This is a genomic window from Haloarcula sp. K1 (genome assembly GCF_001647155.1).
In the GTDB taxonomy this organism is placed as follows: Archaea; Halobacteriota; Halobacteria; order Halobacteriales; family Haloarculaceae; genus Haloarcula; species Haloarcula hispanica.
Genome location: NZ_LRHL01000042.1, coordinates 110,920 through 207,769, shown reverse-complemented (window position 1 = coordinate 207,769; position 96,850 = coordinate 110,920). Strand labels below are relative to the sequence as shown.

Genomic DNA, 96,850 nt, shown 5'->3' with positions numbered 1-96,850 from the left:
TTCCCTTCCGCGTGGACGCGGTGGTTGCGCTCGTCTTTGTCCAGGTCGACATCTTGCATACAATCGCGGCCGGTGATGCCGCCAGTCCAGACCAAAACGTCGTAGTCCAGTTCGTCTTCGTCGCCGATGTACACCGTCTCCTCGTCGACCTCGCCGATGAACTCGCCGCACTTGATGTTCACGTCGGCGGCTTCCAGGCGCTTGCGCAGGGCACCCTGAAGCTCGGGGTCGCTGTTTGGCAGGACTTGGTCGAGCCCTTCGACGAGGTGGATGTCGATGGGCGCGTTGTGNNGCGTCACGAGCGGCCTGCTGGATGTTGTCGTGGATGTCGAGCGCATCGTCGAGGCTCTTGAGCGTCAGCGCGTGCTCTTCGAGGCCCTCGATGCCGAAGAAGGCCGTCTGGGAGCCCAGCCCAACGAGCAAGTAGTCGTACTCGACGGTGTCGGAGTCGGCGAGGGCCACTTCTTGGGCGTCGGTGTCGATGCCGACGACCTCGTCCTGAATAAATGACGTCGACGGCTGCTTGATTTCGTGGACAGGGATGGCGATGTTCTCCTGCACGCTCGGGTCCCGGATGCAGCGGTGGGACTCGTGCAAGACCAGGTGGTAATCCGTCTCNNCACCAGCGTACCCCGCACCGAGTACGACCACGTTCTCTGTCATACCGGAGACTCCGCAACCGACTGATACAAACCCTTTGAAATCCCTTTCAGCGGGGGCATGATTTTCCAGCGAGACTCGTGGCAAGTACGGTATGTCGCGGCCCCGGTGACCGCAGGAAAACAATTCAAAAGACCAGTGACACGTACTAGTGTTCCGGCTCGCCCGCCGGTGCCCGCATATCGTCGATAGCGAGGATGAGTTTGTTGTTGGTGTCGTCTTTCCCTTCGAGGGTCCCGATAATCTGAAGCTTCGACAGCGGTGTCGGTCCGACCGTCACCGAGTCGCCCTCGTGGAATTCGGACATCGTACCCTGAAGCTGAATCTCCGCGCGGCACTCCTCGGGGTGGTGGACGCTAGTCAGGTCGATTTCCTCGACGTTCGAGTGTTCGACGAGCTCGCCGTTGTGGCGTAGCGGGACCTCCGCGGCCTGGTCCATGTCCTGGATCTGGAGCGCGTCGTAGGCGTTGGCGGTGGGCTTGTACCCTCCCTTGGGGCCGGGGACGCCCTCGACCAACTGCAGGGCTTTGAGACTCTGCATCTGGTTGCGAATCGTGCCCGGGTTCCGGTCGACTTTCTCGGCGATGTCTTCACCTTTGACAGCGCTTTCACTTTCCCGATAGAGATTTACCAGTTCCTGCAGAATGTTCTTTTGACTGGGTGTCAGTTCGATAGATGACATAATCTGTTGTTCGGTACAGCCGTCCTTAAATGCGACGGTAAACCGTCTGGAACCGTCCCAGAATCGCGGAAAACGTTAGTACTTTATTCCAGCGCTGACCTGACACAGATATGGAAAGTCAGCGTGTTCTGGTGACCGGCGGTGGCGGGTTCATCGGGGCAAACCTCGCGAACAAACTGGCCGAAAACAACGATGTCGTCGCCCTGGACGACGGCTACCTCGGCACGCCGGAGAACGTATCAGAAGACGTAGAGTACGTCGAGCAGAGCGTGCTTGCGGACGACCTGCCGACTGACGTGGACGTCGTATTCCATCTCGCGGCGCTCTCCTCCTACGCGATGCACGAGGACAATCCGACCCACGGCGCTCGCGTGAACGTCGAGGGGTTCGTCAACACAGTCGAGCAGGCCCGGGACGACGGCTGTGATACCATCGTCTACGCCTCGACGTCCTCCATCTACGGCAGCCGGACCGAACCCTCGCCGGAGGACATGGACGTGACGGTCAACACCGGCTACGAGGCCTCGAAGATGGCCCGGGAGACGTACGCGGAGTACTTCCAGAACCACTACGACCTCACGCTGGCCGGGATGCGCTTCTTCTCGGTGTATCAGGGCTACGGCGGCGCGGAGGAACACAAGGGCGAGTACGCGAACGTCATCGCACAGTTCGCCGACGACCTGGCCGGCGGCGACGCACCGAAGCTGTACGGCGACGGCGAGCAGACCCGCGATTTCACCCACGTCGACGACATCGTCCGCGGGCTCGTCCTGGCCGCCGAACACGAACTGAACGGCGTGTACAACCTCGGGACCGGCGAGGCCTACGACTTCAACACCGTCGTCGAGATGCTGAACGACGAACTCGGAACGGATATCGAGCCGGAGTACGTCGAGAACCCGATTCCCGAGGACGTCTACGTCCACGACACCTGCGCTGACTTCTCGCGGATGCACGACGCGACAGGCTGGGAACCGGAGATCAGTTTCGAGGAGGGCATCGAACTGGTCTGTGCGCCCTACACGTAAGTTATCGGAGAACAGGCAAACACTGATATTTAGTCCTGGCCCGTCGAAGCACGAGTATGGACACACAGGTTCGCGTCCTCGGCGTTCCGATGGACCTCGGCGCCGACCGGCGCGGCGTCGACATGGGGCCGTCAGCGATACGGTACGGCGGCCTCGCCGACCAGTTGGCGAGTGCCGGTATCGACTGTATCGACGGCGGTGACATCGCTGTGCCGCGACCGGAGGAATCCGACCCGGACGCGGGCGGTCTCCCATCCGGTCGTGCCAAGTTCTTCAGAGAGACGAAAGAAGTGTGCGAAGACGTGGCAACGGCCGTCGACGCCACGCTCATGGACGGCCAGTTCCCGCTCGTGCTGGGCGGCGACCACTCTATCGGTATCGGGACCATTGCCGGCGCGGCCCGTAATAATGAGGACCTTGGTGTCATCTGGTTTGACGCACATGGCGATTTCAACACGCCGGAGACCACGCCAAGCGGGAACATCCACGGGATGTCGCTGGCGGCTGTCCTCGGCGACGGGGCGTTTGCCGACCACGACTGGGCCCACACCCCTGCGGTGCGCGAGGAGAATGTTGTTCTCGTCGGCTTACGGGATGTCGATGACGGAGAGCGCCGCCGTTTGTACGAGAGTGACGTGACCGCGTTCACGATGTCGGATATCGACACCCGCGGCGCACCGGAGGTCGTCGCGGAGGCACTAGAAATCGCGACTGACGGGACGGACGGGATACACGTCTCGCTCGACCTCGACTGGCTCGACCCGACAGAAGCTCCCGGCGTCGGCACGCCGGTTCGCGGCGGTGTCTCCTACCGTGAGGCCCACATCGCGATGGAGTACGTCGCCGAGTACCACGACCAACTGCGCTCGATGGAAATGGTCGAGGTGAACCCGATTCTCGACGAACACAACCGCACCGCCGAACTGGGCTGTGAACTCGTCGCTAGCGCCTTCGGCAAGCGCGTGCTGTAGCTATCCGAACCCCTCGTACTGCATTTCGGACTCGGGAATCCCGACGCTTCGCGCGGCCCGGACCAGCGTCGACACCATCGCACTGATACCGCACGCGTACAGTTCGACGTTCGACGGATCGATGCGGGCGTCGACGCCGGACTGGGGGCGCTGCTCCCGAACGGCGTCGAACCGCGCCGGCAGGTCCGCACCCTCCAGCGCGTCGTTTGCGACGTAGTTGACGAACACCGACTGGACGTAGTCGGTCGCGCCGTCCCAGTCGGTCAGCAGCGGTTCGCGCGTAAGCGTCGGAACGAAATGGAAGTGGTCGTACTCGGCGTCGAGTCGCCGAAAGTGTTCACGGTGGGGCAGGTCGTCCTCCCAGCCACAGCCCAGAAACAGCCAGATGTCGCGGGGCTCGCCGTCGACCACGTCCCGCCCCTGCTCGAACGTGTAGTCGATCATGCTCTTGAACGGCGCGACGCCGGTCCCGGTGGCCAGAAAGACCATATCCCGGCTCGATGGCGGGTCCAGTACCATGTCGCCGTTCGGCCCGCGAACGACGACATCCTCGCCGACGTCGACGTGTTCGAACAGCCCACTGGTCAGTTTCCCGCCGGGGACCAGTCGGATGCAGAACTCCAGTTCGTCCTCGCTGGGCGAGTTCGCAAGCGAGTACGCCCGCGGCGTGCCGTGAAGCCTGAGCGTCACGTACTGGCCGGGCGCGAAATCGAGGTCCACGTCGGGTTTAACACGCAGTCGCAGCAGGGAGGGGTAGGGGCGGTCAAAGCGCTCGGCAAGCGTCTCGATTCGCGCGAGCCGCCGTTTCGACGCCCCGGCATCGCGCAAACGGTCGAACAACGCCGACCACCGGATTGTCGAGCCGTTTCGGGCGGCCGCCAACCACGACCGGTCTCCAACAGGTGCGATTTGCTCCCGGACCGCGGACAACACCTCGTTGTTGCGGTTACGGTCCATCGGTTCGACGAGCGTCACCTGCGCGTCCTCGGTGACCAGCGGCAACTGCGCCGCCCGGTCGTGCTGTGAGAGATGCCGCGGCAAGTCCATAAACGGGGTACGACACCGACACGGGTATGTCTGGCCCACCACCTTTTTCATCGTCGCCGTTCCTCGCTCGCTTTGCTCGCTGCGGGGACGGCTCTCTGCTCACGGGCGCGAAGCGCCCGTTCGCATGGTCAGCGGGACCTTCGGTCCCGCTCGACTCGAAAAACGTGGGCGAAAAAGGCGCGAATCGCTTCGCGATTCGCGTGAAACTCGGCGCAAGCGCCGAGTATGCTACTATTGGCTTGACGCCGCGCCGTCCGTCTCTTCGCCGCTTTCCGCCGGCACGACCGTCACACTTGCCACACGGTCGTCGTCTTCGAGACCCATAATCGTCACGCCCTTTGTGTTCCGGCCGACCTGTGATACGTCGCCGGCGCGGATACGCATAATCTGGCCCTGTTCGGACATGATGACGAGGTGGTCCTCGTCGGTGACCGCCTTGGCGGTGGACACCCGGCCGTTGCGGTCGTCGGTTTTGATGTCGATAAGGCCCTTGCCGTAGCGGGACTGCGTGCGATACTCGTCGAGTTTGGTGCGCTTGCCGAAGCCGTGTTCCGTGACAGTCAACAGCGAGCGGCGGTCGTCGCCGTCGGTGGCGACCATGGCCGCGACTTTGTCGTCACCCTGCAGTTTGATGCCGTTGACGCCGCGTGCGGACCGACCCATCTCGCTGACTTCGCTCTCGCTGAAGCGGATGGTCATCCCCGCCTCCGTGGCGATGACGAGGTCGCCGGTGCCGTCGGTGACGTCCACGTCGATGAGTTCGTCGCCGTCTTCGAGCTTGGCGGCGATGATTCCGGTCGAAAGGATGTTCTCGAACTCCGAACAGCAGGTCCGCTTGACGTAGCCGTTCCGGGTCACCATCGTGATGCACTCGTCGTCGCCGAACTCGTCCGTCGAGACGACAGCGGTCAGTTCCTCGCCGTCGTCTAAGTCGATGAGGTTGATAGCGGACTTGCCCCGAGCGGTGCGGGACATCTCCGGGATCTCGTAGGTCTTGAGCCGGTAGACCTGCCCCTGGTTGGTGAAACAGAGCAGGTAGTCGTGGCTGTTGGCCCGGAACACCTTCGAGACGCGGTCGTTCTCCTTGGGGTCGGCCCCGATGATCCCCTTGCCGCCGCGGTTCTGGGGATCGAAGTTCTCGACCGGCATCCGCTTGATGTAGTCGTCCTCGGTGATGACGACGACGCAGTCTTCCTCGGGGATGAGGTCCTCGTGGGTGACCTGGCCCTCGTCCTCGATGATGCTCGTCCGGCGGTCGTCGCCGTACTCGTCTTTGACTTCCTGCAGTTCGTCTGCGATGACGCTGTCGAGCTTCTCGCGGCTGTTGAGGACGGATTCGAGGTAGTCGATAGTGTTCTGTACGTCCTCGTACTCCTCCTCGATTTCCGTCGCTTCCATCGAGGTGAGCGAGCCGAGTTGCATCCGCACGATGTGAGCGGCCTGTTCCTCGGAGAACTCGAAGGACTCCTGCAAACCGGCTCGGGCGGCGTCGCGGTCCTCGCTGTTTTGGATGAGTTCGACCACGTCCTCGACGTTTTCCAGCGCTTTTAGCCGGCCTTCGAGGATGTGTGCGCGGTCCTCGGCTTCGGCGAGGTCGTACTCGGAGCGCCGGCGGACGACCTCGCGGCGGTGGTCGATGTAGTGCTGCAGGGTCTCTTTCAGCGAGAGGACTTTCGGTTGGCCGTCGACCAGCGCGAGGTTGATGACGCCGAAGGTGGATTCGAGATGGTGGTCGAGCAGGCGGTTCTCGACCACGTCGATGTTCGCCCCGCGCTTGAGTTCGACGACGATGCGGACGCCGTTGCGGTCGGACTCGTCACGGAGGTCGGCGATGCCCTCGATTTTCCCCTCGTTCACGTCGTCGGCGATGCGCTCGACGACGCGGGCCTTGTTCTCCTGGTAGGGGAGTTCGCTGATGACGATGCGACCCTCCTCGGGGTCGACCTCATACTCGGCGCGAACCCGCAAGCGGCCGCGGCCGGTCGCGTACGCCGAGTAGATGGCGTCGCGGCCGACGATGTTGCCGCCGGTCGGGAAGTCCGGCCCCTTGATGTGCTCCATCAGGTCCTCGACCGTGCAGTCGGGGTTTTCCAGCAGTTGGACCGTCGCGTCGACCAGTTCGCCGAGGTTGTGCGGCGGGATGTTTGTCGACATCCCGACGGCAATCCCCGAGGACCCGTTCAACAGGAGGTTCGGGACTTTCGACGGCAGCACGTCGGGTTCCTGCAGGCGGTCGTCGTAGTTACTGGAGAAATCGACGGTGTCCTTCTCGATATCTTCGAGCAGTTCCTCGGCGATGGGGTCCATCCGGGCCTCCGTGTACCGCATGGCGGCCGCGGGGTCGCCGTCCATCGAGCCGAAGTTCCCCTGGCCGTCTATCAGCGGATACCGCATGGAGAAGTCCTGTGCCATCCGGACGAGCGTGTCGTAAATGGCTGAGCCGCCGTGCGGGTGGTAGTCACCCATCGTGTCGCCGACAATTGAGGAGGACTTCCGGTGGGCGGTGTTTGAGGAGACACCCATCTCGTGCATCGCGTAGAGGATGCGCCGATGGACGGGTTTGAGACCGTCTCGAACGTCCGGGAGCGCCCGACCCGCGATAACCGACATCGCGTAGTCGATGTAGGACTGCTCCATCTCGTCCTCGATGCGGACGTGCTTGATCTGCTCTGCCGGGGCGTTCGCGTCGTCAGCGTCGGAGCTCATATGTCGACCCACTCCGCTTCAGGCGAGTTCTCCTTGATGAATTCCTTGCGCGGTTCGACGGCGTCGCCCATCAGAATGTTGAACATCTTGTCGGCGGCCGCGGCGTCCTCGATAGTTATCTGTTTGAGAATCCGGTTGTCGGGGTTCATCGTCGTCTCCCAGAGCTGTTCGGGGTTCATCTCACCGAGTCCCTTGAACCGCTGGACGTGGGTGGGGTTGCCGTCACACTTCTCTTCGATTATCTTGTCGCGTTCTGCATCCGTCATTGCATCGTACGTGTTTCCGCGGTAGCGAATGCGGTACAGCGGCGGCTGGGAGGCGTAGACGTAGCCGGCTTCCAGCAGCGGCTTCATGTGCCGGTAGAACAGCGTCAACAGGAGCGTCCGGATGTGTGCCCCGTCGACGTCCGCGTCCGTCATCAGAATGATCTTCTCGTAACGCAGGTCGTCGATGTCGAACTCGTCGCCGATACCGGTCCCCAGCGCGGTGATGAGGTTCCGTATCTCGTTGTTCTCAAGAATCCGGTCTAGCCGGTGTTTCTCGACGTTCAGAATCTTCCCCTTGATCGGGAGGATGGCCTGGAAATCCGGGTTGCGGCCCTGTTTGGCGCTGCCACCCGCGGAGTCACCCTCGGCGATGAACAGTTCGGCTTCCTCGGGGTCCCGCGTCTGGCAGTCGGCCAGCTTTCCGGGCAGTGCGGTCGAGTCGAGCGCAGACTTCCGGCGGGTGAGTTCCTCGGCCTTCTGTGCGGCCTTCCGTGCCTTCGCGGCCTCGACGGCCTTGCCGACGATGGCTTCGGCCGTGTCGGGATTTTCCTCGAAGAAGGTCGCAAGTCCGTCGTGCATCGCCGATTCGACGATGCCGCGGACCTCGCTGTTGCCGAGTTTCGTCTTGGTCTGCCCTTCAAACTGTGGGTCAGGATGCTTGACAGAAATAACAGCCGTCAGCCCTTCACGGATGTCGTCGCCTTTGAGTGTATCGTCCAGATCTTTCAGCAGATTATTGTCGGTCGCGTAGTCGTTGACCACCCGTGTCAGCGATGTTTTGAATCCTGTGAGGTGTGTCCCGCCTTCACGCGTATTGATATTGTTGGCGAAGGCGTGAATCGAACCCTGCAGGTCGTCGGTCCCCTGCATGGCGATTTCGACCTGGACCGGCCCTTCCGCGATCTCCTCTTCGTCCTCGAAGTAAATGATATTTCGGTGGAGCGGGTCCTTTGTCTCGTTCAGATACTCGACGAACTCGCGGATACCGCCGTCGTAGGCGAACGTCTCCGTGTCACCGTCGCGTTCATCGTGGATAGAGATGGCGACGCCGGAGTTGAGGAAAGCGAGTTCCCGCAGTCGGGACGAAAGCGTCGAGAACTTGAACTCGCCGGTCTCGAAGATTTCGTCGTCGGGCCAGAACCGGACCGTCGTGCCCGTCTCCTCGTCGGGTTCGAGGTCGCGGACCTTCTTGAGGTCGTACTCCGGTTTACCGTGGTCGAAACGCTGCTTCCAGAGCGCGCCGTCGCGCCTGACTTCGACTTCGAGCCACTTGGAGAGGGCGTTGACCACGCTCACCCCGACCCCGTGGAGGCCACCGGAGACCTGGTAGGACTTGTTGTCGAATTTTCCACCAGCGTGGAGAATCGTCATTACCACCTCGACGGCCGGACGGCCGTGTTCTTCGTGGGTATCGACGGGGATTCCCCGCCCGTCGTCGCTGACAGAGACGGAGCCGTCGTCGTGAATCGTTACGTCGATGTTGTCGCAGTAGCCGGCGAGCGCCTCGTCGATCGCGTTGTCGACCACCTCGTAGACGAGATGATGGAGGCCACGAGCGTCCGTCGACCCGATATACATCGCGGGTCGCTTCTGGACGGCTTCCAGCCCTTCGAGGGTCTGGATCGACTTTGCGCCGTACTCATCAGACTCTCCTGACATAGGAACTTACCAGTTCTAATAGAGGGGCACGTATAAAGCTCCCGCACGCGCGCGGGGCCGCGGTTTCGGGGACAGCGTTCACTTTCACTCCGGTGGCGATTACCTTTTAACCCCGACGCGGGTACGTACCGCACGACAATGACCTCGTATCAGTCGCGACTCGGCGAGGGCGAGGGGATCGCCGAGGAGTTGGCCGAATCCCAGCGGGCCATCTCCATCGCCGAGTTCTTCGAGAAGAACAAGCATATGCTGGGCTTCGACTCGGAGGCCCGGGCGCTCGTCACGGCTGTCAAGGAAGCCGTCGACAACGCGCTCGACGCCTGCGAGGAGGCCGGTATCCTCCCCGATATCTACGTCGAGATTCAGGAGGCCGGGGATTACTACCGGCTGGTCGTCGAGGACAACGGGCCCGGTATCACGAAAGAGCAGGCCCCGAAAATCTTCGGAAAGCTCCTCTATGGCTCCCGCTTTCACGCCAGAGAGCAGAACCGCGGCCAGCAGGGGATCGGAATCTCTGCGGCGGTCCTCTACTCGCAACTGACCTCCGGCAAGCCCGCGAAGATAACCTCCCGGCCGAAGGGCCAGGACGAGGCACAGTACTTCGAACTCATCGTCGACACGGACACCAACGAACCTGAGATCAGCGTCGACGAGACGACGACGTGGGAGCGCCCTCACGGGACCCGGATCGAACTGGAGATGGAGGCCAACATGCGCGCCCGCTCGACGCTGCGGGACTACATCCAGGACACCGCCGTCGTCAACCCTCACGCCCGCATCGAGTTCGACGAACCGGGGCTGGACGAGTCCCTGAAGTTCGAGCGCGCGGAAGGTGCGGACCTTCCCGACGAGACCGAAGAAATCCGCCCGCACCCCCACGGCGTCGAACTCGGGACCCTGCTGAAGATGCTCGAAGCCACCGACTCCTACTCCGTCTCGGGGTTCATGCAGGAGGAGTTCACCCGCGTGGGCGGGAAGACCGCCGACAGCGTCATCGCGAACTTCAACGACCGCCACTACGGCCGCGGCATGGCCTGGCAGCCGCCGAAAGTCGGCGAGGACGCGGACATCGAGGCCGCTGTCGAGGACGCCGTGGCGAACAAAGGCGCTGAAACCACGGCGACCTTCGCCGCCGCCGTTTCCGAGGCGATTCACGACCGCGCCCGGGTCGCGTACCACGAGGTCGAAGCCATCGTCGATTCGGCGGCCGAAGACGCCGAGGCCGACGGCGACACCACGTTCGGCGCGACAGTTCGAGAAAACGCCGTCGAGGCCGCTTGGGATGCCGTCAGTGATACCCTGTCGAGCGACCTCTACACCCTCATTGACGACGTAACGACGAAACGCAAAGACGACGCGGTAATCGAGGGGCTGGCGAGCCGGTTGGCCGACAAGTTCGCCGACGAGGGCCGCCACCGACTGACCCGCGACGAACTCCGGGAGTACGTCGACCGCGCGGCCGACATGACCGAGGAGCAGGACGACGCCACCTTCGGCGAGACGGCCCGCGAGAACGTGCTGGAGGTACTCTGGACCGCGGCCGTGAACATCCCGGAGGACCCGCCGAAGGTAGACGACATCGCCGCCGACCGCGATACGGCGAGTCAGTTGCTGTCGGCGATGCGCGAGACGGACATCATCGCGCCGCCGACGGACTGTCTCTCCCCCATCAGCGCGGAACTCGTCGAGGAAGGACTCCGGAAAGAGTTCGACGCGGACTTCTACGCCGCATCGACGCGGGACGCGTCGGTCCACGGCGGCGACCCGTTCATCGTCGAGGCCGGCATCGCCTACGGCGGTGAACTGGAAGCCGAAGGGACCGTCGACGTGATGCGATTCGCCAACCGCGTGCCGCTGGTGTACCAGCGCGGGGCCTGTGCGACCACAGATGTCGTGAAATCCATCCGGTGGCGCAACTACAACCTCGACCAGCCCGGCGGCTCGGGCATCCCGAAGGGACCGGCAGTCATCATGGTCCACGTCGCCTCGACGAACGTCCCCTTCACCAGCGAATCGAAGGACGCCATCGCCAACGTCCCCGAGATGGAAGACGAGATCGAACTCGCCATCCGGGAGGCCGCCCGCGAACTCAAAAGTTACCTGAACAAGCGCCGCTCGATGCAACAGCGCCGCGAGAAGCAGGACAAACTCGCGACCATCCTGCCTGAGATGGCCGAGAAGCTCACCGAGGTCACCGACAACGACGAGCTTCACATCGACGACTCGCTGGCCCGCATCATGAATAACGTCCTCGTCGAGCGCGAGGTCGAGGACGACACGGTCCGGGTCCGAATCGAGAACAACGACGACACGAACGCGGACGTGGAACTGACCGACATCGTCACCGCCGAACCGCAGGAAACCAACGGCGCGAACGTCGTCGAGATGGACGGCGAGTGGTTCGTCAAGTGGTCCCCGACCGTCGGGGCCGGCGAGACCGCCGTCCTCGAATACAGCGTGACCGGCGAGGCCGAGTTCACCGTCTCGGTCGACGGCATCGAAGAGGAGAAACTCACGGTGAACGCCTGATATGAGCACCGACTCAGACACCACACCCGACACCGAGGAAGCGCGCGAGCAACTCATCGACCTCGCGGCGGACTTCTACGACCAGTTCGCCGACGGCGAGGTGCCGACGATGACCATCCCGACCCGGACCAAGTCGAACATCGTCTTCGACGAGGACGAGCAGGTCTGGGTGTACGGCGACCGGAACTCCACGCGGTCGGCCAAGACGATATCCGGGGCCGAAAAGATCCTGAAGGCCGTCTACACCATCGACTTCCTCTCCCAGCAACTGGAGGAGGACCGCTCCTCGACCCTGCGTGAACTGTACTACCTCTCGGAGTCCTGGGACCTCGACGAGGCCCAGTTCAACACGCAGGACGAGTCGAACAACCTCATCGAGGACCTCGAAATCGTCTCCGACGTTAAACGCGAGGACTTCCACATGCGCCCGGAGGAGTCCGGCGCGAAGGTGATGGGGCCGCTACTCCTCCGCGAGCAGACCAACCGCGGGGACCGCGAAATCCACTGCCAGGACGACGTGGGGCAGGGCGGGTACCAGATCCCGAACAACCCCGACACCATCGAGTTCCTCGACAACGACGCGAAGTTCGTCCTCTGCGTGGAGACCGGCGGCATGCGCGACCGACTCGTCGAGAACGGCTTCGACGACGAGTACGACGCGCTGGTCGTCCACCTCGGCGGCCAGCCCGCGCGGGCCACCCGGCGGCTCATCAAGCGCCTCCACGACGAACTCGACCTCCCGGTCACGGTATTCACTGACGGTGACCCGTGGTCGTACCGCATCTTCGGGTCGGTCTCCTACGGCTCCATCAAGAGTGCGCACCTCTCGGAGTACCTGGCGACCCCCGAGGCCCAGTTCATCGGCATCCGCCCGGAGGACATCGTCGAGTACGAACTGCCGACGGACCCGCTGTCGGACTCCGACGTCAACGCCCTGGAGAGTGAACTTGAGGACCCGCGTTTCCAGACTGACTTCTGGGAGGAACAGATAGAACTCCAGCTCGACATCAACAAGAAGGCCGAACAGCAGGCGCTCGCTTCTCGGGGGCTTGACTTCGTGACTGAGACGTACCTGCCCGAGCGGCTGGACGAGATGGGGCTGCTTTAGACGGCATCAGCGGGGCGTTTTCTCGGCTATTCCAGCGCGTACACGGTATCGGCAGCGGCGACATAGGCCCCATTTTCGTCGACGGACAGATCGGTCAGATTGCTCCCGACATCGAACGCCCACCGTTTCGTTCCGGCCGTCGTATCGACCGCGAACTTGAATCGATTCCGCGGGTCGCCGTCCGTCCACGAGTCCACGTACAGGGTGTCGGAAACGACCGCTGCCGGCACCACCCCTTCAACGTCTACGTCGGGCTCCCACGTCCATCTCTGTTCGCCGTTGCTACCGTCGTAGCCACGTATCTTGTCACCACCTGCATAGAGGACGCCGTTCTGAACCGGGGCTTGTTGGACGTAGCCGGACTGCTCCGCTTGCCACTGTTGCTCGCCACTCGCGGGGTCGAGCGCAGCGACGTGTGTGCCACCGATATAGAGCGTTCCGTCGTGAAGTGTCGTCGATGCGACGGACCCCTCGTCGTGTCTCCAGACGGTCTCACCGGTGTCGGCAGCGACGCCGATTAGCGTGCCGCGGGTCTCGTCCACGTCGGCGGCATAACAGAGCGTGTCGTCGGTGGCGACCATCGTCCGAGAGTAGTAGTCGGCAACGTCAGTAGCCCACCGTTTCTCACCGGTCTCAGCGTCGTACGCGTAGAACCGGCCGTACGACGCCACGTATATCGCCCCGTTGCGCACCGCTCCCTCGTACTGGTCCCCGATTTCCCCGGACCATTGCACCGACCCGTCGGCAACAGCGAGCGCGTAGAGCGTCCGTCCCTGCTTCGACGGGGCATCGGTGTTGGTCCCGACGTACACCATCTCCTCGGTCGCGCCGAGCAACTCCAGCCACCACTCCCCGGGCGAGAACGTCCACTGCTTTGCACCGCTTTCGGCGTCGAGTGCCACGACGATGTGGTCCTCGTACAGCCCCTCTTTCCCGCTTACGACGAATACGGTGTTCCCGACGCGTCTCGGCTGCGCGCGGATGGGGTCGCTCGCATCGTACATCCACTGTTGGCTCCCGTCAGCAGTTGCGAGTGATTTGACCGTTCCCGACTCAGTCCCGACGGACAGACCGTTTCCCGTACTAATTGGCGGGGCAGTGATCGGTGAACCGAGTGATTGCTGCCAGGCGACGAACGGTTCCGTTTCCCCGCTCCGCTTGTGGGCGGCCGTCCCAGCCCCTGATTCCGGTGTCGTCTCAGTTCCAATCGGTGAAGTCTCTATGTACCCGTTCGAACCGAGACAGCCACCGGACGCCAGTCCGAGGGTCGCCACACAGCCACGAAGGTATCGCCGACGGGAGGAGGGCATTGGGATTTCATCTCCTGTCACTCGGTAAATGTTTTCTGTCGAGTGGAAAACGGGAACAGTCGTGGTGAGGCCGGTGCGCAATTAGTGTACTACCCGGAACGACTGACCGGCAAAACGAATCCGCGTTTGCTCGGTCGAGAATCCATCAGTCGCGATCGACTGACCGGTCTTGTGGCGGTAGTTTCAGCGGAGAGCGGACATGTCGCCGGAACCAGTTCCGTATGTTCGCACCGACCGGGGTGAACACCAGCGTCGCGGCGAGACAGATAGACACGAGTTGGACAGCAATCGTAACCCACGGTGTAAAGGTCGGAACGAAGACCGTAACGACCCCGACAGCCAAGACCAGATAGATACTCAGTTCCGCGACAAAATAGCCGAAACTGGCCCTGAGTGAGGGCTGAAAGCCGGCGGTCCAGAACGACACGACGACTATCGTTCCGAACAGCAGGCCGACCCCCATCGTCGACAGGGGCAGTTCGGCCTGAATCGCAGCGGCCACCGCGGTACCGAGGGACCACAGCGATGGCCCGACAAGGAGCCAGACGAGCAGTAGGTGACCGAACGAGGGCGTTCGTTCGGCTGGGGAACGTGTTTCCCCTGTTCGGTCACTGGCGCGTTCCATGTCGGTGGTGTTCTGCTGAATCCTTCAATATTGTTTTGACTGACAGATAGACCGTCTGCTGTCTCGGGTCGCCGAAGACGGGTTCGCCAGTCAGTTCTCGTCCAGCACGACCGGAACGCCGCGTTTTGCGACATCCTCGGCGAACGCACCGGAGTCGGCTTCCAGCGAGGTGAACGTGTTGTAGTGCATCGGGAGCACGAGGTCGGGGTCCATCGCTTCAGCGAGGTCGGCGGCCTCGTGGCGGTTCATGGTGTAGTTCTTGGCGATCGAGGGGACGAACAGCGACACGTCGAGTTCGGCGTGGCCGTCCAGCACGTCGGTGTCGCCGGGCCAGAACACGCGGGTGTCGTCCAGTGCAACGAGGAAGCCACAGCCGATACCTTTCGGGTGAATCGGGCTGCCGTCGTCCTTCAGGTTCCGGCCGTCCTCGTGGTTGTACGCCGGCATCGTCCAGATCGGGACGTCGTCGACCAGCACGTCGGCCTCCATCGACACTTTGCGGACCTCGTAGTCGAGGTCGGCGAGGCGGTCGAGGTCGCGGTCGGTCGCGTGGACGTTGATACCTTCGAACGCGACGACGGTGGCGTCCTCGCTTGCGACGCGGCGGATGCCGTCGGGGTCGTAGTGGTGGATGTGGGTCACACAGACGATGTCGCCGTCTTTCGGGGCGTAGTCCCGCGTCGGCGGATGGCCGATACCGGGCGTATCTGGCTCCCACTCGCCGGTGAGCACGCCGTAGCGGCCGGGGTCAAAGTAGACGACTGTGTCATCGCCTTCCAGTCGGAGCGTCGCGTAGCCGAGCCACTCCGCGGTGATGCCGTCGTGTCTGACTGTCATGTACGGTCGTTCTCGGAGACGCCCATTACGCGTGTCGGTCCGCCTCGAATTACACCGGCGGCGTTACTGTGACGCCGCCAGCCGCTCAACGCGCTCCAGCGAGTCAGCGCCGGCGGGCGTCTTGTCCTCGCGGACCGAGAGGAACCGGGGGAACCGAAGCGCGTAGCCCGAGGCGTAGGACTGTGAGGCCTGGATCTCCTCGTAGCCGACCTCGAAGACGATAGCTGGGTCGAGCGCCACGTCGCGGCCGTCCTCTCGCCGGATGTGCGGTTCGAAGCGCTCCGTCAGGTCGTCCAGTTCCTCGTCGGTAATGCCCGTCGCGACGTTGCCGACGGTAGCGTAGCCGTCGTCGGTTCGGACAGAAAGCTCGAACGAGCCAAGGACGTTCGCCCGGCGGCCCTCGCCCCACTCCGCGCCGGTGACAACACAATCCAGCGTCTCCACGTCGGGCTTGCGCTTGCGCCAGTGCTTGCCCCGCTTTCCGGGCGAATACGCCGCTGTCGGGTCTTTCAGCATGATTCCCTCCTGTCCGGCGGCGAGGGCTTCTGCCTCCAGGTCCGCGATCTCGTCGGGGTCGTCGGACAGCCACATCTGTGAGACGACATCTCTCCCGGCAGGCAAGAGCGATTCCAGGCGGTCGTGGCGCGTCTCCAGCGGGGCATCGAGCAGGTCCTCGCCGTCCGCGTGCAGGCAGTCGAACGCGTGCAGGCGGACGGCCACGTCCTCGCGGGCCGCGGCCACGTCGTGCTTCCGGCGGAAGCGCCGCAGCACCTCCTGGAACGGGAGCGGGTCGCCGTCCGCGTCGACCGCGACCACCTCGCCGTCGAGGATCGCCGGCGTGTCCAGCGTCGATTCGACAGTGTCGACGACTTCCGGAAGCGGGTCCGTGACTTCCTCCATGTTCCGGGAGAACAGCCGGGCGTCCTCGCCGTCGAAGTGGATCTGTACGCGAGCACCGTCGTACTTCCACTCGACCGCGGCGCGGTCCCAGTCGTCCAGTGCGCCGGCGACTGTGCCCGCCTGCGCCAGCATCGCCTGCACGGGCCGACCGATTTCGAGCGTGATGGTCGCCAGTCCGGACTCGCCCTCGTCGCGGGCCACTTCGGCGACCATGCCGTAGTCGTTCGACACCTGCACGGCCCGTTCGACGGCCGCGACCGGCACGTCGAAGGCCGCCGCGACGGCGTCCCGGACCGTCCCCTCGCCGACGCCGATGCGCATCTCCGAGAGGACGAGCCGTGCGAGGTAGCTGGCTTCGGTCGACGAACACCGCGAGAACAGGCCAAAGAGGATGTCAACCTTCGTCCCCTGGCTCCCGCTGCCGTCGACGGCGGCCAGGTCCCGGAGGCTCTCGTCGAGTTCTGTGACGGTCAGTGCGTCGCTCCCGCTCTCGCCTGCTCCGAATGCGGCGAGTCCCTGCTGGCCGCCGAGGTCATAGCTGGCCGCAACAGCCCCTATTTCGCCCATGTCAGCGAGGCGCTGCTCTACGTCGTCAGCGCCGACGTTCTGGCCGGCCGCCCGGGCAATCGCCTCGTAGCAGAGCCGCGGGCCGATGTCGAGCGTGCGGGACTCGTAGGCCGGAAACACCCGGCCCTGGACGAAGCGGGCGAGCGTCGGGAGGTCCGGCCCCGCGTCAGAGAACAGGTCGGTCACCGCCTCGGTTATCGCGGTATCGGCACTCTCGGCTTCGATTGCTTCGGCCCGGTCGGCGAAGGCGGCGAACTCCATCAGCGCCTCCTACCCGATTGGGCACCGTAAATCCAGCGTCACTCGACCGTGTGTTCGACGGTGACGTTCTCGCCGGCCGTCGACGACGCATATGGCCGGTCCGTGGCCCCTGAACTGTCGCCGAAGGGGTAGTCGAATTGCTGGTTCCCGTTGGTATCCTGATGGGCGACGAGCACGAGCGACTGGCCGGTCGACGGCGGTCTGTCGAGGGTGATCTGCACGTCACTGTGGCTTCCGGCAGGGAGGTACTCGGAGGTCCCGAGCACTCTGCCGTCCTCCTCGAACTGGCGGACGACGATGAATCCACCCTCCGACAGCGACGCCGATTCGACCGTTATCTGGTCGCCGGAAACGGCGGGGCTGGTGACCGTCATCGAGGCGACGGGCGAGGACAGCAGGATGAACGCGACGTACGCGACACCCAGCAGAATTGCGGCGTGTTTCGCGCCGTCCTTGAGCGTGCCCTCGCCGAGTTGGCCGCCGATGAAGCCGGTGAGGACGGCCTGAATCAGCGCGGTGTGGAAGAACACGAGCGTGTACGCGGCCTTGTCGACGCGGCCGAAGCGGGCGAACTGGTCGACGTTGACACCCAGTCGGTTCGACTCCCCGGCCGGCGTCGGCACGCTGGACGGCAAGCTCGGGACGAGCACCTCCTGCACGGCGACGATGATGACCAGAAACACCAGGAAGGCGACGTAGATGACGACGAGGTAGGTGAGCATCTGCTGGCGTCGCCGCCGTTTCAGTCGGAGGTCCGCCCGTGACTGGGTGGCCGCGATGCGGAACACCGGGCCGAGCTGGCCCGAGGCGTGCATCGCGTGGGTCAACAGCGTCACGATCCGCGTGACGGCCGTGGTCTGGACCCGGCGGCCGAACCGGACGAGCGCGTCGTCGACGTTCGCGCCCATCCTGATGTCGGCCCAGATGCGGTGCATCTCCTGGGTGAGCACGCCGATGTCACTGCCGCGGACCCGGCGGAGACTCTCCACGACGGTCATCCCGGCCTCGTTCAGGCTCGCCAGCCGTTCGAGCAGGTCCGGCGTCGCGTCCTCGATTCGGGATAGCCGCTGCGTGTAGATGAACCGCACCAGCGCGAACGGCCCCAGAATCAGCAGGACTGACTGGATGACGAGGTCGTCGAGGAGACGGATGTTGACCGTCGATGCCTGGAACGCAGGTGGGGCACGGACGAGCAACAGCACTACCGCGACGGGCACGGTGAGATAGAGGACGTACACCGGGTTCCAGACCAGCGACTGAATCGGGGAGCTGAGCAGTTCCCGAAGCGATTTCACGCGGTCGTGGAACCTGAGCCGGTCCCAGTTCGCCTCGTCGGCCGGGACGACGCCGCCATCAGGCAGGCCGAGAGGGCCAGACCCCAGACTGGGTTTCCCCAGCGTCGCCGTTTCGTACCGGTCCAGAATATCCGTCGTCCCGCCGTTCCCGATACCAAGCGACTGGAGCTTGCTATCGAGATATACCATGAACCCGACGTTAGCCAGCGGGATGACGAGATATGCCATCATCTGTAACAGCCAGAGCGTGTCCGTCGTCGTCAGGCCGAACACGAGGAGAATCGTCATCAAGAAGAGCACGGCGGCGACGAACACGGTGACGTACGCCTCGGCGACCGTGGCCAGCCGTTCCAGCAGGTCCTCCTGACGCTCGGCGGCTTCCTCCTGATGGCGCTCGTACTGCTCGCGGAGGAACGGGGCCAGCGACTGGCCGCTCTGGAGGACGCTGGAGAGGTTCTCAATAAACGTCTTGAATTGTTCGCTGGGGGTCCGCCGGGAGACGTGTTCGAGCGCCGTAATCATGTCCCGGCCGAACAGGTCCATCTCCCTGACGGCGACGCCGACTTCCTTCGCCGTATCGCCGTAGATCTCCTGATTGCGGGCCAGCACACGCATCACGTCCGGGAAGGACATCCCACCGCGGGACAGCGCGTACATGAAGGCGATGGTGCGGGCCATCCCCTCGTCGATGTTCCGGCTCCGCACGTCCGCCTGATTCTTGAGCCGCTCCCAGCGGTAGAGGTACGTGAGTCCGGCCGTCGCCGCGCCCGAGAGCACGCCGCCGCCGATGAGGATGTAGAGAGTCCCTGTCGGCGTCAGCACGAGTTCGAACGTTCGCAGGCCGAAGGCGTTCACCATCGTCGAGGGGAGCCCCTGTGCAAGGTTCACTAGCGCCGGTAGCACAAGCAGAAAGCCGCCGATGGCGTACGCGCCGGTGATAGCGCCGGCGACAGCCCCCACACAGGCGTACACCAGCGTTCTGGCGGCGTACCCGCGATAGGTCTCGTCGATGTAGGCGGCTTCGAGCTGTCGTTCGCGTTTGGGCGATTCGCCCACGTACCGGCCGAAGAGCCGTCGGGACAGCCGCGTGACGTTGCGGTCGAAGCGCTCGTTGACGGTGCTGTAGCCGATAAGCCCGAGAATCCCGACGACGACGGCGAGCGGAGCCAGACCGAGCGGGTTCAGCGCCATGTCAGGCTATCGCATCGTCGATGTTCGCCATGACCTGTTCCTTGTCCGCGTAGTACTTGTTGACCATCGCCGTGAACTTCCGGTAGTCGGTGATGCCCTCGGACTGGAGGTAACGGAGGAACCGCTGTCGGTTACGGAGTTCGGTCAGCAGTTCTGACTGACTCCAGCCGCGCTCCTCGCGGATTTCGTCCAGTAGCTCGCTGTTGTTCTCGGAGAAACGGTCCTCGGTGGCCCGCCAGTTGTATGTCGTCGAGTAGTCCAGTTCGCCGGTTCGCTGGTCGATGCCCTCGATTTCGGCGAGCGTTTTGGCACGGCGGACGCGCTCGTCACCCGAGCGGGCCAGCACCTGCACACAGAGGATATCGAGGCTCTGAACCATCGGCCGCGGGACGTTGATTGGCTCGTTCTCCAGCCGGTTAATGACGGTCTGGACCGAGTCCGCGTGCATCGTCGAGAACGTCGTGTGCCCAGTGTTCATCGCCTGGAACAGCGTGATAGCTTCCTCACCACGAACCTCGCCGACGATGATGTACTCGGGGCGGTGCCGGAGCGCGGACCGCAGCAGGTCGTACATCGTGATGTCCGAATCGTCCAGTCGCTCGCGGGTGACTGAGGAGAGCCAGTTGTCGTGATACAGGGATAGCTCGCGGGTGTCCTCAATTGAGAGCACCTTCGACCGGGGCGGGAGGAACATCGCCAGCGCGTTCATCGACGTGGTCTTGCCGGCCGCCGTTCCGCCGGCGAAGATGAGCGACTTGTTGGACTCGATGGCCAGCCAGAGGTACGCGAGCATCTCGACGGAGAACGTGCCATAGTCCAGCAGTTCAATCGGCGTGAACGGTTCGTCGGCGTATTTCCGGATGGTGAATGCCGAACCGCGGGGAGTCACCTCCTCGCCGAGCGCCAGTTCGATACGGGAGCCGTCCGGGAGCGTCGTCGAGACGACGGGGTCAGAGACGGAGACGTGCCGACCGGAGCGCTGGGCCAGCTGGATGACGAAGTCGTTCAGTTCGTCGGCGTCGTAGGTGATGTTCGTCTCGATGTCCGTGTAGCCGTCGTGGTAGACGAAGATGGGGAGGTTCGCCCCGTCACAGGAGATGTCCTCGATGTCCGGGTCGTGCATCAGGGGGTCGATGTGGCCGTAGCCCTGGAAGGAGCGATGTAGGTAATAAAACAGGCGGTAGAACGTCTCGGGTTCGATGACGACGCCGTACTCCTCAAGCCTGGCTTCGAGTTCTTCGGCGAGGACGCGCTCCGGGTCGGTGTCGACGTCGTCGCGGTAGATGAGCGGGATGCGGATGTCCTCGAACAGACGGTCGAGCAGTTCTCGCTCGATGTCGGTCAGCGACGGCTCGACGACCTGATACAGGTGCTCGTCGCGGTCCGGGTCGTGGTTGATAGAGGCGAAGGCGAAGGGGGCGTTCAGCCAGTAGCGTTCGACCTCGTTGTAGCCGTCCAGGCCGTCGAACTCGACCAGCGCCCCGTGGCGGCTGGGGTCGTAGTTCGCCGTCGGAACCGCCGACCCGCTCAACACCGTTGCAGTCCGCGAGAGCCACGACTGGATGTGGCCGAGCGGGTCCGAAACGAAGTCACCGGGTTCGGGGGTTTCTGGGTTCGACATCGATGGTTCAGTTGGGAGCCCACGGTGCTCCGCGGAATATACCTCTGCTATCGTATCCACCTACTTAAATTCGCTCGCCAAATTATCAGGAGTATAATCGCCAGCGGTCGAACGAACGAGACGGCACTGCCCGTCAGGCTCGGTCGACGGTCAACAGGAGATAGGCGAACACGAGCGCGACGAGCGCGCCGATGGGAACGGTGACGCCGGGAAACGACGTGATGAACAGCCCGCTGGCCGCGAGCGTGAGGACGCCGACGAGTCCAAGCAAGCCGCCAAACAGCCGGACAGGGTCGATGGGGAAGCTTGCTTCGACGCGGTCCTCGGCGGCGTAATAATAGAGGCTGAGTCCGAGCGGGAGCAGGAACACGGCCAGGGCCGCGAACCCGAGGGTCCCGGCGAGCGCAAGCGGGTCCGACTCCTGAAACGCGGCGACCTGCCAGGCCCAGAGAAACGGCCGCTCTCCGGGGAGCGTCGCACCGAAGATGAACTGGAACCGAAAGGGGAGAAACCGGAGCCCGATGACAGTAACCCCATCAATCTCGAACAGCGACACCGACCACGGGGCCAACCCCACAAGCCACGTCGCAAGCACCGCAAACTCGCCGGCGTACTCTGATTTCACCCATGCCATACTACTGTCAGAGGGTGGGCCGGTCCGGTAAAAGCTACCGATACCGTCAGTCGGTGCGCCGTTACGTTCATTTGGCCGGGCCACGTACCGGTAAACACCGGAATGAGGCGTGATTACTTCACCGTCGACATCCAGGCTTCGGCCACCGACAACGACGACCCGACGATCGCGATTGTATACGATGGGCCGACAGGAGAGCTTCGCGAGCGCCTCACCAAAGTAGACGGTGGCACACTCGATGGCGAGGACATTGACGTGACCTTCCGCCGCCAGCCTGAAAGCGACGGTGTGCTTTCGCTAACGAACCGACTCACCGGTGAGTACGTCTTCGAGGCGACAGCACCGACAGCGGATGTCGACGCGCTCGTCTCCACAGCGGACGCCCAAGAAGACCCACAGTTTAGGGTCCGTCTCACCGACGGCGAGGGCGAGTCACGGGCCTACGAGTTGCGGACGCTGCTCGTCTACGACCACGACGGGAGCCTCCTGCGCGGACAGAGCCTCATCCCCGGCGGCGTCGAGCTGTAGCCCGCTACAGCCGCTCGACAATCGCCGGGAGCACCTGCGTGACATCCGCACGGAGCACGTGCGCCGCAGCCGCGTCACGCGGCGTCTTATCGTAATTTATCACGACCAGTGTACTCCCCGCCTCAGCCGCTATCTTCGGCAGGAGCGACGCCGGCTGGACCGACAGCGATGACCCAGCCGCCAGAAACACGTCACTGTCCCGTGCGAGACGCTGGGCCTCGTTCATCGCCACGTCAGGCATCGGTTCGCCGAACAGCACCACGTCGGGCCGGTAGACACCACCGCAGTCACATCGCGGGGGCAAGTCGCCGTCCTCGTCGGCCGCCTCGAACACCGGTTCGGCGTCCCGCCGGTGGCCACAGTCGTCACAGACCACGCGCCGATGGGTGCCGTGGAGTTCGACGACCCGGTCCGTCCCGGCGGCGTCGTGCAGCCCGTCGACGTTCTGTGTGAGCACGGCGTCGAGGTGGCCGTCCGCTTCAAGCGCCGCCAGCGCCTCGTGGGCGGCGTTGGGCTCGGGGTCTATGTCGCCGTAGATGGCCTCCCGCAGCGAGAGTCGGTCCGCCCAGAAGCCCGCTGGGTCGGCGTCGAGCCGACGGCGGTGGAAGTCCGCCGGGTCGTGGCGCTCCCAGATACCGTCGTCGCCGCGAAAGGAGGGGATGCCCGATGCGGTCGAGACGCCTGCGCCGGTGAGCGCGACAGCAGTTTCGGCGGTGCGAAGCGCCTCGGCCACAGCATCCAGCGTCTCGTCGTCGACGTCGTCGGTCCCGTGCCTGTCGTCGGCCATACGCTCGCTTCGCAGTGTGGCGCTGTGGGTCTATCGGATTGGATTCGATGTTGGGACGGCCGGAACGCTCCTTGGCATCCCGAGTCGCTTCAGAACCAGCCGTATCGCGCTACAGCGCGCTCCCGAACCACTATCCTCACCCACAGTAAACTGGGACGGATTCCGCGTGGTCGCCGGAAGAGAAACGGACGGATTTAAATCGCCACCGCTCGGCTTTCTGCATGACATGCGCTTGCACGAATACCAGGCGAAGCAAGTCTTCGCTGACGCGGGCATCCCGACGCCCGCCTCGCAGCTGGCCGAGACAGTGGACGAGGCCGTCGACGCGGCCGAGGAAATCGGATATCCGGTCGCCATCAAAGCACAGGTACACGTCGGCGGCCGCGGCAAGGCCGGCGGCATCAAGCTCGTCGAGTCCAAGGAGGAGGCTCGCGAAGCTGCCGAGGACATCATCGGGATGGACCTCAAGGGCTACCACGTCTCGAAGGTGCTCGTCGAGGAGGCCGTCGACTTCGTCAACGAACTGTACGTCGGCGTGACGATGGACCGTGGCGAGGGTCGCCCCGTCGCCATGGTCTCGACGAAGGGCGGCGTCAACATCGAGGAGGTCGCCGAGGAGGACCCTGACGCCATCGCTCGTGAACACATCGACCCGGCCTTCGGAATGCACCCGTTCCAGGCCCGGAAGGTCGTCTACGAGGCCGGCGTCGACCGCGAGGTCGCAAACGACGTTGCGAGCGTCCTCACGACGCTGTACCAGCTCTGGGACGACCGTGACGGCGCTGACACGGAAATCAACCCGCTGATGATTACCGGCGACGACGAGGTTATCGCGGCCGACGCCGTCATGAACATCGACGGTGACGCCCTGTTCCGCCAGCCCGAGATCGCGGAGATGGGCGAGGAAGCGGCGGAGGGCGACGAACTCGAACAGAAGGCCGACGAGTACGGCTTCGATTACGTCCGACTCGACGGCAACGTCGGCATCATCGGTAACGGTGCGGGCCTCGTGATGACGACGCTGGACCTCGTCGATTACTACGGCGGCGAACCGGCCAACTTCCTCGACGTGGGCGGTGGCGCGAAGGCCGACCGCATCGCGAACGCCCTCGACATGGTGTTCTCCGACGACAACGTCGACTCGGTCGTGTTCAACATCTTTGGGGGCATCACCCGCGGCGACGAGGTCGCCAACGGTATCAATCAGGCCCTGGAGCAGTTCGACGAGATTCCGAAGCCGGTCACCGTCCGACTCGCAGGGACCAACGCCGAAGAGGGAATGGAGATTCTGAACGAAGACCTCGTCACGGTCGAACATACGCTGGAGGACGCCGTCCAGCGTGCAGTCGAGTACGCGAAGGAGGTGGAAGCATGAGTGTGCTAGTCGACGAAGACACGCGCGTCGTTGTACAGGGAATCACCGGCGGTGAAGGGAAGTTCCACACCGAACAGATGCTGGAGTACGGCACCAACGTGGTCGCCGGGGCCGTCCCCGGCCGCGGCGGGCAGGAGGTCGCCGGCGTGCCGGTCTACGACACGGTCCAGCAGGCCGCCCGCGAGGAGGACGCCAACGCCGCCGTCGTGTTCGTGCCCCCGGCCTTCGCCGGCGACGCCTGTTTCGAGGCCATGGACGCCCGGGGCATCGACCTCGTCGTCGCCATCACCGAGGGCATCCCGACCCAGGACATGGCGCGGGTCTACCGCAAACTGCAGGAGACCGACACGCATCTCGTCGGTCCGAACTGCCCCGGCGTCATCACGCCCGGCGTCGCCAAGCTCGGCATCCTCCCGGGGAACATCTTCTCAGAGGGGAACGTCGGTCTCGTCTCCCGCTCGGGGACGCTGACCTACCAGGTCGTCGACAACCTCACCAACCGCGGCATCGGCCAGTCGACGGCCATCGGTATCGGCGGCGACCCCATTATCGGGACGGACTTCATCGGCGCGCTCGAACAGTTCGAGGCCGACCCCGACACCCACGCCGTCGTGATGTGCGGCGAAATCGGCGGTGAAGACGAGGAGGAGGCCGCGCGCTTCATTGGCGAGCACATGGACACGCCGGTCGCCGGCTTCATCGCCGGTCGGACCGCACCGCCCGGAAAGCGCATGGGCCACGCCGGCGCTATCGTCTCCGGCTCCGGTACCGGGACCGCGCAGTCGAAGATTACCGCGCTTGAGGACAACGGCGTCCCTGTCGGTGACACACCAGAGGAAGTCGCCGACCACGTCGAAGACCTGCTGTAGGGCACCGTCGGTTTCTTGTCGTCCGTTTTCGTAGTGTCAGGTGATGACGCCTGCTCGTGGGACCGTCTATCTCGTGGTCGGTACCGAAGCGACAGACCTAGCTGCGGCACTCTCCGAAGCACTGACGACGGACGAGACAACCGCCGAGGCAGTCCCAGACACGAGCACCGTACAGGACCGGCTGAACGACGGGGACGTCAGGGGTGTCGTCGTCAGTGACGACGGCGACCACGACGGGATAGCGGTGTTCGAGGAACTGCGAGCGGCCGGGGCCGAGATTCCGATTGTGCTCGTCGCGACCGACCCCGAACCTGACCGGGTCACCGAGGCGCTCCGGGCCGGCGTCACCGATTACGTGACCGCGGAGACGCCGGCATCCCTGTTGGCCGCGAAACTCGAAGCGTACGCGACCCGGTGGCCGACCGACTGGCGGGTCGGTGCCGTACAGTGGGAGGACATATCGAGCGGCGTCTCTCACGACGCGAAGAACCCGCTGAACGTCGTTATGGGCCGATTAGAGCTACTCGACATCGGTGAGCCCCACGAAGACGCATTGAATCGGTCCGTTCGCCGAGTCGAGACGCTGCTCACCGATCTCTCGCGCATCGGGAGCACCGCGTGTCCCGTCTCGGAAACGGACTCGCTCTCGCTTTCTGACGTAGCCACTGAGGTCTGGGCCGCAGAGAGCTACGAAAATGCGACGCTGGAAGTGGTGACTGACACGTCTGTCGACGCCGAAAACGACCGACTGCAGTTGCTCCTCCGCGAACTGTTCGACAACGCGGTCACACACAGCGAGGGACCCGTAACCGTCACCATCGGTGCAACCGAGTCCGGGTTCTACGTGGCCGACGACGGCCCGGGGATTCCCGAAGCGGACCGCGACGAAGTGTTCGACCAGGGCTTCGGGACGACGCGGGAGGGGGAGGGATACGGACTGTTCCTCGTCGAAACTGCGGCGCGTGCCCACGGCTGGACAGTATCGGTCGGGAGCAGCGAATCCGGCGGCACGCGGATCGACGTGACGACAGCCTAGCGGTTATCTCACCCACAATCGCTGTCGGTATCTGGAAGACGGCGGCTGGGCTGGTCCCGAACTGGCTGTGGCCGAGATGTGTCGATAGCTATTCGGCCCTGTCGACCATTACTGTCCAAGATGTGAGATGTATGTGGTGCCGAAAACCGACGGACGGCGGCCGACCTGAACCTTCCGTCAACGGAAAGAAGCGGCCGTGAACGTTCCGGTATCGCTATAAGGGATGAATCTGTAGTTTCGAATATGCCTCATATTTGTCGGAACTGCAAGCGGACCTTCGGCACAGAACTCGAACTCGAACTCCACCGCGACACATGTTCGGACGGGCAGCTCTACTGCGACGAATGTGGCGACCGGTTTACCGAGCGAGCGGCGACGGAAGACGGCTGGCACTATCGATGTCCGAATGACGACTGTGACGGCACCGGGATCGACGACGACATCCACAAAGTATCGGACGCACGCGTAACCAAACAGTAGCTGGCAGGAAAACAGGCCGAGCCGACAGTAACACCGACGATAATGCTGGGAAATACGCCGCACACCTGTTCCGTTGGCCAGCAGATGTAAATGCACGTCTAACAAATCGATGCGGAAGTGACAGACCCAGATCGCCGCTCAGATCGCCTGCCAGCCCTTATTCAGGGAGTCGGGTGGCTGCTCCTCCTCGGAGGCGTCGCTAACTATTTTTATTTCTCTGATTCCGGCCTATCAGCGCTTGTTACTGCTGATTTCGTGGTCAGTATGCTGGCAATCGTTCCGTTTGCAGCGGCGATCATCGTCGGCGGGTTCTGGCTCAGCAACTCGGAGATCGAGCCGGACCACTACCGGCGTATCGGGGTCTGGTTCGCTGGGGGGCTGGTTTCTTTTCTGCTGTTGAATGTGGCGATGATTCTAACCTGGCCGACGGGGTCGCTAAGTGAAGACATCGGCTGGGCGCTGTTTGCGGCTATCGTCGGCGGCTTCGGTGGCCTCATGATGGGAATCTTCGAAGCGCGCGCGATATCCCGAGCCGTCGAGGCCGAGCGACAGCGACTCCGCCGGGAGGCCATCGAGCAGCGCAACGAACGCCTCGACGAGTTCGCGGCCGTCGTGGCACACGACCTCCGGAACCCGCTCAACGTCGCGTCCGGTCAGTTGGAACTCGAACGAATGGACCGGGACTCGGAACATCTGGAAACGGCTGCGAGAGCGATGGACCGAATGGAAACGCTCATCGACCGGACGCTGACGCTGGCTCGAAGCGGGCACGTCATCAGCGAGACGGAGGCCGTTGATCTCGCAGAACTGGTCGATAGCTGCTGGGAGGCCGTGCCGACGGCGGATGCGACGCTCGAAAACGAAGTGACAGCCGTCATCGACGCCGACCCGGATCGACTCCGTCACCTGTTCGAGAACCTGTTTCGGAACAGTGTGGAGCATGGCTCCACAGGCAGTCGAACGGGGCCCGACGACAGTGTTGGGCATGGGTCCACGGGCAGGCAGTCACCGTCAGAGGACGCCCTCGAACGTGGCAGTGCTAACCTGACGATTCGTGTCGGCGAGATGTCTGAAGGGTTTTACGTCGCCGATGACGGCTCCGGAATTCCGTCTGAAAAGCGTGATGCGGTGCTCGACGACGGCTACACCACCACGGACGGCGAAGGCGGGCTGGGGCTGGCAATCGTCCAGCGCATCGTCGAAGCCCACGGCTGGGACATCGACGTGACCGAAAGCGACGGGGGCGGGACACGCTTCGAGATTACGGACATCACGAGAACGGATAGCTCCGAGAAAGACACCTACACGCGCTCGAAGACGCCGATACAGCCCTGACGGGTCGACGCGGTCGCTGCCTACGCCTCGCGTCGTCGTGCGATAGCAGCGACGTGCTGGCACGCTCGGGCACACACCGGAGCGTAGCCGGTCGCCAGCGGCGGGATCTCGAACCCAACGACGGAGCCGGAAGCCCGTTCCTCGGCGAAGTGACCTGTTGCGGGGAGCCGAGCGACGTTCCACGTCCAGCGATACGGCGCACACGCCGTCACTTCAAACGGGAGCCACACCACGCCAGCAGCGCGAACGCGGCCGGCCGTCCCGTCATCGATATATCGGGTGTCTGTTTCGACGGTTGTGACCGACGGCCCCCAGTCGGACCAGCAGTCGGTGTCGGTCAGGACATCCCACACGGTGTCGACCGACGTATCGACGTCGTGCCGGACGATCAGCCGTCGCCCGTCCGGTGTTTTCTCGATCGAAACACTGCTCGTGCCGAGTTCGAGTGCCATTATCAGAAGCAATAGGCCGGAGCCAAGGTATAGGTTAGTTCACCCACAATCAATCGCCAGATGATTGACGCCCGGGATATTCGGAAGGAGTACGGCGGTTTCGTCGCTGTACAGGGCAGTTCGTTTTCGGTCGACCGCGGCGAGGTGTTCGGTATCATCGGGCCGAACGGGGCCGGCAAGACGACGACGCTGAAGATGCTGGCGGGTCTATTAGAGCCGACAAGCGGCTCCGCCGAGATAGCTGGGCTCGACACCGAGACCGCGGAGATGCGCCAGCAACTGGGCTTTCTGCCCGAAGAATCGCCGCTGTACGAGGAGATGACGCCGATCTCCTATCTGAAATTCTTCGCCGACCTCTACGACGTGGACCCGGACGTGGCCGAGGAGCGGATGCACGACACGCTGGACGAACTCGAACTCGAACACCGCGACCGGAAGCTCGGCGATATGTCCAAGGGGATGAAACGGAAAGTCGCCATCGCCCGCTCGCTCATCAACGACCCCGACGTGCTCATCTACGACGAGCCGGCGTCGGGACTGGACCCGCTGACGACGAACTACGTCATCGAGTTCACGGAGCAGTTGGCGAAGGAAGGCAAGACCATCGTTTTCTCTGCACACAACCTCTTTCACGTCGAATCTATCTGCGACCGGGTCGTCATCATGAACGAGGGCGAAATCGTCGCCCGCGGCGACCTCGAACAGCTTCAGGCCGAGTACGGCCACACGCGGTATCACGTCTACACCACCGTCGACGTGCCCGGCGCAGCCAAGGAAAACGGCACCTACGAGCGCGTCGTCGAAAGCATGGAGGCAGTCGAGACGACACGCAGGCAGGCCGAGAACCGGGGCGGCGACGTGGTCGACATACGGACGGAGGAGTCCAGTCTGGAGGAGGTGTTCCTCAACGTCGCCGAGGCCGGGACCCGCGGCACGCGGTACGTCGAGGAGGACGCGGAGTAGATGCAACCCGACAAGCTCCTGCGCGTCGCGAAGTGGGAGGTGACGAAAAACGCCGGCGGCGTCGACAAGCGGACCATCGTCGTAATGGCGCTGTCCCTCGTTGCGATGGGCGCGGTCGCCGCGATAGCCGTCAGCGGCGGCACTGGTGCGGGCATGGACGACGGAATCTACCGAATCGGCGTCGACGAGAGCAGTCCCTACTACGGCGTCGCGGCCGATGACCAGACCTTCGACATCCGTGAGCCGGACCCCGCTGCCATCGAGCGACGCCAGCAAGAACTCCTGTATCGGGGGACCCAGCTCCAGAGCGTTCCACGGACGGCGAAAGAACGGGCAGCGCTGGCCGAACTCCGCGACAGTACGGCGCAGTACAACGACCGGACACTCGCTCGGGACGACAACCAGACCGCCGCGTTCCCCGTTTCTGTGACGCTTGTCTACGAGCAACAGTCGGGGAGCAGCCAGCTCGACCCCCGAGGCGGCGACAGCAGTGACGGGTCGGGTTCTGCGGACGGCAGTGGGACAAGTACCGGCGGCAGCGGTGACGGGTCGGACACGAGCGGTACTGGCGGGTCAGCCACGACCGGCGGCGGGGACGGCGGAACCGCCGGCGGCAGCGGTGCGAACCTCGGCGCTATCGGCGCGCGGTTGACCGGCGACGTGCAGGGTGGCACCCCCTCGGACATCTCGCCGCCGTTCCCCTTCGAGTCGCTCGTGCTCGCCTTCCTCTACATCGTCCCGATGAACTTCGTTATCCAGGCCTACGGCTCGTCGATGCTCTCCGAACGGCTGAACCGCCGCGGCGAACTCCTGCTGGTGACGCCCGCCTCGCGGGGGGACATTATCGGCGGGAAGACGCTCCCGTACTTCGTGGGTGCTGTCGGCGTAGCGGCGCTCATCACCGCGGCGCTGCGGTTCGGGAACATCGCGCCGGCGGGGAGCTACGTCGCGGTGCTGGCGGTGGTCCCGCTCGTCGTCCTCTTCCTCTCGGCGACGTTCTGCGGGGCGATGTTCGCCCGCTCGTTCAAGGAACTCACCTTCGTGACGGTGACCATTACGGTGACGCTGACCTCCTACGCGTTCGTTCCGGCCATCTTCACCGACGTGACGCCGATTGCGCTCATCTCGCCGCTGACGCTGGTCGTGCTCGACCTGACTGGCCAGTCCGTCGGGCTCTCGTCGTTCGTGTTCTCGGTGACGCCGCCGCTACTGACCGGACTAGTGCTGTTCGGTCTGGGAGCCGGGCTGTACCGGGAAGAGGATATGTTCACCCAGCGTCCGATTCCGCTGAAGGTGCTCGATGCGCTGGCCGGTGGTATCAACTCCCGCCGGAGCGCGCTAAAGATGAGTATCGTCCTGTTGCCGCTGGTCATCGTCGCCGAACTGGCAGCCATCGCGTTCTTGTTCGTCCTCGATTCGGTGTCGCTGAACGTCTTCGGGACGAACCAGTCGCTCGGCATCGTGCTCGTGCTCGGCGTCATCGTCATCGTCGAAGAACTGGCAAAGAGCCTGCACGTCTACGCCGGCTACGAGCACGCCCGTTACGAGCGGACGCTCCGGTCGGCGCTCGGCATCGGTGCGCTCTCCGGACTCGGCTTCTTCATCGGGGAGAAAGGGCTGCTTATCGCCAGGCTGTCCGACCTCGAAAGCCTGCCCATCGGGGAAGCCGCCCTGCAGGGCGCGACGTTGCCAGCCGGCCTGCCGCTGTGGGTTGCCGGGCTGCTGTTCCTGCTCCCACTGGCACTGCACACGCTGACGGCGGCCATTTCCTCGGTGGGCGCGAGCCGCGGTCGCCGGGCCTATCTCGGTGGGCTCGGGCTGGCTATCGTCATCCACTTCGCCTACAACTTCGCGGTGGTGAGCACCCTTGTCTGACGACCGCCCCATCTGGCGCGACCCGCGGGTCGTCGTGGCCCGCCGGGACATCCGGTCGCTGTCCCGCGAGAAGACAATCGTCCTGGCGTTGCTCATTCAGCTGTTCGTCGCGGGGTTCTCCTCGTTCCTCGTCGTCGGCCTCACGTCGCTGTACGACCCCAGCTCGGTCGCGGCCGGTGAGGTGGAGATGGCCGTCACCGGTGACGCCCGCGAGGAACTTGAGGCCGCGGCCGCTGAACAAGATGGGACCAGCGTCACCGCCTTCGAGAACGAGGACGCCGCACAGCGGGCGTTCAATCAGCGACGGGTAGACGCGATACTGCGCGGCGACTACGTCCCGTCGACGCGCGGACCAGGGGAGCAGATAGCGGTCACTGCTGTCGTGCCGGAGGGGAGCATCCGGTCGACGCTCATCGTCGTCGAAGTGCGCCGGGTCCTCAGCGGGCTGGAGCGCCAGGAGCGACTGGAGCGGACGCCCTATCTCGACCAGCCGCCCGTGCCACTCCCTGATACTGTCAGCGCGAGCCAGTACTTCGGGTTCACCTACACGATCCTGATTCCGCTGCTGTTGTTCCTCCCGCCGTTCATCAGCGGATCGGTTGCCGTCGACACTGTCACCGAAGAGATCGAGCGCGGCACGATGGAACTGCTCCGCGTGGCCCCAGTGTCATTACTTGACATCATCGACGGGAAGGCCCTGGGAATGGTGTTACTTGCCCCTGCACAGGTGCTACTGTGGCTCGCATTACTGTCGACGAACGGCATCGCCGTCTCGAACCCGGCGGCGATTCTGCTGTTCATCACCGCAGTCACCGTCGTCGTCGTGACGCTCGGTGTCGTGCTGGGCATCACGCTCCAGAACCGTCGCCCGGCGCAGTTGCTGTTCTCCGTGCTCACTCTCGTGCTGTTCGGCGGGGCCGTGCTCCTCCCGGAACACCCGGCGACCACGGTGGCGAAGCTTGCGGTCGACAGCCCGACCTTGCTGACCTACGGCCACGTCGGTGGCGCAGTGCTGGTGGCGGTCGCTGGCTACGCTGCCGCAAGGGTGTACATCGGCCGCATCGCCGCGGAAGCGCTGTAGAACGGAGGGAAGAAGTGCAGGCGTTACCCGTGGCCGTGTGGCTCCGCCGCCTCGTCGCGGATGACCATCACCTTCACTCGGCGGACGGCGTCGAAGTCCCGTAGCCGATAGGTGAGGTCCCGGACCCGCTCGGCCGGGCCGCGACAGAACAGCGATTCGAGACACCACTCGCCCTGATGGGTGTGACTGGTGTTGAGAATCACGTCCTGAAACGTGTGCTGGACGGCGTGGAGGTCCCGAATCACGTCGGCGTGGCGGTAGTCGAACCCGACCAGCGCTACCACGTCGCCGTCCATCGCCGCGAGCCGTGAGTGTCGCTCGACGTACTCCTCCATAGCCTCTCGCACCGCCCGCGAGCGGTTTTCCAGGTCCTGTTCGCGCCAGACGCGGTCGAACTCCGCGAGAAGGCCTTCGGGGATGTTGACGCTCGTTCGCATACCCGGATTGCCGTCGCCGGCCACAAAGGTCCCCGTATTACGCAGCCCCCGATTCCGTAGTAACAACCCTTAGGCAGGGCCGTAGCGTCGGTGTGGTACATCGATGGCATACAGCGAGGCACTCGGCCTGTTTCTCGGGGCAATCGCTCTCGGCGCGGTTCACGGGCTCGAACCGGGCCACGGCTGGCCGGTCGCCGCGTCCTACGCCCTCGACCAGTCCAACGCGTGGCTGTCCGGCTTCGCGGCGAGCCTCCTGCTGGGCGTCGGCCACCTCGTCAGCAGCATCGCGATGGTGTTCGCGTTCTTCTACGCCAAGGCCTACTTCGACCTCACGCAGGCCAACGAGCCGCTGGAACTGGCCGCTGGCGTCCACATCGGCGGGCCGGTGAGCATCGTGGCCGGCTGTCTGCTCATCGTGCTTGGCATCCGTGAGTATCGGTACGGCCACGTCCACGGGCATGGCGACGCGGCGGAGACTCACGACCACCAGGCGGCATCGGGCCACGACCACGAGCATGGCGAAGTAAATGCCAACTCCCATACTGATTCCAATTCGCAGGACCATCAGCATCAGCACCACGGGCACTCCCACGGCAGTAACCACTCGCACGGAGACGACAGCGGCGGCCTATGGTCGCGGGTGTTCGGCAGACTCCCGCTCGTCGGCGGCCACTCCCACGCGCACAATGGTCTGGACGATGCCGCCGACCGGGGGCTGTTCGGCATCGCCTGGTTCGCCTTCCTGCTGGGGTTCGCCCACGAGGAGGAGTTCGAGATTATCGCCCTCTGTGCCGGCTCGCCGTACTGTCTGGAGCTGATGAGCGCCTACGCGGCCACGGTCATCGTCGCGCTCGTCGGCCTGACGATGGCGCTCATCGCTGGCTACCAGCAGCACGAGGCGGCCGTCGAGCGGTACACGCCGTACCTCCCGTTGGTCTCCGCCGTCGTGCTCGTCACGATGGGTCTCGGGTTCGTGGCTGGCATGCTCTGACGGACGGTTTCTCACCGCGGTCCGGCCGCTCGCCCCATCCTTTTTGCTCGGAGCGCCCGGGGTGGGGAACATGGAGTACACGACACTCGGGTCGACTGGTATGGAGGTCAGCCGGCTCTGTCTGGGCTGTATGAGCTTCGGAACCTCGGAGTGGCGCGACTGGGTGCTCGACGAAGACGAGAGCCGCGAGGTCATCGAGCGGGCCATCGACCTCGGCATCAACTTCTTCGATACGGCCAATATGTATTCGATGGGCGAGTCCGAGCGCGTTCTCGGGACCGTCCTCGACGACTACGACCGCGACGGGCAGGTCGTGGCGACGAAGGGGTACTTCCAGATGGACGAGGACAACCCCAACGCCGGCGGGCTCTCGCGGAAGGCCATCGAGCAGGAACTGTCGAACTCGCTTTCCCGGCTCGGGATGGACACCGTCGACCTCTACCAGATCCACCGCTGGGACTACGACACGCCCATCGAGCAGACGCTCCGGGCGCTGGACGACGCGGTCCGGCGGGGACAGGCGCGCTACGTCGGTGCGTCGTCGATGTGGACCCACCAGTTCGCCGACGCGCTACGGACGAGCGAGCGCGAGAGGCTGGAGCGGTTCGAGACGATGCAGAACCACTACAACCTGCTGTATCGGGAGGAGGAACGCGAGATGCTCCCGCTGTGTGAGAAAGAGAACGTCGGCGTGATGCCGTGGAGCCCGCTGGCCCGGGGCTATCTCACCCGACCGCACGAGCAGGTCGAGGAGACGGTCCGGGGCGAGACGGACGACTACGCTCGCGAACACCCCTACTACGAGGGGAACGGCCGCGAGGTCAACGAGCGCGTGCAGGAACTGGCCGACGAGTACGACGCCTCGATGGCACAGATCGCGCTGGCCTGGGTGCTCGACAAGGAGCGGGTCGACGCACCGATTATCGGGACAAGTAGCCTCGAACACCTCGAAGAAGCGGTCGCGGCGCTCGAAATCGACCTCTCGGCGAGCGACGTGGAGTGGCTGGAAGAGCCATACGAGCCAGTTCGGGTGTCTGGCCACGAGTGAGCCCCCAAAACGGTTAACCCGCTGTGCGATGAAGCACTATATTGAGGAAAGGTAACAATGACCAATGCTCGGGGGCCGAGCAGCGAGACACTCGAGGAGACGGCGGGCAGTGACGCCTGCGTCTGTTCGATAGGTAACGCGGTCGAACACTACGTGACCGGGATACTGGGGCTCGTCGCGACGCTCGTCATCGGCGTGCAGGCCTACCCCTGGCTCCAGTCCGTCGCCGATACCACGTCGTATCTCGGGTCGACGTGGCTGGTGTTTAGTTTCGCCGCGATATGGCTCATCTGCTGGATCGCACTTGAAGTCGCCTGGGAGTGGCGTGCCGGACGGGTACACCTGCTGTAACAGACAGTTAGTCGCGAACGTCAGCCGCGATTCGTTGCATCCCTTCGAAGTCGTCGTCGGAGTAGGCGATGAGTCGCACGTCTGTCAGGGATTCGGGCTCGTACTCGTCGATGACGGCGCAGATAATTCGGATACCTTCCTCGAAGTCGAACCCGGCAATACCACAGCCGAGCGCCGGGAGAACGAGCGACTTACAGTCCAGCGCGTCCGCTTCCACCAGTGCGTTCCGGGTCGCCGTGCGGATGCTCTCGGCGGTTGACTGGCCGCCCGGTGGCATCGCGGCGGCGTGAATGACGTACTCGGCGTCGAGGTCGTAAGCGTCGGTCGTGGCGACACCGCCGAGGTCGACCGGTCCCTTCGCGACGGCCTCGTCATTCAGCCCCGACCCGGCCGCGTGCTTGAGCGCCCCCGCGACGCCGGAGCCCATCTGCAGGCTCGTGTTCGCCGCGTTGACCAGTGCGTCCGCCGACTGTGCAGCGATGTCGCCCTGGATCACCTCGAACTCCATGCACGATGCTGGGGGCGGAGCGGTCAAAGTTCTAGCGCCGATGCGGCCGGACGCACTCATTGCTATCTGTCACCGCGTCCCACGACAGGCAGAAACCTGTTTGGCCTTTACTACCAGATATGGACCTGCTGACGATGACGTGGCGGGACGTGGGGTTCATGCACTGGCCAGTCGAGCCCGATATCGTCCAGACGACGCTGCCGGACGGGCTCGCTGTCGACACGTACGACGGGCAGGCGTGGCTCAGTGTGGTCCCGTTCCAGATGGCGGACATCAGGCCGCGAGGCAGTCCGATTGGGCGGTCCTTCGGCGAGCTAAATCTCCGGACCTACGTGGTCGCCGACGGGACGCCGGGGGTGTACTTCTACAACCTCGACGCCGACGACCGCCTCAGCGTCACGCTGGCCCGGCGGCTGTTCCAGTTGTCCTACTACCGGGCGTCGATGCAGGTCCGGACCGACGGCGACAGCGTCGAGTTCCGGAGCTGTCGGACCAGTTCGCGCGCACCGCCGGCGGATTTCCACGCCACCTACGAGCCGACTGAGCCGCCGTCGACGCCCGAACCGGGCTCGGTGGAGTCGTTCCTCGTGGAACGGTACCGCTTCTACGCCGCGAGCGACGACGGGACAGTGTACTACGCCGACATCGACCACGAGCCGTGGCCGCTTCAGGCGGGACGAGCGGATATCCGGACGAACGGGCTGTTCGCCGCATCGGGGTTCAACAGGCCCGACGGCGAGCCGCTCGTCCACTACTGCGCCGAGATCCCGGTGACTGCGGGGCGACTCCACCGGCTCGACGGGGTCGCCCAGTACACTGATTAGCGTGTCGGCCCCAGTGAGGGTGTGGTCGCCCTCCGTCCGCTGCAGGTCACGCTCGACGACGTTTGCTTCTGTCACTGGCCGGTCCCCGAGACAGCGGTGCAGGCGGCAGTCCCCGACTGGCTCACCGTCGAGACGGCTGACGGCGACGCCTGGGTGTCGGCCGTTGCGGCGACCGTCGACCGCGTCGAGACGTTCGGTATCGAGGTCGCCGGGCCGTCGGAGTTGCTCACGGTTCGGACCTACGTCCGCGGGCCGACCGGTCAGCGCGGGGTCTGCGTGCTGGCGCTGTTCGGTGACGACAGGCGGACAACGACGGCGGTTTCGGAGCTGTTTCGCATCACAGTCGGTGACGCTACCCCGCGAACGCTCTCAACGGCCGACCGTCGCCGGGTCCTCGACGCCGGGGAGCGGCGACTGTTCGAGTGCCGGTACACGGCTGGCGGTGAGCCGGTGGCGATTCCACCGGACTCACTGGCCTCGTTCCTCGTCGACCGACAACGGTACTTCACAACCGGGCGCTTCGGGACGCATCTCGTTGGGAGCGTCGGCCACGACCCGTGGCGACTCGACCGCGTTGACGCCACTGTGACCGGGTCAGTACTCCCACTGGTTGACATATCTGATCGTGAGGCAGAGCCGTTAGTCCATCACAGTCCTGGGCTTCGGGTTTCGATTGCCCCACCGGTACCGCCCTAGCCGGGACCAGCGGGCAACCTAGCTCCCTTGAAATATAAGTACGGACAGACCGTTGGGGGAACAAGGACCCTGCCGCCCATATGACATCTGAAAGTAATATACGAACGCTTGTTGTTGACGACAGCGATTTTTTCGCGGAGATGACCGCTGATACGCTCACGCAACAACACGGCATCGAGTCCGTTGCTGCAAACAGCGCTACGGAAGCGCTGGAGCGACTCGACGGGGGTGGGTTCGACTGCGTCGTCAGTGACTACGAAATGCCGGAAATGGACGGGCTGGAGCTTCTCGAAGAGATCAGGGAGACAAACCCCTCTATCCCGTTCATTCTGCTGACTGGGCGGGGAGACGAAGAGACGGCGAGCGCGGCGATTGCGGCGGGAGTCGCCGACTACCTCCTGAAGCTCGAAGTCGTCGAAGACAAGCAGTACGGTCGGCTTGCAAACCGGATCGAGAACGTCGTTTCACAGGAGCGAACCCGCAAGAAGTTCGAATCGCTCGTATCGGATTCGCCGGATGGTATCGTCCACCTGACGACTGACGGGACCCTCCTCTCAGTGAATCCCTCGATGGCACGCAGACTGGGTGCCGACCCCGATGCGCTCATCGGACAACAACTGAGCGAAGTGATGGACAGCGAGGCGGCCAGCCAGCGTCTCGAAGCCGGGAAAAGCGCGGTCGAGAACGGTACTGCGACACGGTCCGAGGACGCCGTCGGGGGGCGGCATTACCACAACCAGTATATCCCCGTCGACAGTCACCGCAAAGCCGATACCTTCCAGTTGGTCTCACGCGACATCACTGAACGCGTCGAACGCCAGCGCGAACTGGAGCGCCAGAACGAGCGGTTAGAGGAGTTCGCCAGCGTCGTCAGTCACGACCTCCGGAACCCGCTGAACGTCGCGCAGGGCGCGGTCGATTTGCTCGGGGAGCCTGCCGACAGCGAAGAGGCCGAACTGATCGCCAAGATCGACCGGTCGCTGGACCGGATGGGCTGTATCATCGAGGACGTACTCACACTGGCACGGCAAGGCCAGACTGTCAGTGATCCGAAGGAGACGGAGCTATCCACGCTGGCGTCGACTGCGTGGACCTGGATCGAGGCGGAACAGGCCTCCATGTCGGTCGAGTCGAGCACGGAACTCGCCGCCGACAGCGGGCGCGTGCAGGACCTGCTGGCGAACCTGTTTCGAAACGCCATCGAACACAACGACGGTGACGTCGAAATCGAGGTCGGACTGCTGGAATCCAACGACGGGTTCTACATCGCGGACAACGGCGAAGGTGTCGAGGACGACGCCGACGACGTGTTCGAGATGGGCTACTCTTCGACGGAGGACGGAACCGGGTTCGGCCTGGCTATCGTCGAACAGGTCGCCGAGGCCCACGGCTGGGAAGTGTCACTGACTGATAGCGACAGCGGCGGGGCGCGCTTCGAAGTGACAGACGTCGAACTGCACGACTGAGACGGATTTTTCACCGCCGGGTCCCGAGTGGTGGTAATGACAGTCGAGGGGGTCATCGTCGACCTGGACGGAACGGTGTACCACGGAGAAACGTTGTTGCCGGGCGCGGCGTCGGCAATCGACGTGTTCAGGGAGCGCGGCCTGGGAATCTGCTTCTTCTCAAACAATCCAATCCACGATGGGAGCGAGTACGTCGAGCGCTTGCGTGGGATGGGCGTCGATGCCCGCGAGGGTGAGGCCTGTTCCTCCGGCGTCGTCACCCGCGAGTACCTCAACGGGTCCCACGCGGGGGACAACGTGTTCGTCATCGGGAGCGACCAACTCCGCGGCCTGGTCGAAGGGACGAACGCACGCTTAGTCGAGGACCCCGCCGAGACCGACGTGTTACTGGCCTCCTGGACGGACGGCTTCCACTACCACGATATGGTCGACGCGCTCCGGGCCGTCGACGACGACACCGTCTTCCTCGGGACCGACCCGGACCGGACGTTCCCCGGCGAGGACGGCGACCCGGTCCCCGGCTCCGGGGCGATAATCAACGCCGTCGCCGGAGTCATCGAACGGGATCCGGACCGGATACTCGGGAAGCCGTCAGAGATTGCTGTTCAGGCGGCGCTAGAACGGCTGGACTGTGCGCCGGCGGATTGTCTCATCGTCGGTGACCGGCTGGAGACGGACATCGCGATGGGCGAGCGGAACGGGATGACGACTGTGCTCGTCCGGACCGGCGTATCCAACGAGCGGTCGCTGGAACGGAGCGCCGTGACGCCCGACTACGTCATCGATTCACTGGCGGATATCGAGCAGGTGCTTACATCGCTCGACAGGTGACACGAAACTGGTAATTCACCTGCGACTTTATTTCGACTGCGACCGTAGCTTTGACTGGTGTTTCCAATGGGCAAAGACATCCTCATGATCGTCGGCGATTTCGGCGAAGACTACGAAATAATGGTGCCGTTCCAGGCGCTGCAGATGGTCGGCCACGAGGTCGACGCGGTGTGTCCCGACAAAGCGGCCGAGGAGACAGTCAAGACAGCGATACACGATTTCCGCGGCGACCAGACCTACATGGAGTCCCGCGGTCACGACTTCGTCCTGAACGCGACGATGGCCGACGTGACGCCCAGCGACTACGACGCACTCGTCGTCCCCGGCGGTCGCGCACCCGAGTATCTCCGGACCTACGACGAGGTGCTGGACGCGGTCCGGCACTTCTTCGAGGAGGACAAACCCGTCGCGGCGTTGTGTCATGGTCCGCAGATTCTCGCCGCTGCCGACGTACTGGACGGCTACGAGATGACGGCGTACCCGGCCTGTCGTGCCGAGTGCGAGGCCGCCGGCTGTTCGTGGGTCGACGAGGTAGTCACCGACGGCAACCTCGTCACCGGACAGGCCTGGCCTGACCATCCCGAGTGGCTCGCGCAGTTCATGGACCTGCTCGGCGACGAAGTGTCCCACGGTGACCCGATCCCGGCCGACGATTGAGCGCATTCGTTGGCTGAGCCATGCAGGATTGAGGAATTCATAACAAACAAATAACCCGGGCGTTTCCCTCCGTTGAGGCGGGTGGGTTCTGGCATAGTGCACCATTACGTTCGCCCGCCTCGTTTGACGTACGCTCGTCGTAACTATCGACAGGGTAGCACCAGATTTGTTACAGAGGGGCACGAAACGTCGGCTGCAATGCCCTCCAACACTTCACCACAGGACGACGACCGCGGCTGTCCGAAGTGCGGCCACACCGGCACTGACGTGGGTAACATCTCGACCACCGGCGGCGGCCTCTCGAAGATGTTTGACATCCAGACGAACCAGTTCCAGGTCGTCACATGTACGAACTGCGGCTACTCGGAGTTGTACCGTGACACCGGGTCCGCGGGCAGTGATCTGGCGGATATCTTCCTCGGCTGACGATGCCCGCCGGAACCGGACTGTTCCTCGTGGTCGCGTCGCTCGCGGTGGTCGCACCGCTGGTCCTGTACGCGCTGGTCCGAAGCGAGCACGATCAGCGCAACGAGATGGATCGCGAGACGGCCGAACGACTGGCCCGGCGCGATACGGACGACGACAGTCGGGTCCGGTGACCAACACGGGACCGTCGCGTCGATTGCAGGGTTGAGTCGTTCGCGTACTTCCCCACACTGATTCAGCGGCGTGAGTGCCTAGTACCGTTGTAACTCCCGAATAAACTCCAAACAATGGGAAAGTGTACCGATGTCGAACCTTTTATCATAATTCTCGCACAACGTCCGACCATGGTTGACAAAGAAGACCTCCGCTCACAGTTCGTTGACGCGTTCCAGGAAGCAGACTACCCGATCTCCAGTCCGATGGACCTCGTTCCGGCACTCCCGGGCGGCCCGTCGACGAAGTTCGAGTCCGGCGACTTCTCGATGACAGCGATGGAACTGAACACGAAGCTCAACGGGGAGTTCCCATACGACAACGTCGACGCGTTCGTCGACGACGTCATGGCCTCGCTCGAAGATCAGGACCTCATCTGAGCGGGCCATACCGGCTCCGGCCGCTTCACCGGTCTCGTGCGATAACTCGGGAGATTCCCGGACGAACGGGTCGGTAGCCGTACCCGCCAGACCCTTGAGCTTTATCAGGGCAACGCTCATAGTCGGTATATGGTCGGTTTGCCGGGGATCGAGACGCTCGTTCGGACGTTCGGACCGTTTCTCATCCCCGCAACGCTGTTCGTTCTGGGTGCCATCGGCTATCTGTTCCTGTGGCTCCTGACACGGAACCGACGAGAAACGTACGCTGCTGACGACTGACGGCTGTCGGTCGAATGTGTCCGGGGCGCACAAAGTTGTTGGAATCGCCAATCTTTTGAGTTAGATTCGTCTAATTTGGTGTATGTTGAGTGCCAAGATGGAGGATTATCTGAAGGCCATCTATCGCCTCGAGCGGGACGGCGACCCGCCGATTGCTCCGTCTACTATCGCCGAGATGCTGGACGTTACGGCACCGACGGTCACCAGTATGGTCGAGAAACTGGCCGACCGCGGGCTGGTCGAGCGCGAGAAGTACAAGGGCGTGCGGACGACGCCGGAAGGCGAGACGGTGGCCCTGGAGATTATCCGCCACCACCGCCTGCTTGAGACGTTTCTCACCGAGCAGTTGGGGTACGACTGGGCCGAGGTCCACGAGGAAGCGGAGGTGCTCGAACACCACATCAGCGAGGAGTTCGAGCGCCGGGTCGCGGCGGTCCTCGACGAGCCGGAGTTCGACCCCCACGGGGACCCGATTCCCAGCGACTCGCTGGACCCCATCGACGACGAGTCCGCGACGGCGCTGTCAGAACACAGTGAAGGGGGACGACTCGAAGTCGCACGGGTCCGGGACCGAGACCCCGACGAACTCACGTATCTCTCCGACGCCGGCATCACGCCGGGAACCGTGCTGACTGTCGAGGAGGTCGCCCCCATCGGGATGGTGACGGTCCAGCTAGAGAGCGGGTCGTCGGTGTCGCTCCCGGACCACATCGCCGATGCGATTCAGGTCCGCGCACCAGAGACGCAGGGCGAAGACGGAGTGAGCCAGGCGTGAGCGACGCGACGTGGCTGACAGTGGTCGCGATAGCGGCCGGTGCGCAGCTGGCTGTTCTCCCCGGCGAGAAAGTCCAGTTCATCATCGCCGGCCTGTCGACGCGGTTCAACCCCCTCCTCGTCGTCAGCGCGGCGGGGACGGCCTTCGCCGGCTGGACGGCACTGGAGATCTGGTTCGGTTCCGCGATCACGTCGCTATTGCCCGGCATCGTCCTCGAAAGCCTCACCGCGGGGATGTTCCTGCTGTTCGCGATACTACTGTTCCGCAGCGCTCCGGAAGCCGACGCGGAGCAACAAGAACCCGCGTCCGGCTTCACTACTGACGGCGGCCAGTTAGACGTTCGCGTCCCTGTCGTCGACTGGCAAGTGCCGAACAGGCTCGGCGGCTTCCTGCCCATCTTCGCGATGATGGCCTTCGGCGAGTTCGGCGACAAGACCCAGCTCATTACGATCACGCTCGCCGCCCAGTACAGCGCCCACGCCAGTGCCATCTGGACCGGTGAGATGCTCGCCATCATTCCGGTGAGCCTCGCCAACGCGCTGTTCTTCCACCGTTTCGCCCATCGCTTCAACCTGCGGAAAGCTCACTTTGTCGGCGCAGGGCTCTTCCTGTTTTTCGCCGCAGACTTCGCCCTGAGCGTGACGATGGGGTTCTCGCTGTGGGAAACGATGGTCTCGTCCATCGCGGCGCAGATGGGTGTCTGAGACGACCGGGCCGGCTGAGTTGGGCCGAGAGAAGACTTTTGCAAGACGGCTGAACAATACCGTGTGATGCCCTCCAGACGTAGCGTTCTCACAGCAGCAACACTCTTTGCCCTCTCGGGCTGTTCCGCGCTCAGTCCTGCGAGCGCTCGACTTGCCGGCGTGCAGCTAACGAACACCGGTTCGACGACACAGGAGTTCGAATTCACGGTCACGGTCGACCGCGAGACAGTGTACGAGGAGACACATACCGTCGCGGCTGACGAAGACGGCGCAACCGTGGAACTGGACGATGCGCTTCCGGACAGACAGGGCACGATAACGATAGCGACGACCATCGCCGGGACCGATATCTCGGAGGAGACGACGTTCGACGACGACAACTGTTACGACGTCATTGTCGAATACACCGGTGACAACGTAGTCCACTGGCAGAGCGGGAGCAGCGACTGTGATGCATTCCAGTGACTCGCCCATAGGTCAGCGTTTAGTCGCCAGCCATGGCTCTCAGTTGCAACGATCGACCCCAGTAAAAGGCGTCGTTCAGTCGTGACTGATGCTGTCGAGTTCCCGCGTTTCATCGGGAGCGCCCGTCTGTCGGACTTTCCCGGCAAGGACCGAGAGGACGTAGATCCCCACGGCGACGAGAACGATGACGCCGCCGGCTGTCGCACCGGCGTAGTACGAGATACCGATACCGAGCAGGACGGCCAGTTCGGCCAGCACAATCGAGACCAGCAGTGATTCCGAGAAGCTCCGGGACACCTGTGTCGCGCCGGCGACCGGGACGACCAGCATGGCCGCGACGAGGATGACGCCCATTATCTGCATCGCGCCGACGACGACGAGCGCCGTCAGCATCACCATAATCCGGTTGTACCAGGCGACCGGGAGCCCGGCGACGGCGGCGGCGGTCTCGTCGAACGTGACGTACAGCAACTGATTGCGGGTGAGCGCGACCGTCCCAACGATGACGCTGAACAGCCCGAGCATGATGACCGCGTTCTCGGCAGAGACGGTCGAAAGGTTCCCAAAGAGGTACTGATTGATACCGACGGCAAGTCCGCCGGCGTTGAGGCTGATGAGGACCGTCCCCAGCGCGAATCCTGTCGAGAGGACAATTGCCATCGACACGTCGTTGTAGGCGTCGGTCGCCTCGGAGATGAGTTCGATGAGCAGCGCTGCGATGACGGCCACGACGACGGCGGTCAGATACGGCGAGACGCCCAGCTCGAAGACGCCGTTGAGAAACAGCCCGACGGCGACGCCGGCGAAGGCCGTGTGGGCGAGTGCGTCCCCGATGAGCGCGAGTTGGCGGTGGACGAGGAAGGTCCCGATGAGCGGCGCGATAACGCCGACGCACAGCCCGACGAGTATCGCCCGGTACATGAATGTGTACTCAGGGTTGATGAGTTCCAGTCCAGTCAGATGGTAGAGCTGTGTCAGGAGCCAGTACCACAGTTCGAGGATCGGGACGAACGCCTCGTAGACGCCGCCGGCGGCCAGCGCGAGCGTCATCCGTTGCCTCCAGTCAGCGACTGTGCACCCGTCCCGAAGGCTCTGGCCAGCGCCGCGCTGTCGGTGAATTCCGCCGACGGACCGTCGAAGTAGATTTCACCGTTCAGGCAGATGACGCGCTCCGCGTGTTCGGTGACGGCCTGCAGGTCGTGTTCGATGAGCAGGACGGTGATGCCGTCGTCGTGGAGCGATTCGAGCAGTCCGTAGAAGGCGTCGACCGATTCGGTGTCCACGCCGACGGTCGGTTCGTCCAGCACGAGCAGGTCGGCCTCACCAGCGAGTGCCCGGGCGATGAACGCCCGCTGGCGCTGCCCGCCGGAGAGCTGGGTGATTCGCCGGTCGGCGAACGCCGACATCCCGACTGTGTCGATGGCTCTGTCGACGATACGCCAATCGGCCGCGGAGAGACGGCCGAACCCGACGTGTGGGAACCGGCCCATCTTCACCACTTCGCGGACCGTTATCGGCATTTCCCGGCTCGTCCCAGCACGCTGTGCGACGTAGCCGACTCTGGCGCCGTCGTCGAACGCCGTTGCGTCGACGCCGAACAGCTCTGCAGTCCCGGCATCGGGCTCCAGCAGGCCGAGCAGCAACTGCATGAGCGTCGACTTGCCGGAGCCGTTCGGGCCGACCACGGCGACGTACTCCCCGGCGTCGATACTGACACTGATGTCTTCGACGACGGGCGTGGACGTGTACCCGAACGACACGTCCGCGAGTTCGACGACAGATGGCTGGCTCTCGCTCGATTCGGTCGGCGCTTCGTCGGCATCGTCTCTGTGTTGTGAACGCATTGTCGGTTTCATTCGAAGTTCCGCCAGGTCTCGCTCCAGCCGTCGGGACCAGCGTCCGCAGGTTCCTTGTTACCCAGAACGACCTCGAACGTCGGCATATTTATCCGATAGGCGATTTCCTCGTATCCCCAGTCGTTTTCGACCCACTCCTTGCGGACGCCAGCATACGGTGTCACCGGGTAGTAGGCTTTGACCGGTGTCTCGGCGATGAGCTGTTTTGCGGGCTTGCGCGTCTCGAAGACGCCGGCCCCGATGTACCGGATGTCGTTGTCCTCGATGACCGATTTCGCCTCGGTGATGTCCGAGGGCTTCACGTCACCGCTGGCCGCGAGGTTGACCACGAGCGGGCGCATCTTGACGCCGTAGCGCGAGCCGATGTACTGGAAGGCGTTGTGTGCCGCGAGCTGGACCACGTTCCTCTCGGCGCGGTCGAAAATCTCGGCGTAATCCGCGTCGATGCGGTCGAGGACCTCAGAGTTGTACGTCTCGGCGTTGTCCCGGAGCGTGTCTTCGGCGTCCGGTGCGAGCGCGACCAGCCCCTCGGTGATGTTGTCGACCGACTGTTTCGCGCGCCGCGGGTCGAGCCAGAAATGGGGGTCTCTGGCTCTATTCTGTCCGACGCCCTCTTCGTCGCGGTCGAGACTCGCCGCGAGCGATTCGAGTTCGATGCCCTCGCGGACGTTGATGAGTTCGGTATCGACGTTGTCGTCTTTGAGTGTCTGAATCGCGCGGTCCGCCCATGGCTGGAAGTCCGGGCCGACGTGGATGAACGCGTCCGCGTCGATGATATCTCGCGTGATGCCGGCGTCCGGTTCCCAGCCGTGGCCGTGCAGTCCGGTCGGAATGAGGTTCTCGACCGTTATCGGCGTCCCGCGTGCGATCTTACGGGCAAAGTCGTAGAAACTGAAGAAAGACGCCACCGCGACCGGTCCGTCCGCGCCACTGGTGCTGTCGCTGCTGTTCGATGCCGCTTCCGTCCCGCCACCGGTCAGACAGCCGGCAAAGCCGGACGCGAGGCTCCCCGCGCCGGCACTGAGTACCTGCCTGCGGGTGACGCTATACGGCTGGTCGCCACAGGGTTGGTTAGTTGCCATGTGTGGGTTGCTGTCGGAGAAGGTTATAATAGTTTCTATCTAACTATAGAATTAGACTAGTCTAATCGAGTGCACTGCTCCTGTCTGAAACGCGATCTTTGGCACAGGAACAAGCGGACACAACGCATAAACCGACGCTCCAAGTTGGTCCGATATGCCCGGACTCGACGATACTGACCACGAAATCCTCCGGTTGCTGCTCGAAGACGCGAGGCGACCATACAGCGACATCGCCGAACGAGTTGACCTCTCGGCCCCTGCAGTCTCCGACCGCGTCGACCGGCTCGTCGAAATGGGACTGATACAGGGGTTTACCGTCGATGTCGACCGCTCACTGTTACAGGCCGGCGTGCCGGTCCTGATCGAAGTAGACGCGAAGCCGGGTCGGGCCGCCGACATCGCTGCGGCGGTCAGCGACGCTGACACCGTCGAGCGTGTCTATCGGACCGCCGGCGGCCGGGTGGTGCTGGCGGCAACCGTCTCCCAGTCTGACGCAAGCGAACTCCTCGCCGAACACGTCGACCTCGGGGACGTGGACCGCTACGAGGTGCGGATGATCGCAGACAGCGAGTGGACCGTCGGACTGGGTACGGCAGAGTTCGCGCCCGACTGCGCGGAGTGTGGAAACTCCGTCGACGAGGAAGGCGAACAGCGCACGCTCGACGGGGAGCGGTACTACTTCTGCTGTGGGTCCTGTGCGGAACGGTTCGTCGACCAGTACGAGTCGCTGAAAGACGGGGTCTGAGCTGTGAGTGGTACTTCGGAATAGTGTCTAAGCGACTGTTTGAGTTCACTTCTGAATCTAGTAGTCGAATCTGACCTTCGAATCGAAGGCACAAACCGCATGAATATGGGGGGCGTATAGTAAGACAAGATGAGTAACCGAACCACCCGGCTCGAACTGACGGGAATGAGCTGTGCCAACTGCGCGGGCACTATCGAGGAGTCGGTGGGCGAACTGGACGGGATTACATCCGTCGACGCGAACTACGCAACCGACGAGGGGAGCGTCGAGTACGACCCCGATGTGGTATCGCTAGCTGATATTGTCGCCGCCGTGCAGGACGCCGGTTACGGTGTGGCGACGGAGACGGTGACCGTCGGCATCACCGACATGTCGTGTGCGAACTGCGCGGACACCAACGAGGAGGCGCTGGAAGCGACCGCCGGCGTCATCGAAGCCAGCGTGAACTACGCCACCGACGAAGGTCAGGTCACCTACAACCCGGCCGACGTGTCGCGCTCGGACCTCTACGACGCCATCGAGTCCGCCGGCTATACGCCTGTCAGAGAGGGTAGCGGGAGTGAAAGCGGCGGTGACGGCTCCGGCGGCGAACAGTCCAGCGCTGACCGCCGTGCCGCCGCACGTAACGAGGAGACGCGCAGACAGCTCCGGCTCACGCTGTTCGGGGCGGTGCTGTCGGCCCCACTCCTGTTGTTCATGACGGACCACCTGTTCTCCCTCGGCCTCGTCGACGAGACGGTTCTGGGGGTGCCACAGGGCTGGGTCGCCTTCGCGCTCGCGACGCCGGTCCAGATACTGCTTGGCAGGCCCTTCTACGAGAACTCCTACAAGGCGCTAGTCAACAACGGCCGGGCCAACATGGACGTGCTCATCGCGCTGGGTTCCTCGACGGCGTACGTCTACTCAGTGGCCGCGCTGGCGGACCTCATCGCGAGCACGGGGCTGTACTTCGACACGGCCGCGCTGATTCTCGTGTTCATCACGCTCGGGAACTACCTCGAAGCCCGCTCGAAGAGCCAGGCCGGGGCCGCCATCCAGCAACTGCTCGAGATGGAGGCCGACACGGCGACGGTCGTCCGCGAGGACGGCAGCGAGGAAGAGATTCCCATCGACGAGGTGGGGGTCGGCGACCGGCTGAAAGTCCGCCCCGGGGAGAAGATTCCGACAGACGGCGTCGTGGTAGACGGCGACTCAGCGGTCGACGAGTCGATGGTGACCGGCGAGTCCGTTCCGGTCGAGAAAGGCGAGGGCGACGAGGTCATCGGCTCGACAGTGAACCAGAACGGCGTCCTCGAAGTCGAGGCGACGAAGGTCGGCTCGGAGACCGCCATCCAGCAGATCGCCGAGCGGGTCCGGCAGGCCCAGTCCCGCCAGCCCGACATCCAGAACGTCGCCGACCGCATCTCGGCGTACTTCGTCCCGGCAGTCATCGCCAACGCCGTCCTCTGGGCGGTGCTGTGGGCGGTCGCGCCGGAGACGCTGGCCGCCGTCGTCGACGCGCTCCCGCTGTGGGGACTGGCCGCGGGTGGCCCGGCCGGCGTCGGCGTGAGCGAGTTCGCCGTCGTCGTGTTCGCCTCCGCCGTGCTCATCGCCTGCCCCTGCGCGCTGGGGCTGGCGACGCCCGCTGCGACGATGGTCGGGACGGCAATCGGCGCACGCAACGGCGTTCTGTTCAAGGGCGGCGATGTGCTCGAACGCGTCCACGAGGTCGACACCGTCGTCTTCGACAAGACGGGGACGCTGACGAAAGGTGAGATGGAACTCACAGATGTCGAGGTCGTCGGTCCCGCTGCGGACGGCGGGGCGCTCAAGCCCGAGCGCGAACAGAGCGAGGAGTTCGTGCTCGAAGTCGCCGCCAGCGCCGAACACGCCAGCGAGCACCCGCTGGCCGAGGCCATCGTCGAGGGCGCACGCGAGCGCGGTATCGAGGTCGAAGACCCCGAAGAGTTCGAGAACGTCCCCGGCCAGGGCGTGAAAGCGACGACGCGCCACGGTCGCGTCCTCGTCGGCAACCGGAAACTGCTGTCCGAGGCCGGCGTCGACACCGCACCGGCAGAGGACCGGATGGACACCCTCGAACGCGAGGGTAAGACGGCGATGCTGGTCGCGCTGGCCGAGGACGCCGGCGGTGACGACACCGAGGGCGACAAGGACCCGGACTACCGGCTCCTGGGCATCGTCGCCGACGCCGACACGGTCAAAGAGTCCGCGAAGGCGGCCGTCAGCGGGCTGCGCGAGCGCGGACTCGGCGTCTGGCTCATCACCGGCGACAACGCGCGGACCGCCCGCGCCGTCGCCGAGGAGGTCGGTATCGACCCCGATAACGTGATGGCCGACGTGTTGCCCGAGGACAAGGCCGACGCCGTCGATGACCTCCAGAGCGACGGCGATCAGGCGATGATGGTCGGCGACGGCGTCAACGACGCGCCCGCGCTGGCCGCCGCGAGCGTCGGCTGTGCCATTGGTTCGGGGACCGACGTGGCAATCGAGGCCGGCGACGTGACGCTGCTCCGGGACGACCCCGCCGACGTGGTGAAGGCCATCCGGGTCTCTGAGGCCACGCTCGGGAAGATCAAGCAGAACCTGTTCTGGGCGCTCGGGTACAACACGGTGATGATTCCGCTGGCCTCGCTGGGACTGCTCCAGCCGGTGCTGGCCGCTGCCGCGATGGCCGCCTCGTCCGTGTCGGTGCTCGCAAACAGCCTCGCGTTCCGCCGGTACACGCCGGATTCGGAGTATCGCCTGCTCGGCTTCCTCCGTCGCTGAGCGGGACCCGTCTCCAGCAGACTCATCTGTCGCCGGGCCTCATCTACGAACAGTGACTGCTGAGGAGCGTGTCGCCGACGAACCGACGGGAGGGACAGTGTCACAGCCGGGCGGTGTCGGCGTCAGGCTCCGGGCGCTCTGGCGGGCGCTCGTCATCGTCTGGCAGTTCGTCCCGCTGCTTTGGCAGTGGGGGCGGGACCGCAAGCGGTTCCTCCTGTTCGGTCGGTCCCGGTCAGTGACCCCCGAGACACGGATGCAGCGCGCTCGCTACCTGAAGGATACTTTCGTCGACCTCGGCCCGGCGTTCATCAAACTCGGGCAGATGCTGTCGACCCGGCCCGACGCCCTGCCGCGGGCGTACGTAGACGTGCTCTCAGAGCTACAGGACAACGTCCCACCTGACGCGTGGGCGACCATCGAGCCAGTTATCGAACGCGAACTGGGCGACGATATCGATACGCTGTTCGAGGCATTCAACACGACAGCCATTTCGGGAGCCTCGCTGGGCCAGGTGTACGAGGCACAGATCGGCGGCCAGCGGGTCGCCGTGAAAGTGCTTCGACCCAACATCAGAACGCGCGTCGAATCCGACCTGCGCGTGCTGTCGACGCTGCTGCCCGTGCTCACCTACGGCGCGGACCCGGGCCAGGCATTTACGCTGGAAAATCTCACCGAAGAGTTCGCAACGACGGTCCGCCGGGAGATGGACTACGGCCACGAAGCGCGGATGCTCCGGGAGATCGGCGACAACTTCGCAAACGACGACGACGTCGCGATCCCGGACATCGTCGAAAGCCACTCGACGGACCGGGTGCTGACGATGACGTACCTCGACGGCGTGAAAATCGACGACGTGGAGCGCCTGGACGAACTCGGCATCGACCGCCCGGCGCTGGTCCGCCGGCTCGAAGAGGTGTACATCCAGATGATCGTCGAGGACGGCCTCTTCCACGCCGACCCCCATCCAGGCAATCTGGCAGTCCAGCCCGACGGGACGCTCGTCTTCTACGATTTCGGGATGACCGGCTACCTCGGTCCCCGGACACAGGACCAACTGCTGGATTTCTACGTCGGGCTGGCGACCGACGACGTGGACCGCGTGATGGACGCCTTCGTCGAGATGGGCGCGCTGGACCCGATGGCCGACCGCGAGGTGATGCGAGAGGCGTTCGACATCGTGATCGAGCAGTTCCGCGGCGAGGACATCAGCGAGTACCGAATCGAACAGTTAGTCGGCCAGTTCGAGACGCAACTGTACGAGTTCCCGATGCGCCTGCCACAGGACCTGGCGCTGGTGGTCCGGGTAACGACGGTCCTCGAAGGCGTCTGTCGGACGCTCGACCCCGAGTTCGACTTCATCGAGATCATCTCCGAGTACGTCATGGAGCAGGGCGCTGGGGACGATCTCCGGGAGCGGATCAAGACGGAAATCCAGGAGACGGTGACGGACTCGACCCGGTCGGCGGTGCGGACAGCGCCGAAGATGGAGAACGCACTCGATAGGGTCGAGCGCGAAGAACTGCTCGTCAAGACCGTCCTCGAAGACTCCGACGGACTGAGCCGGGTGCTCGCCAAGCGGCTCCTGCTCGGTATCGTCGCCAGCGCCGGCGTGCCGGTGAGTGCCTACCTCTACACCGTGAACGGGCTCCAGCCCGCCGGACTCGCGCTGGGCGGGAGCGCCGCGGTGCTTGGGATTCTCGCGTGGTCGTTCCGCCGACGCCGCGGATCGGCGCTGTCGTCGCCGCAGTTCACTCGTCACGAGATGCAACAGCGGCAGGCGGCCGATGCGGTGGAGGGAGAAGAGTAGCCGAGCGGCGCTCGCGGGGCACGGTCGCGCTCAGAGGTCGCCAGCGGCCGCCATTTCCCGAATCTCTGCGGCTCGCTCGCGTATCTCTGTGAGTTCCTCGTCGCTCTTGTTGTCGACGTGGCTGTACATCAGCCCCATTCGATGGTTGGACCGGAGTGTATCTTCGTTTCGGTCCAGGAAGTCCCAGTACAGCGCGTTGAACGGACAGGCACCCTCGCCGGTCGTCTTCGTCTTGTAGTACGGACAGCCCGAGCAGTAGTCGCTCATCTTGTCCACGTAGTTCGCCGACGAGGCGTAGGGTTTGGTGGCGAACACGCCCGCGCCGTATAGCCCCATCTCGACGACGTTCGGCGTCGTCACCCAGTGGAAGGCGTCGACGTAGCCGGCGTGGAACCAGCGGTTCAGTTGCGCCGGCTCGACGCCGTAAATGAGACCGAAGTTCGCGAGAATCATCAGCCGCTCGATGTGGTGTGAGTAGCCCCGCTTCCGGACGCCGTCGACCACGTCGGAGAGACATGCCATGTCGGTGTCGCCGTCCCAGTAGAAGTCCGGCAGGGCCTCGCTCGCGCCGAGCTGGTTCGCCGCGGCGAGGTCCGGCATCTCCCGGCGGTAGACGTGCCGGAGGAACTCGCGCCACCCGAGCACCTGCCGGACGAACCCCTCCACGCTGTGCAGCGGCGCGTCGCCGTCCTCGTAGGCAGCGATAGCGCGTTCAATGACCTCGTCAGGGCCGAGGAGTCCCAGATTGAGCGACGTGGAGAGCAGACTGTGGCTCATCGCCCACTCGTCCTCCAGCATCGCGTCCTGGTACGGCCCGAACTCCGGTAGTCGGCTCGTAACGAAGTGGTCCAGGGCGCGGACGGCCTGCCGCCGAGTGACGGGCCAACGGAACGGGTCGGGATCGGCCCAGTCACCGCCGTAGGGCTGCTCGTCGTAGCTCCCCTCGAACGTTTCCTCGACCCACTCGATGACGTCCCGGGTCACGTCGTCCGGCTCGAACAGCGGTGGCTCCGCCGGGGTCCACTCATCGGGTGGCGTCTCCCGGTTCTGGTCGTCGTAGTTCCACTCGCCGCCGACCGGGTCGCCGTCGGCCATCAGATAGTCCGTTTCTCGGCGCATGAACCGGTAGAAGTCCTCGTGGCGGTAGCGTCCGTCCCCAACCCACCCGTCGAACTGCGAAGGGGGGCAGAGGAAGCGTTCGTCGGGGACGAACTCGACCGCTCCGCCAGCGTCGGCAACCAGTGATTCGAGTCGCGCCTGCGCGGACTCGGTCTGTGGTCGGTGAGTTACGAGCGCGTCGTCCGGATTGGCCTCGAAATGTGCCGCCAGTCCGTCCTCGAAGGTCTCCGTCTGGCGGTACTGGACCGTCCGACCGGCGTCCCGGAGGTCGTCGCGAAAATGCCGCATTGCGCTGAACAGCAGAATCAGCTTGTGTGGGTGGTACGGCAGTTTGCGGGCGAACGACTGCGCCTCTATCAGGAGCACCGGCTCGTCGGGTCGGTTGTCGACGGGGCCGGACCGGCGGAGGAGGTGGTCGCCCCGGAGCCAGACGGTCATTTGTGAACGGACACTCCCATTGGCTGTACTGTGGGCCCGAGTCCGCATCAATCCCCGTCCGAACTGTGTTGGTATCGCCACACCGCAGGGCGGTACAAACCTCAATTATTGTTCCCGTCCAAACGACAGAAACGACTTCCTTATAAGTGCAGAGTCATAACTCTAGTTGCATGACAGACGACCTCGACAGGCGGACGTTCATCCGCACGACGGCAGCCGTATCAGGCGCTGGACTCCTTGCTGGCTGTGGCGGGTCCGGCGGCGATGGTGGCAGCGGCGAAACGGAAGCCACCGAAGCAGAGGAGATGGCTACCACTGAAGCCGAGGAGATGGACACCGAGAGCAGCGGTGGGATGGAGACCGTCGAAGCATCGAGCGAAGTGGCGGACTACGTCGGTGAGTCGTCCAACTTCGACGGCAACACGGTCGTGATGACTGACCAGAACGAGGTCTCCGTTGCAGTCGGCGCCGAGGGGAACGGCGGCGCGTTCGCCTTCGATCCGCCCGCGATCAAAGTCTCGACCGGAACGACGGTCGTCTGGGAGTGGACCGGTGAAGGGGCCGGCCACAACGTCAAGTCCGAAGGCGACGGCCCGCTCGACTCGGGCTCGGCTGTCTCAGAGGAAGGAACCACCTACGAGTACACGTTCGAGGAAACCGGCACCTACCTCTACAACTGTGTCCCGCACAAGGCGCTCGGGATGGTCGGCGCAGTCGTCGTCGAATAACCCATAGTTAGCGGCCAGTTTTTATCGCTTTACTAGCGCGGAGCGACTGGTGACGTACAGCGAGTACGCGATGACCGCGAAGCCGACCGCGGTGAGCGCGTTCTCGAAGATCAGTGCAGCGTTGGTACTCAGGCCGAACAGTTGGTCTGCGACGCCGGCGATGAGCGACCCAACGGTGATAGTCGCGAATCCGACGGCGAGATACGTGAGTCCGGTCGCCCTCGTTTTCAGTGCCGCGCGGGTTGCGAAGTAGGTGATGAGCCCGCCAAGCAACACTGTCACAGTCTTGAATCCGATGACGATGAGTGGGATATCTCCGTTCATAGTTCCTCGCTGACGCGCGACCACAGGAGTGCGAGCCGTTCGCTCGGCCGCTCCTCGGCCGGCAGAACGTCGATCTCGAACGCGCCGTCGGCATCGACGCCAACGAACACGCCGCCACAGTCCCGGACGTACGCCGTCGCGTGATGGCCGTCGGGGCGCACCTCCGTCTCCTCGGCGACCAGTTCGGCCTCGCTCAGCTGTTCGAGCTTCCGGTAGGTGCTTGTCTGGGGCAGATCACAGACCGAGGCGACCTCCTTGGCTGGCAGCGGCTCGTCGAGCACCCTGAGTATGTCGCGACAGTCAGGGTCGGCGAGGGCGTCGAACAGCGCCTGTGTCTCGCTCGCGTCGTTGTGTGCCACGGAGGGACCCTCTCAGGTGGACGGTCGGGGGTGGTTCTGCGGGCGGTTCGATTTCGATATGACGGGGCAGCGACGTGAAACCTGTGGGATACTGCGACTCCGGAGTCCTGCGATACTCCGGTAGCAGCTCCCACCCAGTGTCGGGAATATAAAGCACCCTCAGATAAAGGGCGACCGTTTGTTTCCAGAATCTGGAAAGGGCACACCCCATTTTCTATCATCCAATAACAACAACTAGCTTGCTATGCAACGGCCCTCCACTCGCAGACAGTTTCTCGCAGGCACAGGATTGGCAGCCCTCGCCGTTACCGCCGGGTGCGTGTCCTCGGGGAGTAGCTCTGAGCCAGCGGCGGAAACCGGCACCGAGACCGCGACTGCAACCGAAACCGCTACAGCGACCGAAACTGCAACGCCTGAATCGACACCCGAGTCCCTCGACGACTGGCTCGACGACGCCAACAGCTACGACGGCGAGATCCGCAGATACGGACCGCAGTCCCGACCAACAATTATGCTTGGCGAGGAGACAGACGGTGGACTGGCGTTCAGCCCACCAGCCATCGAAGTTCCACCAATGACGAACGTTCGGTGGGACTGGACGGGACACGGCGGCCAGCAGAACGTCGTCGCGCTCGACGGCACCTTCGACAGCGGCCGGACGAACGCCCAGTCCGGGACGATGTATCACTACTTCTTCGAGGAGCCCGGCGAGTACCGCTACGTCTCCGAACCCCATCGCGACGATGGCATGAAAGGTGCGATTATTGTGAAAGAGCCACCGTCTTCAGGCAATGCAACTGTCGACGAGTGGCTCGCAGCCGCGAGTAACTTCGACGGCACCATTGCCGACCGCACCGACACAGACACTGCAACTGTTACGGCCGGTGTGGAAGGGAACGGTGGGGAGTTCGCGTTCGGCCCCCCGGCGCTGAAGATCTCGACCGAGACGACCGTCCGCTGGGAGTGGACCGGCGAGGGAGGGCCACACAACATCGTCTCAAAAGGCGATGGCCCGCTCAACTCGGAACTCGTCGCCGAGGAAGGAAACACCTACGAGCACACCTTCGCGGAAACCGGGACCTACCTGTACTCCTGTAAACCGCATAAGGGCCTGGGGATGAGAGGCGCAGTCGTCGTGGAATAACTACCGAACTAGTGTGGCAGCCGCCTACGGAATCTTGACGCTGTGTTTGAGCGTGCCGATACCTTCGATTTCGACTTCGACTTCGTCGCCGTCCTCCATCGGTCCGACGCCTTCGGGCGTCCCCGTGGCGATGACGTCGCCGGGCTCTAGGGTCATGTACGACGTTATCTCCGCGATCAGTTCCGGGATTGAGAAGATGAGGTGCTCGCGGGAGGAGGACTGCTTCGTCTCGCCGTTCAGTCGGAGTTCAATGCTGGCGTCCTCCGGGACGTGTTCCGGCGTGGCCACAAGCGGGCCGATGGGACAGGCGTTGTCGAAGGCCTTCCCGCGGACCCAGTTCTGTTCCTGTCGCTGGTCGTCGCGGTTCGAGATATCGTTGACGCAGGTGTAGCCCGCGACGACGTCCATCGCGCCCGATTCACTGACGTTCCGGCACTGCTCGCCGATGACGACGCCGAGTTCGGCCTCGTAGTCGATGCGCTCTTTCCCCGAGGGCATCGTGAGGTGCTTGCCGTGGGACGCGACGGCGTTCGGGGCTTTGAGGAACAGCATCGGCCTGTCCGGGAGGTCCGAGTCCATCTCCTCGGCGTGGTCGGCGTAGTTGCGCCCGATACAGACGACTTTCGTCGGCTCACAGGGCGGGAGGATGTCTACCTCGTCGGGGTCGTAGGACTCGTCGCCAAAGGCGATACGGCCGTACGGTCCGGCGGCGGCGGTGACGACGGGGTCGCCGTCCTCGACGGTCCAGCGGCCTCCCCGGACGTTCCCCGCGGTATCACGGAATCGAACGCGCTTCATGTCACCGTTCTCTCAGGGCCGACAGATAAGCGTTTAGGAGGGGGAAACCGGACCACAGCGGGCTGTTCGACGGCTGTCTACCCGGCCATCGTCACCTGCGGAGTCGCGGTGAGTGGGAGTGTGACCGAACGGCTTTTGAGACGGGACGGGCTACGCTGGGCCGATGAACGTCCTCGTCGTTGGCGCCGGCGCGATGGGCCAGTGGTTCGCGCGCACGGTCCGGACCCACGCCGACGCGTCCGTCGCCTTCACCGACCTCGACCAGTCGGCCGCCGAAGCCGCTGCCGACGCGGTCGGCGGGCGCGCTGTCGCCAGCGACGCGGCCGAGACTTTCGACGTCGTCTGTATCGCGGTGCCGATGCCCGTCGCCGAGACGGCCATTCACGAGTTCGCGCCGCTGGCTACGGGTGCAATCGTCGATGTGACTGGGAGCATGGCCGGCCCCGTCGCAGCGATGCAGGACGCGATGCCTGACGGCCAGCGACTGAGTCTCCACCCGCTGTTCGCCCCCGAGAACGCGCCCGGCAACGTCGCCGTCGTCAACGACGCGTCAGGTCCCGATGCTGCTGCCGTCGTCGACGCACTCGCCGAGGCCGGCAACAACTGCTTCGAGACGACAGCGACGGAACACGACGAAGCCATGGAAACAGTCCAGGCCAGTGCCCACGCGGCCGTGCTCGCGTTCGCGATGGCCGCCGCCGACGTGCCCGACCGGTTTCAGACGCCGATTTCGGCTGGCCTGTTCGACCTCGTCGAGCAGGTCACCGGCGGCGACCCGCGGGTGTACGCCGACATCCAGGACGCCTTCGACGGCGCGGACGCGGTCGCCGACGCCGCCCGACAGATCGCCGATGCCGACGCGGACACCTTCGAACGGCTCTACGAGCAACTTTCATGAACCAGGATACACGCCAGCAGATACGCGAAAACGCCCAGTACCTCCGTAACGTCCGACCGCTGGACCCCGAGGAGCTACACGAGTACGTCGAGGGCCAGCCCCATCCCGCCGTCGTCAAGCAGGTACTTCAAGAGGAGGCGTTCGATCTGGGCATCGTCGAACAGGACGACGGGACCTTCGTTCCGGCACCCGAGGGACGGTTCTCGGTGGATTTCGACGGTGTCGAGCGGTTCCCAGACCGCTACGAACAGCAGGTCATCGACCTGTTGACAGAGTGGGGCGGACTGGAGTGGCACAGCGGCGACAGCGGTGACGAACTCCGTGAGCGCATCCGCGACATCAAGGAGCGGTATCTCCAGGGCCAGGCCGTCGAGTACGACGAACTGACGGCGCTTGGCTACGCCGTCTATCACTTGCCCGACTACTACGCTGTGGCCAAGTACGTCCTTGCGGACCTCGCCGCCGACGGCCTGCTCCCGTCACAGCTCCGAGTTCTGGATGTCGGGGCCGGTGTCGGCGGCCCGGCGCTCGCCCTGCGCGACCTGCTTCCGGACGACGCGCTGCTCGACTACCACGCGGTCGAACCGAGCGCCGCCGCGGACGTGCTGGAGAGCCTACTGGAAGACAGCGGTCAGAACGTCCGCTGGGAGATTCACCGGGCGCTCGCCGAGGAGTTCGACCCGTCGTCGCCGGTTCCCGGTGACGACAGCGGTGGGGCTGGCGACGACAGCGGCAGCGGTGCCGATGGCGGCGACAACAACGCCGAGGGCTACGACCTCATCATCTTCGGCAACGTCCTCAGCGAACTCGACGACGCGGCGGCGACCCTCTACCGGTACGTCGAGGCGCTTGCCGACGACGGAACGTTGCTGGCGCTGGCCCCGGCTGACCGGAACACGGCCATACAGCTCCGCCAGGTCGAGCGCGAGGTGGCCGACGGCGGCCCGGCGACGGTGTACGGGCCGACGGTACGGCTCTGGCCCCACCAGTCCCCCGACAGCGAATCGTGGTCGTTCGACCGCAAGCCCGACATCGAAGTGCCGACGATGCAACAGCGCCTCGACGACCCCGCGGGCGGGACGGGCGAGTTCGTCAACACGGACGTGCAGTTCGCCTACAGCGTCCTCCGGACCGACGGCAAGCGAAAGCACGACGTGACGCCGGACCGGGGCATCCACGCGCCGATGGCCGACGCCGAGAACTACGTCACCGACCGGGTGAACTTTCTGGGTGTGAAACTCAGCCACGACCTCGCCGAGCGGGAGGGCGCAAATCCGCTGTATCTGCTGGGCGACGGGAGCCAGCAGGTCGACCACTTCGCCGTGCTCACGGAGGCGTCGATACTGAACGAGGACCTCCGGAAAGCCGACTACGGCGACCTGCTGTCCTTCGAGAACGCGCTGGTGCTCTGGAACGACGACGAGGAGGCCTACAACGTCGTCGTCGACGGCGAGACGGTCGTCGACCGTGCCCGCTAGCGGTGGGCTTTTCTCGCAGACGGCCCGACAGAGCGTATGGACGAGCCGACGATTCTGCTGACGAACGACGACGGCATCGAGAGCGCCGGCCTCCGGGCGGTGTACGACGGTCTCTCGACAGTCGGCGACGTGACTGCGGTCGCCCCGGCGGAGGACCAGAGCGCGGTCGGCCGAGCTATCTCACACGAAGTGACCGTCCACGAGCACGAGCTCGGCTACGCCGTCGAGGGAACGCCCTCGGACTGCGTCGTGGCGGGGCTCGAAGCACTCGTCACCGACACCGACCTCGTGGTCGCGGGCTGTAACCGCGGGGCGAACCTCGGCGCGTACGTCCTCGGCCGCTCGGGGACCGTCAGCGCCGCCGTCGAAGCCACCTTCTTCGACGTGCCGGCGATGGCCGTCTCGATGTACATTCCGGTCCGCGAGGACGCTGCTTTCGCGGACATCGAGGCCAACGGCGACAGCTACGGCGGGGCCGCCAGGGCGACGACCTACCTCGCCGACCACGCCGTCGACGCCGGCGTGTTCGAGCAGTGTGACTACCTGAACATCAACGCCCCCGTTGCCGAGTGGGGCGACGCACAGATGACGGTCACGCGACCCTCGCACGAGTACGAGATGGACGCCGTCCAGGAAGGCGACGCCGTGACGCTCCACGACCGCATCTGGGAGCACATGGCTGAGGGCGACATTCCCGACCCCGAGGGGACCGACCGCCGTGCCGTCGTCGACGGGAAGGTCAGTGTCTCGCCGCTGACCGCGCCACACACCACGGAGCACCACGAAGCCCTCGACGCCATCGCAGAGACGTACGAGCCGGGCGACGGCGGCGAGGCGGCCGACTGACCGGAAATGCGGTTCCGCAACGCCATCCTCTTCGTCGCGCTCGCCGTCGCCTGGGGCAGCGCCTTCACTGCTATCAAAGCCGGGCTGGAGTACTTCCCGCCGGTCCTGTTTGCGGCGTTCCGGTACGACCTCGCCGGGCTGTTGATGCTCGGCTACGCGGTGTACGCCACCGACCAGTGGCTCCCGAAGAGTCGGACCGACTGGATCGTTGTGGGTATCGGCGGCTCACTCCTGATCGCCGCGTACCACATCTTCCTGTTCGTCGGCGAGCAGGGTACCACCAGCGCCGCCGCCGCTATCGTCGTCAGCCTCTCGCCGATTCTCACGACTGGGTTCGCCCGCGCGTTCCTCCCGGACGAACGGCTCACGGCGCTGGGTATCGTCGGCCTGCTCATCGGGTTCGTCGGTGTCGGCGTTCTCAGCAACCCCGATCCGGGGAACCTTCTGGACCCCCGAACCGTGTCGCTGTTCTTGGTGTTCCTCGCAACCACGTCGTTCGCCCTCGGGAGCGTGCTGACCCGGCGGTTCGACGACGATTTAGAGATCGAGACGATGGAGGCGTGGTCGATGCTCCTCGGTGCGGTGCTTATGCACGGCGTCAGCCTCGGGGCCTCCGAGTCGATAGCTGACGTCCAGTGGACTGCTGAAGCCGTGCTGGCCCTGCTGTATCTGGTCATCGTCGCCAGCGCGCTTGGCTTCCTCATCTACTTCGACCTGCTGGAGCGACTCGGGCCCATCGAGATCAACCTCGTCTCCTACGCCGCGCCAGTCGTCGCCGCCGCCACTGGGCTGCTGTTCCTCGGTGAGACACCGACAGTCTACACGGGTGTCGGATTCGCCTGTATCCTCGTCGGGTTCGCGCTGTTGAAACGGGATGCGCTGCGAAACGAGGTCGCCCGGTTCAGCGGGACGCCGAACCGAGGCGATTGAGTCAGTCGCCGTGGTCTGGCGCCGCTGACACGTCCCGGAGGAACGCGACGATATCGTCCCCCTCAGCAGCGAGTCCCCCGCCCTGTGCCACCGTCGGCCGCCCGCCGCCACCGCCACCGAACTCCGACGTCACTCGGTCGACCACCGCGCCGGCATCGACGCCGCCTGTCGTCGCGACACCCAGATACTGGCCGTCGGCGTCCACCAGCGCGGCCACGTCGATGTCGTCGTCAGCGGCGGACTCCGCTCGGTCAGCGAGCGCGTTCGCGTCGAGCCCTGCCACGGTGCCGACGAGCCACCGCTGCCCGTCCATCTCGATGGCCTCGTCACGCAGGTCAGCGAGACGAGAATCGACGAGACGCTCTCGAAGGGCCGACACCGTGTCCCGGAGATCGTCGCGCTCTGACTGGAGGCTATCGACAGCATCCGGGAGTTCGGCAACGTTCGTATCCAGCGACTGGGCGGCAGCCATCGCCCGCTCGTGTTCGGTCGCCCGCTGACGGATTGCTCGCGGCCCGACGGCGAACTCGACACGAGTCAGCCCCTCGCCGGGATTGGATCGGCCGAGCACCGTCACCGGTCCGATCTCTCGCGTGTTCCCGACGTGTGTCCCACCGCAGGCCGCCACGTCCCAGTCTTCGATGGTGACGACCCGGACTGTCTCGCCCTCGATTCCCTCTTCGGTCTTCGTATTGAACGCGATATCGTCGCGGTCCAGTGCCTCGTCACGCGGGATTTCTTCCCAGGTCACGTCGTAGGACTCCCAGACGGCGCGATTGGCCAGCCGCTCAAGTTCGGTGAGTGTCTCGTCGTCGATTTCGGTCGTCGTCTCGAAATCTACCCGCACCTTCCCGGTGATAGCCGGCCCAAAGTCGTCGTCACCGGCGTCTTCCGGGACCGTCGCGCTGATGTCGAAGCCGCCGTAGCCGAGGTCCGACAGCAGCCGGCGACCAGCGCCGTAGAGGACGTGGCTGGCCGTGTGGGCACGCATACAGTACGTCCGAAACGCCGTGTCGATCTGGCCTTCGACCGTCTCGCCCGGGTCGAACGCCGGCGGCTCGGCCAGTTCGTGGACGATATCGCCGTTTCGGTGCTGGACGTCGACGACTTCAACGCCACCGAGAGTTCCCCGATCGGCCGGCTGGCCGCCGCCTTCGGCGTAGAAGTACGTCTCCGTTAGCACGACAGCGGTCGTGTCGGTACGCTCGACAGTCGACGTGAACGTCGTCACAGTGGGCTCGGCTGCGGCTATTCCCGTCATCAGGCGTGGCTACGTCGGCGCGAACAAAAACATCTGGGCGTGCCCCGGACGGACGAGTGTCCGGGACCATTCGGCCGACAGTAGCGCGGTTTTCGTGCGTGCCGGGGTAGTGTGGCCCAATCAATACTGCTCTGGCTGTTCGCAGTCGTGCTGTTCCCGACGCTTCAGTACGCAGCCGGTAAGCGGGACCGGCGTGAGCTAACCTGCGCGTAACTGGGGGAGTGGACAGGCTGAACGGTGGGACAGCGGCGTCTGACGCTCGGCAGACGGGCCATCAGGATCGGCGTCACGTCCTGCGGTTTTCACTTTCACCGTGAATTACCCGATTATATAGGGCCTGGCTCCCTGTCTGGCAATATGATCGAGCGATTACGCCGGGTCGTGGGGACTCGACAGCGGTCACATCTGGAGTGTCGACGCTGTGGAACCACCATCGAAACGGATAGCTCGACCTGCCCGGCCTGTGGCTCCGGCAACATCGCGCAGTACGAGCTCTGACCGCGGTCTCGGCCGGTCGTTCTGCTGGTTTCCGATTTTCAAACGCCGCCAGAAAGGTCTGAAACCGTTCGCTCAGCGACGCAAGAACGGGACAGTAAAAGCACTTACTGCTCGACAGATTCCCACACGTCAGACGAAATCTTCGCCGCAGAGTTGTCCGGATGTGTCATAGTGAGTTGGTCTCCAGATTCGACTGCGATGAGGTCGACAGTGTTGGTTTCCGTGTGATTTCGGGTCGGATACGTAAACGGTCGTGACCGCGTCGGAAGGTCGCTGATCGACGGACACTCCGGCGGCGTAACGACGTCGTCAGCGAACCCATCGGTGTGAATCGTCGACTGTGGCTTGTCTCGACCACGTCTATCAAGCCACTCAGAACATTTCTCCCCAAACGAAATGGTCTCAATGGCTGAGCGCACGCGGTACCTGACCCGGTCCAAAAGCGAGGGTGGCGGCACGTCGCCGTCGTCCGTCCTGGCCCGGGCACCCCGTGGCTCATCCATGGGTGTGAGACTCATAGACATAGCTAGGGAAGCACGGTACAAAACCGTTGTGTCGATCCGGTTTAGAGTTCGATTCGCTCGACGATCTGATTGCCGTCCTCCCGGGTGTTGAGCGCGACGATACGGACGTGTTCTTCCAAGCCAGAGTCCCTGAGCTTGGCTTTCAGAAGATTATCGACTTGGTAGACGCCGGCCGCGTTGTTCATCGAAATTTCGACGAGGACGGGATAGTCGTCGCCTGGGCTCAGCGTAACCGTCTCGATGGCCTGGCTGGAGACGGTATCGATACCGCGGCCGCCGTGCTTGTACGGAATGCGCGACCGACCGCGCTCCATGTCCAGCGCGTCGGCGACGCGAACGACGCCGGCTTCCAGCGTCAGCGGGTTTTCCTCGGTGTGATGGCAGAGAATGGCATGGAGAACCTCACCCTTTACCTGAACCGCCTGACGGATGCCGTAGAACTCCGGGAGGATGTCATCGAGGATGTCAGCCGCCAGCGGGATCGAATAGTACGGGTGTGAATCGCGGTGGACGACGTGCCCGATGTCGTGGAGCGTCGTCGCAAGTGCGATGATGACAGCCTCGTCAGCCTCGTCGAGGCCGTGGTCGGCCGCACCGTTGAACTCGACGCCGCCCTGCTTGAGGAGGTCATACAGGCACAGTGCTCGGTTCCGAACGATACCGATGTGTTTCGCGCCGTGGTCGTTGTACTGTTTGCGCGCGACGGGATTGATGTTCTGGGCTTCGAGATACGCCTGGATCTCCTCGTCAGTCGTAATAGTGTCGAGAACTGCGTTCAGTCGCCCGTCCGGGAACGCGTGGTCTGCCTCGGGGTCGTAAATCCGGCCGCTGGCATTGTCTCTATCAACGCTCATACCACATCCCAAACGACCCACAGCGAAAAATCCCCCACCGGCGCGATCAGGTGGCGGCGTCGATAACTTCGTCGTAGTCCGGTTCGACGCCAGGGTCGTCGCTGACCCAGGCGTACGTGACTTCCCGGTCTTCGTCGATAACGAAGACGGCCCGCTTGGCGACGTTCGGAACGCCCAGCGCCTCGAAGTCCATCGAAATGTCGTAGGCGTCGACGATTTCGCGCCCGGAGTCGCTGACGAGGTCGAACTCGAGTCCCAGTTCGTCACGGAACGCGTTCTGTGAGAACGGCGTATCGATGCTGACACCGTACAGCGTCGCCCCCGCCTCGGTGAGTTCGTCGAGTCGGTCCTGGAACGAGTTCATCTCGTGACTGCAAACGCTGGTGAACGCGCCCGGGAAGAACGCGAGCACGACCGGCCCATCGTCAACTGCCTCGGATAGCGTTATCTCATCAACGTCGCCATTGGCAATCGGTGCCGTGAAATCGGGTGCAGCGTCTCCGACTGATACCATACTGGCGACCTGGGTCGTGGCAGATAAAACCCTTTCCGACGCGGACGAGTCCCGAATCAGAACTGCGCGAACTTCGCGGTGACCTCGTCGATCCACTCCGGCAGTTCGCGGTCCGCGAGTGTCCCGTCGGCGTCACGGGTCGTGACGACATCTGCGATTTCGCCCTCGCGCGTGATATCGAGTCGCCACACCCCATCAGCCTCGATATCGACCCGAACGACGTCCTCTCCGACCGGTTTGATCGGTCGAATCGTTACCTCTTCCCCGCTCCTGACTTCCATCGTGTGACTATCGGCCGGCATCTGGTCTCTCTGAGCGCCCGACGGTAGTTATATCCCCGGGCGGAGAGTGCACCTGCCCGGCGCTGTGGCTGGTGATACTGTCGGCTGTAACTATTTCAAGATATTCCTCACCCCGGGCGAAATTCTTCACAGACGTACAGCCGACAGGATGAGCAGTGGCTTAACCAGAATATAATAAATTGACAGGACCGTGTAGCCGGTACTGCGGGTGCGAACCCGCACGCAGGCAAATCCGACGCCGGACATGGCTACGGAAATCGTGTCACCTGAACAGCCCCAGCTATCGACTCAGTCCCGTGGACATGCTGCGGTGTATCTGTCGACGTGCCAACCCAAGCCAGCGACACCGGGAAGTCAGAGACCGAGTGCCTCGTGTTGCCACTTCCGAGCCACACCCATTCCCCACTCCTCCTGTGTCGGGCCTCGCCGTCGGTTCCCGGCGAGGCCGTTTCGACAGACTAAGCCGCCACGGCTCGGTGATGACTAACGGTCTGTCTGCTGGCCACGCCAGACAGTACTGGAGAGTCGGCCTCGACGGCAGTGACTCGCCTGCCAGGCCGTCCTGAGCAAAAAGGTTATAATAGCAACCACGTAACCTTCGGATACAATGTTAGGGACATCCGGAGTACTGTTCCCGGGGATGCCCGGGACGACGGAGATGATGGTCATCCTCCTCATCGCCGTCCTGCTGTTCGGCGCGAACAAGATTCCGAAACTAGCGCGGTCGACCGGCGAAGCCATGGGCGAGTTCCAGAAGGGGCGCGAAGAAGTCGAGCAGGAACTCGAAGAGATGCGTGAGGGCGGCGCTGCAGAAGGGGCCGATGCATCCACCGTGGACTCGGCCGAGTCGACCGAGACGGCGACGGAAACCGAGACGTAATCTCGACCACTTCTCCGTTTTCAGCGGTCTGTAGTGATAACGAAAGGATTTTTCACCGCTCAATCGACCACCCGATAGGGCGTGTGGCCTAGTGGACCAGGGCGAGGGGTTCCTAACCCCTAGAACGCGGGTTCGAATCCCGCCACGCCCGTTTTCCGGCGAGCGACAGCGAGCCGTGAAAACGGCCCGGAGATTCGAACCCTACGAGACGAGCGGAGCGAGTCTCGGTCCGGTTCGAATCCCGCCACGCCCGCTTCGTGGTTTCTCGCGTCCGCTCGAAACACACTCGCGGCCGTGGCGACCCTCGCGAAACCTTCGGTTTCGCTCAGTCCCGCCACGCCCGTCGTGCGACGAACGGATGTGAGGAGTCGACGGGCCCGGAGTTCGAACCCTGCAAGTCGCAACGGCGAGCGAAGCGAGACGACCGTCTTGCTCCGGTTCGAATCCCGCGAGACCCGCTGCAGCGGGTCTCGCGTAGTTCGCAAATGCTTCGCGTTTGCTCAGTCCCGCCACGCCCGTGCAGGGAACCGACGAGCGAAGCGAGTCTGTGACTGAACCGGCATGGCGGGATTCTAATCAGGGAGGTCGCGCGCAGCGGAGCGAATATGTCTGACCGTGACGTCGCGCAAAGAGGATGCGATACAATTGGGATACGTCGCAGTTGCTGTGCAGACTCCCCACAGCGCCTGAGATGCCAACGTATAAGTTTAGGCTTACCTAACTCCTGCTGAAATGGACCGGGAGCCGTCCGAGCGGGCGGATGTCTGTGTCGTCGGGGCCGGGCCGGCAGGGGCACTCGTCGCGAGCCAACTCGCCAGCGACGGTCGCGACGTGGTCGTGCTGGAGGCCGGGCCGCGGTTCGACAGGTCGAAGCGCGAGCAGCAGATGGAACAGGCAATCCGGCCCGGCGGCCACGGCTCAGTCTGGGGGATGGGCGGCGACCGCGACGCGTTCAGTGCGAGCGGCGAGCGGTACTACCCGTTGAATATCTCGCGAGTGAAAGGGGTCGGCGGGTCGACGCTGCACTGGCAGGGGATGGTGATGCGGTTGCATCCCTCGGATTTCGACGGGAGCCACGACACCGACGACCCGGCGTGGCCGATCAGCTACGACGACCTGCGGCCGTACTACGCCGATGCCGAGCGGGCGCTGGGGGTCGCCGGTGACGCGGACAACCCCTTCGCACCACCGCGGGACGGTGCGTACCCGTTGCCCGGCTTTCCGCCGTCGTACAGCGACTCGCTGTTCGCTGAGGCCTGCGAGCGGTTGGGCATCACGATGCACTCCGTGCCCAACGCCCGGAACTCCGAACCATACGACGGCCGGGGGCCGTGTGTCGGCTACGGGACCTGTCAGCCGGTCTGTCCCTCCGGCGCGAAATACGACGCCAGCGTCCACATCGAGGACGCCGAGGCCGAGGGGGCACGCGTCATCGACCGCGCGCCGGTCCAGCGCCTCGTTACTGACACCGACGGACGCGTCGAAGCAGCCGTCTACGCGACACCGGACGGGACCGAACACCGACAGACGGCCCGCGAGTTCGTCATCGCGGCGGGCGGCGTCGAGACGCCGCGACTCCTCCTGCTATCGGAGAGCGACGGCTACCCGGACGGACTGGCGAACAGTTCGGGACTGGTCGGCCACTACTTCATGGACCACCTGTTTGCCGGCGCTGGCGGCACCCTCGACCGGGAGACACGCCAGAACCACGTCGGCTTTCTCACGAGCGAGTGCCACCAGTTCTACGACGACCCCGGGCAGGCAGTCGAGCGCGTCGCGGACGGCGAGACGGTGGTCGGGGCCACCGACGAGGCGCTGTCACCCCTCAAACTGGAGTTTCTGAACTACGCCGGTCCGTCGCCGGTCGAACTCGCGCTCTCCGGCGAGGAGTGGGGCGATACGCTGCTGTCGAGCCTCCGCGAGAGCTACGGCAACAGCATCGCGATGGGCGGGCTGGTCGGCCAGCCGCCGCGGAAGGAAAACCGGGTGACGCTGGACACGTCGACGACAGACGATCACGGCAATCCGGTTCCAGATATCCAGTGGTCGTGGGGTGAGCGACTGGAACGGTCGCTCAGTCGTGCGAACGAGATTCAACGCGCCGTGCTGTCGGAGCTGGGCGTCGACATCTCGTGGACGGTCGGGCCAGCGGACACCGGGCCGGCGTACCACCACATGGGCACGACGCGGATGGGGACCGAGCCCGAAAAGAGCGTCGTCAACCCACAGTTGCAGACCCACGACGTGGCGAATCTCTCAATCGCGTCCTCGTCGGTGTTCGTCACCGCCGGGTCGATGAACCCGACGCTGACTATCGCCGCGCTGGCGCTGAAGTGTGCTGACCACGTTTCCGAACGGCTTTAATCGGCGAAGTCCGTGAACACAGCCTTGCTTCGCCGAGTGACCGACCGGAGCCCGGGTACACCGTGGGCGATCCACACGGCGACAGCCAGGCCGAACAGCCCGAACTGGAACAGGACATACGGCTCGACGGAGAGCGAGGCGAACTGCTCGACGAAGGAGGTGTCGTTGGCGTACGGCGGCGGTGGCCGGAGCGGCCAGACCAGAAAGCGAAGCCACTGGAGCTGTGTCAGGTCACCGCCGAGTACTCCGGCCAGCGCTGTCGGACCCATATCCGTCAGCGTGTGTACGAACGCACCGAGCGTGAACGCTGCCGAGATGTCTGTTCGGCGATATCGGACGGCGAGTTGGTGCAGGACCACAGCGACGATGAGGAGGGTGAACAGCGAGTGAGCGAGCGACCGCCCGGACGGCAGGACACCGAACGTCCAGGCGAACGGTTTGTCGACCAGGTCCGGGAACTGCGACCCAATCGCCAGTGCAGTGAGCGTCACCGCTGTCTGGCGACGGGTCGGGTCAAGCCGAGTATACACGACGTAAACGAGGTAGGCGACGGCGAGATGTCCCCACGGCCACATTGCGTGCTGGTATGTCGGACGGTGATTTGTATCTGCTGATACAGGATGTGGCCAGTCGAATCAGCAAAATCGGCGCGTCGGCCGTTCAGTACAGGCCGAGAATGGCACCAGCGTCGAGCAGCAGGAGGATTGACACAATAGACGCCCCCAGCAGGAACGGGCGTGCGTTCCGGGCCGGTTCGCGCACCTTCTGCTGATTGAAGCCGTCGCTGAGCTTCGATGCCGCGACTTCGACGAGGCCGGCCAGGATGAACCAGAGGACGATCATCGTGATGACGAGGTGGCCGCGCCCGGTCCCCGTCAGCGACTCGGCGGTGTAGCGGGTCGCTGCCAGATGTCCGCCTGTCAGGAACAGGAGCGTCGCACTCGCCCGGGACACCGTCCGGAGCTTCCCGGTAATCGCTGACAGCGGTCCTGGCGAAGAGTCGCCGTTCATCGCCGTCGGGAGGACAGCGTAGGTCATGAACAACACGGTTCCAGCCCACAGCGCGGCGAATATCAGGTGCACCCCGAAGACAGCCGCGTTTACGACACTCATATACGGCGGTTGGACGCGACCCCCTTCAACGTCGTGGGTTCGGTGTGGTTACTCCGAAGTGTCGAAGGCATCGAACGCGTCCGCGTCACCGGACATGTCGAGTTCTTTGACTGCGTCGGTGTCGGCAGAGATGTGCGTTTCCCGGTCGGTGTCGTAGTCCAGCTGGTCGATGAGGTGGACGAACGAGCCGGGGTCGGGGATGAGGAAGATGCGGAGCGAGAACGCCACATCGCTCTCCTTGATGTCGACGAGCGAGTCGAGCACGATAGTCAGCGAGTCCCGGCGGACATGGGAGAGCGCCTTGTCGGCGATCTCGGTCGCGTCGTCCTGTACGACCGTCGGCGTCCCCATATTGATGGTCGCGTTCAGCGTGTTCGCGATGCCGTCGATGAAGCCCGAGGTGAGGATGTTACACATCTCCTGGAGCGCGGACTCGTGGAGCTGTGTGAACCCGTCGTCGACGCTGGAACCGGTCATCAGCTCCGCGATTTCGGCGGCCGTCTCGGTCTCGAACGTCATCAGGAAGACGCCGTAGGGCGGCTCTGTCAGCCGGACGCGAGCGCTGTAGATGGTCCCGCCGCCCATTTCGGTGGCGATGTCCTCCGGCTGGACGAACGAGAGGCTCTTGATCTCGACGGCGGCGTCGACGCCGGCCAGTGTCGCCAGCGAGTCGGCGACCTGCTCAGCCCCGTCCTGAATGAGTCTGGTGATGAGCGTGAGTTTCCGAATATCGATGAGAAGCGGCATTGCACGCTATCAGGGCCTATGGTGTGTTACCGTTTTCGGTGGGGGCGGCGTCCCGGGGCTGCACGGTGGATCACCGTAACGCTCATTACCACTGACTGACAGGGCTTCGGTGGGGAGCGTGCTATTCCGTGCCTTACCCGTCCTCGACGGGTTTCACACGGGAGCCCACCAGCGTATTTCTACGGGTCTGGCTGGGGAGCCACGGCCACGCCCGATGTGAGCACGCTTAAGCCGCCCCGTCCGTTTTGCACAGCCATGGAACCACGGGACCTCTCCGCTCACACTGTCTATCGGGCAGGTCGCGGTATCGAGGAGGTCGCCCGGGAACTCGGTCTCGACCCGGGCGACATGGTGAAGCTAGCGTCGAACGAGAACATGTACGGGCCAAGTCCGGACGCCGTCGAAGCGATTCGCGGGTCGGCCGAGCGGATGCACTCCTATCCGAAGGCTTCCCACGCCGACCTCGTCGACGAACTGGCGGCCATGTGGGACGTGACGCCCGAACAGGTGTGGCTGAGCAACGGCGGCGACGGCGCGCTGGACTGCCTCGCCCGAGCCATGCTCGACCCCGGGCAGGACGTGCTCGTCCCGTCGCCGGGCTTCGCGTACTACGCGATGAGCGCCCGCTATCACCACGGCGAGGTCAACGAGTACACGCTCTCGAAGGCCGACGACTTCGCCCAGACCGCCGACACCGTCCTGAAAGATTACGACGGCGAGCGAATCGTCTACCTCACCAGTCCGCACAACCCGACTGGCGCGGAGTTTTCGACCGACGCGGTCCGGACGATTGCCGAGGAGACCGACGAACAGACCCTCGTCGTCGTGGACGAGGCCTACGGGGAGTTCTCCGACCGGCCGAGCAAGCGGCCGTTACTCGACGACCGTGACGACGTCGCGCTCCTGCGTACGTTCTCGAAGGCCTACGGGCTCGCGGGCGTTCGCCTCGGCTACGCGGTGGTCCCCGAGGAATGGGCCGACGCCTACGCACGTATCAACACGCCGTTTTCGGCCAGCGAACTCGCCTGTCGCGCCGGGCTGGCGGCGCTTGACGACGACGACCACGTCGAGCGCTCCGTCGACACCGCCGCGTGGGCTCGGGAGTACCTCTCCGAGGAACTCGACTCGCCGACCTGGGACAGCGCCGGGAACTTCATTCTCGCGGAGGTCGGCGACGCGTCGGCCGTCGCGGACGCCGCCCAGGAGCGGGGCGTCATCATCCGCGATTGCTCCTCGTTCGGGCTGCCCGAGTGTATCCGCATCACCTGCGGGACACGCGAAGACACGGAGCGCGCCGTCTCGGTACTGAACGAAGTCATCGAGGTGGTCGAGGCGTGAGAGTCGCTGTCACCGGGACGCCGGGCACGGGCAAGACCACGGCGACGGAGCGCCTCGACACTGACCTCGACGTTCTACACCTCAACGACGTCATCAAAGAGGAGGGGTTCTCGACGGGCATCGACGAGGACCGCGGGAGCCTCGTCGCGGACCTGGACAAATTGTCCGAGTGGCTCGACGGCCGCGACGACGTGCTGTTCGAATCCCACCTCGCGCATCATTTCGCCGCCGACCGGGTGATTGTGCTGCGAGCCCATCCTGAAACCATCGTCGAGCGGCTTCGTGAGCGCGGCGACGACGATTCGAAGGCCTACGAGAACGCGGAGTCGGAAGCGCTCGATGTCATCCTCGGGGAAGCCGTCGAAGAGCACGGCATGGAATCGGTGTGCGAAATCGAGACGACGGACCGGGACCCCGACGCGGTGGCGAGCGAAATCCGGGCCGTCGTGGACGGCGAGCGCGAGCCCAGTGCGGGCACCGTCTCCTACATCGACTGGCTATGACGCTCGATAAGTTCCGCCCGCTGGCCGACCGCGCGCTCGGCCCGTTCGTCAGCGCCGCCAAGGTCGCTGGGCTCTCCCCGCACGGCGTCAGCGTCATCGCGTTCCTGCTGGCCCTCGGAGCGGGCGGGGTGTACGCCGTCGCGGCGCGGGAACCCCTGCTGTATCTCGGCGGAGCTGTCCTCGTCTTCCTGAACGGCTGGCTCGACCTCGTGGACGGCGCGCTTGCACGGGAGCTGAACGTCGCGTCCTCGGGCGGTGACCTGCTGGATCACGTCCTCGACCGCTACGCCGACATCGGTATTATCGTCGGCCTCGCCGCCGGCGTGAACCAGTGGGAACTGGGCATCGCCGCCGTCACCGGCGTTCTGATGACCTCCTACCTCGGGACGCAGGCACAGGCGGTCGGCCTCGACCGCGTGTACGGCGGCCTGCTCGGCCGCGCCGACCGGCTTGCGCTCGTCGGCGTTGTCACGGGCGTCGCGGCGTTCGTCCCGACCACGCTGACCGGTCTGACGCTGGTCGGCTGGCTGCTGGTCGTGTTCGCCGTCGTCGGCCACGTCACCGCCGCCCAGCGGTTCTATCACGCGATGCGGGCGCTCGACTGAACATCGGCTCAGCAATTGACGGACCGGCATCCCGCTGAGAACGACCAGTGCACTATTTATACTGATCAGCGTGGCGAATCCCCCGACACACCATGAACGGGGATGAAGCCGAAACTCCATGTCACAAACCATTAAATAAACATGTCGACAATCAAGGATAGCGATGGAACACAGTTACCGCTACCGTGCCTATCCGACAGAAGGGGTAGCGGACGAACTGGAACATCAGGTAGATATTCATCGCCAACTATACAACCACGTCCGATGGGACTACACGAACAGCCCCGTGGATGCTAAGCCGAGTGAGTTCGACCAGAACAACAAACTCCCTGAGTGGAAGCAAAAATGGCCAGTGTTCGCGGAAACGTATTCGAAAGCCGCGCAAGCTACCGTTGCCCGCTTCCACCGAAACCTCTCGAACCTTCGTAAACAAAAAGAGAACGGGCACACCGTTGGTCGTCTCAAACGGCAAGCACCTACCGATTACCGGAGCGTGACGTACAACCAGTCTGGTTTCGACCTCGATGAAAAGAGGGGCCAAGACGGGTTTGCGTACGTTCGCTTCAGCAAAGTCGGATGGGTCAAAATACGGTACTCCCGTCCAATCCCTGCTGATTCCTCAATAAAGGAAGCCACGTTCAAGAAAGAGACTACCGGTGAGTGGTTCGTTTCCTTTGGGTTGGAAATCGACGACGCTAACTTGCCCGAGAAGCCCGATGTGGACTCACTCAACCCGAGCAACAGCGTGGGTATTGACCTCGGCATCTTGAACTACATCCATACCAGCGACGGGAAGACCGTGGATTGGCTCGACCTCGAAGGCGAATACGAACGACTCCGACGTGCGCACCGCAAACTCTCGCGGAAAGAACATGGGTCGAACAACTACGAGAATCAGCGAGTCGAAGTGGCGAAGGCCAAACGCGACATCCACCGGAAAGTACTGGACTACCAGCACAAAATAACGACGTGGCTCGTCAAGGAGTACGATGCCGTGTTTGTGGAGGACTTGAACGTTCAGAGTATGCTTCGAGCGGATGGAAACGGTCGGAACAAGCAGGATGCGGCGTGGCGACAGTTTATCACTTTGCTTGAATACAAGGGCGATGTGTACGGTACGCACGTTGTGCAGGTCGAAGCGGCAGGGACGACAAAAGAATGTGCGGTGTGTGGTGTGGAGTCATCGAAGTCCATCTGGGTCCGGGAACACTCCTGTCCATCATGTGGGTTTGAGACAGATAGGGATGCGAATGCAGCGATGAACGTCTTGCAAAGGGGGTTTTCTGAACTAGGGCTGGGATGGCCCGAATCAACGCCTGTGGAGACTGTGACCGCTACGGACACCGCTGATCTTCAGCGAATGTCTGCAAGTCACGTCATCGAAACAGGAAGCCTGTCTACGTGAGAACAGGATTCCCCGCGCCAGCGTGCGCAGGGCAACATTCAAACCGCGCCCCGTCCAAGCCGTCGGTATGGTTCAGTGCGAGATGTGCGGGACGGAGGTTTCGTCTCCGAACCGCGTCAAAATCGAGGGAGCCGAACTCGACGTCTGTGACGAGTGTACCGACTTCGGCACGGAGGTCAAAACCGAGGAGACGTCGTCTACGTCGACGAAGTACTCGACGTCGTCCTCCTCGTCATCGTCGTCGAGTTCGTCCTCCTCGTCGAGTTCCTCGGGTGGTGGCGGGTCCGGTGGCCGCCGTCGAGATATGTTCGACGAGATGGACGAGATCGCACAGGATTACCACGACCGGATCCGCAAGGGCCGGGAGTCCCAGGGACTCAGCCAGGAGGAACTCGCCAAGCAACTCAACGAGAAGGCGAGCCTGATCCGGAAGCTCGAACAGGGTAACTCCCTGCCCAGCGACGACGTCCAGAAGAAACTCGAAAGCGCGCTCGAGATCTCCCTGAGCGCTGGCGGTAGCGCCGACGAGACCGAGTGGTCCGGCGGCAGCAGCGACGGCGAGTACACGCTCGGCGACGTCGTGAAGCGGAAGGACTAGGTTACAACTGGAGGTCGTCTTTCTCTACGTCGAGTTCGTCCGCGAGCGACTCGACGTTCGACGAGATACGCTCGATCTCGTCCTGAAGTTCCTGATACCGGTCGCTGTCCTGCAGTTCCCGGTCGGTCTTCTCGACGCGGAGGACGTTGCGCTTGAGCTTTTTCGACGTGAGTGTCCGGAGTCTGTCGTTGTACTCCCGGATCTTGTACAGTCGGTCGACAACCTCTTGGAGGTCGTCGCGAGTAACGGGTTTGACGAGGTAGTCGTCGACGCGCATCTCGATGATGTCGAAGTCGGGGTCGATAGCGGTGACCATCGCGACGCGGCATCGAAGGCCTTTTTCCTCGATCTGTGCGAGCACTTCGTTGCCGGAGACGACCGGCATCCGGCGGTCGAGCAGCACCACGTCGATGTCGGGCGACAGCAGTTCCAGTCCTTCCTCGCCGCTGTAGGCCGTCTGAACGTGATACTGGTCGGATAAATAATCGGTGTACAGATCGGCCAGATGCTGCTCGTCTTCAACTATCAGAACGGTCGGTGTGTCGTCATCCCCTGCTGTCACGGCTTGTCTCGTTTCTTGTCTCGGCCGAAGCGTAATAATTGTCATCCCCGAGCGGGAGACCGAGATGGAACGACGGCGCGGTAGCGAGCGCTGCCAAACGGCGGCTTCGCAATCTATTTCCCGACAGCAGCCGGTGCGTTTCGTATGTTCGTCCTTGTCAATCTGAAGGCGTACCCGTGTGACCCAGTCGAAGTAGCGACCGCCGCCGCTAACGTCAGCGACGACTCCGGCGTTCGCGTCGCCGTCGCGCCACAGGCCGCACAGATCGGCCCTGTTGCGGAGACCGGCGTCGAAACGTGGGCCCAGCACGTCAGCGCCGTCGAGCACGGCAGCCACACCGGCAGTACACTCGCCGAGGCCGCCGCGGACGCCGGGGCCGTCGGGACCCTCCTGAACCACTCCGAGAACCGACTCAAGCTCGCGGACATCGATGGTGCGCTCGACGCCGCCGACCGCGCGGACCTCGAAACCATCGTCTGTGCGAACAACCCCGCACAGATCGGCGCGGCCGCCGCGCTCGACCCCGACGGCGTCGCCGTCGAGCCGCCGGAACTCATCGGCACCGGCACGCCCGTCAGCAAGGCCGACCCGGACATCGTGACTGGCGCGGTCGACGCCGCCGCCCGCGTCAACGGCGACGTGGACGTGCTCTGTGGTGCGGGGATCTCGACCGGCGAAGACCTCGTCTCCGCGAGCGACCTCGGCGCGAGCGGCGTCCTGCTGGCAAGCGGCGTCGCGAAGGCCGACGACCCGCGGGCGGCGCTCGAGGACCTCGTCGAACCGTTGCTGTAAAACAGCCGTTATCGCGGTACTGACTTTTCAGTCGCCGTTGCCGTCCAGAAACGCCGATTCGAGTCGGGAGACGACCGACTCTACCTCATCGTCGTCGAGTCGGCGGTCGCTCTCTTCTCGAACCAGCGCCGCAATCCGGGAATCGTACTTCCCGCGGCCGACGTGTTCGACCAGTTCGCGGAGTCGGAGTTCCCTGTTTCGCGCGTAGGCCGCCGTCCGGTCGCCGGAGCCGCCAGCCGAGAAGTGGGCGTTCAGCGGCGTTCCAGGGCCCTGCTCGCGGTAGTACGCGAGCATTCGGCGGGTCTTTCGGTCTAACTCCTCGATGTCGGCTCGCAAGTCGCCGTAGACGGCGGGCCCCTCGGAGTCGGATGTGGACTCGTCTTCAGCGGACCCAGTTGCCCCGTTCGACTCCTCGGCTTCGACGGCTTCGGCGATGGCTGCTCTCAGGTCCTCGTCATCAGCCTCAGTAGCGCCGTCCGATTCGGTGTGGTCGTTCGCTGGCACGGCTACCGCACCGGTGTCCGCGCTGGCCCCGTTCGTCGCCGCAGCAGCGTTGTCGGCGTGACCGTTCGACACCGGTTCGGCGTCCGCAGTGCTGGCATTCGTCGCTGAGTCATCGCTGGTGCTGCCGTTCATCGCTGCTCCGGCGTCCGCACTGCTACCGTTCGTCTCCGCACCGTCACTGGCGCTGCCGCCGTTCATCGCGGCCCCGTCCTCGGCAAAGGCACTGAACGCGTCGCCGAACCCGCCGCCGGACGTGGCGTCGGCCGTCTCGTCCGGTTCCGGAGACTGCTCGTCGGGACTGTCAGTGTCCGCCTCACTGTTGGTGTCTGCGTCGCCGTCCGACGTGGGTTGCTCGGCGAACCGTTCGCGCTGGCGGCGCATCTCCTCCTGTGCCGTCCGGCCGGGGTTGTAGTCGTCGGCCTGGTTCAGCATCGCCTCGGTGAACTGCTCGGCCATCCGCGAGAGGTCCCGGGCATCCTGCAGTTCCGCTTCCAGTTCGGCGATGCGGGAGTTCTTTTTGTCCAGTTCCTCGCGGAGTTCCTTGATGCGGTTCTCCGTCGCCTGCTGTTCCTCGCTGATGGTCTCCAGTTCGGAGACGAGGTCGTCGCTGACGGACTTGAGTTCCGGGCGCTCGAAGTCGTCGAGGCCGGGCGTCGCGCCGGCGTCGAACGTCTGTTTGCGGTGGAACTGGACCCGGCTGACCTGCTCGGCCCAGTCGTTCATCATGAACGCTTCCCCGTCGTCCAGGTCTTCGACGGCGTCGGCGTACTTGTTGTCGAGGATACGCCCGACCACTTTCGTGTCGTTGTTCCAGGTCAGGCGGTGCCAGACGAGCCAGTCACACTGGGTGATGTAGTCTTTCTTCACGTCGGCCGGGCGCTGGCTGATGCCGACGATTCCCAGTCCGTGTTTCCGGCCACGCTTCCCGATCTTGATGAGCATCTTCCCGACCTCGCCCATCGACCCCTTTTCTGGCATCCACTCGTGGCACTCCTCGACGAGCATCAGGAACGGCTGTTTCTGCTTTTTCGCCTTCGCGAACAGTTGCTTGGCGACCTCGGTCAGTAGCGTCTCTGCCTCCTCCTCGTCGAGGAACGACGAGATATCCAGAATGATAGGGACGTTCTGTTCCAGCGCCAGCGAGGCGATCTTGCCGGCGTGGTCTTCCGTGACCTGAATGTCGCACTCCTCGTCACCGCCGACGTGGAGGATCTCGTACTCCTCTTTCAGGCCGTAGTACTCGCCGTCGATATCGACGATGAGCAGACCGAACCCGTTGTCCAGCAGCTTCTCGGCGATGACACTCGCCGTGTTGGATTTCCCTGACCCGCTCTTGCCGGTGATGAATCCCCGGCCGGTCAGCAGTTCCACTACCGGGAGATTGACGGTCTCGCCCGGCTCCCCGGTCCCACCCGGCCCTGCGCTCGTCGTCGCGACAGTTATCTGTTCGGTCTCTGCCATGCGTTTCTGTCACGAATGAGACGCGCAGGCCCCATAACTCTCCGTCAGACGCCCATCAGCTGTGGAACAGGTCTGGACGCAGCAAGCAGTTCGAAGCCAGTCCGAGGTTTCGCTCGCTCGGGCTTCAAATTCTCGTGTGCTACCGACGGGGCTTCGGTTACCGACGCCGCTATGACTTCGTTTCGGGCGTCCGACTGGGGTCCCACTCGTCGTAATGGACCAGTTCCGTTCTGTCGATGCGATTACGCCAGCCTTCCCGTTGCAGTACCGGTTCAGCAGGGAAGCCGTCTTCGGGGTAGCCGACACAGAGGTAGGCCACAGGCTGAACGTGGTGTGGAATGTTCAGCACCGCACGGAGTTCGTGGGGATACAGAAACGAGACCCAGCCGACACCGATGCCCTCGGCACGGGCAGCGAGCCAGAGGTTCTGTACGGCGAGACACGTCGAATAGACGTCCATTCGCCGCATCGTGTTCCGGCCGAGAACGTGTGGCGCAGCGCGAGTGGGGTCACAGGTAACACAGATATTCACCGGGGCATCGGTTATCCCCTCCAGTTTCAACTGGCCGAAATCCGATTTGCGCGGCTCCTCGTAGCCTTCGCGTGCGGCGGCTATCGCCCGTTCGGCAATCGCTGCGACCGCTGATTTCGTCTGCTCGTCCTCGATCACGACGAAATCCCACGGTTGCGAGAACCCGACGCTGGGCGCGTTGTGTGCAGCATCAAGGACCCGTGTCAGTACGTCCTCGGGAACGGAGTCCGCGGCAAATCGTCTAATGTCCCGTCGCGAGTAGATGGACTTGTAGACCGCCTCGCGGTCGCGTGGTCCGAACTCGACCATATCTTCCCTGACAAACGACAGTTGTAAACCGGTTGTGCTGACCGACAGTGTCCCGGGTACGACGGGATGCGAACGCGAAACGGACCGTGAGCGGTGCCAGTCAGCCCGAGACGGGGCAACGGCTATTGTGGTGCGACACCTTGACACACTCGTTCGGCTGGGGCTGTCCATGGACAGGTACGAGACGTTCGTCGAGGACGGAACGGTGTACGTCGGGAGTGACGACGGTCCACTCGAAGTGGCACCGCTCGAAGACATCGTCGCGGCTGCCGGCGGCCCGGCCTGGACGATCACCTACTCTGAGGCCGAGAAAGAGCGCTACGCCGGGATGGACACCAGCGACGAAGGACTGGTGGTTGACGTAGTCGATATGTTACACGCAATGACCCACAGCCAGCGGTTCGTCGACACGCTGGCCGCGCATCCGACAGCAGTCCCAGCAGACGACACTATTTCTCCGCGAGCCGGTCTGTTCGTCGGGAAACTGCTGGAGAATCTGGAACACGGTGTCGCCTAACTAGAAATCCGCGAGCGTGGTCTGGCCGGGCGGGAGTGAAATGTGAGTGTCAGCGGGGCCTCCATCTTCGTCCATCGTATCTCCGGCAGCCTCGCTCTCACCGAACGTTCCGAGACCGACCTGTCCTTCCTCGTCCTGTTCTTTAGCCGTCTCTGAGCTGTTGTCGGTGACGGAGCTATCGCTCGTCTCCTCGGTTCCAGAGCCGCCGAACCCGTCCAGATTGGCCTGCTCACCGGCCGAGAAATCAAGGTTCGAGACGCGGACACCGACCTTCCGAACCGGGTCGTCGTCGAACTCACCGAGCAGGTCGAGCGCGACGCGCCTGACAAGGTCGGGCTCCTCGACCGGGCCGGGGAGCGACCGGGCACGCGTGTTCACGTCGAACGGCGGCGTCACGACCTTGATGCCGATGGTCTGGTAGCGCGCGCCCTTTCGCTGTGCACGGTCGGCGACAGCGTCGGCGAGGGTGCGAACCTGCCGACACTTGGCCTCCATCTCGGCCGTCGCTTCGGTGAACGCGGACTCCCGCGAGAGGCTCTTGGGGTCGCCTTTCGGTGTCACCGACCGCTCGTCCTCGCCGCGGGCGTAGCGGCGTATCTCGCGGCCGCGCTCGCCGAAGCGCTCGGCAAGCAGTTCCGGGTCAGCGGCCGCCAGATCGCCCGCGGTTTCGATATCGAGCGAGGCGAGTTCCCTGGCGGTGACCGGGCCGACGCCGTGGACGTCCTCGACGGGGAGGTCATCGAAGAACTCTCGGACAGCCCCGGGTTCGACGACGATTAGGCCGTCCGGCTTGTCGCGGTCGCTGGCCACCTTCGCGGCGCTCATCGTCGGCGCGACGCCGACGCTCGCCGCCACGCCCACCTCCGATTCGATGGTGTCTTTCAGGTCTTGTGCCCACGACTCGACGGTCTCCCAGGAGACCTGTTCGGTCACATCCAGATACGCCTCGTCGATGCTCACCTCGCGGACGACGGCCGCTTCTGCATGGAGGATGTCCCGGACATCCGCGGCGACGGACTCGTAGAAGTCCATCTCGACCGGGCGGTAGAACCCAGCATCCTCGACATCGAGGGCCGGGTCGTCGACAGCGTCGACCTTCCGTGGGAGCCGTTCCAGCGCCTCAGAGATCGCCATCGCCGACTCGACACCGTACGCCCGGGCCTCGTAGCTCGCTGTCGCGACGGCCCCGTGTGTCGCGCCGTTCTCGTAGCCCATCCCCACGACGAGCGGCTCGCCTCTGAGTGCCGGCTCCCGCCGCTGCTCGCAGGCGGCGTAGAAACAGTCCATGTCGACGTGCGCGACTATTTGCTCGGGTCCGCTGGTTCCAGGGAGCCGCGCGGCGTCCATATCCGACGCTACGCGTACTGGCAGAAAACCCCACCGGCCCTCGCTGGCCCTATCAGGTCAACGTTTGGACTACTGTATCGAAACCACCTCGAAAAACGGGAGCAGGGAAAGTGGTGGGGGTGGGGGTGAGGTGTCAGCTGCTCCGTCTGCCGTTAGTTTCAAAGCGATACGTGGCCGGTGGAGTGGCCAGTCTCCACCGGCGATGATCGTCCGCCGATGCCAATCCCGGATGGTACGACGGTCGTTCCCGCCGGGAGCGTAGGAAGCTCCATGTTAACAAAAGTCATGATAATACTTCAATGTTGGCCGAAGTTATGTCTGCCTCACACTTTGAGGTCCCCCGGCCGCGCCCCGCTCGAAACGCTTTCAGTCCTCTCCCCACGACTGCGACGTAATGACCGAACTGACGGACTCGCTGCCGGACAGACCGCTCTCGACGAGCGAGATCTCGGCCCTCGAAGCCCAGCACGACGACTACGGGTTCGCGCCAGTCGGGTTCTTCCCCGACCTCGACGTGGTAGCCGCGTTCGTCGTTATCATCGACGGCGACCGCGGCTACAGCCTCGGCTACGACCGCGACGGCGACGGCTGGGTCGTCGTCGAATCCTTCGAAGACGGCGAGGACTTCGCCGGCGTCACCGACCGCCTGCAGGAATGGATGGGCGACGACTGGCAAGAGTTCGAGCAGGCTGCGGTCGAACCGGAGTGACGGCGTCAGTTGGCTTCAAAGGCGGCTGAGAGACCTCGGCGACGTTCAAAACGCCTGATAACGCCTCGGCTGGCCGTTTTTGTTGCTGTAGAATGCGGCGACCGGGATTTGAACTCGACTGCAAATCCTCGCTGTCGGTCGGATTTCCGTAGTTCAAATCACTCTGTACAGCATTTGCTGCTCGCGGCTGGACTCGCAGCAAAATGCGGCGACCGGGATTTGAACCCGATGGCGAGACTCGTTGCACTCGTCTCGCGTGATTCAAATCCCTCCGTACAGCATCCGCTCGTCACGTCCGTTCCTCGCAGGATGCGGCGACCGGGATTTGAACCCGGGCCATGAGCTTGGAAGGCTCAGGTCCTACCACTAGACCACCGCCGCGCATCGCTTCGCGTCTTCGCGGCGTGCCTCGCGATTCCGCTGGAATCGCTCGCCACCGTCGCGCTCTCACTGCGTTCGCGCGCGGCGTCGTTCGCAAATCCGAGGGATTTGCTCACCACCGCCGCTCACTCGTGCGGGCACAGACCAGATGGACTGTGTTTCGCCCGAGTGCGAACGTACACATCCATAGATGGAAGGCAATTAAGTGCGTTTCCCTTCTGGCTCGACGACCCCGTAACAGTTGCCGCTTGACAGCTCCATCGAGACGAGCCGGAGGTCGCTGTCGGCGACATCGCGCTCGAACTCGGCCGGCGCGTAGATGTGGTAGAACCGCGGGACCGTCTCGCCGCCGGGGAGCGTCCAGTCGACGGTCGTGTCAAAGCCCTCGTCCGCGTCGGGGTCGGCGTCGAAGCGGTCGTGGGCCGTGCTCCACGCGCTGACGAGCGCCCGAGCGCCCGGCGCGAGGACGCGGGCCAGTTCGTCCAGACTGGCGCGACGGGCGGCCTGTGACGGGAGGTGATGCAGCGTCGCGACGTACACCGCGAGGTCAACGGACCCGGCTGTGAGCGGGAGCCGGGTCGCATCGCCCTGCAGCAGCGCAACGCTGTCGCCGACGCGGTCGGTCGCCGCCCGCAGGAGCGCGCGGCTGGCGTCGAGGCCGACGACGCGGTCAGCGACCCCAGCGAGCAGTTCCGCGTGGCGGCCGTTGCCGCAGCCGACATCGAGCGCCGTCCCGACACTGCTGGACTCGTCGACGAACGATTCGACCTCCGGCCAGGCGTACTCGCGGGTCTTCGAGAAGTGATCGCCGATGTCCTCGTACGTCCGGCGGACGGCGGCCCGCGAGCGCGCCGGTTCGTCACTGTCGGCGCTTGGGTCGGCGGGTGGCATCGGTCGACCGCGTTACTCCGCGCCGTACTTTTCGGGGTAGGCCTCGGCGAGTAGCTCGTCCTCGTCGGCCAGTCGCTCCCGAACCGGGTCGATAACGTCCGAGATCGCGCTTGCGGCGGACGGCTTCAGGTCGGCGGGGTGGAGTTCGCCGCTGACGAAGTCTGCCTCGACCTCGTCGTAGCTCTCGTAGGTGAGGTCCCCGCCGTACTCCTCGGGGCGCTCGACGACGAAGGACTCGCCGCGGACATCCAGCACCGGGAACACCAGGTGATTGAGGTACTCCAGCACGCCGTTCTCCTCGACCTCGCCGGCCGGGCAGTATGCCTGATTGATTTTCTCGTCGACCTCGTCCGGGCTGTCGGTGAGGTTGACCTTCGACGCCTCATCAGAGGCGCTCATCTTGCCGCCGGACAGGCCCGACAGCAGCGGCGCGAACAGACAGATCGGCGACTCGCCGCCGTGGTCCGGGAGGATTTCGCGCGAGAGCATGTAGATGCCGCGCTGGTCGACACCGCCGTAAGCGATGTCGGCGTCCAGCGCCTTCACGTCAAGCGTCTGCATCAGCGGGTAGATGAGTCCGCCGAGGTTCGGGCTCTCAGATTCGCGGACGACCTCGCTGGCCGCGCGCTGGGTCCGCGAGATAGTCGTTTCGGCGGCCATCCGGTACATCTCGAGCGTGTACTCCTCGTCGAGCTGGAAGTCGGTCCCGCGGACGAAGGTCACGTCTTCGGGGTCCGCGCCGGCTGCTTCAATCATGCCCTCGATGGCCGTCTCGTAGTAGGCCGAGCGGGCGTCAAGTAGGTCGAACGGCGATTTGTTGTCGTCAAGATGGGCGTGCAGGTCCGCGATGAGGACCGTCACGTCGACGCCGGCCCGCAGGAAGTCCGCGAGCTTTCGCATCGTCGTGAAGTGGCCGATGTGCATCTCGCCGGTCGGCGCGTAGCCGATGTACGCCGACGGGTCGCTCTCCTCGAACAGCGTTCGCAGTTCGTCCTCGGTGACGACCTCTGTGGTGTGTTGCGTCACCAGATCGAGTCGCTCGGCGGTATCCATACCGATGTGTGGCCGGTCCGGCGATTAAAACGTTCCTGTCCGGTGTGACGGGCTGTCGAGGTGGGCCGTACTGTTTTACGACAGCGGGGCACAATCGGGGGTAGATGTCGCTCCTGTTCGACCACGTCATCGGGTCCTTCGACCTCGACGACGCCACGCTGTGTGTCCCCGATGACGACGCCCTCGACGACCGCGGCGATGTCATCCCCGCACGGCCCGTCGCCGAGTTCGCGGGCCATCACGACGGACTCGCCCATCCCAAGGAGGACTGGGTCTGCATCCCGCTACACGAACCGGACTCGGCGCGGGTCACCGACGAGTTCGTCGCTTTCACCGAGCACTCCCTCCACGGCGGCATATTCGTCTTCGAGCGCGACGGCGAGCGCGACTTCGTCGACGCGGACGACTTCGGAGCCACGGGGCTGGCCGACCGGATCCGCTTCTGGCACTCCGACTACGTCCCGGAGACGTACCCACCCTCCTACGACTCGCCAGTAGACGACAGCGAACCGGCCCGAAATCCGATCCCGTCTGCAGAGTTACTCGACGGCTTGCGTTCCCACGTTGAGCGCGAACGCGAGGCGACTCGCCGGCAAAACCGAGAGCGCGCCGAGCGGCGCTCACCTGACAGGGTGTACGAGGCCGGTGGCGACGCAGTGCCCGAACTCCATGCGCGGGGCCGAGACGACGGCACATACCGGTTCCACGTCGACCCGCCCGCGGATGTCGCCGCCAGGCAGGACGGCGACTGGGCGTTTGTCGTGGAGTCGGTGTTTGGCATCCACGAGGGAAATGAGGTGCTGGTTCACGACGTGGACGGGACCCGAGAGAACGGCCCGTTCCCGGTGCCGGCGACAGTCGAGCGTATCCGCGGCCGGTCGGTCTGGGTCGCGGTGAACTGGGCCGAGGTCGACGGTGCGACGGCGCTCGAAAGCGCGCTCACCGACAGTGACGCCACATACGGGCTCACAGCATTGCTCAATCCCGTTCCGTTCGACCGCGAACGAGACGCAGTCGAAGCCCTATCCGACCACCGCTTCCGGGACGTGCTCGCCGGCGACCGGCCGATAACCTTCTCGAACGGCGCGGCCGCCCGGAGCGACCAGTTCGACGCGGAACTGAATCAGGAGCAGCAACTGGCCGTCGAGCACGCGCTCCTTGCCGACGACCTGTTCTGTATTCACGGCCCGCCGGGGACCGGAAAGACGCGGACGCTGGTCGAAATCGTCCGACGGGCCGCACAGGCTGGTGAGGACGTGCTAGTGTGTGCCGACTCGAACCAGGCCGTCGACAACCTCGTGGCGGGGTCGTCGACGGACGACACGGCGGACCCGCAGTCGCTGCACGCGTACGGCCAGCACGGCGACGGCGACTACACCCTCGACCGCGTGAACGCGGGCCAGTCGTCGAACGGCGTCGTCCGGCGGGCCTACGGCGACGTACCCGGGCGGGCCGACGTGGTAGCGGTGACGAACAACAGCGCCGCCACGCTCGCCCGGGAGTTCGATCTGGTCGTGCTCGACGAGGCGACGCAGTCGACCTGTGCGGCGTCGTGTATCCCGCTGGTCCGGGCCGACCGCGCCGTGCTCGCCGGCGACCACCGACAGCTCCCGCCCTACAGCGCGAGCGACGAACCGCCGGCGTCGAGCTACGGCCACTCGCTGTTCGAGCATCTCTACGCTGACGGCGGCGTCTACGATGGTGTCGGCCTCCAGCTCCAGACCCAGTACCGGATGCACCGGGACATCGCGTACTTCCCGAACCGGCGGTTCTACGACCGAACGCTGCGGAACGGGCGGGCCGTCGACCCGCTTCCCGACCGGCCAGCGATAGAGGGGTACAACGTCGGCGGGCGGGTCGAGACCGTCGGGCACTCCAAGTCCAATCCCACCGAAGCCCGCCTCGTCGCGCATCTCGTTGAGGACCTGCTGTCGGACGTGCCGGCCAACGAAATCGGCGTCATCACACCGTACAGCGCGCAGGTGTCACGTATCCGCGAGACGCTCACAGAGCGGACCGACGCTGGAGACAGGGTGACTGTCGACACCATCGACTCGTTTCAGGGCGGTGAACGGACGGCCATCGTCCTCTCGCTCGTCCGAAGCAACGCCGAGGGGACCGTCGGGTTCCTCGGGCGGCCGGTCGACGGCCCCCGTCGATTGAACGTCGCGCTCACCCGAGCGAAGCAGTACTGCGCCGTTGTCGCCGACTGGCACACGCTCCGCTACGACGTGGACGGGAAGTGTACGGACCTCTACAGCGACTTCTATCAGTTCGTCTCGAACACCGACCGCCTGAACGACGTGGACCCTGAATTCATTCCGGTGTAGCCGGCCAGCGACCGCCCGACTGCGATGGGTCCAAATACGTCCGACACAACTGTCTCACATGTACACGGGGAAAACGGAGAAGGCCTGCTGTCTGTGCGGGAATCCCGACACGAAGACCCGTCTGGACCTGCCGCCGCGGGCGGTCCCGCTGCTCAAGCATGCTGACCCAATCGCCTGGCAGGACATCGTCGGTGAGGTGTCCATCTACTTCTGTGGCTCCGACTGGGAGACGGTGCGCGACCTCGTGTTAGAGACCGGGATGAGCCCGCTGTCCCGGTGTAACGCCGCCCGCGCCTCCTTCGACCTCCGGGAGGACTTCGAGGCGCTGCTGAACGACATTCGGGACGAGCCGGACCACACGGAAATCGAGGCGGAGATGCGCGCCGAGGCCGAGGAGGCGCTGGCGAATCGCGACGACCCCTACGTCGAGGAGCGGGACCTCGTCGAGGCCCGCGTCATCGAATGGGTGTTCGAAGACACTGAAAACGAGTAACCCGACGAGGGCGGCGGTATGGCTTCGTATCCAAACTGTTTTGACCACCCGTAGCCGTGTGTCAAGCGATGACTGTACGCGTAGGTGTGCTCGGTGCGACTGGCGCAGTCGGGCAGCGACTTATCCAGCTGCTTGACCCCCACCCCGAGTTCGAAATCGCAGCACTGACCGCCAGCGACGCGAGCGTTGGCGAGACATACAAGGACGCCGCCAAGTGGCGCGTCGACTCCCCGATTCCCGAGGACGTGGCTGGGTTAGAAGTCCGCGCCACCGACCCGGATTCGGTACCCGACGACGTCGATCTCATCTTCTCCTCGCTCCCGTCGAGCGTCGGCGCGGAGGTCGAACCGGAGTTCTGCGAGGCCGGCTACACCGTCTCCTCGAACTCCTCGAACGCCCGGATGGACGAGGACGTGCCCCTCATCATCCCCGAGGTCAACGCCGACCATGTCGACCTCCTTGAGGTCCAGCGCGACGAGCGCGGCTGGGACGGCGCGCTCCTGAAGAACCCGAACTGCTCGACGATCACGATGGTCCCGCCGCTGGCCGCCCTCGACCGCGAGTTCGACCTGACCGACGTGCGTGTCTCGACCCTGCAGGCCGTCTCCGGCGCGGGCTACTCCGGCGTTACGTCGATGGAAATCATCGATAACGCCATCCCACACATCGGCGGCGAAGAGCAGAAGATGGAGAGCGAATCGCGCAAACTGCTCGGCTCGTTCGACGGCGCAGAAGTCCAGCTCAACGAGATGGACGTGGCCGCCTCCTGTAACCGCATCCCGACGCTCGACGGCCACCTCGAGAACGTCTGGGCCGACACGGCTGAGGACATCTCTGCGGCCGACGCCGAGGCCGCGATGGAGTCCGTGACCGGCATCGACCTGCCGTCTTCGCCGGAGAAACTCATCACGGTGTTCGAGGAACCCGACCGCCCACAGCCACGCCTTGACCGCAACGTCGAGGACGGCATGGGCGTCGCAGTCGGCGGGTTCCGCGAGACGACCGACGGCGTCCAGTTCAATTGCCTCGCACACAACACGATGCGCGGTGCCGCGGGCGCGAGCGTGCTGAACGGCGAACTGCTCAACAAGCGCGGCTATCTGTAACGGTCGGCCTCGCCGAGTGCGGTTTTTCGGAACTGACCGAGATCCGGTCGCCAGGTAGACACTTTTCACGATCAGTATCGACTGCGTACACATGGTCTCCCGCGATACGAAGCTTCAGATTGGACTGGTGAGCGTGGTCATTGTCTCCTGGGCGCTCCTGTTCGGTGTGTTTGAACCCGGCCCCGTCGCATCGGTCGCGTTTGTCGCAGCCGCATACTTCGTCATCGTAGCTGGGACGCATCTGTACCTCGCTGTTGCAGGTACTAGCGAGACAATACCGATCGCAGCCCGCTGGCGGTACGTCGGGGTTGCGGCGGTGGTGGCTGCAGCTGTTTTTCTAGCGGGAACCGTCGGAAACGCACAACTCGGGAGCATCACGCTCAATCAACTACTCGGCGGCGTATTCGCTGTAACAGTGGTAACCTATCTGGTGTACGAAGCCCGCGCTGGCTATCTCGCCAGCCGACAGTGACTAGAGGTCGATTTGGTTCCTGAGACCGCCCCATTCGCCGGTTCGCTCGGCCTTCTGGACGTTCTCGGCGACGATATCAGCAAGCCGTTCGTAGTAGCTCGGCGTGTGGCCGGCGTTGTGGGGCGTGATGAGGACGTTCTCGAAGTCCCACAGCGGATGGCCGCTGGGCAGCGGTTCGGGGTCGGTCACGTCCAGTGCCGCGCCGCCGATGTGGTTGCGCTGAAGCGCACTGACCAGCGCGTCGGTATCGACAACTGGGCCGCGGGCCACGTTGGTGAGCACGGCGTCAGGATGCATCGTCCGGAACACCGCCGCGTCAATAAGGTGGCGCGTCGCGTCGGTGAGCGGGCAGGCGAGCCCAACGTACTCCGTGTCGGTGACCGCTTCGTGGATCTCGTCGAAGCCGTACACCTCGTCCGTCGGGCCACCCTTCTCCGGCGAGTAGCGGACGCCAACGGTCTCCACGTCGAATCCCTGCACGCGGTCGACGATTGCTTCGCCGATTTCTCCCAGCCCGACGACGCAGACGCGGCTCCCGGCGAAGTCGTCGGTGTGGAACGACTGCCAGATGTGGTCGCGCTGGTGGCGACGGGCAGTGAAGAAACCCCGGGCAAAGGCGAGCCACGAGCCGACGACGTTCTCGGCGACGTTCGGCCCGTGGACGCCGGAGGCCGTCGTGAGCGCGATGTCACGGTCTGCCAGGTCCGAGAGCGGGAGGTGGTCGTATCCAGCGTATGTCCCTGCAAACAGCTTCAGCGAGTCGGCAGTATCGACCAGTTCCGGCGAGACATCGTTGCCGGTCAGAACTGTCGCATCCGCAATCAAGTCCCGCTCGGCTTCGGGCGTCTCTGCGACGGCGACATCCCACTCCGGCAGTCGTTCCCGGAGCGCTGTCACGTACTGGTCGACCGGCATTCCGTGAACGCCGTAGCGCGTCACGACGATGTCGGCCATTGAACCTCTCCTGTGGCGTGCGGAGCCATACCGTCTGCTCCACGCGGGGGCCTCAAAACGGTGCCGGCAGTCTGGTGACCGCGCGCCGGAGATATTGTTAGAATTTTAGTATTTAGAGAACGGGGGAATTACCAGTCTAGATTAGTAAAATTTGTACTAATAGTATACCGATATCTTAGCATATTTGTAGGATGACCAACGTAGAACTTCGAAGGAATGGGGAGACCGACGAGCGTTGCGGTAATTGATGACGATACGGACTATAGACAGCTCTACAAACTTTGGCTTCCGGAAGAATACGAGGTTATAGAGGCCGGTGACGGCCGTACAGGGTTACAGCGGATTGACGACTCAATCGATGCGGTACTGCTGGACCGACAGATGCCGAAACTGAGCGGCGAAACGGTCGCCGAAAAGCTCCGACAGCGGTCAGTTACCCCTGCGGTCGTGATGATAAGCAGCGTCAAGCCTGACGTGGATATTCTGGACATTCCCGTCGATTCGTATCTCAGAAAGCCCGCCGACCGGGATACCCTGTTGTCGGTACTCTCGGCAGTTCAGCGCCGGTGCGAATACGAGACGGAGCGTCGGGAACTCCTGGGACTTGCCGACCGACGAGACACAGTCGCTGACGCTGTCCGAGCGACAGCGCTCGCGGAGAGCGACGCGTACAAGCGGGCCGTCGAACGGCTGGAACAACACGACGTGTCACTCGCCGACGCAGCGTCCGAACCGTAGCGCGCAGTGCATTCCAGTTCAGACACAGAGGGTCGTCAGACCGCGGATTCGATGCAAGACAATAGGTTTTAGCGGGCGCGGGACACCGTAGCGGGTATGGAACACGTAGACGTCGCCATTGTGGGTGGTGGCCCGGCCGGGTCGTCGGCGGCCGAGGCTGCAGCCGACCACGGGGCCGACGCCGTCCTTCTCGAAAAGGGGGTCCCCAGAGCCGACCGCGAGGGGGCGGGGCCGGACTCGACGGACGCCGCCGGGCTGCTCGATTACTGGTTCGACATCATGGACATTCCACGGTCGGAGTTCCCCGAGGATGTTGTGCTGAGCGAACTCGACGGGGCGAAGTTCTACGGCCCCTCGACGGAGATGACGCTCACAGAGACCGGTATCAGTTCCAGCGCCGACGGCTTCGGCATCACGTTCCACCGGGCGCGGTTCGACGACTGGCTCCGCGAACGGGCGACGGAAGCGGGCGCGGACTACCGCGTCGGCGTCAGCGTCACCGGCGTCGAGACCGACCTGAGGAGTTCGCCGCGACACACCGTCCGGCTGGCCAACGGCGAAGACATCGCCGCCGAGTACGTGATTCTCGCCGACGGCCCACAGCGGACTATCACCGGCGGCACGCTCGACCAGTTCCTCCCGGCCGGACAGACGATGGCCGACATCATGCCCTCGAACAAGGCGAACCACATCGCCTATCAGGAGCACCGACGGATGCCCGAGGAACTGTTCACGCCGGAGTTCATCGAGTTCTGGTGGGGCATCATGCCCGGCCACACGGCGTATCCGTGGATTTTCCCGAACGACGCCCCCGTCGCCCGCATCGGCCTCACGATGCCCATCGGGTTGGACATCGACGCCTACGACCGCAGCGAGTGGGACCTGCTCAGAGAGAGCGACGAGAGCATCCCGCAGGGCCGGCAGTACATCGAGCGACTGCTCGAACAGGAGTTCCAGGCGTACGATCTCGAGGACTTCCCGCTCGTCGAGGACCGCGGGAAATCGAAAGGGACGGAGACGTACCCCATCTCCTCGACCCGACCGATAGAGTCCCCGGTGGGTGCCGGCATCGCCGTGGCCGGCGGGGCAATGGGGACCACCTCGGCGTTCCACGAGGGCGGCGATCACGTCGCCGTTCGCACCGGGAAGATAGCCGGTCGCCTCGCCGCGAACGACCGCCTCGAACGGTACAACGACGCCTGGCACGACGCCATCGGCGACGAAATCCTCCGGAACGTTACCTTCGCGGACATGGTCCGGGACTGGCGGCCCGGCGACTGGGACCGGGCCTTTACCACCGCCAACGACCTGATGGACGCCCGTGGCATCAAGGCCGACGCGGCGCTCCGTGGCGGCCTCAACGGCATTAAGATGGTCCTCGGGTACAAGTGGGGGAAGTTCTCCTACCGCAACGGCAAGTACGTCCAACTGCGCGAGGACGACTACGCCGTCTGAACGTCACCCTTAGGTGTGCGACCGGCGAACTGCTAGTGCGTGCCTTCAATCCCCGGCTGAGACCCGTCACCGGGACGATGACGACCCGGAGAACCCGGGCACGCGACATGACCGCGGTTCATACCGCACTTGGTCGTCTATCGACGACCCGCCAGACGGTTGCACCGTCTGGGCGTTCGGTGATTACGCCATAATCACCCGCGCTCGCGGCTGACGCCGCTCGCGCAATCGGTCGCCGTATCCGGCGACCCGCCCGGCACGAGGGTTTGCCGGCTGACGTGGCACACCGCCGAGGATGATGCCGGACGTTAGTGTTCCGGGCGTACATTTCGAGTCTACTAGTGGCAACATTTGGCATAATACGGACGGACACACAGTGGCTCTGGTGTGTCATTGAGATGGATTCCTCCGTGATGACACCCTGTTAGCCGGATCTTCGGGAACCGTTGATAGTGGTATTCCCAACAGTAGGGCTGTCGAGTTGAGTCACATCTCTCAGATTTTCACAGTCTCGATAATGCGGCTGAGTGGCCACTATTTCCCGAGATTTGAAAATTTGCTCGGGGTGCGTTGTCTGTTTCCGCAGCCGATGTCTGTATGATAAAGATATTTGCAGTAACATTTAAATATAGATTGGTTGACATCATAGTTGTAGCTTAGATAATGTTCAGTAACAATCAGGATGGATCGGTTTCCGAGCGGCGTAGCTTCTTGAAAATGGTCGGTACAGCTGGTCTGACAGGCCTCGCTGGCTGTAGTGGGGACGGCGGTAGCGGCGACAGCGGTGGCGAGGATAGCGGTGGCGGCGAGAGTAGTGGCGGCGATAGCGGTGGTAGTGGCGGCAGTGGCGGCAGTACAAATTGGACAATTGGAACGTCAGGGCCGGAGACGGCGACTCACGCGTCGGGGGTAGCGATGGCACAGCTGCTCTCGGAAAAGTCCGACGACATCAGCATGAGCGCCCAGACGACCGGCGGGACCGCCGCAAACCCTCGGTTGATCGCTCAGGGAGACATCGATATCGCCCAGAGTACCGACTGGGCAGTCGCGCGCTCAAACAGCGGCGGAGACCCGTACGGGGAACCGGTCGGGAAGACGATGACGCAGGTGTTACCGTTCATGACTCTGGAGTACTACCTCGTCAGGCGGACTGACGATGCACTCGAAGGCATCGAGTCGGTGTCGGACATTCCCCAAGACGGGTCGGTCTCGATGGCGTTCGGTCAGCGCGGCGGGACGAACTACTTCGCGGGCCTTGACGGGTTCCGACTGTCCGGGATCGACAACGTCGAGGACAAGTACGACCTCCAGTCGATGAGCTGGGGAGACCAGGGGGCACAGTTCGCTGACGGCCGTCTCGATATGATGATGGTCTACGGAGTCAGCCGTGAAGTACTGACCGGGTGGGCGCAGGAGGCCGGCGCACAGGCCGACGTCGCGGTCGTCAACTGGGAGTTCGACGAGTCAGATTTAGCCAACTCCGATCTGCCCTACACGTACATCGAAACGCCGGCCGGCCTCTGGGACGGGCAGGACATTCGAATGGACTCCATTCCGGCAGTTGGCGTCGGCTATGAAACTATCTTCCCGGCCGAGGTATCTGAGGAGTTGGGCTATGAGTTCGTCCGTACCGTCATGGAGGACATCGACGCGGTCCGTGAGGCGAGTTCAGTGCTCTCTCGCGCCGGTCCGGACTTCGCGCAGGAATTCTTACTCCCCTCGCCGAACGCACCCGTCCATCCCGGCGCTGAGAAGTATTACAAGGAGCAGGACCTCTGGAAGGACGGACTGACCACACTTGAGGAGTATGAGGGGTAACGCGAGCGACCCGTCTCTCGTCCGCCCACCCCATCAACGCCAGCCATGACGGGGGAACACACAACCGGGAGCTGGGTCGACCCGTCCCGGGTACGCATGGCCAAGTACGGGTTCCTGATAGCCTTGGGAGTCGCCTCGACGGTCTATCACCTCTGGTTCACCCAGCTGTTCCCGTTCGAACAGGACCAACACAAGATCGCCCACCTCGGATTCATGCTCGTCGGGGCGGCTGTCCTCGCGTATACCCCCGAACCCGAGACGCGCCGGGAGCGGTTCGGAAACTACGCGACGCTATTTGAGGCCGCTCTCTCGGCCGTCGTCGCCGTCTACCTCTTTACGGCCTTCAACCGCATCGTCTACGAGCAACTCGGGATATACACCGACCTCGACTTGTTCATGGGGCTGTTGATCATCCTGCTGTTGTTGGATGTCTGCAGGCGGGTTTACGGTCCGATGCTGTCGCTGGTCGGCGTAGCTGGCCTTGTCTATGCGCTGTATGGCCCGTATTTCCCGGGTATTTTGAACCACAATGGAGTTCAGGCCGAACGACTGGTGCAGGGTCTGACAGTTGAGTTCGGCAGCGGCGTCTTCGGCGTCATTGTCGAGGTTTCGGGGACGTTTATTATTATCTTCATGATCCTCGCGGGGCTGTTGGAAGCGTACGGCGCGCTGGAGTATTTCGTCCAGGTCGGAACGCTGATCGGCAAACGGGTCCGGTCCGGATTGGCGCAGATGACGACGGTCGCGAGCATGGGTATGGGGTCGGTCAACGGCAGCGCGGCCGCCAACGCGGCGACGACGGGCGCGTTTACCATCCCGTTGCTCAAGCGTCACGGGCTCGATAGAGATACCGCAGCGGCCTACGAGGCGGTGGCCTCCAGCGGCGGCCAGATTATGCCACCGATCATGGGTGCAGCGGCATTCATAATGGCCGAGATCACCGGGACGAGCTACCTGAAGATTATCGTCGTCGGATTCCTGCCGGCACTCCTGTTCTACGGAACGGTCGCTATCGGTGTTCATCTGACAACCGTCAAAGAAGGGCTCACGAGCGAGATTGACGAGGAAGAACTGACCGACGTAGAGACGGTCGACAGGGATCGGAAAAACGCACTCGATAGGATCTTCGGCCGAACGACAACCGCTGTTTCCTTCGGCCAGATATCGGTTCGTAACCTGCTCGTCGAGGGGCTCGCGCTGTGGGTTCCGCTGGCCGTTCTCCTGTACGCACTGGTCGTTCTCCTGTACGATCCGCTGTACGCAGGGTTCCTCTCGATAATGTCCGCGTTCCCGGCCGCGTTCGTCCAGGGGATCTTTTTTCGCGATGGCTACGGAATCCGCGACTTCCTCGTGGACACTATGGACGGCCTGGGCCGCGGGATGGAAAACGCAGCCCCGATTGCGGTGTCACTGGGCGTCATGAACATCTTCGTCGGTGTATTGAACCTCACCGGATTCACGCAGGTGTTCGCTTCCAGCCTCGTTGAACTCTCGGGAGGCGTGCTTGCGCTGTTGCTCATGTTCGCGATGGTTGCCGCGCTTCTCTTTGGTCTCGGGATGCCAACCGTCGCAGCCTACATCACGGCCGTGCTACTGATCGCACCAGCACTGACCGAGGCCGGTATCGATCTACTCGCTGCGCACTTTTTCGTGTTCTACTTCGCGATTCTCTCGGCGCTGACGCCGCCGGTTGCCATCGCCTGCCTCGTCACGGCAAGGGTCGCAGGCGGGAACTTCTGGCGGACCGCCGGAAAGTCGCTCGTGCTCGGGGCGCCGCTGTTTGTTCTCCCGTACGTCTTCGTCGTCAACGACAGTCTGTTGTTCTGGTCAGTTCCCGCGACACCGATTACGTTCGTCGTCGTGGGAATCGGTCTCGTCGCCGCCGTGGCAGCCATTGTCAACTACTTCTCTGGCCAACTCAGGATTCCGAGTCGCGCCGGGCTACTGGTGGCTGCGGGAGCAGCGATGTTCGCTCCGCTGGCGCCGATGACCGCTGCCGTACAGACCGTCGCAACACTCACCATCTTCGCGTTGCTGTACATGGAGGTGAGATACGATTCCGGATCCGAAACCGGACAGTCCGAACAGGCCTCAGTCGACGACTGACCTGCCCGCCATAGGTCAGCCCGAGACGCTGACCGACACGGTATCGTTCCCAGATTCTAGGGTTTTAGCGGCCACTGGATCTGTCCGTCGCGTCGGCTCAGTTCGTATTTGAGCCAGCGGGCGAGTAGTTCGACGAAGGCCTGTTCGTCCTGTCTGAACGGCTCCGACCGGGGGTCACGAGCAACGAAACAGACCGTCCCGAACAGCTCACCGTCGACTTCGATTTTCGCACCGAGGTAACAGCCGATACCGTACCGCCGGTATGCAGGGTCGTCATCCAGATCTAGTCGCTCGGCGTTGTAGATAGAGAGTAGACCGTCGGATTCGACGGTTCGTCGGCAGTAGGTCTCGGAAAGCGATGTGATGTCGCCGGGGGCGGTGAGAGACGGTTCGCCGCTGGTAGCGATTATTTCATGCGTGCCCGCCTTGGGATCGATTGCGACGAGATGGCCCTGATCGACGGCAAGATACTCGACACCGAGTTCCAGTACGTCGACTAACCGCTGTTCGAACCGGCGATCCAAATCGTTCGTGACCTCGTAGAGTTTCTCTCGGTAGCGTTCGGCCGTCGCCTGTAGCCGCTCCCGTTCGATCTCCTCCGTGATGTCCTTGACCACTTTCGCAAAGCCACGGGAGTCGCCGTTTTCCCGGAGTTCAGTGATGGCCACATCTGCCCAGAACGTGCTCCCGTCCTTCCGAACGCGGAGCCCGCGGTCGGTGGCCTTGCCGCATTCCCCGGCTTCTCGCAGCAGTTGGTCGGGAATGCCGTCGGCCACCTGTTTCTCTGTGTGAAACGTCGAGAAGTGCTCGCCGAGGATATCAGATTCCTCGTACTGCATGAGCTGTTTCGCACCGGCGTTCCACGACTGGATGAGGCCGTCGGGGTCGAGCAGAAACATCGCGTAATTCTCGACCGCATCGACGAGTAGCCGGAACCGCTCGCGCTCGTGTCGCAGTTGTTTGTCGAGTTCTTCGCGGTCAGTCCGGTCACGGACTACGCAGACGGAGCCGTCATTTGCGATACTCGCGACGGTGTGCTCGCCGATGAACTGTGTCCCGTCGGCGCGTTCGAGCAGTGTCTCACCCGTCCACGTCCCGTTCTCGTTGACAGCCGGGAGTATTTCATCATCGACCGTTTTGAGGCTCTCTGCCGAGTGGATTTTCTGCCAGTGTTCGCCCAGAAGCTCGTCGCGCTCGTAGCCGAACGTGGCTGCGTAGGCGTCGTTCAAATAGGTGAACCGACCCTCGTCGTCCAGTGTGCTGATGCCGTCCCAGGCCGCGTTCATTGCGCGGTGACCACGCGTGACTTGCAGTTCGTCTCTGCGGGCTTCGACCGCGTTTTGCACCCTGTTCGCTAGCACCGTGTACTGGGACGTTCCCGGTTCCTTCTGGATATAGTCCGTGACACCTGCGGAGATTGCCTCGGCCGCGATCTCTTCGCTGCCCTTCCCAGTGTAGAGGATGAACGGAAGCTTCGGTGCGTCCTCGCGAATCCGTTCGAGGAACTCCAGCCCGTTCATGCCAGGCATATCGTAGTCGCTGATAATACAGTCATACGTGTCCTGCGGGCGGTCCGTGATGACCTCGTCGACCCGCATCGCGGTGTCGACGCTGAATGAATCCATGGCCCGCTCGAGATATGCCGCAGTTAGATCGGCAAAGTCCGGTTCGTCATCGATATGTAAGACGCGCACTGAACCAACCATCTGTTTGAATGTTGTACAAAAACGCTAATAAGACGTTTGTCATTTCAAAGTAATATCTCCG

94 protein-coding genes, 2 tRNA genes and 3 pseudogenes are annotated in these 96,850 nt (G+C 63.9%); 57 read left to right on the top strand and 42 right to left on the bottom strand.

The genetic code is table 11. The annotated features are described in order from the left end of the window. Both AV929_RS13495 and AV929_RS13490 read right to left on the bottom strand, forming a co-directional pair. Positions 1-663, bottom strand: a pseudogene (locus AV929_RS13495) (NAD(P)/FAD-dependent oxidoreductase); the annotation flags it as partial. A 145-nt stretch (positions 664-808) separates the two neighbouring features. Further along, positions 809-1,342, bottom strand: coding sequence for an Rrf2 family transcriptional regulator (locus AV929_RS13490; RefSeq protein WP_004515710.1), 534 nt, complete (start codon positions 1,340-1,342; stop codon positions 809-811). Between the two features lie 110 nt (positions 1,343-1,452). Here AV929_RS13490 and AV929_RS13485 point away from each other — a divergent pair, with 110 nt between their 5' ends. Both AV929_RS13485 and rocF read left to right on the top strand, forming a co-directional pair. Continuing rightward, entirely contained in the window at positions 1,453-2,370 is a 918-nt protein-coding gene (locus AV929_RS13485; protein ID WP_064288505.1) for an NAD-dependent epimerase/dehydratase family protein, read from the top strand. A 56-nt stretch (positions 2,371-2,426) separates the two neighbouring features. Then, positions 2,427-3,341 carry an arginase gene (rocF, locus tag AV929_RS13480; RefSeq protein ID WP_064288504.1) on the top strand — a complete coding sequence of 305 codons (915 nt, stop codon included), beginning with the start codon at positions 2,427-2,429 and terminating at the stop codon, positions 3,339-3,341. Here the strand turns inward: rocF and AV929_RS13475 are convergent, their stop codons facing one another. From AV929_RS13475 to gyrB, 3 genes are all read right to left on the bottom strand, one after another. Next, complete coding sequence (locus tag AV929_RS13475; RefSeq protein ID WP_014040066.1) at positions 3,342-4,388, bottom strand: FAD-binding oxidoreductase; 1,047 nt, start codon at positions 4,386-4,388, stop codon at positions 3,342-3,344. Positions 4,389-4,619: 231 nt separating this feature from the next. Further along, positions 4,620-7,094, bottom strand: a complete 2,475-nt coding sequence (gyrA, locus tag AV929_RS13470) for a DNA gyrase subunit A (RefSeq protein ID WP_064288503.1) — start codon at positions 7,092-7,094, stop codon at positions 4,620-4,622. Further along, positions 7,091-9,019 carry a DNA topoisomerase (ATP-hydrolyzing) subunit B gene (gene gyrB / locus AV929_RS13465; protein WP_064288502.1) on the bottom strand — a complete coding sequence of 643 codons (1,929 nt, stop codon included), beginning with the start codon at positions 9,017-9,019 and terminating at the stop codon, positions 7,091-7,093. The genes gyrA and gyrB overlap by 4 nt, the downstream gene beginning before the upstream one ends. A gap of 138 nt (positions 9,020-9,157) precedes the next feature. Between gyrB and AV929_RS13460 the strand changes: the two genes are divergently transcribed. Both AV929_RS13460 and AV929_RS13455 read left to right on the top strand, forming a co-directional pair. Further along, entirely contained in the window at positions 9,158-11,548 is a 2,391-nt protein-coding gene (locus tag AV929_RS13460) for a DNA topoisomerase VI subunit B (RefSeq protein ID WP_064288501.1), read from the top strand. 1 nt (position 11,549) lies between these two features. Continuing rightward, entirely contained in the window at positions 11,550-12,656 is a 1,107-nt protein-coding gene (locus tag AV929_RS13455) for a DNA topoisomerase IV subunit A (RefSeq protein ID WP_008309777.1), read from the top strand. Positions 12,657-12,682: 26 nt separating this feature from the next. On the opposite strand, the gene AV929_RS13450 is transcribed toward AV929_RS13455, so the two are convergent. The 7 genes from AV929_RS13450 to AV929_RS13420 form a co-directional block, all read right to left on the bottom strand. Next, positions 12,683-13,966 carry a PQQ-binding-like beta-propeller repeat protein gene (locus AV929_RS13450; RefSeq protein WP_230458899.1) on the bottom strand — a complete coding sequence of 428 codons (1,284 nt, stop codon included), beginning with the start codon at positions 13,964-13,966 and terminating at the stop codon, positions 12,683-12,685. Between the two features lie 145 nt (positions 13,967-14,111). Then, entirely contained in the window at positions 14,112-14,591 is a 480-nt protein-coding gene (locus tag AV929_RS13445) for a hypothetical protein (protein ID WP_064288500.1), read from the bottom strand. Positions 14,592-14,681: 90 nt separating this feature from the next. Then, positions 14,682-15,428 carry an MBL fold metallo-hydrolase gene (locus AV929_RS13440; protein ID WP_064288499.1) on the bottom strand — a complete coding sequence of 249 codons (747 nt, stop codon included), beginning with the start codon at positions 15,426-15,428 and terminating at the stop codon, positions 14,682-14,684. 63 nt (positions 15,429-15,491) lie between these two features. Then, positions 15,492-17,156, bottom strand: a complete 1,665-nt coding sequence (gene ligA / locus AV929_RS13435) for an ATP-dependent DNA ligase LigA (RefSeq protein ID WP_064288498.1) — start codon at positions 17,154-17,156, stop codon at positions 15,492-15,494. Positions 17,157-17,194: 38 nt separating this feature from the next. Further along, on the bottom strand, positions 17,195-19,642 hold the full coding sequence (locus AV929_RS13430; protein WP_064288497.1) for a type II secretion system F family protein: 2,448 nt from the start codon (positions 19,640-19,642) through the stop codon (positions 17,195-17,197). A 1-nt stretch (position 19,643) separates the two neighbouring features. Further along, entirely contained in the window at positions 19,644-21,263 is a 1,620-nt protein-coding gene (locus tag AV929_RS13425) for a type II/IV secretion system ATPase subunit (protein ID WP_064288496.1), read from the bottom strand. A gap of 133 nt (positions 21,264-21,396) precedes the next feature. Continuing rightward, positions 21,397-21,897: a TIGR04206 family protein gene (locus tag AV929_RS13420; protein ID WP_064288495.1), complete on the bottom strand. Its 501-nt coding sequence runs from the start codon at positions 21,895-21,897 to the stop codon at positions 21,397-21,399. A 102-nt stretch (positions 21,898-21,999) separates the two neighbouring features. Between AV929_RS13420 and AV929_RS13415 the strand changes: the two genes are divergently transcribed. Next, on the top strand, positions 22,000-22,425 hold the full coding sequence (locus AV929_RS13415; RefSeq protein WP_064288494.1) for a DUF5793 family protein: 426 nt from the start codon (positions 22,000-22,002) through the stop codon (positions 22,423-22,425). Between the two features lie 4 nt (positions 22,426-22,429). Here the strand turns inward: AV929_RS13415 and AV929_RS13410 are convergent, their stop codons facing one another. Continuing rightward, positions 22,430-23,212 carry an NAD-dependent protein deacylase gene (locus AV929_RS13410; RefSeq protein ID WP_064288493.1) on the bottom strand — a complete coding sequence of 261 codons (783 nt, stop codon included), beginning with the start codon at positions 23,210-23,212 and terminating at the stop codon, positions 22,430-22,432. 226 nt (positions 23,213-23,438) lie between these two features. On the opposite strand from AV929_RS13410, the gene sucC reads away from it, so the two are divergent. The 5 genes from sucC (at position 23,439) to AV929_RS13385 (ending at position 28,307) form a co-directional block, all read left to right on the top strand. Further along, positions 23,439-24,587: an ADP-forming succinate--CoA ligase subunit beta gene (gene sucC / locus AV929_RS13405; RefSeq protein WP_064288492.1), complete on the top strand. Its 1,149-nt coding sequence runs from the start codon at positions 23,439-23,441 to the stop codon at positions 24,585-24,587. After that, on the top strand, positions 24,584-25,456 hold the full coding sequence (sucD, locus tag AV929_RS13400; protein ID WP_064288491.1) for a succinate--CoA ligase subunit alpha: 873 nt from the start codon (positions 24,584-24,586) through the stop codon (positions 25,454-25,456). Before sucC ends, sucD begins: the two co-directional genes overlap by 4 nt. Before the next feature lie 43 nt (positions 25,457-25,499). Then, a complete protein-coding gene (locus AV929_RS13395; protein ID WP_064288490.1) occupies positions 25,500-26,492 on the top strand; it encodes an ATP-binding protein in 993 nt (330 codons plus the stop codon). Between the two features lie 243 nt (positions 26,493-26,735). Beyond that, positions 26,736-26,972: a hypothetical protein gene (locus tag AV929_RS13390; protein ID WP_004593153.1), complete on the top strand. Its 237-nt coding sequence runs from the start codon at positions 26,736-26,738 to the stop codon at positions 26,970-26,972. 264 nt (positions 26,973-27,236) lie between these two features. Beyond that, the gene (locus tag AV929_RS13385; RefSeq protein WP_044951770.1) at positions 27,237-28,307 is read left to right on the top strand and encodes a HAMP domain-containing sensor histidine kinase; all 1,071 of its coding nucleotides are present in this window, start codon (positions 27,237-27,239) and stop codon (positions 28,305-28,307) included. A 20-nt stretch (positions 28,308-28,327) separates the two neighbouring features. Here AV929_RS13385 and AV929_RS13380 read toward each other — a convergent pair whose 3' ends face one another. Next, entirely contained in the window at positions 28,328-28,759 is a 432-nt protein-coding gene (locus AV929_RS13380) for an SRPBCC family protein (RefSeq protein WP_014040050.1), read from the bottom strand. 60 nt (positions 28,760-28,819) lie between these two features. Here AV929_RS13380 and AV929_RS13375 point away from each other — a divergent pair, with 60 nt between their 5' ends. From AV929_RS13375 to AV929_RS13365, 3 genes are read left to right on the top strand one after another with little or no spacing between them, the layout of a single operon-like run. Next, on the top strand, positions 28,820-29,722 hold the full coding sequence (locus tag AV929_RS13375) for an ABC transporter ATP-binding protein (protein WP_008309802.1): 903 nt from the start codon (positions 28,820-28,822) through the stop codon (positions 29,720-29,722). Beyond that, positions 29,723-31,597, top strand: coding sequence for an ABC transporter permease (locus tag AV929_RS13370; protein ID WP_064288489.1), 1,875 nt, complete (start codon positions 29,723-29,725; stop codon positions 31,595-31,597). Then, positions 31,590-32,678, top strand: coding sequence for an ABC transporter permease (locus AV929_RS13365; protein WP_064288488.1), 1,089 nt, complete (start codon positions 31,590-31,592; stop codon positions 32,676-32,678). The genes AV929_RS13370 and AV929_RS13365 overlap by 8 nt, the downstream gene beginning before the upstream one ends. A 23-nt stretch (positions 32,679-32,701) precedes the next feature. On the opposite strand, the gene AV929_RS13360 is transcribed toward AV929_RS13365, so the two are convergent. Next, positions 32,702-33,115 carry a CopG family ribbon-helix-helix protein gene (locus tag AV929_RS13360; protein WP_014040047.1) on the bottom strand — a complete coding sequence of 138 codons (414 nt, stop codon included), beginning with the start codon at positions 33,113-33,115 and terminating at the stop codon, positions 32,702-32,704. Between the two features lie 103 nt (positions 33,116-33,218). Between AV929_RS13360 and AV929_RS13355 the strand changes: the two genes are divergently transcribed. From AV929_RS13355 to AV929_RS13345, 3 genes are all read left to right on the top strand, one after another. Next, the gene (locus AV929_RS13355; protein ID WP_050007358.1) at positions 33,219-34,106 is read left to right on the top strand and encodes a hypothetical protein; all 888 of its coding nucleotides are present in this window, start codon (positions 33,219-33,221) and stop codon (positions 34,104-34,106) included. A gap of 70 nt (positions 34,107-34,176) precedes the next feature. Further along, entirely contained in the window at positions 34,177-35,154 is a 978-nt protein-coding gene (locus AV929_RS13350) for an aldo/keto reductase (RefSeq protein WP_050007359.1), read from the top strand. A gap of 57 nt (positions 35,155-35,211) precedes the next feature. Further along, the gene (locus tag AV929_RS13345; protein ID WP_014040044.1) at positions 35,212-35,505 is read left to right on the top strand and encodes a hypothetical protein; all 294 of its coding nucleotides are present in this window, start codon (positions 35,212-35,214) and stop codon (positions 35,503-35,505) included. A gap of 7 nt (positions 35,506-35,512) precedes the next feature. Here AV929_RS13345 and AV929_RS13340 read toward each other — a convergent pair whose 3' ends face one another. Continuing rightward, on the bottom strand, positions 35,513-36,013 hold the full coding sequence (locus AV929_RS13340) for a macro domain-containing protein (protein ID WP_064288487.1): 501 nt from the start codon (positions 36,011-36,013) through the stop codon (positions 35,513-35,515). 119 nt (positions 36,014-36,132) lie between these two features. Here AV929_RS13340 and AV929_RS13335 point away from each other — a divergent pair, with 119 nt between their 5' ends. The 12 genes from AV929_RS13335 to AV929_RS13290 all read left to right on the top strand — a co-directional run bounded on the left by AV929_RS13335 (position 36,133) and on the right by AV929_RS13290 (position 43,729). Continuing rightward, positions 36,133-36,837, top strand: coding sequence for a YqjF family protein (locus AV929_RS13335; RefSeq protein ID WP_064288486.1), 705 nt, complete (start codon positions 36,133-36,135; stop codon positions 36,835-36,837). Positions 36,838-36,858: 21 nt separating this feature from the next. Beyond that, a complete protein-coding gene (locus AV929_RS13330; protein ID WP_064288485.1) occupies positions 36,859-37,533 on the top strand; it encodes a DUF2071 domain-containing protein in 675 nt (224 codons plus the stop codon). A gap of 80 nt (positions 37,534-37,613) precedes the next feature. Then, a complete protein-coding gene (locus AV929_RS13325) occupies positions 37,614-38,999 on the top strand; it encodes a response regulator (RefSeq protein ID WP_014040040.1) in 1,386 nt (461 codons plus the stop codon). 36 nt (positions 39,000-39,035) lie between these two features. Further along, on the top strand, positions 39,036-39,830 hold the full coding sequence (locus AV929_RS13320) for an HAD-IIA family hydrolase (protein ID WP_064288484.1): 795 nt from the start codon (positions 39,036-39,038) through the stop codon (positions 39,828-39,830). 66 nt (positions 39,831-39,896) lie between these two features. Beyond that, positions 39,897-40,487 carry a DJ-1/PfpI family protein gene (locus AV929_RS13315; protein ID WP_064288483.1) on the top strand — a complete coding sequence of 197 codons (591 nt, stop codon included), beginning with the start codon at positions 39,897-39,899 and terminating at the stop codon, positions 40,485-40,487. 198 nt (positions 40,488-40,685) lie between these two features. Then, positions 40,686-40,913, top strand: a complete 228-nt coding sequence (locus AV929_RS13310) for a zinc ribbon domain-containing protein (RefSeq protein WP_008309824.1) — start codon at positions 40,686-40,688, stop codon at positions 40,911-40,913. Positions 40,914-40,915: 2 nt separating this feature from the next. After that, positions 40,916-41,086 carry a hypothetical protein gene (locus AV929_RS22405; RefSeq protein WP_196219995.1) on the top strand — a complete coding sequence of 57 codons (171 nt, stop codon included), beginning with the start codon at positions 40,916-40,918 and terminating at the stop codon, positions 41,084-41,086. A 171-nt stretch (positions 41,087-41,257) separates the two neighbouring features. After that, positions 41,258-41,506 (top strand): MTH865 family protein, encoded by a 249-nt coding sequence (locus tag AV929_RS13305; RefSeq protein WP_008309827.1) that lies wholly within the window; start codon positions 41,258-41,260, stop codon positions 41,504-41,506. 129 nt (positions 41,507-41,635) lie between these two features. Beyond that, positions 41,636-41,785 carry a hypothetical protein gene (locus tag AV929_RS22400; RefSeq protein WP_008309829.1) on the top strand — a complete coding sequence of 50 codons (150 nt, stop codon included), beginning with the start codon at positions 41,636-41,638 and terminating at the stop codon, positions 41,783-41,785. An 82-nt stretch (positions 41,786-41,867) separates the two neighbouring features. Then, positions 41,868-42,560: a metal-dependent transcriptional regulator gene (locus AV929_RS13300; protein WP_050007367.1), complete on the top strand. Its 693-nt coding sequence runs from the start codon at positions 41,868-41,870 to the stop codon at positions 42,558-42,560. Further along, complete coding sequence (locus tag AV929_RS13295) at positions 42,557-43,264, top strand: TMEM165/GDT1 family protein (RefSeq protein WP_050007368.1); 708 nt, start codon at positions 42,557-42,559, stop codon at positions 43,262-43,264. Before AV929_RS13300 ends, AV929_RS13295 begins: the two co-directional genes overlap by 4 nt. Before the next feature lie 66 nt (positions 43,265-43,330). After that, positions 43,331-43,729: a hypothetical protein gene (locus tag AV929_RS13290; protein ID WP_064288482.1), complete on the top strand. Its 399-nt coding sequence runs from the start codon at positions 43,331-43,333 to the stop codon at positions 43,727-43,729. 75 nt (positions 43,730-43,804) lie between these two features. Here AV929_RS13290 and AV929_RS13285 read toward each other — a convergent pair whose 3' ends face one another. From AV929_RS13285 to AV929_RS13275, 3 genes are read right to left on the bottom strand one after another with little or no spacing between them, the layout of a single operon-like run. Continuing rightward, on the bottom strand, positions 43,805-44,779 hold the full coding sequence (locus AV929_RS13285; RefSeq protein WP_014040033.1) for a metal ABC transporter permease: 975 nt from the start codon (positions 44,777-44,779) through the stop codon (positions 43,805-43,807). Further along, the gene (locus tag AV929_RS13280; protein WP_014040032.1) at positions 44,776-45,573 is read right to left on the bottom strand and encodes a metal ABC transporter ATP-binding protein; all 798 of its coding nucleotides are present in this window, start codon (positions 45,571-45,573) and stop codon (positions 44,776-44,778) included. Before AV929_RS13280 ends, AV929_RS13285 begins: the two co-directional genes overlap by 4 nt. 8 nt (positions 45,574-45,581) lie before the next feature. Continuing rightward, complete coding sequence (locus AV929_RS13275; RefSeq protein ID WP_064288481.1) at positions 45,582-46,667, bottom strand: metal ABC transporter substrate-binding protein; 1,086 nt, start codon at positions 46,665-46,667, stop codon at positions 45,582-45,584. Between the two features lie 154 nt (positions 46,668-46,821). On the opposite strand from AV929_RS13275, the gene AV929_RS13270 reads away from it, so the two are divergent. From AV929_RS13270 to AV929_RS13260, 3 genes are all read left to right on the top strand, one after another. Then, positions 46,822-47,412 (top strand): winged helix-turn-helix transcriptional regulator, encoded by a 591-nt coding sequence (locus AV929_RS13270; protein WP_064288480.1) that lies wholly within the window; start codon positions 46,822-46,824, stop codon positions 47,410-47,412. Positions 47,413-47,541: 129 nt separating this feature from the next. Beyond that, positions 47,542-50,178 (top strand): heavy metal translocating P-type ATPase, encoded by a 2,637-nt coding sequence (locus AV929_RS13265; protein WP_064288479.1) that lies wholly within the window; start codon positions 47,542-47,544, stop codon positions 50,176-50,178. 52 nt (positions 50,179-50,230) lie between these two features. Continuing rightward, the gene (locus AV929_RS13260) at positions 50,231-51,985 is read left to right on the top strand and encodes an AarF/ABC1/UbiB kinase family protein (RefSeq protein ID WP_064288478.1); all 1,755 of its coding nucleotides are present in this window, start codon (positions 50,231-50,233) and stop codon (positions 51,983-51,985) included. 30 nt (positions 51,986-52,015) lie between these two features. Here AV929_RS13260 and AV929_RS13255 read toward each other — a convergent pair whose 3' ends face one another. Continuing rightward, a complete protein-coding gene (locus AV929_RS13255; RefSeq protein WP_050037820.1) occupies positions 52,016-53,542 on the bottom strand; it encodes a cryptochrome/photolyase family protein in 1,527 nt (508 codons plus the stop codon). Positions 53,543-53,712: 170 nt separating this feature from the next. Here AV929_RS13255 and AV929_RS13250 point away from each other — a divergent pair, with 170 nt between their 5' ends. Further along, a complete protein-coding gene (locus tag AV929_RS13250) occupies positions 53,713-54,270 on the top strand; it encodes a halocyanin domain-containing protein (RefSeq protein WP_014040026.1) in 558 nt (185 codons plus the stop codon). A gap of 21 nt (positions 54,271-54,291) precedes the next feature. Here the strand turns inward: AV929_RS13250 and AV929_RS13245 are convergent, their stop codons facing one another. Both AV929_RS13245 and AV929_RS13240 read right to left on the bottom strand, forming a co-directional pair. After that, positions 54,292-54,594, bottom strand: a complete 303-nt coding sequence (locus AV929_RS13245; RefSeq protein ID WP_014040025.1) for a hypothetical protein — start codon at positions 54,592-54,594, stop codon at positions 54,292-54,294. Continuing rightward, positions 54,591-54,953, bottom strand: coding sequence for a helix-turn-helix domain-containing protein (locus AV929_RS13240; RefSeq protein ID WP_014040024.1), 363 nt, complete (start codon positions 54,951-54,953; stop codon positions 54,591-54,593). The genes AV929_RS13245 and AV929_RS13240 overlap by 4 nt, the downstream gene beginning before the upstream one ends. A gap of 319 nt (positions 54,954-55,272) precedes the next feature. Here AV929_RS13240 and AV929_RS13235 point away from each other — a divergent pair, with 319 nt between their 5' ends. Continuing rightward, the gene (locus AV929_RS13235; protein WP_050037819.1) at positions 55,273-56,097 is read left to right on the top strand and encodes a halocyanin domain-containing protein; all 825 of its coding nucleotides are present in this window, start codon (positions 55,273-55,275) and stop codon (positions 56,095-56,097) included. 24 nt (positions 56,098-56,121) lie between these two features. On the opposite strand, the gene AV929_RS13230 is transcribed toward AV929_RS13235, so the two are convergent. Further along, positions 56,122-56,895: a fumarylacetoacetate hydrolase family protein gene (locus tag AV929_RS13230; protein ID WP_014040022.1), complete on the bottom strand. Its 774-nt coding sequence runs from the start codon at positions 56,893-56,895 to the stop codon at positions 56,122-56,124. 163 nt (positions 56,896-57,058) lie between these two features. Here AV929_RS13230 and AV929_RS13225 point away from each other — a divergent pair, with 163 nt between their 5' ends. The 4 genes from AV929_RS13225 to AV929_RS13210 are packed head-to-tail and all read left to right on the top strand — an operon-like array spanning position 57,059 to position 61,047. After that, a complete protein-coding gene (locus tag AV929_RS13225) occupies positions 57,059-57,793 on the top strand; it encodes a prephenate dehydrogenase/arogenate dehydrogenase family protein (RefSeq protein WP_050037818.1) in 735 nt (244 codons plus the stop codon). Beyond that, entirely contained in the window at positions 57,790-59,271 is a 1,482-nt protein-coding gene (locus tag AV929_RS13220; RefSeq protein WP_064288477.1) for a small ribosomal subunit Rsm22 family protein, read from the top strand. Before AV929_RS13225 ends, AV929_RS13220 begins: the two co-directional genes overlap by 4 nt. Positions 59,272-59,307: 36 nt before the next feature. Continuing rightward, the gene (surE, locus tag AV929_RS13215; RefSeq protein ID WP_064288476.1) at positions 59,308-60,117 is read left to right on the top strand and encodes a 5'/3'-nucleotidase SurE; all 810 of its coding nucleotides are present in this window, start codon (positions 59,308-59,310) and stop codon (positions 60,115-60,117) included. Between the two features lie 6 nt (positions 60,118-60,123). Next, positions 60,124-61,047, top strand: coding sequence for a DMT family transporter (locus AV929_RS13210; RefSeq protein WP_014040018.1), 924 nt, complete (start codon positions 60,124-60,126; stop codon positions 61,045-61,047). 1 nt (position 61,048) lies between these two features. Here AV929_RS13210 and AV929_RS13205 read toward each other — a convergent pair whose 3' ends face one another. The 5 genes from AV929_RS13205 to AV929_RS13185 all read right to left on the bottom strand — a co-directional run bounded on the left by AV929_RS13205 (position 61,049) and on the right by AV929_RS13185 (position 65,000). Continuing rightward, positions 61,049-62,308, bottom strand: coding sequence for a DHHA1 domain-containing protein (locus tag AV929_RS13205; protein ID WP_064288475.1), 1,260 nt, complete (start codon positions 62,306-62,308; stop codon positions 61,049-61,051). A 602-nt stretch (positions 62,309-62,910) separates the two neighbouring features. Beyond that, the gene (locus AV929_RS13200) at positions 62,911-63,309 is read right to left on the bottom strand and encodes a hypothetical protein (protein ID WP_044952198.1); all 399 of its coding nucleotides are present in this window, start codon (positions 63,307-63,309) and stop codon (positions 62,911-62,913) included. 62 nt (positions 63,310-63,371) lie between these two features. Beyond that, positions 63,372-64,184: an HD domain-containing protein gene (locus AV929_RS13195; RefSeq protein ID WP_014040015.1), complete on the bottom strand. Its 813-nt coding sequence runs from the start codon at positions 64,182-64,184 to the stop codon at positions 63,372-63,374. Positions 64,185-64,230: 46 nt separating this feature from the next. Continuing rightward, complete coding sequence (locus tag AV929_RS13190; protein ID WP_014040014.1) at positions 64,231-64,698, bottom strand: peroxiredoxin; 468 nt, start codon at positions 64,696-64,698, stop codon at positions 64,231-64,233. Between the two features lie 56 nt (positions 64,699-64,754). After that, entirely contained in the window at positions 64,755-65,000 is a 246-nt protein-coding gene (locus tag AV929_RS13185; RefSeq protein ID WP_004515651.1) for a hypothetical protein, read from the bottom strand. A gap of 640 nt (positions 65,001-65,640) precedes the next feature. Between AV929_RS13185 and AV929_RS13180 the strand changes: the two genes are divergently transcribed. After that, a complete protein-coding gene (locus AV929_RS13180; protein ID WP_014040012.1) occupies positions 65,641-65,880 on the top strand; it encodes a twin-arginine translocase TatA/TatE family subunit in 240 nt (79 codons plus the stop codon). A gap of 77 nt (positions 65,881-65,957) precedes the next feature. Further along, a tRNA-Arg gene (locus AV929_RS13175) sits at positions 65,958-66,031 on the top strand. Here AV929_RS13175 and AV929_RS21910 read toward each other — a convergent pair. Beyond that, the gene (locus tag AV929_RS21910) at positions 66,000-66,365 is read right to left on the bottom strand and encodes a hypothetical protein (protein WP_154020797.1); all 366 of its coding nucleotides are present in this window, start codon (positions 66,363-66,365) and stop codon (positions 66,000-66,002) included. The two genes, AV929_RS13175 and AV929_RS21910, sit on opposite strands and share 32 nt — an antisense overlap. Before the next feature lie 247 nt (positions 66,366-66,612). Here AV929_RS21910 and AV929_RS22975 point away from each other — a divergent pair. Further along, positions 66,613-66,699: pseudogene (locus AV929_RS22975) on the top strand (hypothetical protein); the annotation flags it as partial. A gap of 99 nt (positions 66,700-66,798) precedes the next feature. Here AV929_RS22975 and AV929_RS22970 read toward each other — a convergent pair. Continuing rightward, a pseudogene (locus tag AV929_RS22970) lies at positions 66,799-67,041 on the bottom strand (hypothetical protein); the annotation flags it as partial. Between AV929_RS22970 and AV929_RS13170 the strand changes: the two are divergent. Next, positions 66,928-68,244 (top strand): GMC family oxidoreductase, encoded by a 1,317-nt coding sequence (locus AV929_RS13170; protein ID WP_369802671.1) that lies wholly within the window; start codon positions 66,928-66,930, stop codon positions 68,242-68,244. The pseudogene AV929_RS22970 and the gene AV929_RS13170 overlap by 114 nt on opposite strands. Here AV929_RS13170 and AV929_RS13165 read toward each other — a convergent pair. The 3 genes from AV929_RS13165 to AV929_RS13155 form a co-directional block, all read right to left on the bottom strand. Further along, on the bottom strand, positions 68,241-68,819 hold the full coding sequence (locus AV929_RS13165) for a metal-dependent hydrolase (RefSeq protein WP_064288473.1): 579 nt from the start codon (positions 68,817-68,819) through the stop codon (positions 68,241-68,243). The two genes, AV929_RS13170 and AV929_RS13165, sit on opposite strands and share 4 nt — an antisense overlap. An 85-nt stretch (positions 68,820-68,904) precedes the next feature. After that, on the bottom strand, positions 68,905-69,357 hold the full coding sequence (locus AV929_RS13160) for a hypothetical protein (protein ID WP_064288472.1): 453 nt from the start codon (positions 69,355-69,357) through the stop codon (positions 68,905-68,907). A 48-nt stretch (positions 69,358-69,405) separates the two neighbouring features. Further along, complete coding sequence (locus AV929_RS13155; protein WP_064288471.1) at positions 69,406-70,104, bottom strand: chemotaxis protein CheC; 699 nt, start codon at positions 70,102-70,104, stop codon at positions 69,406-69,408. Between the two features lie 255 nt (positions 70,105-70,359). On the opposite strand from AV929_RS13155, the gene hisC reads away from it, so the two are divergent. The 5 genes from hisC to AV929_RS13130 all read left to right on the top strand — a co-directional run bounded on the left by hisC (position 70,360) and on the right by AV929_RS13130 (position 74,553). Then, positions 70,360-71,442, top strand: a complete 1,083-nt coding sequence (gene hisC, locus AV929_RS13150) for a histidinol-phosphate transaminase (RefSeq protein ID WP_050037811.1) — start codon at positions 70,360-70,362, stop codon at positions 71,440-71,442. Further along, positions 71,439-71,945 (top strand): adenylate kinase family protein, encoded by a 507-nt coding sequence (locus tag AV929_RS13145; protein ID WP_014040008.1) that lies wholly within the window; start codon positions 71,439-71,441, stop codon positions 71,943-71,945. The genes hisC and AV929_RS13145 overlap by 4 nt, the downstream gene beginning before the upstream one ends. Next, entirely contained in the window at positions 71,942-72,550 is a 609-nt protein-coding gene (locus tag AV929_RS13140; RefSeq protein ID WP_064288470.1) for a CDP-alcohol phosphatidyltransferase family protein, read from the top strand. Before AV929_RS13145 ends, AV929_RS13140 begins: the two co-directional genes overlap by 4 nt. Positions 72,551-72,713: 163 nt before the next feature. After that, positions 72,714-73,955, top strand: a complete 1,242-nt coding sequence (locus AV929_RS13135; RefSeq protein WP_050037808.1) for an RNA-guided endonuclease TnpB family protein — start codon at positions 72,714-72,716, stop codon at positions 73,953-73,955. Between the two features lie 67 nt (positions 73,956-74,022). Further along, positions 74,023-74,553 (top strand): multiprotein bridging factor aMBF1, encoded by a 531-nt coding sequence (locus AV929_RS13130; protein WP_023843198.1) that lies wholly within the window; start codon positions 74,023-74,025, stop codon positions 74,551-74,553. Position 74,554: 1 nt separating this feature from the next. Here AV929_RS13130 and AV929_RS13125 read toward each other — a convergent pair whose 3' ends face one another. Further along, positions 74,555-75,160 (bottom strand): response regulator, encoded by a 606-nt coding sequence (locus AV929_RS13125; protein ID WP_023843197.1) that lies wholly within the window; start codon positions 75,158-75,160, stop codon positions 74,555-74,557. A 99-nt stretch (positions 75,161-75,259) separates the two neighbouring features. On the opposite strand from AV929_RS13125, the gene tpiA reads away from it, so the two are divergent. Continuing rightward, the gene (tpiA, locus tag AV929_RS13120) at positions 75,260-75,907 is read left to right on the top strand and encodes a triose-phosphate isomerase (protein WP_064288469.1); all 648 of its coding nucleotides are present in this window, start codon (positions 75,260-75,262) and stop codon (positions 75,905-75,907) included. 27 nt (positions 75,908-75,934) lie between these two features. Here tpiA and AV929_RS13115 read toward each other — a convergent pair whose 3' ends face one another. Both AV929_RS13115 and bluB read right to left on the bottom strand, forming a co-directional pair. Further along, a complete protein-coding gene (locus AV929_RS13115) occupies positions 75,935-77,872 on the bottom strand; it encodes a helicase HerA domain-containing protein (protein WP_014040002.1) in 1,938 nt (645 codons plus the stop codon). A gap of 169 nt (positions 77,873-78,041) precedes the next feature. Further along, positions 78,042-78,713, bottom strand: coding sequence for a 5,6-dimethylbenzimidazole synthase (bluB, locus tag AV929_RS13110; protein WP_014040001.1), 672 nt, complete (start codon positions 78,711-78,713; stop codon positions 78,042-78,044). Positions 78,714-78,882: 169 nt separating this feature from the next. Here bluB and AV929_RS13105 point away from each other — a divergent pair, with 169 nt between their 5' ends. Further along, entirely contained in the window at positions 78,883-79,230 is a 348-nt protein-coding gene (locus AV929_RS13105; protein WP_044952195.1) for a hypothetical protein, read from the top strand. Here the strand turns inward: AV929_RS13105 and dinB are convergent, their stop codons facing one another. Then, positions 79,231-80,577, bottom strand: a complete 1,347-nt coding sequence (gene dinB, locus AV929_RS13100; RefSeq protein WP_064288468.1) for a DNA polymerase IV — start codon at positions 80,575-80,577, stop codon at positions 79,231-79,233. A gap of 394 nt (positions 80,578-80,971) precedes the next feature. Between dinB and AV929_RS13095 the strand changes: the two genes are divergently transcribed. Beyond that, positions 80,972-81,286 carry a hypothetical protein gene (locus AV929_RS13095; RefSeq protein ID WP_014039998.1) on the top strand — a complete coding sequence of 105 codons (315 nt, stop codon included), beginning with the start codon at positions 80,972-80,974 and terminating at the stop codon, positions 81,284-81,286. 310 nt (positions 81,287-81,596) lie between these two features. On the opposite strand, the gene AV929_RS13090 is transcribed toward AV929_RS13095, so the two are convergent. From AV929_RS13090 to AV929_RS13080, 3 genes are all read right to left on the bottom strand, one after another. After that, a tRNA-Gly gene (locus tag AV929_RS13090) sits at positions 81,597-81,667 on the bottom strand. 201 nt (positions 81,668-81,868) lie between these two features. Next, positions 81,869-82,558, bottom strand: coding sequence for a class I SAM-dependent methyltransferase (locus tag AV929_RS13085; protein WP_064288467.1), 690 nt, complete (start codon positions 82,556-82,558; stop codon positions 81,869-81,871). A 12-nt stretch (positions 82,559-82,570) separates the two neighbouring features. Next, complete coding sequence (locus tag AV929_RS13080; RefSeq protein ID WP_064288466.1) at positions 82,571-83,611, bottom strand: tyrosine--tRNA ligase; 1,041 nt, start codon at positions 83,609-83,611, stop codon at positions 82,571-82,573. A gap of 104 nt (positions 83,612-83,715) precedes the next feature. On the opposite strand from AV929_RS13080, the gene AV929_RS13075 reads away from it, so the two are divergent. The 4 genes from AV929_RS13075 to AV929_RS13060 all read left to right on the top strand — a co-directional run bounded on the left by AV929_RS13075 (position 83,716) and on the right by AV929_RS13060 (position 88,012). Then, a complete protein-coding gene (locus AV929_RS13075; protein WP_064288465.1) occupies positions 83,716-85,941 on the top strand; it encodes an AAA domain-containing protein in 2,226 nt (741 codons plus the stop codon). A 58-nt stretch (positions 85,942-85,999) separates the two neighbouring features. After that, on the top strand, positions 86,000-86,434 hold the full coding sequence (locus AV929_RS13070) for a hypothetical protein (RefSeq protein WP_004962543.1): 435 nt from the start codon (positions 86,000-86,002) through the stop codon (positions 86,432-86,434). A 68-nt stretch (positions 86,435-86,502) separates the two neighbouring features. After that, on the top strand, positions 86,503-87,540 hold the full coding sequence (gene asd / locus AV929_RS13065; protein ID WP_064288464.1) for an aspartate-semialdehyde dehydrogenase: 1,038 nt from the start codon (positions 86,503-86,505) through the stop codon (positions 87,538-87,540). Positions 87,541-87,631: 91 nt separating this feature from the next. Beyond that, positions 87,632-88,012 carry a hypothetical protein gene (locus AV929_RS13060; protein ID WP_050007748.1) on the top strand — a complete coding sequence of 127 codons (381 nt, stop codon included), beginning with the start codon at positions 87,632-87,634 and terminating at the stop codon, positions 88,010-88,012. Here AV929_RS13060 and AV929_RS13055 read toward each other — a convergent pair whose 3' ends face one another. After that, positions 88,013-88,966 (bottom strand): D-2-hydroxyacid dehydrogenase, encoded by a 954-nt coding sequence (locus tag AV929_RS13055; RefSeq protein ID WP_011222981.1) that lies wholly within the window; start codon positions 88,964-88,966, stop codon positions 88,013-88,015. A 216-nt stretch (positions 88,967-89,182) separates the two neighbouring features. Between AV929_RS13055 and AV929_RS13050 the strand changes: the two genes are divergently transcribed. The 4 genes from AV929_RS13050 to AV929_RS13035 all read left to right on the top strand — a co-directional run bounded on the left by AV929_RS13050 (position 89,183) and on the right by AV929_RS13035 (position 95,083). Next, complete coding sequence (locus tag AV929_RS13050) at positions 89,183-89,704, top strand: response regulator transcription factor (protein WP_064288463.1); 522 nt, start codon at positions 89,183-89,185, stop codon at positions 89,702-89,704. 96 nt (positions 89,705-89,800) lie between these two features. Next, positions 89,801-91,159 (top strand): NAD(P)/FAD-dependent oxidoreductase, encoded by a 1,359-nt coding sequence (locus AV929_RS13045; protein ID WP_050037801.1) that lies wholly within the window; start codon positions 89,801-89,803, stop codon positions 91,157-91,159. Between the two features lie 717 nt (positions 91,160-91,876). Beyond that, a complete protein-coding gene (locus AV929_RS13040; protein WP_230458897.1) occupies positions 91,877-92,977 on the top strand; it encodes a TAXI family TRAP transporter solute-binding subunit in 1,101 nt (366 codons plus the stop codon). Positions 92,978-93,022: 45 nt separating this feature from the next. After that, positions 93,023-95,083 carry a TRAP transporter fused permease subunit gene (locus tag AV929_RS13035; RefSeq protein WP_064288462.1) on the top strand — a complete coding sequence of 687 codons (2,061 nt, stop codon included), beginning with the start codon at positions 93,023-93,025 and terminating at the stop codon, positions 95,081-95,083. A 56-nt stretch (positions 95,084-95,139) separates the two neighbouring features. Here AV929_RS13035 and AV929_RS13030 read toward each other — a convergent pair whose 3' ends face one another. Next, positions 95,140-96,789, bottom strand: a complete 1,650-nt coding sequence (locus AV929_RS13030) for a PAS domain S-box protein (protein WP_064288461.1) — start codon at positions 96,787-96,789, stop codon at positions 95,140-95,142. Between the last annotated feature and the right edge of the window lie 61 nt (positions 96,790-96,850).

Excerpts from the sequence above, each read along its gene's own strand:
- dinB (WP_064288468.1), bottom strand. The coding sequence starts at position 80,577 with ATGGACGCCGCGCGGCTCCCTGGAACCAGCGGACCCGAGCAAATAGTC.
- AV929_RS13430 (WP_064288497.1), bottom strand. The coding sequence starts at position 19,642 with ATGGCGCTGAACCCGCTCGGTCTGGCTCCGCTCGCCGTCGTCGTCGGG.
- AV929_RS13205 (WP_064288475.1), bottom strand. The coding sequence starts at position 62,308 with ATGACGGGAATAGCCGCAGCCGAGCCCACTGTGACGACGTTCACGTCG.
- AV929_RS13360 (WP_014040047.1), bottom strand. The coding sequence starts at position 33,115 with ATGCGAACGAGCGTCAACATCCCCGAAGGCCTTCTCGCGGAGTTCGAC.
- gyrB (WP_064288502.1), bottom strand. The coding sequence starts at position 9,019 with ATGTCAGGAGAGTCTGATGAGTACGGCGCAAAGTCGATCCAGACCCTC.
- AV929_RS13410 (WP_064288493.1), bottom strand. The coding sequence starts at position 23,212 with ATGGCCGACGACAGGCACGGGACCGACGACGTCGACGACGAGACGCTG.
- AV929_RS13060 (WP_050007748.1), top strand. The coding sequence starts at position 87,632 with ATGGTCTCCCGCGATACGAAGCTTCAGATTGGACTGGTGAGCGTGGTC.
- AV929_RS13440 (WP_064288499.1), bottom strand. The coding sequence starts at position 15,428 with ATGACAGTCAGACACGACGGCATCACCGCGGAGTGGCTCGGCTACGCG.
- AV929_RS13045 (WP_050037801.1), top strand. The coding sequence starts at position 89,801 with ATGGAACACGTAGACGTCGCCATTGTGGGTGGTGGCCCGGCCGGGTCG.
- AV929_RS13030 (WP_064288461.1), bottom strand. The coding sequence starts at position 96,789 with ATGGTTGGTTCAGTGCGCGTCTTACATATCGATGACGAACCGGACTTT.
- asd (WP_064288464.1), top strand. The coding sequence starts at position 86,503 with ATGACTGTACGCGTAGGTGTGCTCGGTGCGACTGGCGCAGTCGGGCAG.
- AV929_RS13355 (WP_050007358.1), top strand. The coding sequence starts at position 33,219 with ATGGCATACAGCGAGGCACTCGGCCTGTTTCTCGGGGCAATCGCTCTC.
- AV929_RS13255 (WP_050037820.1), bottom strand. The coding sequence starts at position 53,542 with ATGACCGTCTGGCTCCGGGGCGACCACCTCCTCCGCCGGTCCGGCCCC.
- AV929_RS13245 (WP_014040025.1), bottom strand. The coding sequence starts at position 54,594 with ATGAACGGAGATATCCCACTCATCGTCATCGGATTCAAGACTGTGACA.
- AV929_RS13450 (WP_230458899.1), bottom strand. The coding sequence starts at position 13,966 with ATGCCCTCCTCCCGTCGGCGATACCTTCGTGGCTGTGTGGCGACCCTC.
- AV929_RS13070 (WP_004962543.1), top strand. The coding sequence starts at position 86,000 with ATGTACACGGGGAAAACGGAGAAGGCCTGCTGTCTGTGCGGGAATCCC.
- tpiA (WP_064288469.1), top strand. The coding sequence starts at position 75,260 with ATGTTCGTCCTTGTCAATCTGAAGGCGTACCCGTGTGACCCAGTCGAA.
- AV929_RS13420 (WP_064288495.1), bottom strand. The coding sequence starts at position 21,897 with ATGGCATGGGTGAAATCAGAGTACGCCGGCGAGTTTGCGGTGCTTGCG.
- AV929_RS13210 (WP_014040018.1), top strand. The coding sequence starts at position 60,124 with ATGCGGTTCCGCAACGCCATCCTCTTCGTCGCGCTCGCCGTCGCCTGG.
- AV929_RS13155 (WP_064288471.1), bottom strand. The coding sequence starts at position 70,104 with ATGCCGCTTCTCATCGATATTCGGAAACTCACGCTCATCACCAGACTC.
- AV929_RS13280 (WP_014040032.1), bottom strand. The coding sequence starts at position 45,573 with ATGCGTTCACAACACAGAGACGATGCCGACGAAGCGCCGACCGAATCG.
- AV929_RS13415 (WP_064288494.1), top strand. The coding sequence starts at position 22,000 with ATGAGGCGTGATTACTTCACCGTCGACATCCAGGCTTCGGCCACCGAC.
- AV929_RS13385 (WP_044951770.1), top strand. The coding sequence starts at position 27,237 with ATGCTGGCAATCGTTCCGTTTGCAGCGGCGATCATCGTCGGCGGGTTC.
- AV929_RS13265 (WP_064288479.1), top strand. The coding sequence starts at position 47,542 with ATGAGTAACCGAACCACCCGGCTCGAACTGACGGGAATGAGCTGTGCC.
- AV929_RS13455 (WP_008309777.1), top strand. The coding sequence starts at position 11,550 with ATGAGCACCGACTCAGACACCACACCCGACACCGAGGAAGCGCGCGAG.
- AV929_RS13115 (WP_014040002.1), bottom strand. The coding sequence starts at position 77,872 with ATGGCAGAGACCGAACAGATAACTGTCGCGACGACGAGCGCAGGGCCG.
- AV929_RS13105 (WP_044952195.1), top strand. The coding sequence starts at position 78,883 with ATGGACAGGTACGAGACGTTCGTCGAGGACGGAACGGTGTACGTCGGG.
- AV929_RS13195 (WP_014040015.1), bottom strand. The coding sequence starts at position 64,184 with ATGAGCGTTGATAGAGACAATGCCAGCGGCCGGATTTACGACCCCGAG.
- AV929_RS13040 (WP_230458897.1), top strand. The coding sequence starts at position 91,877 with ATGGTCGGTACAGCTGGTCTGACAGGCCTCGCTGGCTGTAGTGGGGAC.
- bluB (WP_014040001.1), bottom strand. The coding sequence starts at position 78,713 with ATGGTCGAGTTCGGACCACGCGACCGCGAGGCGGTCTACAAGTCCATC.
- AV929_RS13340 (WP_064288487.1), bottom strand. The coding sequence starts at position 36,013 with ATGGAGTTCGAGGTGATCCAGGGCGACATCGCTGCACAGTCGGCGGAC.
- rocF (WP_064288504.1), top strand. The coding sequence starts at position 2,427 with ATGGACACACAGGTTCGCGTCCTCGGCGTTCCGATGGACCTCGGCGCC.
- AV929_RS13200 (WP_044952198.1), bottom strand. The coding sequence starts at position 63,309 with ATGGATGAGCCACGGGGTGCCCGGGCCAGGACGGACGACGGCGACGTG.
- AV929_RS13055 (WP_011222981.1), bottom strand. The coding sequence starts at position 88,966 with ATGGCCGACATCGTCGTGACGCGCTACGGCGTTCACGGAATGCCGGTC.
- AV929_RS13035 (WP_064288462.1), top strand. The coding sequence starts at position 93,023 with ATGACGGGGGAACACACAACCGGGAGCTGGGTCGACCCGTCCCGGGTA.
- AV929_RS13290 (WP_064288482.1), top strand. The coding sequence starts at position 43,331 with ATGCCCTCCAGACGTAGCGTTCTCACAGCAGCAACACTCTTTGCCCTC.
- AV929_RS13395 (WP_064288490.1), top strand. The coding sequence starts at position 25,500 with ATGACGCCTGCTCGTGGGACCGTCTATCTCGTGGTCGGTACCGAAGCG.
- AV929_RS22405 (WP_196219995.1), top strand. The coding sequence starts at position 40,916 with ATGCCCGCCGGAACCGGACTGTTCCTCGTGGTCGCGTCGCTCGCGGTG.
- AV929_RS13160 (WP_064288472.1), bottom strand. The coding sequence starts at position 69,357 with ATGAGTGTCGTAAACGCGGCTGTCTTCGGGGTGCACCTGATATTCGCC.
- AV929_RS13345 (WP_014040044.1), top strand. The coding sequence starts at position 35,212 with ATGACCAATGCTCGGGGGCCGAGCAGCGAGACACTCGAGGAGACGGCG.
- AV929_RS13250 (WP_014040026.1), top strand. The coding sequence starts at position 53,713 with ATGACAGACGACCTCGACAGGCGGACGTTCATCCGCACGACGGCAGCC.
- surE (WP_064288476.1), top strand. The coding sequence starts at position 59,308 with ATGGACGAGCCGACGATTCTGCTGACGAACGACGACGGCATCGAGAGC.
- AV929_RS13095 (WP_014039998.1), top strand. The coding sequence starts at position 80,972 with ATGACCGAACTGACGGACTCGCTGCCGGACAGACCGCTCTCGACGAGC.
- AV929_RS13490 (WP_004515710.1), bottom strand. The coding sequence starts at position 1,342 with ATGTCATCTATCGAACTGACACCCAGTCAAAAGAACATTCTGCAGGAA.
- AV929_RS13050 (WP_064288463.1), top strand. The coding sequence starts at position 89,183 with ATGGGGAGACCGACGAGCGTTGCGGTAATTGATGACGATACGGACTAT.
- AV929_RS13315 (WP_064288483.1), top strand. The coding sequence starts at position 39,897 with ATGGGCAAAGACATCCTCATGATCGTCGGCGATTTCGGCGAAGACTAC.
- AV929_RS13335 (WP_064288486.1), top strand. The coding sequence starts at position 36,133 with ATGGACCTGCTGACGATGACGTGGCGGGACGTGGGGTTCATGCACTGG.
- AV929_RS13325 (WP_014040040.1), top strand. The coding sequence starts at position 37,614 with ATGACATCTGAAAGTAATATACGAACGCTTGTTGTTGACGACAGCGAT.
- AV929_RS13225 (WP_050037818.1), top strand. The coding sequence starts at position 57,059 with ATGAACGTCCTCGTCGTTGGCGCCGGCGCGATGGGCCAGTGGTTCGCG.
- AV929_RS13475 (WP_014040066.1), bottom strand. The coding sequence starts at position 4,388 with ATGGACTTGCCGCGGCATCTCTCACAGCACGACCGGGCGGCGCAGTTG.
- sucD (WP_064288491.1), top strand. The coding sequence starts at position 24,584 with ATGAGTGTGCTAGTCGACGAAGACACGCGCGTCGTTGTACAGGGAATC.
- AV929_RS13300 (WP_050007367.1), top strand. The coding sequence starts at position 41,868 with ATGTTGAGTGCCAAGATGGAGGATTATCTGAAGGCCATCTATCGCCTC.
- AV929_RS13275 (WP_064288481.1), bottom strand. The coding sequence starts at position 46,667 with ATGGCAACTAACCAACCCTGTGGCGACCAGCCGTATAGCGTCACCCGC.
- AV929_RS13485 (WP_064288505.1), top strand. The coding sequence starts at position 1,453 with ATGGAAAGTCAGCGTGTTCTGGTGACCGGCGGTGGCGGGTTCATCGGG.
- AV929_RS13230 (WP_014040022.1), bottom strand. The coding sequence starts at position 56,895 with ATGAAGCGCGTTCGATTCCGTGATACCGCGGGGAACGTCCGGGGAGGC.
- AV929_RS13310 (WP_008309824.1), top strand. The coding sequence starts at position 40,686 with ATGCCCTCCAACACTTCACCACAGGACGACGACCGCGGCTGTCCGAAG.
- AV929_RS13380 (WP_014040050.1), bottom strand. The coding sequence starts at position 28,759 with ATGGCACTCGAACTCGGCACGAGCAGTGTTTCGATCGAGAAAACACCG.
- sucC (WP_064288492.1), top strand. The coding sequence starts at position 23,439 with ATGCGCTTGCACGAATACCAGGCGAAGCAAGTCTTCGCTGACGCGGGC.
- AV929_RS13185 (WP_004515651.1), bottom strand. The coding sequence starts at position 65,000 with ATGCCGGCCGATAGTCACACGATGGAAGTCAGGAGCGGGGAAGAGGTA.
- AV929_RS13375 (WP_008309802.1), top strand. The coding sequence starts at position 28,820 with ATGATTGACGCCCGGGATATTCGGAAGGAGTACGGCGGTTTCGTCGCT.
- AV929_RS13130 (WP_023843198.1), top strand. The coding sequence starts at position 74,023 with ATGGTTCAGTGCGAGATGTGCGGGACGGAGGTTTCGTCTCCGAACCGC.
- AV929_RS22400 (WP_008309829.1), top strand. The coding sequence starts at position 41,636 with ATGGTCGGTTTGCCGGGGATCGAGACGCTCGTTCGGACGTTCGGACCG.
- AV929_RS13135 (WP_050037808.1), top strand. The coding sequence starts at position 72,714 with ATGGAACACAGTTACCGCTACCGTGCCTATCCGACAGAAGGGGTAGCG.
- AV929_RS13075 (WP_064288465.1), top strand. The coding sequence starts at position 83,716 with ATGTCGCTCCTGTTCGACCACGTCATCGGGTCCTTCGACCTCGACGAC.
- AV929_RS13460 (WP_064288501.1), top strand. The coding sequence starts at position 9,158 with ATGACCTCGTATCAGTCGCGACTCGGCGAGGGCGAGGGGATCGCCGAG.
- AV929_RS13190 (WP_014040014.1), bottom strand. The coding sequence starts at position 64,698 with ATGGTATCAGTCGGAGACGCTGCACCCGATTTCACGGCACCGATTGCC.
- AV929_RS13285 (WP_014040033.1), bottom strand. The coding sequence starts at position 44,779 with ATGACGCTCGCGCTGGCCGCCGGCGGCGTCTACGAGGCGTTCGTCCCG.
- gyrA (WP_064288503.1), bottom strand. The coding sequence starts at position 7,094 with ATGAGCTCCGACGCTGACGACGCGAACGCCCCGGCAGAGCAGATCAAG.
- AV929_RS13350 (WP_050007359.1), top strand. The coding sequence starts at position 34,177 with ATGGAGTACACGACACTCGGGTCGACTGGTATGGAGGTCAGCCGGCTC.
- ligA (WP_064288498.1), bottom strand. The coding sequence starts at position 17,156 with ATGGAGTTCGCCGCCTTCGCCGACCGGGCCGAAGCAATCGAAGCCGAG.
- AV929_RS13390 (WP_004593153.1), top strand. The coding sequence starts at position 26,736 with ATGCCTCATATTTGTCGGAACTGCAAGCGGACCTTCGGCACAGAACTC.
- AV929_RS13445 (WP_064288500.1), bottom strand. The coding sequence starts at position 14,591 with ATGGAACGCGCCAGTGACCGAACAGGGGAAACACGTTCCCCAGCCGAA.
- AV929_RS13165 (WP_064288473.1), bottom strand. The coding sequence starts at position 68,819 with ATGTGGCCGTGGGGACATCTCGCCGTCGCCTACCTCGTTTACGTCGTG.
- AV929_RS13305 (WP_008309827.1), top strand. The coding sequence starts at position 41,258 with ATGGTTGACAAAGAAGACCTCCGCTCACAGTTCGTTGACGCGTTCCAG.
- AV929_RS13140 (WP_064288470.1), top strand. The coding sequence starts at position 71,942 with ATGACGCTCGATAAGTTCCGCCCGCTGGCCGACCGCGCGCTCGGCCCG.
- AV929_RS13125 (WP_023843197.1), bottom strand. The coding sequence starts at position 75,160 with ATGACAATTATTACGCTTCGGCCGAGACAAGAAACGAGACAAGCCGTG.
- hisC (WP_050037811.1), top strand. The coding sequence starts at position 70,360 with ATGGAACCACGGGACCTCTCCGCTCACACTGTCTATCGGGCAGGTCGC.
- AV929_RS13270 (WP_064288480.1), top strand. The coding sequence starts at position 46,822 with ATGCCCGGACTCGACGATACTGACCACGAAATCCTCCGGTTGCTGCTC.
- AV929_RS13320 (WP_064288484.1), top strand. The coding sequence starts at position 39,036 with ATGACAGTCGAGGGGGTCATCGTCGACCTGGACGGAACGGTGTACCAC.
- AV929_RS13080 (WP_064288466.1), bottom strand. The coding sequence starts at position 83,611 with ATGGATACCGCCGAGCGACTCGATCTGGTGACGCAACACACCACAGAG.
- AV929_RS13085 (WP_064288467.1), bottom strand. The coding sequence starts at position 82,558 with ATGCCACCCGCCGACCCAAGCGCCGACAGTGACGAACCGGCGCGCTCG.
- AV929_RS13180 (WP_014040012.1), top strand. The coding sequence starts at position 65,641 with ATGCCCGGGACGACGGAGATGATGGTCATCCTCCTCATCGCCGTCCTG.
- AV929_RS13220 (WP_064288477.1), top strand. The coding sequence starts at position 57,790 with ATGAACCAGGATACACGCCAGCAGATACGCGAAAACGCCCAGTACCTC.
- AV929_RS13370 (WP_064288489.1), top strand. The coding sequence starts at position 29,723 with ATGCAACCCGACAAGCTCCTGCGCGTCGCGAAGTGGGAGGTGACGAAA.
- AV929_RS13425 (WP_064288496.1), bottom strand. The coding sequence starts at position 21,263 with ATGTCGAACCCAGAAACCCCCGAACCCGGTGACTTCGTTTCGGACCCG.